The sequence below is a fragment of the Sphingopyxis sp. C-1 genome (genome assembly GCF_001047015.1).
GTDB lineage: Bacteria > Pseudomonadota > Alphaproteobacteria > Sphingomonadales > Sphingomonadaceae > Sphingopyxis.
In genome coordinates this window covers 310,894-425,092 of the sequence record NZ_BBRO01000001.1, presented here as the reverse complement: position 1 = coordinate 425,092, position 114,199 = coordinate 310,894, and the positions used below count along the sequence as shown (strand labels likewise).

Sequence of the window (114,199 nt, the reverse complement as noted above, 5' to 3'; positions counted from 1 at the left end):
GGCGGGCGAAGCCGTCGTCATGTCCGAAACGCTGTCGCACCATGCCGAGTCGATCGAATCGATCTTGGGCCTGATCCGGGAGATCGCGGGCCAGACCAACCTCCTCGCGCTCAACGCCACGATCGAGGCGGCGCGCGCGGGCGAATCGGGTCGCGGCTTTGCGGTCGTCGCGCAGGAGGTGAAAAGCCTCGCCAACGAAACCGCGCGCGCAACCGACGATATCGCGGGCAAGATCACCGCGATCCAGCAGGCGACGCGCGGGTCGGTTTCGGCCAACCAGTCGATCCGGCAGACGATCGTCGAAGTGCAGAATTCGGCGCAGCGCATCCGTGACGCGATGGACGCCCAGGCGCAGACGGTCACCTCGATCACCGCGGCGGTCGACGAAACCGCGCTCGCCGCCGACAGCATGTCGTCGACGATCGCGAGCATCCGCAACGATTCGGGCATGGTCGCGAACGAGATCAGCGTGCTGAGCGAGGAATTCGCCAAAATGGGCGGCCGCCTGCAGCAGCTCGAACGCGCCGCGAGCGAATTCAGCCGCCGCGTGGCTTAACGCCGACAACCCAACCCATATCGTCATCCCGGCGAAGGCCGGGATCTCGCCATCGCCCTTTTACGCACCGGTGTGATTCCGGCCTTCGCCGGAATGACGGATGGTCGGATGCGCCACGACTGCTCGCGCTTGGCAAGGTCCGCCCCGCTGCCTAAGGCGGGCTATGACCACGCACATCCTGATCACCGGCGCGAGCCGCGGTATCGGCGCGGCGATCGCCGAGGCTCTCACCACGGGCGCGACCAAAGTCGTCGCGCTGTCGAGCGCCGATGGCGACCTCACCGACCCGGCGACGCCCGATCGACTGTGGCAGGCGAGCCTCGACCGGTTGGACGGACGGATCGACGTTCTCGTAAACAATGCGGGGATATTCGAGGACAGCCCGCTGGGCGATCCCGACGCCGACTGGCTGGCGAGCTGGAACCGCACGATGCAGGTCAATCTGACCGCGAGTGCGCAGCTCTGCCGTCGTGCGGTGCTGCACTGGCAGGCACGGCAGTCGGCCGGGCGAATCGTCAATATTGCGAGCCGTGCGGCATACCGCGGCGACAGCCCGGCGCACTGGCATTATGCGGCATCAAAATCGGGCATGGTCGCGATGACCAAAACAATCGCGCGCGGATATGCCAAGGACGGCATTCTTGCCTTTGCGATCTGCCCCGGCTTCACGATGACCGGTATGGCCGAGGAATATCTGGCGGGTCGCGGCGGCGAGCAACTGCTTGCCGAAATTCCCCTTGGCCGCGTCGCCATGCCCGACGAAGTCGGCGAGATGGCCCGCTGGTGCGCGCTCGACGCGCCCGCGGCAATGACTGGCGCCGTGCTCGACGTGAACGGCGCGAGCTATGTCCGTTAACCTATGAGCTGGATCGTCTCCCTCCCCTGCACGCGCGCCGAAGCCGAGGCGCTGTCGGGCGAAATCCCCGAACTCGACGCGATGCCCGAGGCTCCCGTCGTGGTAACGCGCGAGATCGACGAAGATGCGGGGCTGTGGCAACTCGACGCCTATATGGACGACAGGCCGGGGGCGTCGCTGCTCAAACTGCTCCAGTCGTTCGTGCCGAGCGCCAAGGGCAAAAAACCCGTCGTCGAAGAATTGCCCGAAGAGGATTGGGTCACGCTGTCGCAGCAAGGGCTCGAGCCCGTGCAGGCGGGACGCTTCTTCGTCCACACAAGCAGCTATGCAGACCGCGTTCCCGCGGGCAGCACGCCGTTCCTGATCGACGCGAGCCAGGCGTTCGGGACGGGCGGACATGACACGACCGCCGGCTGCCTGTCGATGCTCGACCGGCTCGCGCAGGCAGGCGCGAGTCCGCGCAACATTGCCGATATCGGTACCGGCACGGGCCTGCTCGCCTTCGCCGCGATGGCGCTGTGGCCCCGCGCGAAGACGATCGCATCGGACATCGACCCCGCAAGCATTTTCGTGACGCGCGACAATGCTTCGATCAATAATATCCCGCTCGGCAGCGGCGGCGGACGGCTTGCGCTTGCGGTCGCGCCGGGAACCGATCATCCCGCGATCCGCCACTGCGCGCCCTATGATCTGGTTATCGCCAACATTCTCGCCGGGCCGTTGATCACGCTCGCCCCCGATATCGCCGCGGCGACCGCACCCGGCGGCCATGCGATCCTCGCGGGGCTGATCGCGCGGCAGATGGAACCGGTGCTCGCCGCCTATCGCGCGCAGGGCTTTCGCCTTTCAGCGCGCGGCGGCAGCGCCGAATGGCCGTGCCTGCTGCTGGTCAAGCGCCGCCGCTATGGCTGGCGCCGCAAGGAACGCGCGTTCCACCGAGCGAGCCCGTCGGACGCAAGTTTCGGGAGCTGGTAAGAAGCGGCGTCCCAGGCTCCGTTCGCGTCGCGCGAACGGATTTAAGCGGTCTGCTTACTGAGCGCATACTCCTGTGTGCCGCGCGTAATCACCTCATCATCCGGTAAGATATCGGCGATGGGGATCGGCGGCAGCGCGGCGTTTCTCGTATAGAGCGGCGCGAAGTCGGTGTTCACCGTCGTGCCCAGAAGCTGCTCCAGACTGTCGATGACGAAATAATTCTGCTGGAAATCGTCGATCCGATAGTCGGTGCGCATCACGCGCGCGAGGTCGAAACCGATGCGGTTCGGGCTGTCCGAATCGAGCGCGAAGACGCTTTCGGCAAAGGAGGAGACGATGCCCGCGCCATAGATGCGCAGGCCGCCCGCCTCACGGATCAGGCCGAATTCGACGGTATACCAGTAAAGCCGCGCGAGCTGTTTGAGCGCGTCGAATTTCAGGCTGCGCAACCCGCCTTCGCCATAGGCAACCATATAGTCGGCGAACACCGGGTCGGCGAGCATCGGAACATGGCCGAAGACGTCATGGAAAACGTCAGGTTCCTGCAGATAGTCGAGCTGTTCGGGCGTACGAATGAAATTGCCCGCGGGGAAACGCCGGTTCGCGAGATGATCGAAAAACACATCGTCTGGAACGAGACCCGGCACCGCGATCACTTGCCATCCCGTCGCCGCCATCAGCCGCGCGTTGAGTTCGCGATAGTCAGGAATACCCGGCTTTTCGAGGCGCAGAACGTCAATGCCACGCAGAAAGGCGTCAGCGGCGCGGCCGGGCAGCATGTCCGACTGACGCGCGAAGAGGCGGTCCCACATCGCATGTTCGTCGGCGGTAAAGGCATCCCAATTTTGCGAAATCGTCCAGTCGGCCGCAGCACCGGGCGGCGGCGTGTCATGGACATGGGTAAACTGTCTTTCCATCGGCACGCTTCTATCATCAAAATGGTTTCAAGTGAAACTTTATTCGCCAATCGCCACGACCGAAGTTGCAAGCCGGTCGACTTCGGCGCGATCATGGCTGACATAGAGGATCGGCAGTTTGAGTTCGTCGCGAATCCGTTCGATCACCGTCATGATCTCGCTGCGCCGCGCCGCGTCGAGCGACGACAAAGGTTCGTCCATCAGCAAGATTTCGGGCGCCGCGAGCAACGCCCGCCCGATCGCCACGCGCTGCATCTCGCCCCCCGACAGCGTGTGCGGCCAGCGGTCGAGCAGGTCGGCAATACCAAGAAAGCGAACGGCTTCGCCGAGGCTCATCCAGCGGTCGGTGGGATCGACAAGATCATGGCCATAGAGCAGATTGGCGCGGACGCGGCGATGCGGGAACAGACGGCCATCCTGAAACACATAGCCGATGCGCCGCGCCTCGGGCGGCAGATCGACGCCGTCGCCGAACAGCGTGCGGTCGCCGATCCGTATATGACCGCGGTCGGGCTTCAGCAGCCCGGCGACCATGTTGAGAATGCTCGTCTTGCCCGCGCCCGACGGCCCAAACAGCGCGGTCAGCCCCGCCCCTGCGTTGAAGCGCGCGGCGATGATCCGATCGCCGCGCCGCTTTTCGACGTCGATATCAATCGCCATGGTCGCGCTTTCCCGCGTGCGTACGCCGCACCAGCCATTCGGACAGGACCAGCGCGCCGAGCGACAGCGCAACCGAAAGCAGCGCGAGGCGCGTCACCATCGCCTCTCCATCAGGCACCTGCAGCGCTGAATAGATGGCGAGCGGCAAGGTGCGCGTTTCGCCGGGGATGTTCGACACGAAGGTGATCGTCGCGCCGAATTCGCCGATCGAGCGCGCGAAGCCGAGGACGAGCGCGGCGAGGACGCCGGGGAGCGCGAGCGGCAGGCTGATCGTCCAGAAGCTGTGCCAGCGTCCGGCGCCGAGCGTCCGCGCCGCGCCCTCGAGCCGCCGGTCGATGCCCTCGATCGACAGCCGCATCGCACGCACCATCAGCGGCAGCGCCATGATCGCGGCGGCGAGCGCGGCGCCGGTCCAGCGGAACATCAGGCTGACCCCGAACCAGCTTTCGAGCCAGCGCCCGACGGGACCGAACGGACCGAAGGCGATCAGCAGCAGCCAGCCGGTGACGACGGGCGGCAGGACGAGCGGCAGATGCACCAGCGCATCGAGAACGACGCGCCCGGGAAAGCGATAGCGCGCGAGAAGCCAGGCGAGCGCGAAGGCGATCGGCAGCGTGACGAGCACCGCGACGCCGCCGACCTTGAGCGATAGCGCGACGATCCCCCACTCTTCGGGTGAAAGCATCAAACGTGAGCCCTCCCGTCATTGCGAGCGAAGCGAAGCAATCCAGCGCGCGCGTAGACCGCTCTGGATTGCTTCGCTTCGCTCGCAATGACGAGGTTTTTCATTCGTTATGGCGCCGAGAAGCCGTGGCGCGCGAAAATCGCGCGGCCCTGTTTCGAGAGGAGGAATGCCCGGAAGGCGGCGGCGTCCTTGCTCCGCGACGCCTTGAGCAGCGCGACGGGGTAGCGGATCGGCGGATGGCTCGCCGCCGGGAAGGTCCCGACGATCCGCACCGCTTTCGATGCGCGCGCGTCGGTGGCGTAGACGATACCGAGCGGCGCCGCGCCGCGTTCGACGAGCGCCATTGCAGCGCGGACATTTTCGGCGGGAGCGGTTTTGGCCGCGACACTGGGCCAGACGCCGAGCGCGGTGAGCGCGGCTTTCGCATATTTGCCCGCGGGCACCGCGTCGGGATCGGCGATCGCGAGGCGGCCGGTGCCGAGCGCCTTGGCGATCGGGAAGCCGCGCGCGGGGTTCAGCCGCACCTTGCTCGACGCCGGGGCGATCAGCACGAGGCGGTTGCCGAGCAAGGTCGTGCGCGTGCCGACGCGAAGCAGTCCCGCCCGTGCCACGGCGTCCATCCATTCCTCGTCGGCCGACAGGAACAGGTCGGCGGGCGCGCCCGCGATCACCTGCCGCGCCAGCGCCGACGAGGCGGCGAAGGAGAGGATCGGCTTGGCGTGGCCCTTTGCCGCCCAGACATTCGCCGCCTCGGTCAGCGATTCCTGCAGACTCGCCGCCGCGAGCACCACCGGGCCGCGCCCCTGTGCCATCGCTGCTGGAGCGAGCAGCAGAGCAACAAGCGCGACGAGCAGGTGGAGGATGCGGGTCATGCCGCTACTATAGGCGCGGCTGTGCCCTTGCCGCAACGCCAAGCCAGCGCGCGGCGCGCGGAAGACGCGGCAGCACCAGCCGCTCGGCGATCCATAGCAGGATCAGCGAGGCGGCGAGCAAGGGAAGCAGCGCCGCGAGGATGGGGATCAGCGCGGCAACGCCCTTCAGCTTTCCGGGATCGCGCGGCCCCGGCGGCGCGCCGAGCGCATCATCGGGCTTGCGGCGACGCCACATCAGAAAGCCCGAGATCGCGAGCGTGAACAGCGCGAGCGCGGTCGCGACGCCGATGAGCTGGTTGGCAAGGCCGAACAATTGCCCCTCGTGCCAGGCGATGCCGAAACCGACGGCGCGGTCGATCGCATGTTTTTCGGCAAAGCCGCTACGCCCGACTTCGATGCTTGTTTCGGGATCATAGCTGACCTTGCGCACCTGCGGGCGGTTCTGCGTCAGCGTGGTGAGCGTCCAGACATTGCCGTTCGGCGGCCCGAAATCATTGGGCGCGCCGGGCGGCTGGACGATCGCCGGTGCAGGCATCCCCTCACCTCGCGCGCGCAGCACGATATATTGCAGCGACGCCGATGGCGCGGGGCCCGTCGGTGCCGTAGCCGCCATCGCGCTATGGTCGTGCGCCGCGTGCGGATCGGAGCCGCCCTTCCAGTCCTGAACCCCCGACACCCAGCCCATTTCGGAGCGGACAATGCGAAAGCCGCTCGCCCACACGTCGGTCCATGGCAGCGCGGTAAAAAGCAGCACGAGCGCGAGCCCCGAGACCCAGAAGCCCGTGACCGCATGAAGATCGCGCAGCGCCGCGCGGCCGCCGAGCGACAGCCGCGGCCAGACAATCCCCGCCGCACCGCGCCCGCGCGGCCACCAGAGATAGAGGCCGGTGAGGATCATCACGATCGCCCAGCTTGCCGCGAGCTCGACGAGCAGGCGACCGGCACGGCCGATCAGTAACGTGCCATGGATACGCGACAGCCACGCCGAGATGCGCTGATCGGGATCGGCGGCGCCGATCACCCGGCCCTGCGGCGAAATAGCCACGTCGCGCATTGTGCCGCCGGGCAGCGCAACATGGACGACAGCGGCGTCGCCGGGCGCCTCGGGAATCCGGTAGTAATGAAAAGCCGCGCCCGGAAAGGCTGCGAGCGCGGCGGCAACCTGCGCATCGGCATCGACCGCGCCCTGCACCGAAAGCCCGCGCCACTCGCGCTCCTCCCAGCGGTCCACCTGCGGCTTGAACAGATAGGCCGCGCCGGTCAGCGACAGGATGAGGATGAAGGGGATGACGAACAGCCCGGCATAGAAATGCCAGCGCCAGATCGTGCGATAAAGCGGAATCCGGTTGATGTCGGTCATCCCCTGCCTTCCCCTTTAGAACCGCGCCCGGACGCCCGCGGACACCGCGCGGCGCTCGACCGGATAATAGATCGCCGACGCAGGCGTAACGTTGATCGCCGCGCTGATGTCGCCGATCGCTTTCTTGCCGGTGATATTGCGGACGTCGACGAAGGCGTCGATGCCCTGCGCGATCGTTGCGCCGCCGGTGACGCCGATCAGCGCATAGCCGGGGGTTCGAACCTGATTGCGATAATCGGCAAATGGACCATCGGGCACCCATTCGAGGTTCGGCGCGATATGCAGCGCATCGCTGCCGAGCCGCAGCTCGGCGCGATACGCGTGTTTCGGGACGACCGGCAGGCGGTTGTCGCCGAACTGCGCGTCATCGCGGAAGCGGAAGTCGCTGTAGGTATAGACTTGCCGCAAGCGCAGCCAGTTGGTCGGCGCGAGGTCGAGCCCGGCCTCGACACCCTGATGCAGCGTGCGGTCGGCGTTGAAGGTCGCAGCGGGAATATTCGGATTGACCGTGAACTGGAGTAGTTCGCCCTTGAGCGTCGAGCGGTAGAGCGCGAGGTCCCAGCTGGCGAAGCCGAGCTTGCCGCGCGTGCCGATTTCCGCAGTCCACGCGCGCTGCGGACGGATATCCGACACGACGCTGCTGGTCGGCGGGGTTCCGATCGTCTGGAACACTTCGCCAAAGCCCGGGAATTCGGCCGAGCGGCTGTAATTGGCGAATATCTGAATGTCCGCCGACGGTTCGAACAACAGCCCGAATTTGGGCGAGAAGGCATCGAAGTCGATGCGGCCGTCGGTCGCGGGGGTAGTAGAGAAATTCACCTGCCGCTTGCGCCAGCCATCGGCGTAGACGCCTCCGGCAATCAACGACAGCGCGGCGACGGGCCGCACGCGCACTTCGCCATAGAGCGTCGCGGTCTGCGCCTTCTGGTCGGCGTCGAAGGTGAGCGCGCCGCGCCGGCCGCCCGAGTTGACGAACTGGCGCGCATCGGTGCTGCCACGGCGAATCTCACCGCCGAATGTCAGTTCGACCGGGCCGCTGGCGTAATCGGCACGGAAGAAGCTGCCGATATCTACCGATTTCTGGTCGATAAGCTGGAAGATCGGGTGGTGCAGCGACTTGGCGTTGACGAAGCCGCCAACGTCGAGCGTGAGCACGCCCCAGTCGAAGGTCGTGCGGTTCTGGAGGCGCAGCGAATCGATATCGCGCCCCTGGTCGCCGGCAACGGCGCCCGCATTGGCCTTGCGCGGCGTCGTGAGCGCCTCGCCCATCGTCAGTGCGCCGGGGAGTTGCTGCTTGATGTGGTTGATGCTGGCATAAAAGCGCGTGCTGACGACATCGCTCAGCTTCATCCCGACATTGCCCTGAAAGCGCAGGCTGCGCCGCTGGGCATGATCGCGATCGCCGTCCGACCTATCGGCGCTGATCGCACCCCATGCGTCGACGCGGTCGGTTGCGACGCCCGCCGAGACAAGACCGCGCACGCTGTCGAAGCTGCCCACATCGCCGCGCAGATAGACGCCCCCCGCCGTACGCCCCGTCGGCGTCACGCCGTTGATCGCGCCGCCGAGCGTCCCCGATCCGAAGCGCAGCGCATTTGCGCCGCGATAGACCTGAAGATGATCGAAGAAGATCGGTTCGAGTTCCTGGAAATCGCCATTGTCGTCGGCGAGATTGATCGGCACGCCGTCCTGCAGCAACGTCAGCCCGCGCATATGAAAGCCGCGCGACAGCCCCGAGCCGCGGATCGAAATGCGGACTTCCTGACCATAGCGCGGCTGAAGATAGATGCCCGGCGAGAAAGCGAGCGTGTCGCGGAGCGAGACGACCGATTTGTCGGCATAATCCTTGTAGGAGACGACATCGGTGCCGCCGGGAGTTGCGGCCGCGCGTACTTCAGCTGCGTCGGTGGCGGTCGGCGCGGTGACGATGATGGTGGCGTCGGTCTCTTCGGCGTGGGCCGGAGCGGCGACAAGACAGGTTGCAAGCGCCAGCAACGGCGCCGCCCCATGGATACGGGTTTTCATGTATATTCCTTCGCTGAATGCAGTCACGGGCCGCGCCGCGCGAAAGCGCGGGCAGCCGATCGGTCTGGATCAGGCGAAGGCGGGCGGTCCGGTACTCGGCGGCAGCGGCGAGGCGATGCCCGGCGCAAAGCCGAGCGAGCGCACCGCGACCGGCACAGGTTCGGGGGCGATCGGCGCGGCGGCGAGCACCGGCGTGTCGGGCACGATCGGCGCATTGGCGAGCGCGCCCCATGGGCAATGCTGCTGCGGCTCGCCCGCATCGTGGCTGCCAGCCTTTTCGAGCGGAATCGTCATCGTGCCGCCGGGGTTGGCGGGGTCCGAACAGATACGCACGGTGATCGAGCCACCCGCATCGCTTTCGATCATCCAGCCCGGCGCGACAATCACCCGCGCGGCGAGCGCGAGCAGCAGCGGCAGAAGCAGCAGGATGCCGGGACGGCGAAAGGCGGCGAGCAGGCTCACGCTGCGCGCCTTATGGCGCGGCCGTGCGAGTGGCAAGCGGACAAAGCGTCCCACCAATCATCGTCACCCCGGGCTCGACCCGGGGTCCCGCTTCTTTCCGTCGCAGAGCGGGACCCCGGATCAAGTCCGGGGTGACGAAAAGAGTTTGGGGCCATGACTGGCCATCACTCCGCAGGCGTCTCGTCGGTTTTCTTCCCGGTACGCGTCCAGGGATAGAGAAACTGGCCCCAGTAACTGCGCGGAACATCCTCGGGGATGCCGTAATTTTCGGGCCAGCGGTCCTTGGGCAGGTGGAAAGTGCCGAACATCTTGTCGATCCAGGGGAAGTGGATCGCGAAGTTGACGTCGAACGCCTCGCGCTCCAGCCCATGGTGCCAATGGTGGAACCGCGGCGTTGCGATCCAGTGACCGAGGCGGTTGAAATTGCCGCCGACATTGGCGTGGAGCAGCGACGACCAGACATAGACGAAACCGATATAGGCCTGCATCACCGACGGCGCGAAGCCGAGCGTGAACAGCGGCAGCGAGGTAATCGAGCGGAGCAGGATGATCTCGACGAAATGCATCCGCGATCCCGCAAGCCAGTCCATCGATTTCGCGCTGTGGTGGACCGCATGGAAGCCCCAGAGGAAGGGGTAGCGGTGGAAGGTGCGGTGGAACCAATATTGCGCCATGTCTGACGCGACGAGCACGATGAGGAACTGCACAATCCACGGCAGCGAAGCGACCCCGGCGCGGAACGCCTCCCAATTCGACGTATTCTCGTTGATGATCGTCGACGGCGCGAGCGCGAGGAAGCCAAGCACCTGCACGAACATCGTGCTCACGAGATAATAGAAGAGATCCTCGCGCCATTCGGTGCGGAACAGCCGCTGCGTCCGGCGATGCGGGAACGCGCGTTCCAGCGGCGCGAACATGAAGCCGGTGACGAGCAGGTTCACGACGAAGAAGTCGAGTCCGAAGAAAATCCCCCAGTCGCGCGTTTCCTGCGGCTGGACGTTCGCGCCGCCGACGAGAATCGCGGCGAGCCCGATCATGAGCGCAGTTAGGCCGAGCACCTTTCGGGGCCGCAGCAACAGGCTAAGCAAAGACAGGCCATAGCTGATCAGGAGCGTTGCGTGGACCACACCGCGAAAGCCGCCCCAGTGTTTGATGATTTCAAGCTCGGGCGTCGCGAACCAGTCGGGGAACCGCAATGCGATCACCATGCCGAAGCCCGCGATTGCAAACAGCAGCCCGAAAAATCCCGACAGCCAACCGCTGCCGAAACGTCTTACCTCGGTGTGCGATTCGAGATCGCGCATCAGGCTGTTCAGATAATCACGCTTTGCCATGTGGCCCCCTCACAGCATTTTCGCCGCCCCGTCTGTGATGGCGCGCACCGCTTACTATCACGCTAAGCCAAAGTTCGTCATGCCGGTCGAGCGAATATGTGTTCCCCGGCGAAAGCCGGGGCCCAGAGGGCACAGGCCACGCCGCATGGGCCCCGGCTTTCGCCGGGGAACAGGATGAGGATCGTGTCACCGATCAAGTCCGGGATGACGAGGGTCGTCGGATAGATCAACCCGCCGCCGCAACAATCTCAGCCCATTGGGCCTCGTCGATCACGCGGATGCCGAGCGCGCTTGCCTGTTTGAGCTTCGAGCCTGCCCCCGGTCCCGCGACGACCAGATCGGTCTTCGCGCTCACGCTGCCCGCCGCCTTGGCGCCAAGCGCCTCGGCTTGCGCCTTGGCCTCGTCGCGGCTCATCGTCTCGAGCTTGCCGGTGAACACCACCGTCATTCCCGAAACTTCGCTCTCGCGCGTCTCGACGACATAAAGCGGCGGCGACACTTCGGAGAGGAGATCGTTCCAGAGGTCGCGATTGTGCGGTTCGTGGAAGAAATCGGCGAGCGCCTCGGCCACCGCGGGGCCGATGCCGTCGGCGCGCACTTCGAGGATCGATTTGAACGCCTCGACCTTGCGCGTCATATATTTGCCGTCGGACTCACCGTCAGCTTGCGGGTTCGCCTCGATATAGGCGTGCAGTTCGGCTGCCTTTTCGGGAAGCCGCGCAATGTCGCCGAGGCCTTTGAGCAGGTCGCGCGCGGTCACCGCGCCGACATGGCGAATGCCCAGACCAAAGAGCAGCCGCGCCGCGTCGGGCTGCCGCTTCGCCTCGATCGCGGCGAACAGATTGTCGACCGACTTTTCCTTCCACCCCTCGCGCGTCAGGAGGTCGGCGCGGTGCGCCTTCAGGCGGAAGATGTCGGCAGGTCCCTTGTCGAGCCAGCCGAGGTCAAGAAATTCCTGAATGCTCTTTTCGCCCAGTCCCTCGATATCGAGCGCGCCGCGGCTGACGAAATGACGCAGGCGTTCGAATTTCTGCGCGTTGCAGATCAGGCCGCCGGTGCAGCGCACATCGACTTCGCCCTCTTCGGCGACCGCCTCGCTGTTGCAGACGGGGCAATGGTCGGGGAACGCATAGGCAGCGCGATCCTCGTCGCGGGTGAGATTCTCGACGACCTGCGGGATCACGTCGCCCGCGCGTTGAATGACAACGCGGTCGCCGGGGCGCACGCCGAGGCGGCCGATCTCGTCGCGGTTGTGGAGCGTAACGTTCGACACTACGACCCCACCGACGGTTACGGGGACGAGCCGTCCGACGGGGGTGAGTTTGCCGGTACGCCCGACCTGGATGTCGATCGCTTCCAATGTCGTCTGCGCGCGTTCGGCGGGGAATTTATGCGCGATCGCCCAGCGCGGTGCCTTAGCGACGAAACCGAGGCGCTGCTGCCACGCCAAGCTGTCGACCTTGTAGACAACGCCGTCGATGTCATAATCCATGTCGGCGCGGCGTCGCTCGATCTCGGCATAATGCGCGAGGATATCTGCGACGCTTTCGTAACGCACCAGCAGCGGCGATACTGGCGCGCCCCAACGCGCGATCTGCTGCATCACCTCATATTGGGTGTCGGCGGGAAGCGCGCTGACCTCTCCCCAGCCATGCGCGAGGAACCGCAGCGGGCGCGACGCGGTGACGCTGGCATCCTTCTGGCGCAGCGATCCCGCTGCGGCGTTGCGCGGATTGGCAAACTGGCGGACGGCGGCGGGATCGAATTCCTGCTCGCGCTGCGCCGCGAGCGCGCGGCCTTCGTCCATCAGCCGGTCGTTGAGCGCGGTAAAGTCGGCTTTCGACATATAGACTTCGCCGCGGATTTCGAAGACGTCGGGCGCGGCGCCTTTCAGCTCCTCGGGAATGTCGGCGATGTGACGGACATTGGCGGTGACATCCTCGCCCACGCTGCCGTCGCCGCGCGTTGCGGCCTGAACGAGCTTGCCCTTTTCATAGCGCAGCGAGCAGGAAAGACCGTCGATCTTGTCCTCGGCGGTCATCGCGACGACCGCACCGCCGGGAAGATTGAGGAAGCGGCGCACGCGCGCGGCGAATTCCTCGACATCCTCGCCCGAAAAGGCGTTGTCGAGACTCATCATTCGCTGCGCATGCGTGACCTTGGCAAGCGGCGACGCCTCGACCGCGGCGCCGACCGCATTGTTCGGGCTGTCGGCGCGGATCAGCGCCGGGAAGGCGGCTTCGAGTTCGTTATTGCGGCGGACGAGCGCGTCATAGTCGGCGTCCGAAATCTCGGGCGCATCCTCGGCATGATAGCGCTTGCTGTGATAGGCGATTTGCTTCGCCAGCCGCATCAACTCATTGGCGGCGTCGGCCTGCGACATGGATTCTATTTCGGTCATGCACCGGCCTTTGCCACCGGCTTGAATTCGGCGCGAGTACCAAATCCTGCGATTAGCGGGCGACCTTTTTTAATCGCCGCCTGCACGGCGGGCAGTTGCAGCGAGGCGGCGTGCGCCTCCTTGCTATCCCACAGCTCGACGATCCAGATCGCGTCGGCGTTCGCGCTGTCTTCGCCGATCAGATAGGCCGTATTTCCAGGCATCTCGCCGGTCCCTTCGGCGAGGATCGCGACGAGTTCGGCGCGCTTGCCGGGCTGCGCCATCATCTGGCCGAGCAGGCCATATTGCGGATCGGCTTCTTCCATCTTTGCCTCCAGAGCACGGAGTTTCGTGGCGGGGAACAAGGCAGCCGCCATCGCCAGCATTGCGGCGAGATGTTCGCGCCGGTCCATCATTTCGCAATAGCCAGCACATGCACTTCGCGCCGGATCCGGAAACCGAGCGTTTCATAGAGCGCGATCGCGCCCGCATTGTCCGCATAGCTGTGCAGGAAAGGCTGTTCGCCGCGGGCGACCATCTTGCGCATGACGTGACCGATCAGCGCGCGCGCCAGCCCCCGGCCACGGCAATCCTCCCATGTCGCAACGCCGCTGACTTCCGCCATTCCGGGAACCAGGATGCGCTGCCCCGCCATCGCGAGCAGGCGGCCGTTCTCGCGGATTCCAAAGAAGGGACCATAAAGATGCGTCTTGGGACCCCATGGTCCAGGCTTTGCATGCTCGGCGAGCGCCGCCATTTCGGGGGCGTCGTCATCGCCCAGCGCAACGATTTCGGGCTCACCATCGCGCGCCACGGGCGGCGGGCCCTCGGCGATCATCTGCGCGAGCACCGCACGCTTCACTTCGCGCGTGCCGGCCGGTACCGGCCAAGGCTCTCCCTCGACGATCCAGATTTCTCCGTCATCCGGGACGAGTGCAGCAAGCGCGGCGAGAGCTTTGGCGCCGGTATCGGGGGCCGCTCCGAAAACGCCATAGCCGCGATCGATCCGCACCGCGCGTGCATCGCCCTCCGCAAGATGCGCCTGCCGGCCGGTAAGCATGCTCCATACCGGACGGTCGAGCGGGTGCGACGCGGTCATACCGCCGTCTCCAACAGCCTCTCGGCCTGCGCTCGTGCCTCCACGGTCACCTCGGCGCCTGAGAGCATGCGGGCGATTTCCTCGCGGCGGCCCGCTTCGTCGAGTTGGTGCACGCTGGTGCGCGTAACCACGCCTTCGCTCGACTTGGCGATGATGAAATGCGCGGCGCCCTTGGCCGCCACCTGTGGGCTGTGCGTTACGGCAAGAAGCTGCTTGCCCGCTCCGTCTCCCGCTCCCTTGGCCAACCTTGCCAGCCGTTCGCCGATCGCGCTGGCGACTGCGCCGCCGACGCCGCGATCGATTTCGTCAAAGATGATCGTGTCGGCCCCGCCCTCTTCGGCGAGCGCGACTTTCAGCGCGAGGATGAAGCGCGAAAGTTCACCGCCCGAGGCGATCTTGGCGAGCGGCGCGAAGGGCGCGCCGGGGTTGGTAGAGATGAGAAATTCGACGCGGTCCATGCCGTCGGCGCCCCAACGATCGGCGGGAACGCGTTCGACAAGAGTCTGGAAACGCGCCGCATCAAGCTTGAGGGGCACAAGTTCGCCCGCGACCGCGGCGTCGAGCCGGGTTGCTGCCTTAGCGCGCTGGTCGGACAGAGCCGTCGCCGCGTGTGTGTAGGCAGCCGCGCTTTCGGCGACCGCGGCTTCCAGTTTGGCGAGCCCCGCGCTGCCGCCTTCGATCGCATCGAGCCTTGCCGCGAGCGTGCCGGCGAGTTCGGCAAGGGCGTCGGGCTGGACATTATGCTTGCGCGCCATCGCGCGGAGTTCGAACAGCCGTGTTTCCGTCGCCTCTAACCGTTCGGGATCATATTCCATGGCGCGCGCGGCTTCGTGGAGCTTGGCCTCCGCTTCGTCGGCCTCGATGATAGCGCGATCAAGACCGGCGAGTGCTTCGGCGAGCAAGGGATGATCGCCCGCAAGCCGGTCGAGCCGCCGCGCCGCGCCGCGAAGCTGCGCGGGACCGCTGTCGCTACCCTCGAACGCCTCCATGATCGCGCCGAGGTCGCCTGCGACCTTCTCGCCCTTTTGCATCGCAGCGCGTGCTTCGGAGAGTTCGGCATCCTCGCCAGCTTGCGGCGCGAGCGCCTGCAATTCGGCGACGCAATGTTCGAGCCACTCGCGGTCGCGTTCGGCTTCGGAAATAGCCGCGCGCGCGGCGGCGAGGTGGTCCTCGGCGGCGCGCCATGTTGCATGGGCCGCTGCAACGCCGCGGGTATCGGCGCGTGCATAGGCATCGAGCAGCGCGCGGTGCCCTGCGGGGGCGAGCAGGCCCCGGTCGTCGTGCTGACCGTGAATTTCGACGAGATGGCCGCCGACTTCGCGCAGCAGCGCTGCCGAACAAGGCTGATCGTTCAGGAACGCTCGGCTGCCGCCGTCCGCCTTCAGCGTGCGGCGGATCAGCAGCGGCTCCCCAGCCTCCAACGCGATCTCATTCTCGGAGAGCAGCGAAGCGAGCTTCGTTCCCGATGCGGGCGCGGCAAAACTGGCCGTGACCTGCGCCTTGTCGGTACCCTGACGCACGAGCGCGCTATCAGCGCGCGCGCCCAGCGCGAGGCCGAGCGCGTCGAGCAGGATCGACTTGCCCGCCCCGGTCTCGCCAGTCAGCACGCCCAGCCCGGCCTCGAAATCGAGGTCGAGCCGTTCGATCAGAACGATATTGGCGATGGACAAAGCGGTCAGCACAGGGCGTCCTTACCGCAGAACAAAGGCAGAATCTATTCCCGGCGCGATCAGGCGCTCGGCGCGTTCTTCTGCATCAGCTTGTAAGCGCGCTGATACCATTCATTGCCCGGATAGTTGGCGCCGAGCACCGCAGCCGATTTCTTCGCCTCGGCAGGGATGCCGAGCGCGAGATAGGATTCGGTCAAGCGATAGAGCGCCTCGGGCGCGTGGCTGGTCGTCTGATATTTGTCGACGACCTCGCGAAAACGGATCGACGCCGCGAGCCAGTTCGAGCTGCGCTGGTAGAAACGGCCGATTTCCATTTCCTTGCCCGCGAGGTGATCCTGCACCAAGTCCACCTTAAGGCGCGCGTCGGATGCATAGCGGCTGTCGGGGTAGCGGCGGATCACTTCGCCAAGCGCGTTCTGCGCCTGCTGGGTGATTTTCTGGTCGCGGGTCACGTCGCTGATCTGCTCATAATAGCTGAGGCCGATCAGATAATAAGCGTAGGGCGCGTCCTTGTTGCCCGGGTGGATCGCGAGGAAGCGCTGCGCCGCCTCGATCGCCGGGGTATATTCGCGGTCCATATAATAGCTGAACGAGCTCATCAGCTGCGCGCGGCGCGCCCAGGGTGAATAGGGATGCTGACGCTCGACCTCGTCGAACAGCGCTGCGGCCAGTCCGTACTGGCGGCGTTCGAGCCGGTCCTGTGCCGCGCGGTACAGCGTGTTGACGTCACGCGCGACGTAACGCGTGTCTTTCTTCACATTGCCGCCCCCGGCACAGGCCGCCAGCATGGGGGTAATCGCAAGTGCTGCGGCGAGCAGGCGCGGCGACACACGGAAAGCGCGCGCGCGCGAGGAAGAAGGATGAGTCATGCGCGCGGTATAGCCACAGCGCAGATGAACGCAAAATAAATGATGGGGGTCCGGCGCAGCTTTACGGCGCCTTGACGACGCAGCCTTGCGGCGCGCCAGCGGGTGCAGGCACGCGGCGCGCGGTTTTGATTGTCACTTGCGGGTCGAGCATCTGGCCGACCATCACACCTTCGCCCGCCGTCGGGGAGATCGGGGCGTTGAAAATCTGCTCAGCAATGTCGGCGCCCGAGATGATTTCGCCGAACACGGCAAAGCCCGCGCCGTCGCCGCCGGGTGCGTCGCTGTCGAAACCCTTGATGTCGGATAGCAGCAGGAAGAAGTCGCTCGTCGCATCGCCGGGGTTGAGCCGCGCCATCGATAGCGCGCCCTTGCAATTCGTCAGCCCGCTGACCTTCGTCGGCTCATGCGCGATCGGCGGGAAATTCTTGCGCGCGTCGCCGCGATTGCCGGCCTGGATCAGTTGGTTCGCGGGTCCCCAGCTTTTGGTCGAGCGATAGAATTTGAACCCGTCCATCCGTTTTGCATCGACATAGCGCAGGAAATTTCCGGCGGTGATCGGCGCACGCTTGTTTTCGATCCGCACGGTGATCGTGCCGAGATCGGTGACGAGTGCGACATAGGGCCGCGTATCCGCCTCAACTACGGGCGTAACGGGCGCGGGCACCGTCGGGACCGGCGGGGGCAATTGCGTCGCCTGCGGCGGAACGGGGGCGGATTGGGCGGCGAGCGCGAGCGCGGATATAAGCGTGGTCAGCATGACATCGATCATAAACGCAATGCGCCGATCGATGCGAGAGGTTTCAGAGCGATTGGAAAATGCCGAAAGCCCGTTTAGGCATACCGACCGAACGAGCAAAAGAGGAACGTGATGAGCGAAACGCCGAACCGTGACGCCGCGCCGGCGCCTGCCGTGCCCGCACCGGACGCCGCGGCAATCGGAACACGCCTGCTGCGCTATCTACCCCTGATCACGATCGCGCATTTCCTGATCGGCCTGCCCGCGCTGATCGCGTCGCTCGCGCTCGCCTGGTTCGCCTTCGTCCAGGCCGATGCGACGCAAAAGATGCAGACGGGCGGCGTGATGCCCTTTGTCACCTTCGGGACGAGCAACGGGGACGAGGAAGGCAATCAGGATATTGCGCTGACGCTGACGAACAACGGCGTCGGTCCCGCGATCCTCGGTCCGATCGAAATCCGTTATGAAGGCAAGCCGGTAAAAACCCCGATCGATTTGCTCAGGGCATGTTGTACGCAAGCCGAGGCGCGCGCCCTCACCTTTTCCACTTCGCCTTCGACCGGAATCGCCGTGCGGCCCGGCGAGACAATCGAATTCGTCAGCTTTCCACGCACCCCCGCGTCCGAGAAAGTCTGGCAGACCTTCAACAAGGAGCGGTGGAAGCTCAAGGTCCGTGCCTGCTATTGCTCGATCTTCAACGATTGCTGGATCACCGAAGGCATGCAGGGCTTGCCGAAAGCGGTGAACAAATGTCCCGCCGACTGGTCGCTCTATCGCGAGGACGCCGGAAACCGCATCGCCGGGGTCAACGCGCAATAATTCAACCAATCGGTTGACAATAAAATCGGATGGCTCATATTCAACCACATGGTTGAATATGATTCGCACGCTCTCGACACGATCTTCCACGCCCTCGGCGATGCAACGCGCCGCGCGATGTTGGGCGAACTCGCCGCCGGTGAACGGACGGTGGGTGAACTCGCGGAGCCCTTCGCCATGTCGCTCGCCGCGGCATCGAAACATATCAAGGTGCTGGAAAATGCGGGGATGGTCCGCCGCAACGTGCGCGGCCGCACCCATGTCTGCAGTCTCGACCCCGTACCGCTTATGAGCGCCGATCAGTGGATCGGCGTTTACCGCCGCTTCTGGACCGACCGGATCGACACCCTCGAACGACTTTTGCGCGCGGAGGACGCCTCGCCCCCTCCGCCCAAGAAACCCCTCCCCGGGAAAGAAGGAGAAAAGTGATGACGACGATGCTGACCGACGACAATTACGGCGTGCTCACCGAGCCCGCGACGCTGACCATCGAACGCCTGCTTCCTGGCCCGGTCGAGCGCGTCTGGTCGTACCTGACCGATGGCGACCTGCGCCGCCAATGGCTCGCCGCGGGTGCGATGGAGCACATGGTCGGCGCGCCTGTCGAGTTGGTCTGGCGTAACGACGAGTTGACCGACCCGCCAGGCGAACGTCCCGAGGGCTTTGGCGACGAACACCGGATGACGTGCGAAGTCCTCGCGATCGACCCACGACGCCTCCTGTCGATCAGTTGGGGCAACACTGGCGGCGTGACTTTCACGCTCGAAGAAAAGGGCAACGAGGTTTTGCTGACGATCGTCCACAAACGCGTCGAGGATCCCTCGGTTCTGCTCAACGTCAGCGCGGGCTGGCACAGCCACATCGATGTGCTCGAAGCAAAGATGCGCGGAATGGCAGCGACGCCGCACTGGGACAATTTCTCGCAGTTGCGTGGTGTTTACGCCGAGCGCTTGTTCGGCTGATCCCGCCGCTATCGGAAGAGGAAGGGGCTGCACGAGCGGCCCCTTCCTTTTTGTGGAAAAGCCCGCTGCCTGAAGACGCTGTTCGAAGGTAGCTCGAAGCGAACTCGACAAGAATCCCGTTGCGGTCACCTCGGTCGAGAAGCTTCTGCTCGTCTGCGGCGAGGCGGAAAAGCTCTGGCCGAGTTGCCCGATGACCGAGCAGGTCAGGGGAATGGAGCAGTTCGGGGGAGCGGCGGAGGAGAACGCCGCTGCGCGTATCGACAGCTGGCCGAAAATTGTGGCATTCCTGAACGCCGAACTCGAACCGAAACGAATGCCGGATGACGGACGACAATGAAATCTTTCTGCGCGAGGCGATCGCGCTCGCCTATGCCAATGCCGAAAAAGGCGGCCGCCCGTTCGGCGCGGTGATCGTCCGCGACGGTCAGGTCGTCGCGCGCGGTGTGAACGAGATATTGGCGACCGGCGATCCGACTTCGCATGCCGAACTGAACGCGATCCGGCTCGCGAGCCAATCGCTGGGAGCTGACCTCAGCGGCTGCAAGGTTTTCGCCAGCGGCCACCCCTGTCCGATGTGCATGGCGGCAATGCGTCTCGCGGGCATCGCTACGGTAACCTATGCCTATTCGAACGAGGATGGCGCGCCTTACGGGCTCTCGACAGCGGCGATCTATGATGATCTCGCCAGGCCCTTTGCCGAACAGTCGATGGAAATCCGTCACCTGCCGGTCCGCAACGAGAACAAGCCCGACCTCTACGCCGACTGGCGGCAGCGGCAGGGTTGATCGCTGACGCAGCATATTACGGAGGGGTTAGCGACCGATAACGGCCATCATTTTATCATCATCCCGGATCAAGCGCGGGACGACGGAAGTAGGTGACCGAAAGTCCGCTCCCCACCCCATAGCCGTCAAAAAGGGGCCGCCTTTCGGCAGCCCCTCCTCTGTTCCGATAAGCGGAAGACTTAGTCCTTCAGGAAGTCGGGCACGTGACCCTGATCTTCCGGGCCTTCGCTGCGTTCGCGGCGCGGACCGCGGTCACCACCGCCGTCGCGGCGCGGGCCACGATCGCGGTCACGACCACCGCCGCCACGCGGGCCGCGATCGCCACGGTCGCCGCCGTCCCGACGCGGGCCACGATCACCGCGCGGTTCGCGCGGCGGGCGGGTATCTTCGAGTTCTTCGCCGGTTTCCTGGTTCACGACGCGCATCGACAGGCGAACCTTGCCGCGCTGGTCGATCTCGAGGACCTTGACCTTGACTTCCTGGCCTTCGGACAGGACGTCGGCCACCTTCTCGACGCGCTCGTTGGCGATTTCGCTGACGTGGACGAGACCGTCCTTGCCGCCCATGAAATTCACGAACGCACCGAAATCGACCAGGTTGACGACCTTGCCGTCATAGATCTTGCCGACTTCGGCTTCCTCGACGATGCCGCTGATCCACTTGCGCGCCGCTTCGATCTGCGTGAGGTCGCTCGACGAGATCTTGATCAGACCTTCGTCGTCGATGTCGACCTTGGCGCCGGTGGTCGCGACGATCTCGCGGATCACCTTGCCGCCGGTACCGATGACGTCGCGGATCTTCGACTTGTCGATCTGCATCGTCTCGATGCGCGGCGCGTGCGCCGACAATTCGCTGCGGGTTTCGCCGAGCGCCTTGTTCATCTCACCGAGGATGTGCGCGCGACCTTCCTTGGCCTGATTGAGCGCGGCCTCGAAGATCTCGCGCGTGATGCCCGCGATCTTGATGTCCATCTGCATCGTGGTGATGCCTTCGGACGTGCCCGCAACCTTGAAGTCCATGTCGCCAAGATGGTCTTCATCGCCCAGGATGTCCGACAGGATCGCATAGTCCTTGCCTTCGAGGATCAGGCCCATCGCGATGCCCGAGACGGGGCGCTTGATCGGCACGCCGGCGTCCATCATCGCGAGCGAACCGCCGCAAACCGACGCCATCGACGACGAGCCGTTCGACTCGGTGATGTCGCTGGTCAGGCGGATCGTGTAGGGGAATTCGTCCTTCGTCGGCAGCACGGGGTGCAGCGCGCGCCATGCCAGCTTGCCATGACCGACTTCGCGGCGGCCCGGCGCGCCGAAGCGGCCGACTTCACCGACCGAATAGGGCGGGAAGTTATAATGCAGCATGAAGTTCTGGTACGACAGGCCGTTGAGGCCGTCGATCATCTGCTCCGCATCCTTGGTGCCCAGCGTCGCGGTCGCAATCGTCTGGGTCTCGCCACGCGTGAACAGCGCCGAGCCGTGCGCGCGCGGCAGGAAGTGCGTTTCGGCAACGATCGGACGGATCTGCGTCGTCGTGCGGCCGTCGATGCGCTTGCCGTCCTTGAGGATGGCGCCGCGAACGATTTCGGCTTCGAGCTTCTTGGTCAGCTTGATGCCGGCCATAACGTCCTGCGGCGACAGGCCGTCGGCGACGAACGATTCCTTCGCCTTCGCACGCGCTTCGTTGAGCGCGTTCGAGCGGGCCGACTTGTCGGTCAGCTTGTAGGCGGCGGCAATGTCCTTGCCGATCAGCTTCTTCAGCTTGTCCTTGATCGCAGCATTGTCGTCGCCTGCGGCGACTTCCCACGGATCCTTGGCAGCCTGTTCGGCGAGCTTGACGATCGCCTTGACGATTTCCTTGCACGCGTCGTGCGCGAACAGGACGGCGCCGAGCATGATTTCTTCCGACAGCTCATTGGCTTCGGATTCAACCATCATAACGGCGTCATAGGTGGCGGCGACGACGAGATCGAGGTCGCCCTCGGCAACCTGTGCGTCGGTCGGGTTCAGGATATATTCGCCGTCGACATAACCGACGCGCGCGGCGCCGATCGGGCCCATGAAGGGCACGCCCGAGATGGTGAGCGCGGCCGAAGCGGCGACCATCGCGAGGATGTCGGGCTCGTTGTGGCCGTCATAGCTCAGAACCTGAGCGATGGCGTTGATTTCGTTGTAGAAACCTTCGGGGAACAGCGGGCGGATCGGACGGTCGATCAGGCGGCTGACAAGCGTTTCCTTTTCGGTCGCGCCGCGTTCGCGCTTGAAGAAGCCGCCCGGGATGCGGCCGGCGGCCGAATATTTTTCCTGATAGTGGACGGTGAGCGGGAAGAAGTCCTGCCCGTCCTTCACCGACTTCGCGGCGGTCACGGCGCACAGGACGACCGTTTCGCCCAGCGTCGCCATCACGGCGCCGTCGGCCTGGCGGGCAACCTTGCCCGTTTCGAGAGTCAGCGTTTCACCGCCCCACTCGATCGATACTTTTTTCACGTCAAACATGTGGTTTCCTTCGCCCGCCGGGCCCTATGCCGGGCGGGGCCTCTGATTCCGGGCAATCCGGCCCGGGGCGGTGTAGGGCGTCTGTCTGCCCCGATGGCGGTCCCGCCGGATGCGGGAGCGGCCCTGTGGTCCGGCACTTTGCGCGGAGCCAATATGACAGCGGCCCCGGAAATCCGGGGCCGCCAGAAATTCTTATTTACGAAGACCCAGCTTCGCGATGAGAGCCTGATAGCGACCCTCGTCCTTCTTCTTCAGATAGTCGAGCAAGCTGCGACGCTTGTTGACCATCATGAGGAGGCCGCGACGGCTGTGATTGTCCTTGTGGTGCGCCTTGAAGTGGTCGGTCAGCGTGTTGATGCGGTCGGTGAGGATCGCAACCTGGACTTCCGGCGAACCGGTGTCGCCCTGTTCACGGGCATTGTCCTTGATGACTTCGGCTTTGCGCTCGGCGGTAATCGACATATTCAATCTATCCTTCGAACATCCTTGCTTAAAGATTGAAGCCCCGGACGACTTTCAGCGTTCCCGCCAAAACCTCGATCAGGGCGACAGGACGCATATCGCTGTCCCTTCCCCAATAGAGCCCGTCTTCCGTGCTACCCCCGGTCCAGACGCGACCCTGACGGATCGCCCCTGCCGCTTCCGGGGAAAGGTTCAGAGCCGGGATGTCGACCAGCCCTGCCTCCAGCGGCAGAAATATTTCTGATTGCGCGGCCCCTTGGCCGAATGCGTTCAATTTGTCCAGCGAAATCGCCTGTTCCAGCGTGAACGGCCCCGCCCTGGTGCGGCGGAGCATCGTGACATGCCCGACGCTGCCGACCGCATGAGCGATATCGCGCGCCAGGCTGCGGATATAGGTGCCCTTCGAGACGTGAGCGGTAAGGGTGATGGAGTCAAAGCGCCCACCCCCATTCTCGTCACCCTGGGAGTGACGAAGAGAGTGGATCGTCACCGCCCGCGCCTTCATTTCGACCGCTTCGCCCTTGCGCGCGCGGTCATAGGCGCGCTGGCCATCGATCTTGATCGCCGAATAGGCAGGCGGCACCTGCTCGATGGGACCGGTGAAGCGTGGCAGCACCGCCTCGATTTCGGCCAGCGTAGGGCGTGCATCGCTGGTCGCAACGACCTCGCCCTCGGCATCCAGGCCTGCCGTTTCGGTCCCAAAGGCGATGGTGAAGTCGTAAATCTTGCTCGCGTCGAGCATCCGCCCGCAAAGCTTGGTCGCCTCGCCGAGCGCGATCGGCAGCACCCCCGACGCGAGCGGATCGAGCGTCCCGCCATGGCCGACCTTGACCTTGCCGAGCCCGGCCTCGCGGCACACGCGCTTCACCGCGCCAACCGCCTGTGTCGAACCCAGGCCCACGGGTTTGTCGAGAATGATCCAGCCGTTCATCCCGCGCCGCTAGGGCGCGGGTCAAAGCCTGTCAATTTTGCGCGGCCTTTTCGGCTTCGCGCGCGGCCTTGCGCTCTTCCTTCGAAGGCGGCGGCGCCGAGGTCACGAAGGAGGAGAGCTGGCAGCGCTCGCCGCGCACGATGATCGACGAAAATTTGTCGAGCCGGCCGGCGCCGCGCGTTTCAAAGCCGATTGCCTGCGCGAAATCGAGATCGCGGCAGAAACCGGCGAAGCTGCCATAATACCAGTCGTTGCCGCGGCCCTGGATCCAGATGCCGCGATCGCGGTCCGCCTGCCAGTTGCGGATCGAGCTGTCGCTGGGAAAGACGATGCTCGATTCGACGCCGAGCGCGCGGGGCTCTTTCGCGGGCTCGTTGGCCGCCGCAACCGCAGAAAGGGGGAGCAGCACGGCGGCCAGGGAGAGTGCGAGATTCGGTTTCATATTGTGTCTTTCGGTGGGTTTTACCCTACCCGATACGGGTGCTAGCATGGGCAATCTGAACCGGCACTGACCCGAAGCATGGTCTCGATCCGCTTTTCGCAAGCTTTTTGGATTGTCAGGAGAAGATATCGCGCAGCGCGGCCGCCTGAAGCTCGGCAGGTCGCGCGCGCCGCCGGCGATACAGGATGATCGCCGCCAGCATCGCGATCGCCGTGCCGCTACCGCCCATCATTGCCGTGCCGTATAGATTGACCCCGTCGCCAAAGACGAGCAGTCCGAAAAACCACAGAGTTGTTGCCAAGATCGAGGCGGCGATCGTCGCTTGAATGATCCCGTCATCCGGTCCGCCGAACGTCGCGCGTCGGCGGTCGATGAACCACCCGATCGCAAAGATGGCAAGGCCGTTCGCCGCAGTGACCGCAATGTTGAGGAGGATCTGAAGGCTACTCACATCTTTCCCGGCGTCCATTCGCTGGCGAGCAGCGACCAGAGACCGGTGTCGCGGACATAGCCCGTCCAGGTAACACGTTCCGACCGCAGCACGCCTTCCTTGGTACAGCCAAGCTTGGCGACCGCAGCCTGCGACCTCTTGTTACGCTCGTCGATACGGAATTCGATGCGGCGGATGCCGACCGCAAAGGCATGATCGAGCATCAGGCGCTTGACCCGGCCGTTGAACCCGGTGCCGCGCGCTGCGGGGTGAATGAAGCTATTGCCGACCTCGACCGTCTGCGCCGACATATCGGGGCGGAGCCAGGCGGTCATGCCGACGAGCGTGTCGCCATCCATGATCGCATAGGGCATGCGTCCGACGCCGCCGATCAGCACGCCGAAGCTCTTGTCGAAATGCTCGGGACCAAAGCTCGACGAATAGATCGGCCAGATGTCGGCGTCGGCGGCGCAAACGGCACGCAGCGCCTCGCGATATTCTTCCGTCAGCTTGATGAGCCGCAACGCACCGTCGCTCAGTTCAACATATAGCCGATCGAGCATCACTGAATCTCCGCAGTCGCAAGCAGTATAGCAAGACCGACGGCGGCGCCCCGCACACTTTTTGTCTTTTCGACGTCGATCCATTCGTCGAGCGCATGTGCACGCCCACCCTCACCGCCCGACCCGATCGTCATGGCGGGGATGCCGAGGCTCATCGGCAAGTTGGAATCGGTCGACGAGTAGGTGGGCTTCGGATCGAACCCGCTCGCCCGAATGATCGCATTGGCGGTGCGGACAATGGGCTGCGTTGCCGCGGTCTCGCCCGCCGGACGGTCGCCGATCAATTTGATATCGGCGGTGATCGGCCCTTCCCTGACCGAACGCACGGCATTTTCGCCTTCGACGCTCTTTTTGACGACGGCCAGAAACGCCTGTTCCAGCTTGGCGAGTTCCGCCGGGCTTTCCGAACGCATATCGAATTCCATGAAGGTTTCGTTCGGGATCGAATTGACCGATGTGCCGCCGTCGGTAACGCTGGCGGCATAAGTGGTCTTGGGCCGCGCAGGAACCGGGATCTTGTAGAAATCGACGACGGTCTGGCTCATCGCCGCCATCGGATTGACCAACCCGAATGCGCTATAGCTGTGCCCGCCCGGCCCCTTGTAGGTGATGCGATAGCGTTTCGACCCGACACCGCCGGTCACGATGTTCGACACATCGATCCCGTCCATCGAAAAAAAGGCCTTTACCCGGTCCTTATATTTGCCCTTGGTGAGGAGGTAGCGGACGCCGCGCAGGTCGCCGGGCCCTTCCTCGCCGACATTGCCGACAAAGATGATATCCTGCTTCACGCGGATGCCGCTTTCCTTCATCGCGCGCGCATAAGCGAGCAGGACGGCAAGGCTGCGCGTATCGTCACCGATGCCGGGGGCATGGAGGCGCGTGCCCTCGCGGCGAACCTTGACCGGCGTGCCCTCGGGAAAGACGGTGTCGAGATGCGCGGCGATCATCACCGCCGGACCGCCGACGGGCCCGGTTCCGCGATAGACGCCCATCGCATTGCCCTCTTCGTCGATTTCGACGTCCTCAAGTCCCGCATCCGTCAACATGTCGCGATAGGCGGCGGCCCGCGCGGCCTCTTTAAAGGGGGGCGCAGGAATCTCGGTCAGCTTCACAATCTCTTCGACCATCCGGTCATGATTCCGATCGAGGATATTGAGGGCCGCCTTATAGGCTTTGGTCTTGAGCACCGCCTCGGGCTTCGACGCCGGCGCCGCCTGTGCGGAGGAGACGGTGAGCAGCGCAGCGGCGAGGCTCAGCGACACGATGTTACGCATGATATTCCTTTCGCAAAAACTGTGGGGAGGCCGGGTTCTGCCCTGAAAGATCAGGCCGCCACCGGCGGCGTCGCTGCTTCGCGCCGCTTTTGCATGAAATGGCGGCGGCACATCGCGACATAGCGGTCGTTGCCGCCGATCTCGGTCTGCGCGCCCTCGACCACCGCGCGACCATTTTCGTCGACGCGCAGGTTCATCGTCGCCTTGCGTCCGCATTCGCAGACCGCCTTGAGTTCGACGAGCGCGTCGGCGATCCCGAGCAGGGCCGCCGATCCAGGGAAAAGTTCGGCCGAAAAATCGGTACGCAGGCCATAGCAGAGCACCGGAATATTCACCTCGTCGGCCAACCGCGCGAGATCGAGCACCTGCGCGCGCGTCAGGAACTGCGCCTCGTCGACAAGCACGCAGGCGAGCGGGCGTTCGGCATTTTCAGCGGTCACTGCCGCGAACATGTCGCTGTCGGGATCGAATTTATGCGCCTCTGCCATCAGTCCGATACGGCTTGTCACCTGCCCGGCCCCGTACCGATCGTCGAGCGCCGCGGTCCACAGCATCGTTTCCATCCCACGCTCGCGATAGTTGAAATCCGCCTGAAGCAGCGTCGTCGATTTGCCGGCGTTCATGCTGGCGTAGTAGAAATAGAGCTTGGCCATGGGCGTGCGATAACGCGCCGATGCGCCGCCGTCACCCGAAGAGTCGGCGCCCCGCTTGACTCCCCCCTCACCCCTGTCATGCTGCGCACAAATATGCAGCACAATCAGTGGGGGAGAGCTGCCGATGCGCCTGATGCCGATCAGCGATGCGATGTTCCTGGTGGGCGAAAGCCGCGAGATGCCGATGCACATCGGCGGGATCAACCTTTACACCTTGCCCGACGATGTCGACGAGACCGACTGGCTCAACGAACAGCTCACCCTGCTTCGCCAGTCCGAAGGTTTGCGGCGCCCGTTCAGCGAAGTGCTGAAACTGACCCCGCTCGGGCAATATGGCCCGATCCGGCTCGAACCCGACCGCGACATCGACATGCACTACCATGTCCGCGCCTCCGCGCTGCCCAAGCCGGGGCGTTACCGCGAGATGTTCGAGCTCGCCTCACGCCTTCATTCGGGGCTGCTCGACCGCACCCGGCCCTTGTGGGAGATCACGTTGATCTCGGGCCTGCCGAACCGGCAGATCGCGACGTTCAAAAAGATCCACCACGCGCTGATGGACGGCGCGGCAAGCATTCATTTCTATAATTCGATGCTCTCGCCCGACCCCAAGGAACGGCGCAGCGCCTCTCCGCTCTCGGTCGAGGCCTATGAGGCGTATAAACGCAAATTCCCTGCCCCCAAAAAGGCGCCACGCCCCAGCCTGACCGACATCGCGGCGATCGGCGAGTTTCTGAAGGAGCAATGGGGCAACAGCGTCGGGGTGACCAAGGCGCTCAACCAATATGTCGCGGCGATGTTCGGTCTCGGCGGCGAAGGCCTCGTCACCCCCTTTGCCGGGGTGCCGCGCACCAGCTTCAATCGCAACATCACCGGCGCGCGGCGTTTCGTCGCGCAAAGCTGGTCGCTGGAACGCGTACGCCGCGTCGGCAAGGCCTATGACGGCACGATCAACGACGCAGTGCTCGGCATGTGCGCCGGCGCGATGCGCAAATATCTGCAGTCGCTGAACGAACTGCCCGACAAGCCGCTGAAGGCCATGGCGCCGGTGTCGATCCGGCCCAAGGACGATATCGATTCGGGCAATTCGGTCGCGTCGGTGACCGCGAACCTTGCGACGCATATCGACGACCCGGCGAGCCGCATGGCGGCGATCCAGGAGTCGATGAACTCGGCGAAGGCGCAATTGCGCGCGATGACCGCGGCGCAGATCCAGCTCTATACCGCGATCACCAGCTTTCCGATGATGCTCACCGCGCTGACGCGCACCGCCGACAAATTCCCCGCCTATTCGGTGACGATATCGAACGTCCCCGGCCCGCGCGAGCAGATGTATTGGAACGGCGCACGGCTCGACGGCATGTACCCTGCGAGCATCCCCGTCGACGGCATGGCGATGAACATCACGCAGGTGTCGAATTTCGAGAATATCGACTTCGGCATAACCGCCTGCCGCCGCAGCGTGCCGCACGCGCAGCGAATGATCGACTATCTGGAGGAAGCGCTGGTCGAACTGGAGGCAGCGGCGGGCATCAAGGCGAAGAAATAGCGACGCATCACTCGTCGGCCTCGGGCGCCGCCAAATCCCGCGCCACCTTCGGATCGCGCAGCAATTTCTCGATATGGCTCGCCTCGTCGAAGCTTTCGTCGGCGAGGAATTTCAGCTTCGCGGCATATTTCATCCGTACCTTCGACGCGACCGTCTTCTGCAAATAGGCGGTGTTGGTGCGCAGCGCCTTCAGCACCGCTTCCTCGTCCTTGCCGAGCAACGGCTTCACGAACACGGTTGCATGGCGCAGGTCGGGCGACATCCGCACTTCAGTGATGCTGACGGGGTGCGTCGCGAGCACATCGTCATGCACATCGCCGCGCGCGAGAATTTCAGACAGGAGGTGGCGCACCTGTTCGCCGACGCGCAGCACGCGGACCGACGGGCCTTTTTCTTTTTCGGTCTTCATCGCCTAACCCTTTGCCTCTTCGTCCAGTTTCGCGATGATCCGTGCGATCGAGCGCATGTTGCGTGCGGTGCCCTTGTGCCCGAGCCGGCGCTCGATCAGTCGCGGATGCAGCTTGCTGTCAGCCGCTCCATCGCCAAAATCGATATGGAGCGCCCGGTCGCCGAGCGCGAGGCGCTCGTTCGGCCGGACCCGATGGTCGGTCGCCAGCGCATCGAACTGCTCGGCCGTCGGCTGCCCGTCGAGGAACATCGTGTGGACGATCCTGTCCTCGTTCGTGCCCGCAAACGGATTTCCGGCGATGGCCGCGGCAAGCTCGTCGCGGCTGCGCACCAGCGCCGCGCTCGTCATGTCGAAACGATCCTCGACCATCATCGACAATTTCTCCTCGAGCCCGCGCGTCGGCCGCGCGTCATGGTCGAACAGCACATTGCCGCTGGCCACGACGGTTTCGACGTTGCGAAAGCCCTCGGCCTCGAACGCCGCGCGCAGGTCGGCCATCGTCAGCCGGTTGCCGCCGACGTTGATGCTTCCGAACAATGCCACATAGCGAGCCATGCCGGCACCTCCCGATCCGCGCGGAGCGGACGCCCGTTAGAGCGTCCGTTCGCGCAGTTCGACTTCGAAGACTTCGAGGTGGTCGCCCGCCTTGATGTCGTTGGTATCCGCCAGCACGACACCGCATTCCAGACCGGCGCGCACTTCGGCGACATCGTCCTTGAAGCGGCGGAGCGACGAGATGGTCGTTGCCGAGATGATGACATCCTCGCGCGTGAGACGGGCATGAAGGCCCTTGCGGATGACGCCTTCGAGCACGAGAAGGCCCGCGGCCTTGTCGCGCTTGCCGGCCGGGAACACGTCCTTGACCTCGGCGCGGCCGACGACATTTTCGATGCGCTCCGGACCCAGCTCGCCCGCCATCTCCTTCGCCACTTCGGCGGTCAGGTGATAGATGACGTCATAGTACATGAAGCGCACTTTTTCGCGGTTCGCAATCTCGCGCGCCTTGGCGTTCGGACGGACGTTGAAGCCGATGATCGGCGCCCCGGTCGAAGCCGCACGCGTCACGTCGCTCTCGGTGATCGCACCGGCGCCCGACAGGAGCACGCGCACGCGGATCTCGTCGGTCGACAGCTTGTTCAGCGCATTGACGATCGCCTCGACGCTGCCCTGCACATCGCCTTTGACGATGACCGGATATTCGATGACGTTCGCCTTGTCGGCGAGCGCCTCGAACATGCCTTCGAGGCTGACCGGCGCCTGGACGGTGCGCTTGCGGGTCGCCTGTTCCTGACGATAGGTCGCGACCTCGCGGGCGCGGGCCTCATTCTCGACGACGGTGAGCGTATCGCCCGCCATCGGGACGCCGCCAAGGCCAAGAACCTCGACCGGCATCGACGGCGTTGCCTGCTTGATCTGCTTGCCATGATCGTCGACGAGCGCACGCACGCGGCCGCTTTCGGCGCCGCAGACGAAGATATCGCCGACCTTCAAAGTACCACGGCGGACCAGGATCGTCGCGACGGGGCCGCGGCCCTTGTCCAGCTTCGCCTCGATCACCGTGCCTTCGGCGGCGCGATCGGGGTTGGCTTTCAGCTCCATGATTTCGGCCTGCACCGCAATCGCGTCGAGCAGCTTGTCGAGGCCGGTCTTCTTCAGCGCCGACACTTCGACATTCTGCACGTCGCCGCCCATTTCCTCGACCACCAGCTCATGTTCGAGCAGACGTTCGCGGACACGCTGCGGATTGGCGCCTTCCTTGTCGACCTTGTTGATCGCAACGATGATCGGCACGCCGGCCGCCTTCGCATGGTTGATCGCCTCGATCGACTGCGGCTTCAGGCCGTCATCGGCCGCCACCACAAGGATGACGATGTCGGTGACGTTGGCACCGCGCTGGCGCATCTCGGTAAAGGCTTCGTGGCCCGGCGTATCGAGGAAGGTGATAACGCTGCCGTCCTTCGCCTTCACCTGATAGGCACCGATATGCTGCGTAATGCCGCCGGCTTCGCCCGCCTGAACATTCGCACCGCGGAGCGCGTCGAGCAGGCTGGTCTTGCCGTGATCGACGTGACCCATGATCGTGACGACCGGTGCGCGCGGCTTGAGATGCGCGGCGTCGTCGACATCTTCGTCGTGACGAATGTCGATGTCGCCTTCGCTGACGCGCTTGATCTCATGCCCGAACTCGGTGACGAGCAGTTCGGCCGTATCCTGGTCGATCGTCTGGTTGATCGTGACGGGCATGCCCATCTTGAACAGTGCCTTGACCAGATCGCTGCCCTTTTCGGCCATGCGGTTCGCCAGATCCTGAACCGTGATGCTTTCGGGCACGACGACTTCGCGGACCTGCTTTTCGCGCGGACCCGACGAGGTCATGTGCGAACGCTTTTCCTTTTCGCGGGCGCGCTTCAGCGCGGCGAGGCTGCGCGCACGTGCGCCCTCGTCATCGTTGAGCGCGCGCGTGACGGTCAGCTTGCCCGACTGGCGGCGATTGTCGGTGCCGCGGTTCGCCTTCGGCTCGGGACGCTTGGGTTCGGGGCGCTTCGGCGCTTCGACAGGCGTGAAACGGCGCGGCGCCGGAGCGGCGCTGGTCGTCGCCGGACGCGGCGCTGCAGGAGCGGCTTCGCTCTGCGGCTCGGCAGCGGCAGCGGCTGCGGGCGCTTCGGCAGCGGGTTCGACGGCGGCGGGCGCAGCCGGTGCGGGCTCGGCCGCCTTGGCCGCCGCCTCTTCGACACGGGCTTCGGCGCGGGCCTTTTCTTCCTCGGCAGCGCGGGCGCGCGCGGCTTCGTCGCGGCGGCGATTTTCCTCGAGCGCGGCCATGCGCGCTTCTTCCGCCTCGCGCAGCAACTGCGCCTGACGTTCCTGACGCGACATCAGGCTGTCATTCTCGCTGGCGCGCGGCGGGGCCGGCTTCGGCGCGGGGGCGGGTGCCGGAGCGGGGGCAGGCGCGGGCGCCGGGGCGGCCTCGACCTCTTCGACCTCGGTGGCCGGCGCGGCTTCGCCCGGACGGCCGAGCACGCGGCGACGCTTCACCTCGACCACCACCGTATTGCGGCGGCCGTGGCTGAATTGTTGCTGCACCTGGCCGGCCTCGACCGTCCGCTTAAGCCCCAAGGGCTTGCGGGTAAGGGTCGGCTTGTCCTGTTCGTCGCTCATCTAAACTCTATTTTCCTTCAATACGCGCCCGAAGCGTCGGAAACCGTATCGGAATCCGTGGACGCCATCCCATCACCCGCAATGCGGGAATCTGTATCGGAAACGCGGTTGGCCGCGTCCCTACTCCATCCGGTGAAAAACTGCCAGCGGCTCAAATGCGCCAGCACCCGGTCGGCGGCGCGGGCGTCGACAATCGCCAGATGCACCGCATTCTCTCGCCCCAATGCCATAGATAGGGATTGCCGGTCCACCGGCAAGATCAACCCTTCGCGGCCGGAGCCTTCGTCTTCCTCGCCGACGCGCCATGCCTGCGCCAGCTTCTTGCGGCCGTCCTCGCCCGCATCGCTGGCGTGGAGGAGCAAGCGGACCTGTCCGCGGCGCGCGGCCTGTTCGATCTTTTCATTGCCGCTAATCAGCGTACCCGAACGCGATTCAAGCCCCAGGCGGTCGAGCGTCGCGCGCATCAACTGCGCCTCGATACGTTCGCCCAGATCGTCAGGAATGGCGATATTGCCTTCGTGAAGCGCGCGGGCGAGCCCGCCCTTCAGCTTGCCTTTGGCCTGCGCGGCTTCGAGTTCGGCGCGGCCCACACCGATCCACGCCCCGCGCCCCGGCGCCTTGGCATGGACGTCGGGGGCAATGCTGTTGTCGGGGCCGAGCGCCAGACGCACGAGCTGCTCCGCCGGCGAAACCTCACCGGTTACGACGCAGCGCCGCTCGGGCACATGCTGGCCGCGCCCCTTTGCGCGGTCGGTTTCGGTCAGCTGATCATTGCGCGGGGTCCGCATCGGCGGCCTCCCCGGTTTGCGGCTCCGCCGCGGGTCCGGCTTGCGGCTCCGCCGTGGGCTCCGCTTCGGCAGGCGCAGCCGCTTCGGGTTCGTCGTCGAACCAGTGCGCACGCGCCGCCATGATGATCTCGTTGCCCTGCTCTTCGCTCAGGCCATATTCGCCCAGCACGCCGCCCTTGTCCTCGGCGCGTTCGCTACGCGGCGGGCCACGACGGTTGTCGGTGCGCTTCTTGGCGATCAGTTCGTCGGTCGCAAGGTCGGCCAGATCGTCGAGCGTCTTGATGCCAGCCTTGCCCAGCACGACCAGCATCGCTTCGGTCAGATGCGGGATATCGGCCAGCGCATCTTCGACGCCGAGTTCGCGGCGCTGCGCGCGCGAGGCTTCCTCACGGCGTTCGAGCCCTTCGGCTGCACGGCTCTGGAGTTCCTGCGCCAGTTCGTCGTCGAAACCTTCGATGCTCGCCAGTTCGTCGATGCCGACATAAGCGACTTCTTCGAGTTCGCCGAAGCCTTCGGCAACCAGCAGCTGCGCAAGCGTTTCGTCGACGTCCAGTTCTTCCTGGAACATCGTCGAGCGTTCGACGAATTCGCGCTGGCGCTTTTCGCTCGCGTCGGCCTCGGTCATGATGTCGATCTGGCTGCCGGTAAGCTGGCTGGCGAGACGGACATTCTGCCCGCGGCGACCGATGGCGAGCGACAACTGATCGTCGGGAACGACGACTTCGATGCGGCTGTCATCTTCGTCGATCACGACGCGCTGGACCGTTGCCGGCTGAAGCGCGTTGACGACGAAGGTCGCGGTATCTTCCGACCAGGGGATGATGTCGATCTTTTCGCCCTGCATTTCCTGGACGACCGCCTGAACGCGGCTGCCCTTCATGCCGACGCAGGCGCCGACGGGGTCGATGCTGCCGTCATAGCTGATGACGCCGATCTTCGCGCGCGAACCCGGATCGCGGGCCGCGGCCTTGATCTCGATGATGCCGTCATAGATTTCGGGCACTTCCTGCGCGAACAGCTTCTTCATGAAGTCGGGGTGTGCGCGGCTGAGGAAAATTTGGGGCCCGCGCGTTTCGCTGCGCACCGACAGGATCAGCGCGCGGACGCGATCACCGACGCGCATCAATTCGCGCGGGATCTGCTGGTCGCGGCGGATCACGCCTTCGGCGCGGCCAAGGTTGACGACGATGTGGCCGAATTCGACCGACTTCACGACGCCGGTGATGATCTCACCCGCGCGATCCTTGAATTCCTGATACTGGCGCTCGCGATCGGCTTCGCGGACCTTCTGGAAGATCACCTGCTTCGCCGACTGCGCGTCGATGCGGCCAAGGTCGACCGCGGGCAGCGGATCGACGATGAAGTCGCCGATCTTGGCGTCCTTCTGCAGCTTCTGGCCGGCGGCCAGGTCGACCTGTTTGAAATAATCCTCGACCGCCTCGACGACCTCGACGACGCGCCACAGGCGAAGGTCGCCGGTCTGCGGGTCGAGCTTTGCGCGGATGTCGTTCTCGGCGCCGTAACGGGCGCGCGCGGCGCGCTGGATCGCTTCCTCGATGGCCTCGATGACGATGCCCTTGTCGATCATCTTCTCGCTGGCGACGCTGTTGGCAATCGCGAGGAGTTCGGCCTTGTTGGCGGAAATGGCAGTGGCCATCAGTCCTGTCCTTCTTCTTCCATTTCGTCGGCGCCCTCGATCGAGAGCGGGACGGTTGCGGCAATCAATTTGTCGGTGAGAACCAGCTTCGCCGTATCGATCGCGTCGAACGGCAGCTTGTGCTCCACCCCTTCCTTATCCGAAATCGTGACGACATCGCCGTCGATGCCGACCAGTTCACCGTTGAAACGCTGGCGGCCGTCGCGCTTTTCCTTCAGCGCAATCTTCGCCTCATGCCCGGCCCAGTCAGCGAAATCGGCGCGACGCGTCAGCGGGCGGTCGATGCCCGGCGACGAAACTTCCAGCCGATAGGCGGCGTCGATCGGGTCCTTGCCGGCCTCTTCAAGCGCGTCAAGCTGCGCCGAAATGCGGCGCGACAGGTCGGCGCAATCCTCGATCGTCAACTGGCGCGTGTCGGGCCGCTCGGCCATCACCTGCAACGTCGGATCGCTCTCGCCGCCAAAAAAGGCGACGCGCACGAGCGCTAGACCCATCGCCTCGGCTTCGGGCGCGATGATCGCATTGAGGGCGTCGATATCGACCAAGACAATTTCCCAAATCGGATGACCGGAAAACCATGCGGGTATAGCCGCCGCGGCCCGCGGCCCCGACGTCCCAACTGGCTAACCATGTCAAGAAGTAGGGCGCATATAGGCTTTGGCGCGTGAGTCGGCAAGGGAAGAATGGGGAGAATGCAAAGCCGGACACCGATGCCGCCCCTTGCCCTGCACGCGGCGCTGGGCAAAAGGGCCGGCATGACCGAAACGATCCCGCCGCCGTCGGCACACGCCGACGCCCCGCCCGCCGAAGCGCTGCTTTCGATCGCCAATGTGCGCGTCATGGCGGATGAAGCGTGCATTCTCGACCTTCCGGCGCTGACCATCGGCGCGGGGGAAAGCGCCGCCATCCTCGGCGCCAACGGGTCCGGCAAGTCGACGCTGGTCAAGCTGATCACGCGCCAGCTCTATCCCGCCTATGGCGCCGATGTCCGTATCTTTGGACAGGATAGCTGGAATGTTTTCGACCTTCGCAAACTGCTCGGGATCGTGTCGACTACCGAACAGCTCGATTTCGATGCCGACCCGCCGCTCGAAACGCTCGACTGTGTCGTCTCGGGCTTTTTCGCCTCGCGCGGGTTGTGGGCGCATCAGCATTATACGCGCGAAATGGTCGACGCGTCGCTCGCCGCGCTGGAAGATGCGGGCGCGAGCCATCTGGTCGGACGCAGCATGGCAAGCCTTTCGACCGGCGAGGCGCGCCGCGTCCTCATCGCCCGCGCGCTCGCACACCGGCCGCGCGCGCTGTTGCTCGACGAACCTTGCGCGGGACTTGACCCCGCGGCCCGGCACCATTTCCTCGACATGCTGCGCGGCATCGCGGGCACGGGGATCGCCCTGCTGCTCGTGACCCATCATATCGAGGAAATCCTGCCCGAGATCGACCGCATCATCATGCTGCGCGGCGGGAAACTCGACCGCGACGGCCCCAAGGAGGCGCTCCTGACCAGCGACACGCTGACCGACCTTTTCGGCCTGCCGATCGAGGTCACCCCGCGCGGCGAGTGGTACGACGCCGCCATCCGCCACTTGCCATAATTTTTCCATCGGATAGGCAGGCGTCCATGTCGTTCGATAGCGAAATCGAGGCGCTGGCCCACGACCATGTCTTCCTCGGCAAACGGCATGACGAAAATGCTCGCCGTACCCTGTGGGTGGTCGCGCTCACCGCGGTGATGATGGTGGGCGAGATCGCTGCGGGGATCGCGTTCAACTCGATGGCGCTGCTCGCCGACGGCTTTCATATGGCGACCCATGCCGGCGCGCTCGGTATCGCCGCGGTCGCCTATGCCTATGCGAAGCGCCATGCCTATGGCCGCCGCTACAGCTTCGGCACGGGAAAGGTCGGCGACCTTGCCGGCTTTGCCTCGGCGCTCGTGCTCGGCATCGTCGCGCTCGGAATCGCCTTTGAATCGGTCACGCGCCTGTTCGACCCGCGCCCGGTCGCCTTTGTCGAGGCGACGGTCATTGCCGTCATCGGCCTTGGCGTGAACGTCGTCAGCGCGCTGCTGCTCGGGCACGGGCATGACCATGGCCACGACCATCATGGCGACCATCACCATGGCGACGGGCATGCGCATGGCCATCACCATCACGAGACGGACAATAATCTCCGCTCCGCCTATCTGCATGTCATCGCCGACGCACTCACTTCGGTCCTTGCGATCGCCGCGCTCCTCGGCGGGCGCTATCTCGGCTGGGTGTGGCTCGATCCGTTGATGGGGATCGTCGGATCGGTCGTCATCGCGGTCTGGTCCTGGTCGCTGATGCGCGACACCGGCGCCGTGCTGCTCGACGCCACCGACGCCGCGCTCGAAACCGAAATCCGTGCGTTGGTCGAAGGACCGGGCGATGCGAAGATCACCGACCTGCACGTCTGGCGCGTCGGTCCGGGCGCGCATTCCGCGATCATCAGCGTCGTGGGTACGACGCGCGAGGTCATTTGCGCACGGGTCAAACCCGTCCGCGCAATCGAACATCTGACGGTCGAGATCCGGTGAAGCGGCGCCGGTCGCCGGCGCCTAATCGACCCGCTCGACCTCGATATGCGGCCAGTGCGCCGCAAGCCGCTTCGCCCAGCGGTCATAGGGCCACGGGATCACCTCCTCGTCGAACCAGAAGAGCCGGTTTCCTTCCAGATCATAGAGATGCACCTCATCATCGCTCTCGTCCTGCCGGACGATGCGCAGCTTGCCGATGCGCGACGGGTGGATGCGGCCTTCGTCGCCGCCGCGCGTCCCTATGCGCCGCTGCCACCAGACCAGGTCGCCTGTCGCGGGTTCGATGAAGCTTCCCCGGTTCGGGTTGGCGAGCATGTTGAGCCCCGCGCCAAGCGCGACCAGCGCCCCAAGCCCCTGCGCCAGCGGCACCAGCCACGGGGCGCACTCGCGCCCGCCCTCGCTGCAATTGTCGGCGGGGTCGATCGTCGAACCCGCCCAGAAAAAGAAGAGGCCGAAGGTGAGCAGCAGCCACATCCGAAAGTCGGTCCGCGCGCTTCGCCGATAGGAGGGGACGGTGTCGGTCATCGCACCCAGGCTAACGCAATAACCTCAACGCTTGGCTAATCGCCGATCCGCTGTGGATGCGCCGAACGAGGATGAAACATTTTGTTGGCGTTTCAGCGTATAAGGGAGACTGGCCCCGTTGGCGCGAATCGCGCGCGGAACGGACGCGACGGAATTTGACACACGCATGAAGCCCGAACTGTCCCTGACCGCCCGCTCGACGTGGCGCGACCCGGTGCCGGAAAAACCGGCCGGGCCGGGACGTGCCTTCTGGGCGGCGATCATCGCGGTCGTTACGGTCGCCTGCCTTGCCTTTCTGCTGACGAGCGGACAGTTTCGTGCCCCCCGCTTCTTCGGTCCATACAGCGTCTCGGTACCCTTGAGCTTCAAAGCCTATGATCCCGAGCGCTGGGCAATCATGAATGCAGAGGATTATGCCGACGCGCTGAAGATCGATCCGACCCTGCCCAATCCGGACAGCGTCGGTTATGGCGACGCGGCGGCCTCGCCGCCCGCCGATCCGGCGATGCTGCGCGACGAAGCCTTTGTCGGGCCGCCCGCCAAATCCTATGTTTTCCGCGGGGTCACCGCGCTCGACCGCGAGCGCGCGCATTATTGCCTGACCGCCGCCATCTATTATGAGGCCGCGTCCGAAACAGACGACGGGATGCGCGGCGTCGCGCAGACGGTGATCAACCGCGTGCGCCACCCAAGCTTTCCGAACACCGTGTGCGGCGTCGTCTTCCAGGGATCGCAGCGCGCGGGCGTGTGCCAGTTCACCTTCAGCTGCGACGGCGCGATGGCGCGCGCGCCCGAACGCCGCAACTGGCTCCGCGCGAGCCGCATCGCCTCGGCCGCACTCGGCGGCTATGTCTTCCCCAAGGTCGGCCTGGCGACCCATTACCACACACAGGCGATCTGGCCGCGCTGGGGCAAAAGCCTTGTGATGACCAATATCGTCGGCGCGCATATCTTTCACCGCTGGCGCGGTCGCTGGGGCATGCCCGACGCATTCCGCGCGCCCTATCTCGGCCGCGAGCCGGTGCCCGGCCCCTATCTGCCGCTGGCACAGCAGCTTGCGATCCTGAAGGGTCAAGGCCTTCCGCCCGGTGCTGGTCCCGCCCCATTGCTCACCGGCGCCGCCGCGCCGCTTCCCGACACCCCCGCCGCCCCGCTGCCGGGCACGATGGCGCCCACGGCGCCGGTCGCGCCGCCGCCCGTCGCGGCTCCCGCGGCGCAAACCTATGCCGATCCGCGGCTGAACCAGTCGGGCCAGGTCCGCGAAGAATTCCGCGGCAGCGGAGAGTGGAAACAGTGACGCAAACGGCCTAGGCTGCCCGGATCATCACGGGAGGCCAGGATGGGACATGTCAAAGGCATCGGTGGACTGTTTTTCCGGGCGCGCGACCCAGAGGCGCTGAGCGCCTGGTATCGCGAACGGCTGGGCGTCGGCGGCGGATGCAGCGCGGACGACAGCGTGCCGCCGAACCAGTGGGTATGGAATGTGACGGCGGGTCCGCTCGTCTTTGCGCCCTTCAAGGCCGACACCGACTATTTCGCGGCCGACCGCCAGTTCATGATCAACCTGCGCGTCGACGATCTTGACGCGGTGCTCGCGCCGTTCCGCGACGCGGGCGACGAGATCATCACGAAGGACGAATGGGACGACCCCGCGATCGGCCGCTTTGCGCGCGTGCACGACCCCGAGGGCAATCCTATCGAGCTTTGGGAACCGCCCGCGACCTGAAAAGCGAAGTCATTGCGAGGAGCCGAAGGCGACGTGGCAATCCAGAGAAGGCCCAAACCGCCCTGGATTGCTTCGCTTCGCTCGCAATGACGAGCGCTTATCTGCCCTGGCTGCGCCAGCGCTTGACCACGCGTTCGAGGATTTCGGCCTCGCCGCCGGTTTCGCGCCACAGTTTCGAGAAGAGCGGATCGCTCGACGCGGGGCGCTTCTCTTCCTCGAGCGTGTCGAGATAGACGCGGATCGGGATCGACACGCCTTCGCCGCAGACGATGCATTCGCGGTTGCGGAGCGCCGGGATCGAATCGATGAAGCCGCGCGCGCCTTCGGGCATCGCAGCCTTCACGAAATGCTGGTCGCGCTCGTTGTTGAGGCGCATCGAGATGATCGTGCCGCACTGCGACAGCACGCCTTCGGCAAGGTCGGACGGACGCTGGGTGATGAGACCCAGCGACACGCCATATTTACGGCCTTCCTTCGCGATACGTTCGAGGATCTTGCGGACCGCCTGTCCCTGCCCCGTGTCCTTCGACGGAATATAGCGGTGCGCCTCTTCGCAGACGAGCAGGATCGGGCGCTGCGGCTCGCCGCGCGACCAGATCGCATAGTCAAAGGTCAGGCGCGACAGCACCGCGACCACGACGCCGGTAATGTCCGACGGCACGCCCGACACGTCGATGATCGAAATCGGCCGGCCGTCCGACGGCAGGCGGAAGATCTTGCCAAGGAAGCCCGCCATCGTGTCGGCGACAAGCATTCCCGAGAACATGAAATTATAGCGCGGATCGGCGCGCATTTCCTCGATCTTGCCCTTGATGCGCATGAACGGCGCCGACGAGGTCGCCTTGTCGAGCTTGCCCATCTCGTTTTGCAGGATGTTGAGCAGGTCCGAGAGCAGATAGGGGATCGGCGAGTCGACCGTGATCTTCGTCATGCCCTCGGCAAGCCGGTTCTTGGTGCGCGCCTGAAGCAGGCAGCGCGCCAGAACGTCGCAGTCGGCCTGACGATCGCGGCCTTCGGCGGTGACGAACACTTCGCAATGCTCTTCGAAATTCATCAGCCAATAGGGCATGGCGAGATTGTCGACGTCGAACAGCGCGCCGGTGCCCTTGAAGGCGGCCGAATATTCGCCGTGCGGGTCGATCATCACGATATGACCCTGCGGCGCGAGTTCGCAGATCTTGTGGAGGATCAGCGCCGCGCTGGTCGATTTACCCGTACCCGTCGAACCGAGCAGCGCGAAATGCTTGCCGAGCATTGCGTCGACATAGAGCGACCCGCGAATATCCTTGGTCGGGTAGACGGTGCCGATTTCGACGTGCGCGCGTTCATCGGCGGCGTAAATCTGTTTGAGATCGGCGCTGGTCGCCGCAAAAACCTGGCTGCCCGGGATCGGATAGCGCGTTACGCCGCGACGGAAATTGTGAATGCGGCCGGTGATCTTCTCTTCCTCACCTTCGCCGAGAAAATCGATCGTCGCGACGATCAAGCCCTCCCCGCGCTCGTGCAGTTGCTGGTCGCGGATGCTGGCGATCAGCCAGATATTGCCGACGCGCACCTTGACCTGCGCACCCACCTGCCCCGCCATTGCGACGGCCGCATCGCTGGACGACGCCAATTTGCCGATCACGGCAGCATCGAGCAGAATGCGCGACGCCGAGCCCGAAATATCGACGACTTCGCCGATCATCAGGTCATCGCGATGATGGTTGGCTACCGGTGCAACCGACGCCGCTACGCCGCCGCCGCCGGCGAGCCTCACATGCTGTGCCGCCGTCAAATCGCTGGCGCCAAATCCGCCACCTTGCATATCCATGTATCCCGCCCCGCCTTTTGATGGTCCCGGCTCGGGATATCGCAGACGAGGGTAAATAGGCCGTGAATGATGATTAGGGTCAGCCCCTCTTATTGCGCGATCGAGGGTTGAAGCGATTTTGTTCAGTGCGAGGAGGCAAGGCGCGGGAATATGTCGATATTTCCAGACTTAAAGGGAGCCTGACCCTAACGACGGCGGAAAATAGCCGACGCGCCGTAACCGAGCACCAGCGACAGAAAGACCGCGGCGAGACCATAGAGAAAGCCGTGCCGCTGCGCTGCGAGCGCGACGAAGCGTTCGAACCCTGCCTTGCGGATCTGCACGTCGCGCGATGCGACGGCGAGCACGCGTCCGCGGCTGATCAAATAGGTTTCGGCGCGATAGGTGCCGACGGGAACGCGCGCCGGCACCGGAATGCGCGCGCGATAGAGCACGCCTTCGGTGATTTCGACCGCCGAAGGATTTTCGACGAAGAGACCCGATCGGCGATAGAGATCGGTTAGCCCCGCCTCGAACCGCTCCAGCTTCTTTGCCTCCGAAAATCCGCTGGGCGACATCGACAGATTGGCAAGGCCGAGTTCAAAGATCGCTGCGGTCCGCTCGTCGACCAGCTTGTCGATCGGGCGCGACGATCCGATCGCATAGAAGCCCGGCGAGGTACGCAGGCGGATACTGCTCGCATTGACCCAGATACCCGCGACGCGCCGCTTTTCGCGCAGCACGATCGGTCGCACGGGTCCCTTCAGCACGACCACGATGTCGGCACGGTCGTCGGGCAGCCGCTGCCCGGGATAGAGGATCGCGCCGAAAAGCAGCAATTCCTCGCCGGTGAAGCTGTACTGGATGTCGATCGCACGGCTCGACACGTCAGGCACCAGCCGGGGGTCGGCGGCATTGGCGGCCGCCGGCAGCGACAGCGCCGCGAGCAACGGGAGCAAGGCGCGCGGCGCGATCATTGCACCGTGTAGATTTCTTCGGGGCGGATAAAGAGGTCGACCCCCATGCGGAGCGCGACGAGCAGCACGATTGCGGCGAGCGCCATGCGCAGATATTCGGGCTTTACCTTTTGCGCAAAACGCGCGCCGATCTGGGCGCCGACGACGCTTCCGAGCAGAAGCAATCCTGCGAGCACGATGTCGACCGCGCCGGTGGTCAGCGCGTGAACCATCGTCGTTGCGATGGTCACGAATAATATCTGGTACAACGACGTGCCGACGACGACCTGCGTGCCCATGCCGAGCAGATACAGCATCGCCGGCACCATGATGAAGCCCCCGCCGACACCCAGCAGCATCGTAAGTACGCCCCCGACGATACCGAGAAGCAGCGGCGCGAGCGGCGAGATGTAAAGGCCCGAGCGATAGAAACGCCAGCGGAGCGGCAGGTTCGCGACCATCGGATGGTGGCGCCGCTTGCGCGCAGGGGCCGGCAGTCCGGCCTGTGACGCTCGAAAGCTGCCCCATGCCTCGCGCCCCATGAATGTCCCGACGGTCCCGAGCAGCGCGACATACAGGATGTTGATCACCGTATCGATCTGCCCCAAGGAGGTGAGCAGTTCGAATAGCCCCGCGCCGATCAGCGAGCCGATGAGGCCGCCCGCAACCAATACCCCGCCCATCCTGAGGTCGACCCCGCCGCGCTCGAGATGCGCCATCACCCCCGAAACGCTGGCGCCAGTCACCTGCGTCGCCGCCGACGCCGCCGCGACCGTCGGCGGAATGCCGTAAAAGATGAGCAGCGGCGTCGTCAGGAATCCGCCGCCAACGCCGAACATGCCCGACAGGAAACCCACCCCGCCGCCCAGCAGGATGATCACCAGCGCATTGACCGACAGATTGGCGACTGGGAGGTAAAGATCCAATTGTCAGGGCCTGTGAATTGCGGGTCCGAGGCGCCGAAACTGCGCCGAGTCCCGCGACCCTAGAGCATTTTTTCGCGGCGGGGAATCGGCGGCGGTGGCTAAATTTTCCGGCGTTCAGAAGTCGCTCGCCAGCGTCAGCGCCAGGCCGCTTTCGGGGCGCGCATTGCCAGCAAGGCGCTGGCGCCAGTCGAGCGCGATGCGGGTGCCCTCGCCCAGATCGGGCAGGAGCAAAGTCAGCCGCGGACCGACATCGGCCCGCGCGGCGCCCGGCTGTACCGCTCCCGCAACGAGCGCGCCAAGCCGCAGGAGAGACGTGTCGTCGGGGCCGAGGTGGCGATCGACGACGATTGCGCCGTCGGCGAAAGCGTCGCGCCGCCGCACGCCGACGACGCCCGCCTGCGCATAGGCGTCGAGCCGGAAACCGGCCGTCAGCGCAACCCTCGAAACGCCGCCGCTCGCCATCATCACGATCGCGGTGCGCCCCTCTCTGCCCAGCGTGACGCGCTGCTCGATCGCAATATCGACCGGCAGGTGCGCGAGTGGGGCAAGGGCGAGGCCGAACGCGATCTCGCGCTGCTGCGGGCGCTGAATGGCAACCGTCGCGCGCCCATAGGCGCGGACGCGCCCGTCATCGCGAAAGCCATAGTCCAGCCGCACACCCGCCTGACTCCCACCCAATTGGCTCGCCGCACCGATGTTCTCGGGCGCGGAGCCGGAGCCTTGGCGCAAATAGACCCAGTTCGCGAGCGCCCATCCGCCAAGCTGCCGCTGAATCCAGAATGGCTTGCCGTTCCCCGGATCGGAGTGTTCGGCAGGTGCGAGCGGAAACCAGAGCCCTCCGATAGTCGGGGAGGCAGAGAGCGCGACATCATCTGGCGGCGAAGGCGACAGCGGCGCGACCGGGGCAAGCCGAAGACTATCGCGATCGGCGCCCAAATCGACGGAAACGGACTCGTTTTCGATCGAAGCCGGGGCGACCTCGAAGAAGGCCGGCACGCCAACACGCCGGTGCGTCGAGAGATCTTGCTCATCGATGCGGGCGACAGGCGGGATGTCCGCGACGGCACGGCCCGCCGCAAGGGGAGACGGCGACAAAGGCGCTTCGACGGGATCGAGCGCAAAAGAGGTGGCCGGATTCCCGACCATCACAACCCGCATCGCTATCCAGCCGCCGACGCATAACAGCAGAAAGCGCAGTGCGGGCGCGTCACGGCGCACGTCGAGGCGGCGCATCATCATCACGCCCCCATCCTGACAAAGCCGTCCTGGTGCGCGACCTCATGATCCGGATGGTCGGTCTTGTCCCAAACAACCTTGCCCGACCGCAGCATCCGCCAGTAAAGTCCGATCGCACGTCGCGCAGCGAGCATCGCGATCACATTGGCAAAAAAGACACGCGGCAACGAAATCATCGCCTCGCGCAAACCGTACCAGCGCGCCGTAAAATGCCCGCGAACGCCGATCCGCCAACACAGCATCACGGCATTGAACATCAGCAGCAACCGCATGCCGCCGCCCAGCTCGACGGCACGCCAGTCCAGCAGAAACTGCCCCGCCCAGCCAGCGATCGTGAAGATCAGCCCTGCATAAGCCGCCATTAGAATGAGCGCGGAAAGCGGCGCGCGACGATCGCGCCACAGCATCCAGCGCCCGATCCACGCCCGGCCGGCGCCGGCGCCTATGGCCTTATCACGCCGCGCACCAAGCCAGCCGAGATGGTCCCAGCCCGCCAAGGCGATCCCGGTAATCCAGCGCGACTTCTGCCGCACCGCCTTTTCGATTTCCCCCGGAAAAGCCCCTCGCGATACGATCCTGTCACCCGCGGGTCCGACCGTGTCGATAAAGCGCGTTCGAAGGCCATAGGCGCCGATCAGCATGCCCATCTCATAATCCTCGGTCAGGCTGTCGCAGCGAAAAGGCTCGCCGCCACGCTCGAGCGCCAGCAACGCCAGCGAGCTACGCGTCAGCGCGCAGCCGACTCCCGCTGACGGCAGCGGCAGGCCGAGGCGCGAGCGAACGACCAATTCCTTTCCATGCGCTTCGGCAAATTCGTCGCCATAATGCCCGCCGATCCAGCGTTCTCTGTGCCTGATCAACGGCACGACCGGAATCTGCACCATCGAATTTTCGCCGAGATAGCGGCGGTAAAGTGCGAGTTCGGCCGGATGAACATGATCTTCGGCGTCGTGCAGGACGATGGCGGCGAAACGCATGCCCTCGGCGCGCTCGTCATCGCCAAGCGCGCGCCACAAGCCGTTGAGATTGTCGCCCTTGGTGGTCGGCCCCTCGACGCTGCCCACGACAAGCCGCAGCCGCCGGTCGCGCGCGACGAGCGGCGATACGGCAAAGAGGGTCGCGGCATCATTGGGATAGCAGCCGAGGTAAAGTCGAAAATCCTCGTCCCTCCACGCCGCGAGCGTCCGATCGAGCATTGCCGGAAGCGCATCGGCTTCGTCCCATGCGGGCACGAAGACCGCGAAGCGTCCCTCCACCGGCGGCGCGTTCGGGGCGAGCGATGGTCCACGGCGGCGGGTCACCAGCCACAACGCATCGAACAGCAGGTCGTCGAGCCCGAACAGCAGAATCCCGACCGAGGCGAACAGCATCAGTTCGTGACTGGCCCCCATCACCAACCATTCCAGCCATGCGGTCGACTGCTCCAATGTGCTAGCCCTGCCCCCACCGATCACCTAATGTCATCAATATCGATACTGCTAGTGAACAGAGCAGATTTGTAAAGACGACTATATCATTGATTAACTGTCAATTTCACTGACAAATCAAAGAAACACCTGACCGATGATCCGCAGATTTCCACCCCATTCAGCATTGATAGAATTCCTGAGAAGTGAAAGCGCAGGCGGAATTCTTCTTATTTTCGCATCCATTTTGGCGATGATCGTTGCCAATTCGTCGTTCGCGCCGCTTTATCACGACGCGATTCACGCCGTTACCGGACCGATACTTACCGACAAGCTCGGCCCGATGACGGTCCATCTGTGGATCAACGACGGATTGATGGCGGTTTTCTTCCTGCTCGTCGGGCTGGAGATCAAGCGCGAGTTCGTCGACGGAAGGCTCGCAAGCTGGGACCGGCGCCGATTGCCGTTCATTGCAGCGGCAGCCGGAATGGCGGTTCCTGCAGTCATCTACATTCTCTTCGCGGGAAACACATCGGGGCTGGCGCAAGGCTGGGCTATCCCTGCGGCCACCGACATCGCCTTTGCGATGGGCGTGCTTGCGCTGCTTGGCAAACGCGCGCCGACCTCGCTCAAATTGTTCCTCGTCACCGTCGCGATCGTCGACGACATGGGCGCGGTCGCGATCATCGCGCTCTTCTATACTGCGAAGATCAATCTCGCCGCGCTCGGGGTGGCGGCGGTCATCCTTGGCCTGATGTTCGCGATGGCACGCCTGCGCGTGAAGAGCCTGCCCCTTTATCTCCTGATGTTCGCCTTCCTCTGGTACGCGATGCTGCTTTCGGGCGTCCACGCCACGATCGCCGGGGTACTTACTGCGATGACCATCCCGTTCGAACGCACGCCGGGGGAACCCAACAGTGCACATTCGCCGCTTCACAAGCTCGAACATGCGCTGCACCCTTGGGTCGCGTTCGGCATTGTTCCCCTGTTCGGCTTCGCCAACGCCGGGGTCGATATCAGCGGGCTCACCGCCCAGCAGATTTTCGCGCCGCTGCCGGTCGGGATCGCTGCCGGCCTTTTCCTCGGCAAGCAGATCGGCATTTTCGGCAGCGTCTGGCTGGCGGTCAAATTGGGAATCGCGGGCCGACTGCGCGGCGCGACCTGGCTCCAGGTCTATGGCGTCGCGATATTGTGCGGCATCGGCTTTACGATGAGCCTGTTCATCGGCGGCCTCGCCTTTCCGGGCGATGCGCTGCTGGTCGAGGAGGCGAAGATCGGTATCCTGACAGGATCGCTGATGGCAGCGCTTGTCGGTTTCGCGGTGCTGCGCTTCGCACCGCTCCATCCCGATCATGACGCGGCCGAAAGCCAGTCCGATGCGGAAATCGCCGCTGACGGCGATGTGCGTGACACCAGCGAAAGCAGCGGTATAGCCGCGTGATGCGCAAACTCATCGCCCTGTCGCTGATCGCCCTCCTTTCGGGGTGCGCCGCAAGCGAAACCCGACCTTCGGCGGCCAAGCCGGACCTCGCCACACTCGACGTCCGCCGCACGGCCGCCTCGACCAAGGCGCTCGACGAGATTGCAGCCGCATATCTGCGGCTCACCCTCGAAATCGGGACGCACGAGCCCGGCTATATCGACGCCTATTACGGCCCGCCCGAGCTTCAGAAGGCGGCCGAAACGGCGCCGCGCGACAAACCAGCGCTGCTCACGGCGACGCGTGCGTTGATGGCAGAGGTCGATCTTGCGGCCCGGCGCATCTCTGACCCGCTCGCGAAACGCCGCGCGACCTTTCTCCGGGCGCAGCTCCGCGCCGCCGAAACGCGGCTGCAGATGATGCAGGGCACCCGCTTCGCCTTTGCCGACGAGGCCGAGCGGCTGTTCGGTGTGCGCCCGCGACTGAAGCCGCTCGCGAGCTACGACGCCGAACTCGCGAAAATCGAGGCGCTCGTCCCTGGCGACGGCGCGCTCGCCGATCGCGTCGAGGCGTATCTCGACGCCTTCACCCTCCCCAAGGACCGCCTGCAGAAAACCTTCGACGCCGCGATCGCGCGATGCCGCGGGCGCAGCATGGCGCATATCCCGATGCCCGAAGGCGAAAGCTTTCGGCTGGAATTCGTGACCGGCAAGAGCTGGAGCGGCTATAATTATTATCAGGGCGGCTATCACAGCCTGATCCAGGTCAACACCGACCTGCCGATCCGCCTGTCGCGCGCACTCGACCTTGGGTGCCACGAGGGCTATCCGGGACATCATCTCCTCAACATGAAACTTGAGGAAAAGCTGGTGAAAGAGCGCGGCTGGAACGAATTCAGCGTCTATCCGCTCTATAGTCCGCAGAGCCTGATCGCCGAGGGCAGCGCGAATTACGGTATCGACCTCGCCTTTCCCGAAAGCAGCAAAGCCGACACCGAACGCGACGTGCTGATGCCGATCGCCGAGATAGCGGTGCCGTCGGACGACCGCTATTGGCAATTGCTCGCGGCGATCAAGCGCGCTTCGGGGGCGCGGCTGACGATCGCGCAGCAATATCTCGACGGCGCGATCGATCGCCCGACAGCCGTCGCGCTCACCCAGAAATATCTGCTCGTCTCGCCGCAGCGCGCCGAGCAATCGATCAGCTTCACCGATCAATATCGCAGCTATGTGATCAACTATGGTCTCGGCGAGACGATGGTCCGCGCCTATGTCGAGCGCGGCAAGCCCAGTCGCGACGAGATGTGGCGGCGCATGGCGAAAATCGTCAGCGAACCGACCTTGCCTTCGGACCTGCTCACGCGCTGAGCGTCAGATATCGACGATGATCTTGCCGAAATGCGCGTTCGCCGCCTGATGCCGGAAGGCATCGGCAAGACTTTCGAGGGGAAAATGCTGGTCGAGGATCGGGCGGATGCCGTTCGCCTCGACTCCCGCGATCATCGCAAGTTGCTGCGCGCGACTGCCGACGGTAAGACCCTGTACGCGCAGATTCTTGCTCATCAGCAGCGCTGTTTTCACCGGCCCGACTATGCCGGCGAGCACACCGATCAGCGCGACATGCCCACCGACGCGCGTTGCAACCATCGACTGGTCGAGCGTGCCCGCACCGCCGATCTCGACCACCGTATCGACACCGCGCCCGCCGGTGAGTTCGAGCGCCCTGGCGCCCCACTCCGGGACGTCCTTGTAATTGATCAGCTCGTCGGCGCCGAGCGCCTTCAGCCGATCGAGCTTCGCATCGGACGAACTTGTCGCGATCACCCGCGCGCCCGCCGCCTTGGCGAATTGTAACGCGAACACCGAAACCCCGCCGCTGCCCTGCACCAGCACGGTCGAGCCCGGCTGCGTCACGCCATCGACGAACAGCGCGCGCCACGCGGTCAGTCCGGCACAGGTCAGCGTCGCCGCCTCGGCCGCCGACCAGCCTTTCGGCGCATGGGTGAACCATTGCTGCGGCGTCACCACCACTTCGCGGGCATAGCCGTCGATGCTGTCACCCGGCACCTGCGTGAAGGCGTTCGGCGGCGCCGCACCATCGGCCCAGAAGGGAAAGAAGAGCGACACGACATGGTCGCCAACGCGATAGTCGGTGACGCCCTCACCGACCGCCTCAACCGTCCCCGCGCCGTCGGACATCGGAATACGTCCGTCGACGGTGGGGATCATCCCGGCGACCACCGCAAAGTCGTGGAAGTTCAGCGACGAGGCTGCCAGCCGCACACGAATCTCACCCGGCCCCGGGTCGCCGGGGTCGGGAAGATCGGTCAGCGTCAGATTGTCGAGCGAGGCGGGCGCGCGAAGCTGGACCGCTCGCATCACTCCGCCGCCATCGCCATTTCAACACGCTGCGGACCGCGGATGACGCCGCCCGGCGTCGGCCCCTGCATTTCGCCGTCCTTGAACGTCACGACACCCGACTTGACCGTCGCGACATAGCCGTCGGCCTTTTGCAGCAGGCGCTTGCCGCCCGCGGGCAGGTCGAATGCGAGCCAGGGCTTGCCGAGCTTGATCGAATCCATGTCGATGACGTTCAGATCGGCAAGATAGCCCGGCGCGAGCACGCCGCGATCTTCGAGGCCATAGAGTATCGCCGTGTCGCGACACTGACGTTTGATTGCGTGTTCGAGTGCGATGCGATGGCCTTTGCGGTCGCGAACCCAGTGCTGAAGCATGAAGGTCGGCGAGGCGGCGTCGCAGATCGTGCCGCAATGCGCGCCGCCGTCCGACAGGCTGTTCACCGTATCGTCCGACGCCTGCAAATCCTCCAGGAAATTGAGGTTGCCGTCGCGGTAGTTCAAAATCGGGAAATAGATGAAACCCTTGCCGTCATCCTTCATGAGGAGGTCGTATGCATATTCGGAGGGCGAGACGCCCGCGGCGACCGCGCGCGCCATGATGCTCTCGTCCATCTTGGGCTCATAGTTGAAATCGGGGTCCATTTCGAAATGGACCGGCCAGCCTTCGGCGACGACCTTCAGAAAGTCGAGAATGTCGCTTTCGGGCCAGACATTCGCCTCTTCGATCATCCGTGCCTTGAACGCGGGATCTTTCAGCTTCGCGAGCTGCTCGGCCCAGGGCAGGTCGATAATCTCGTTCCATGCGGGCTTGAAACGGAACGGATGCACGGTGCCCTGCCACGCCATGATGATGCCGTTGCCGCGGAGTGCGATCTGCGCGACGATGTTCGCGCCGGTCGAATTCTGTTTCCGCATTTCCGCAATCTGCTCTTCGAGCGGCAGCTCCTTGGCGATCGATTGCAATGCGGCGAAGGTCACCGGCAGTCCGGTTTCGCGGCTGAGGTCGCCCATCCACTGAAACTCGTTCCACTCGCGCTTCATGTCGCTCGCCATTTCGAACACACCGTAACCGACGCGTCCCATTGCGCGCCCGATCGCGACCAGTTCCTCGGCGGTCGCAGTGGTGCCAGGGACGAGTTCGCCGTCGATCGACTTGTGCAGCACGGTGCGGCTGGTCGAGAAACCAAGCGCGCCGGCGCGCACGCCCTCCTCGACGATGCGTGACATTTCGGCGATGTCCGCGTCGGTCGGGATCGCACCGGGTTTCTCGCGGTCGCCGAGCACATAAGCGCGGACGGCACCGTGCGGGACGTGGCACGCCACGTCGACCGTGCGCGGCAGTTTTTCGAGCGCGTCCATATATTCGGGAAAGGTTTCCCAATCCCACGACATGCCCTCGGCAAGCGCGGTGCCGGGAATATCCTCGACGCCTTCCATCAGCGAAATCAGCCATTCGTGGCGGTCGGGCTTGGCGGGGGCGAAGCCGACGCCGCAATTGCCCATCACGACGGTGGTAACGCCGTGCCAGCTCGACGGCGCCATTTCGGCGTCCCACGTCGCCTGCCCGTCATAATGGGTGTGGACGTCGACGAAGCCCGGGGTGACGATCTTGCCGGCAGCGTCGATTTCCTCCCGTCCTGAGCCGAGATTTTCGCCGACCGCGACGATCCGGTCGCCATCGATCGCGACGTCCGCGACAAAGGGCGCTCCGCCCGAACCATCGACGACGGTGCCGCCGCGAATCACCAGATCATGCATGTCCGCTCTCCCAAGCATTTTGGCCAGATTTTTTAGTTTCACGAAGAAACCTATCATCAAAATTGCGATATGCAAATAAACGCGCGGCGCCCGCGACAAGGCGCTATGGTGACGGGACAAAATCATTGGGAGTTGCTGCCATGATCCGTCCGCTCACGTTCGCCCTGTTGTTCGCCGTTTCGGCGACCCCGCTCGCCGCCAAGGACTCGCCCGCCCCCGACTATAAGGCCGCGCTCGCCGATCCCGCGCGCCCCGCCGCCGACCGCGAACGCGATGCGTCGCGCAAACCCGCCGAACTGCTCACCTTTGCGCAGATCAAGCCCGGGCAAAAGGTCGGCGATTTCGTCATGGGCGGCGGCTATGTGACGCGCCTGCTAGCCGGCGCAGTCGGCCCGGCGGGCAAGGTCTATGCCTTCCAGCCCGCCGAATTCATCGCCTTCAAGAAACAATATGGGGACGATCAGGCCGCGATCGACGCCGCTTATACCAATGTCGATGCCGTCGCCGGTCCGTTCGCGGCGCCCGCCTTTCCCGAACCGCTCGACACGATCATCACCGTGCAGAATTTCCACGACCTCTATCTGAAACCCTTTGCCGCGGGCACCGGCGACAAGGCGAGCGCAGCTTTGTTCGCGGCGCTCAAACCCGGCGGCACGCTCGTCGTCGTCGACCATAGCGCGGCGAAGGGCAGCGGTACGACGCTGTCGGACAGCCTGCACCGGATCGACAAGGATGCGGTCATCGCCACACTGACCAAAGCGGGTTTCAAGCTTGATGCGGAAAGCGACCTCTATCGCCTTCCCGCCGATCCGCGCACGGCCAATGTCTTCGACAAGGAAATCCGCGGCAAGACCGACCAGTTCACCTTGCGCTTCCGCAAACCGGGATAAAAGAATGACCAGCGACGACCAGGATTATGTCTATGACGAAGCGAGCGGCGAATGGATGTCCGCCAGCGACATTGCCGCGCGCGACGCCGCGGCCGCCGCGGGTCCCGAAGTACGCGACGCGGTCGGCAATCTGCTCGCCGATGGCGACTCGGTCGTGCTGGTCAAGGATTTGAACGTGAAAGGCGCGGGCCAGACGCTGAAGGTCGGCACGGTGATCAAGTCGATCCGCCTGACCGGCGACGCGCAGGAAATCGACTGCCGCCACGACGGCATCAAGGGGCTGGTGCTGCGCGCGGAGTTTGTGAGAAAACGCTAAGCACGCCCGGAAGGCGGCGCTTCCGAACTCCAAGCGGGCCGCGCGGCATCCATCCCCGCGACGACCTTGTCCCAATAGGCCTCGGTCCGGCCCTGGAACTTCATGTCGAAGCTTTCGACCGTTCGGAATTCGAGCACTTCGACCCCATCCGGGCCGGGCTTGTACGTGTAGGGCACGTCGCTGCCGACGAAAAAACCGTCGCCCGCGCCCAGTTCCTCGGTGCCGAGCTTCAACGAACCCGCGATGATATAATAGAGGCAGTCGGCATTATGGCTGTGCAGCGGCAATGCGAAACCGCTTTTGAACCACGCATAGGTCAGGCTCATATGCGGGAGCGAGAACAGCGCTTTGGTGATGTTCCCTTCGCCAACGCCAGCGGCGACCCAGCGCCCGATGCCCGCCTCGACGATCGGTGTCAGGCCGGCGAGCGTCATCTTGTCGGTTTCGTTGAGATCGGGAGCGTCGGCGCCCCGGAATATCCGGAACGATGTCGCATCCTTGGCGCGGTCGGCTTCGGCCATGGTCCTCTCCTCTTCTGCTCGTTGCGCCGATCATGCCGCAACCGGAAGAGGAGAGTCCATCCCGATCAGATTCGGCCCAGCGTCTCTTTGCGCGGCCCCATATAGCCGAACAGATAGGCCGCGACCTTGCGCATCTGGATTTCCTCGGCGCCTTCGGTGATGCGATAGCGGCGGTGGTGGCGATAGATATGCTCGAACGGCTTGTGCCGCGAATAGCCGATGCCGCCATGCACCTGCATCGCGCGGTCGGCAGCTTCGCAAACGAGGCGGTTCGCCCAGTAATTGCACATACTGACCTTGTCCGAGAGCGTGCGCTCGACCTCCTTGTGCGGGGTGTTGTCCATGTCCCACGCGGTCTTGCGGATCAGCAGGCGCAACATCTCGGCCTGTGTCGCGAGTTCGACGAGCGGGAACTGGATCGCCTGATTCTTCGCCAGCGCCTCGCCGAACGGCTTACGCTCACGCGCATATCGAACGCTTTCCTCGATGCAGAACACCGCCGCGCCCAGCGAGCTTGCCGCCTGCCGAATGCGGTTCTGGTGAACGAAGCTCTGCGCGATCGACAGCCCGCCGCCCTCCGGACCGAGCCGCGCATCGTCGGGCACCCAAACGTCGATGAAGGTCATGCGCGGATGGTCGGTCGGCATGTTGAACGTCCACATATATTCGTCGACGGTCATGCCCTCGGTCCCCGTCGGCACGAGCAGGCAGGTGATGCCCTTCGCATCGCCGTCATTGCCGCTGGTGCGGCAGAAGGTCGCGCAATGCGTCGCGACATGCATGCCGGTGATCCACATCTTGCGCCCGTTGATCAGCCAGCCGTCGACGCCATCGCGCGTCTCGCGGACCGCGCGCGTCTCCATATGTGTCGCGTCGCTGCCATGGTCGGGCTCGGTCAGCCCGAACGCGGTGCGGCGCTTGCCCTCGAACCCGCCGAGGATGAATTCCTGCTTCTGTTCGTCGCTGGTGCCGAACTGTTCGAACATTTCGACGAAGGGGAAATTGCCGACGATGCTGTGCTCATTCTGAAGATCGTTGTGGAGCCCCAATCCCTTCGCCGCGAAATGCTCGCGGATCACCGCCATCCACAGATTGCTGCCGTCCTTGCCGCCGTACTTCTTGGGCGCCGAGAAGCGCCAGTGCCCCGCCGCATCGGCCTTGCGCGTCGCCTGTTTGAGCAGGTCTTCCCAGTCGTGGCGCGGCAGCCCCTGATTGTCCCAGTCGGTGCGCGCATGTTCGCGGCGATGGTCGAAGAAGCGGATATTGTCGTCCGCAAGTTCGAGCGGTTTGATCTCGGCGTCGATAAACGCATCAAGCTCGTCCAGATACGCCTGCAGGTCGGCGGGCATCGCAAAATCCATGTCTCTCTCCCTTTTATCTTCTATCCGCGCCACGCCGCGCGCGCCGCGCCGAGCGCAGCATATTTGGGGCTGTCGATCGCGCATTTGTCGAGCAGGACACGCCGCAGCTTTGCAAGCAGCCCCGGCTCGGCGAGCGTCGTCGCTCCCGACAGCAGAGCCGCCGACAGCACGGCATCCTCGGCGCGCACGCCAGCGTCGAGATCGCGCAATATGATCCCGAGCGCGTTCATCGCGACCACCGCCTCAAACTTGGCATGGCCCTCCGCTTTCGGTTTGATCGATGCCTCGATCCAGTCGCGCACCGCCTGCACCATCTCGGCATTCGTCGGCTCGCCCACCGGCGCCGGTGCGGCATCCGGCGATGGCGGCAGCGGCCGATCGCGCTCCACTTCCGGCGCTTCGGCTTCGAGCAGCAAGAGCAGATCAAGCTCCTGCTCGGCGGTGCGCCGGCCGATCACGACGCGCTCGACCGTCCGGTCGGCGCCGTTCCGCCACATCTGCCCCATCTGCAAACAGCCGAGCGCCCACCACAAGGTCCGATAGACGAGCCAGAAACGAAAGCGGCCGCGGTCGACCTTCGCTCCGCCCGCCGCTTCATAGGCCGCGAAATAATCGTCGATGCTGCCGACCCCGAACGCGGGCTTGTCGAGCCGCCCAAAGCGCCACACGGTCATGCAGCCAAACGCCAGATCTTCATGCGCGTCACCGCGATGCGCAAGTTCCCAGTCGAGCACGGCGGCCAGGCCCTCACCGTCGACCATCACATTGCCCATCCGATAATCGCCATGGACCAGCACAGGCATCGCCGGTTCGGGCAGATGATCCTCGCACCATTTGATCGCGAGCGCGATCGCCGGCCGGTCGCCGCCGTACGACAGAAAGCGGGCCTTGAGTTCGGCCAGTGCCTCGGCCGTGTCCATCAGCGGGATCGCCGCTGGGATCGTGCCGGCCGGGATCGCGTGGATGCGCGCAAGCTCGCGCCCCAGGTCGGCGAGCAGCGACGGCGGCGGGTCCGCAAGAATCTTCGCCGGGCTCACTTCGGCGATCACGCGCCGCATCACATAGCCGGTGCCCATGCCGTCGCCCGGCTCCAGCACGCCGACGACTTCGGGCGCCTTTACCCCGGCATCATGCGCCGCGATCACCAGCGCCGCCTCGTCGGCATGGCCATAGGGCCGACCTTCCATATAGTCCGCCGACGGCGCGCGGCGCAGCACATAGCGATCCACCTGCTCCGCCTCGCCCCAGTCGAACGCCCAGCTTTCCATATTCGCCCCGCCCGACAGGCGGGCGAGTCCCGAAAGGGCGCCGGGGCGAGCGACGCGGGTCATGAAGGCGGAAAGCGGTGCGGCGAGATCGATCATTACTTAATGATGCTAAGGATTTTTGACGGCCGCAAGCCGTAATCGCATCCGGGTCGGCGCAATCGCAGGAAATGCCAAATAATGCCGCAACGCCGGAGCGGCGCGATTCGCGGCAGAACGGAATCAGTCGAGCGCCCCGTAAGAGGCATAATCATCGACATGCGCGTTCGAGCGGCGAAAGCTGGTGAAGCTCATGCTTGCCGACAGGTCGAGCGCCTCGACCTGATGCCACCAGCCGACGGGCAGGAAAATCGCCTCGCCGGGGCCGATGACCGTTTCGAGGATCGGCGGGGTGTCGGCGTCGCCGGGGCCTGCGGGCAGCGCGTCATTCGTCCAATCGGAAAAACAGTGGCGGCTGTTCTTCATGCGGTCGAACGCCCAGGGCGGCGCCATGCGCACGCGCTTGCGCCCCATCACCTGGACGAGCAGATTGTTGGTGAGATCATGATGCCAGGGGGTCAGCGTGCCCTTTGGCCCCAGCCAGAAAAAGCCGTCGCGCTGCCGCGTGTCGTCGAGCAGGGCGATCGGCGCCATATCGTCCCACAAGGGCGCCAGTGCCGCAGCATTGGTGCCGCTGTTATAGGCGGTGAGATAGATGTCGTTGCTCGCTTCGTCCTTGCGCAGCCAGTCGATCAGTTCGGCGAAGCGGACAAGGCGGCGGTGATCGTCCTTTGCGAGTTCATAATCGGGACTGCGGTCACGCTCGACCTGCGCCTCGACGACGGCGTCCCCCGCGACCTCTGTAAAATGATCGAGCGACCAGCGCGTCAGCGCCGGCCAGTGATCGATGATGCCGCTGAGCTTCGCCGGGCGGTTCACTTCATAATGATGGCGATAGAAATGACCGGAGTCGGGCGCATCGAGCGTATCGAGCGCGAAGCCGCCCTCGCCCTCGCGCGCCAGCCGATCCTGATTGGCGAGCAGCCAGCGCTGTTTCGCCATGCGCGCCGCCTGCCGGCGCAGCATCGCCGCCATCGGGTCCTTGGCCAACCGGTCGACTTCATATTTCGCGGCGGCGGCCGACACGCCTGCGGCGACGAGCCGCGCATGCAGCGCGGCATCTTCGTCACCGGCGGCGAGGCCTTCTGCAAGCAGGGCGCGTTTGTCGGGCTGGGGCATGTAAAAAACTCCTCGGCCCGCTCAAGGACATCCAGATGACAAAAGGATGACAGCCTAATCCCCCGTCGGCCCCTTATAGTCCAGCCCATAGACCGCGGCGCGGAAGTCGCGGTGGAGCGTGCCGTCATAGGGCATCGTCTGGACGAAGAAGACCGCGGTGAGCCGGTTCGCGGGATCGACCCAGAACAAAGTCGAGGCGGCGCCATCCCAGAAAAACTCGCCGACCGCACCGCGGTTTTCCTCGCGCGTCTGCGGCGGCGATTTGCGCACCGCAAAGTCGAAGCCAAAGCCGACCGCCCCCTTGCCGGGAAGCCACGCGCGTTCGGTTATCGCAGGATCGAGCTGGTCGGTCGACATCAGTTCCACCGTCGAGGGTTTGAGGATGCGCACGCCGTCGAGCGCGCCCCTGTTCAGCAGCATCCGCGCGAACCGCTGATAATCGTCGAGCGTCGAGGCGAGCCCGAAACCGCCCGGGGTCAGCGCATGATCGCGAAAGTTCAGCGTCTGCGCCTCGGCCGCCGCTTGCTGAACGAGCTTGCCGTCCTTGTTGACATTCATCGCGGCAAAGCGCGGCAGACGCGCATCGGGCTGGCGCCAGGCGGTCTCGGTCATCTTCAGCGGTTCGAAGATATGGGCGCGGACATAATCGGCGAAGCGCTCGCCCGACAGCTTCTCGACGAGCGCCGCCTGCACATCGACCGCGATGCTATATTCCCATTGCCTGCCCGGCTGGAACAGCAACGGCACGCGCGCGAGGCGCCTGCTCGTTTCGGCCAGCGGGATCGTCAGCGCGAGCGGATCGGCGGCGACATAAGCTTCGTGCGCGGGCGTCGGCCCCGCGCCATAGGCAAAGCCAGCAGTATGGCGCATGATGTCGCGCACCGTGATCGGACGCTCGGCGGCGATATAGCCCGGCTGCCCCGCCGCATCCTTGCCCGCATAGACGCGCATATCGGCATATTCGGGCAGATATTGCGACAGCGGATCGTCGAGGCGGAATTTGCCCTGTTCCCAAAGCTGCATCAGCGCGACGCCGGTGACGGGCTTGGTCATCGAATAGATTTGCGCGATCGTGTCGCGGCGCATCGGGCGCTTTGCGTCGCGATCGGCCATGCCCGCACTGCCGAAATAGACCTCGCGCCCGTCCTGCCAGATCAGCGCCGAAGTCCCGGCGGCGCGGCCGTCGGCGATCATCGCCTTCAGCACCGCATCGATCCGCGCCTTGTCGATTTTCAGCACTGCGTCAGGCGCGGTCCGCGCCAGCAGCGGCGGCGCGACCGCGGCCGAACCTGCACATGCCATCATCATCGCCAGAGCCAGTCGCGTGCCGCGCATATCGTCTCTCCCCTGTCCCGGCCGTTCGCCCGGGATCGGGGTACATCACATGGTATCGGGCCGGACAGGTCAACCCGAATAGGTCTGCGAGAGCTCTATTCGGTCGCCGCAGCTTCCGCGACAGGAGCCTTGGCGGCTGTCAGACTGCCGTTCTGGATCAACCATTGCGGGTAGCCCGCCTGCACCGACGCCATGATCCGGTCAATCGCCGCCGCGACCTGTTCGCCCTCCGCCTCCCGGTCGCGCTGGACGATCACGCGGCGGGCCTGCGCATCGATCAGTAGTTGGCCGCGCGGCAGCAAGTCGCCGACGGTCAAGCTCGACAGGATCGCGCGGCTTTCCTCCTCGCGCTGTTCGAGCGTCGCGATGCGGCTGCTGAGCCGCTCCTCAAGCTGCGCGGCGGCATTGGTCTGTTTCCGAAGCTGCGCGAGATTGACGCGAACGTCGCGATCGAGATCCCCGCGGACTTTGGCCTCTAGCTCCCGGTTGAGCTGCCCCGCGTAGCGATCGACGAGCACAACGCCGTCGATCTCGATCGCATCGCCCTCCAGCCGCACATTGAGGCTGTCGATCTGGTCGCCATCGCCAAGCAGGGCCCGAAGTTCGGACTGAACCGCGGTGCGCGCGCGAATTTCGCGAACGATATTGTTGAACGAGATCGCGAGCGGGATCGACAATATGCCGAGCGTCGCGACGATCCCGACGACCTGCATCGCTGTGTGCTGCGGCGTCAGCGAGGGGCCGAATTTGTTGAGCCGCGCGACGATCGTCACCGAAAAAGCGATCGCGAGTGTGTTGGTCAGGAATAGAAGGCCGCCGCCCATCGCGAAATCGGGCCGGCCGGTGACGAGCCCGAAGGCGACGGTCGAAAGCGGCGGCAGCAGCGCCGTCGCGATCGCGACGCCGACCATCACCCCCGATAATTTGCGCAAGATCGCATAGACGCCGGCGATGCCGCCGACCACCGCGACGCCAAGGTCGATCAGCGTCGGCTGGGTCCGGGCACGAATTTCGGGCGTGACGTCCTTGATCGGCGACAGCCAGATGATGAGGGCCGCGATGATGATGGCGACCAGTGTGCCCGCAGCAAGCGTAACGAGCGAACGCTTGATCAGATTGCTCTCGATCGTCGCGAGGCCAAAGCCGATTCCCATGATCGGTCCGAGCAGCGGCGATACGAGCATCGCACCGATCACGACCGGTGCCGAGCTTTGCAGCAACCCAAGTGTCGCAATCGCGGTCGCCATGACGACAAGCAGCAGAAATTTGGTGTCGAGGCGGGCATCGCGCGCGACGCTCGCCAGAATCAACGAGCGGCCGTGAGCATCGCCCACGGCCGCTTCGTCGTTATGATCGTCGGGTCCGGCGCGCGTCGCCCGGCGTCCGCCCGCGTTGAACGGCGTTTCACCGAGACCGGGCACACCGGGATGATCGCCGGCCACGGCGGATCAGATCTTGGCCGTCAGGTCCGGAACGGCGTTGAACAGATCGGCGACCAGGCCGAAGTCGGCGATCTGGAAGATCGGGGCGTCTTCGTCCTTGTTGATCGCGACGATCGTCTTCGAATCCTTCATGCCGGCGAGATGCTGGATCGCGCCCGAGATGCCGATTGCGAAATAGACCTGCGGCGCGACGATCTTGCCGGTCTGGCCGACCTGATAGTCGTTGGGGACATAGCCCGCATCGACCGCGGCGCGCGAAGCACCGAGCGCGGCGCCGAGCTTGTCGGCAAGCGGGACGATCACTTCCTGGTATTTCTCGCTCGAACCGAGCGCGCGGCCACCCGAGACGATGATCTTCGCCGAGGTCAGTTCGGGGCGATCCTGCTTGGCGATTTCGGCGCCGACGAAGCTCGAGATACCGGCGTCGCTGCCGCTACCGACGACGGCTTCGACCGTACCCGAACCACCCGAGGTTGCGGCCTTGTCGAACGCGGTGCCGCGAACGGTGAGGACCAGCTTCGCATCCGACGATTCGACGGTCGCGATCGCGTTGCCGGCATAGATCGGGCGCGTGAAGGTCTTCGGACCCTCGACCGACAGGATTTCCGAAATCTGCATCACGTCGAGCAGCGCGGCGACGCGCGGCGCGACATTCTTGCCGGTGGTCGTCGCGGGCGCGAGGAACGCGTCATGCGATGCCATCAGTTCGGCGACGAGCGGCGCGATGTTTTCGGGCAGATTGTGACCGAAAGCGGCGTTGTCAGCGACATGCACCTTGCCGACGCCGGCGATCTGCGCGGCTTCCTTGGCAACCGCGTCGACGCCCGAACCGGCGACGAGCAGGTGAACTTCGCCAAGCTTCGATGCGGCCGTGACCACCGCGAGCGTGGCGTCCTTGACGGCCTTGCCGTCATGTTCGACCCAAACCAGAGTTTTCATAAGTTTGTTCCTTCAACCCTTCCCGTTCGCATCGAGCGAAGTCGAGATGCCTCTCGATCTTGCGCTGTCCGATGGGTGTCTCGACTTCGCTCGACACGAACGGGGGTAGAAATCAGCTATGGACGCCAATCGCTTTCAGCTTGGCAACCAGTTCATCGACATCGGCGACCTTGACGCCGGCCGAGCGCACGGGCGGTTCCGAAACCTTGACCGTCTTCACGCGCGGCGCGGTGTCGACGCCGTAATCGGCGGGGGTCTTGGTATCGAGCGGCTTCGACTTGGCCTTCATGATGTTCGGCAGCGACGCATAGCGCGGCTCGTTCAGACGAAGGTCGGTGGTGACGATTGCGGGAAGCTTGAGCTTCACCGTTTCAAGGCCGCCGTCGACTTCGCGCGTCACGCTGACATGATCGCCTTCGACGTTCACGGCGCTGGCGAAGGTGCCCTGCGCCCAGCCGGTGAGGGCTGCGAGCATCTGGCCGGTCTGGTTGTTGTCGCCGTCAATCGCCTGCTTGCCGAGGATCACGAGACCCGGCTGTTCGGCATCGGCAATCGCCTTGAAGATCTTGGCGAGCGCGAGCGGTTCGACTTCGTCGTCGGTCTGGACGAGGATCGCGCGGTCGGCGCCCATCGCGAGCGCAGTGCGGAGCGTTTCCTGCGCCTTTGCGGGGCCAACGGAAACCGCGACGATCTCGGTCGCGACGCCCTTTTCCTTCAGGCGGATCGCTTCTTCGACACCGATCTCGTCGAACGGGTTCATCGACATTTTGACATTGGCCAGGTCAACGCCGGTGCCGTCGGATTTGACCCGCGGCTTCACGTTGTAATCGAGCACCCGTTTAACGGGGACGAGGATTTTCATAGCTTCGACAGCTCCTCTCGAAAAATTGTGCACTGCGCCATAATTGGCGTTTACGTAAACGTCAACCAGCAGTCCCTTCGTTCCTCTCCCCTTGGGGGAGAGGATAGGGAGACTTGGTCCGCAAGGACCTAGTCGGACTTGGTGAGGGTACGGACGTTGCCGCCCTCACCGCTGCGACCAGGCAGCAAGCTGCCAAGTCTCGCTGCCTCTCCCCTCAGGAGAGAGGCAATTACCTTAAGCCGCGCGAACTTCGGCGACGATCTTCTTTGCTGCGTCGCCGAGATCATTTGCCGCAACGATCGGCAGACCCGAATTGGCGAGGATGTCCTTGCCCTGCTGGACGTTCGTGCCTTCGAGGCGGACGACGAGCGGCACCGACAGATTCACTTCCTTCGCCGCGGCGACGATGCCGTCGGCGATGATGTCGCACTTCATGATGCCGCCAAAGATGTTGACGAGGATGCCCTTTACGGCGGGATCCTTCAGAATGATCTTGAACGCCGCGGTGACCTTTTCCTTCGAAGCGCCGCCACCGACGTCGAGGAAGTTCGCGGGAAATTCGCCGTTGAGCTTGATGATGTCCATCGTCGACATCGCAAGGCCGGCGCCATTGACCATGCAGCCGATGTTGCCGTCGAGCTTGATGTAGGCAAGGTCATATTCCGACGCTTCGACTTCGGCCGGATCTTCTTCGGTGAGGTCGCGCAGCTCGGCGAGGTCCTTGTGGCGGAACATCGCATTGCCGTCGAATGCCACCTTGGCGTCGAGGACGAGCAGTTCGTCGCCGTTCGCGCCTTCGCAGACGGCCAGCGGGTTGATTTCGATCTGTTCGGCATCGGTGCCGAGGAATGCGGCATAAAGGCCTGCAAGAACCTTCGCGGCCTGCTTGGCGAGGTCACCGGACAGCCCCAGTGCTGCGGCAACGCTGCGGCCATGATGCGGCTGCAGGCCCGTCGCGGGGTCGATGGTGATCGTGTGGATCTTTTCCGGCGTGTCGTGCGCGACGGTTTCAATGTCCATGCCGCCTTCGGTCGACGCAACGACCGCGACCCGGCTCGAACCGCGATCGACGAGCAAAGCGAGATAGAATTCCTGCTTAATGTCGGCACCGTCGGTGATGTAGAGACGGTTGACCTGCTTGCCGGCTTCACCGGTCTGAATCGTCACCAGCGTGTTGCCGAGCATGTCCTTGGCGTGCGCTTCGACCTCTTCGATCGTCTTGGCGAGGCGGACACCGCCCTTCGCGTCGGGGCCCAGTTCCTTGAACTTGCCCTTGCCGCGGCCACCGGCGTGGATCTGCGATTTCACGACATAGAGCGGCCCGGGGAGCTGCTTTGCCGCGGCGACGGCTTCCTCGACGCTCATCGCGGCGATGCCCTTGGGGACAGCGACGCCAAATTTCGCGAGCAGTTCTTTCGCCTGATATTCGTGGATGTTCATGAGGTCTGCCGGGCCTTTCGACTCTGGAGCGGGGAGAAGTTTGGCGCCGCATAAGCACAAGTTCGCGCGCAACGCTACCCCCGGGGTCCCCAGATATTCTTGTCCGCGGCAAAGGCTTTCAGCCAATCGGTCCGTCTTCGGGATGACGGCCCCGACCCAAGCTGATAATCGGGCGGCGCCGGGGATCAGGATGAGGGGAGCCGTGGAAGATGCAGATAAAAGTTCCGGTTTTGGCGTTTCTGGCGCTTGTCTGCCCCGCTGCGGCGACGGCGCAGACCAATCAGGCGCTCGACATCCGGGTCGTCGAGGCGCCCGATCTTGTCCGGATCGGCACCGCCGACCAGCTCATCTACGAACTGCATCTTACCAATTTTGCCAGCCTGCCGCTGCGGCTGGACCGGCTTGTCGTGAAGGCGGGCAGCACGGGAACACCGCTCAAAACCTATGACGGTGACGAACTGGCGAAAGCGATCGGGCTCGTCGGCCCGGCCGAGGCCGATGCGCGGATTGTTCCGCCGGGGCGCCGAGCCGTCCTTTACATTAACGCCCCCGTCACCGCCGGCCTGCCGCGCGGCGCCATTTCGCACGAACTGACGCTCGGCAAGGTCGGCGCCGATGGCGCCAGCTTCACGATTTCGGGCGGCACGGCATCATTGGCCTCGGCACCCCTCCCCCGCCTGTCGCCGCCGCTGCGTGGTGGGCCGTGGGTCGCGGTCTATGATCCCGGCATGGAGCGCGGCCACCGGCGGGTCTTCTACGCCACCGAGGGAACGGCGACCTTGCCTGGCCGCTTCGCGATCGATTTCATGAAGGTCGACACGGGCGGCAAGCTGTCGGCGGGCGACGCCAATGTTCCCGCGAACCATTATGGCTTCGGTGCCGCGGTGCTCGCGGTCGCCGACGGCACGGTCGTCGGGGTGCGCGACGACGTGCCCGATCCGGCGGCGGTCAAGGGCCGTGCGAACCCCACTATCGCCGATGCGAGCGGCAATTATCTCATGCTCGATATCGGCGGCGGGCGCATCGCGACCTATGAGCATCTGAAGCAGGGCGCACCGGTCAAGGTGGGAGATCGAGTCAAGGCGGGGCAAGTCGTCGGCTTTCTCGGCTTCACCGGACAGGCGAGCGCGCCGCACCTGCATTTTCATCTCGCCGACCGCGCGTCGATCCTCGGCGCCGAGGGCCAGCCCTATCTCTTTGCCTCGCTCACGCGGCTGGGACAATATGGGGCGATCGGCGATTTTTTCCGCGGCGAGACATGGCCGCCTACCGACCGCTCCGAAACAGTGCGTGACAGTTTTCCGCCGCCGAACCTCGTCGTCCGCTTTCCGGGCGACTGAGACCTAGCGCAGCGCGCAGAGCGCCGCCGAGCTGGTCGAGACGGTCAGGATTTCCGGATCCTTGAGCGCGCGGACCTTGTGGAAGAACTGATCGAGCGTCAGGTCGGTGACGCGCTTGTCCTTGAGGCTGCCGAGCGCCGACAGGCGGCGGAGCTGGAGCAGCGACAGCCGGTCGACCATGCGCTCGGCCATGCACGCCGACATCGCTTTCGACAGGCCGGCGTTGTTGAGGCCGGTGCGCAGCCGCGTCTCGGGCGTCGCACAGCCCGCGAGCGCGAGCGACAGCAGCGCCAGCGGCAGGACAGCAAATTTCATCGGGATTACCTTCCGTGATATTCGGCGACCGCCGACGAGACCGACTGCATCAGCGCCATGCGCGCGGGGATGCCCGCGGTCGTGCTGCCCATCATCACGACGATCGCATAGCGGGTGCCGTCGGGCGCCGTCGCGATGCCGATATCGTTGTATCCGGCGGTCATGCCGCCCAGATTCTGTCCGGTGCCGGTCTTGTGCATGAACTGCCAGCCCGGCGGCAGCCCGGCCTTGAGGCGCCGGGGCCCGCTCTTCGTCCGGCTCATCACGCCTTGCAGATATTCGGTCGATTCGGGCGAAAGCAACGTGCCGCGCGCAAGCCGCGTCAGGGCGCTCGCGATCGCCGCGGGGCTGGCGCCATCGACTGGATTTGCGAGATAATTGTTCATCGCGGTCTGACGCGCTGCGGCGGGCAGCGCCGCACGCGCGCTCTCGAAATTGCGGCCTACCGAATAGCTCTGCTGCCAGGTCAGTCCGGCTGTCCCCGCCTGGAGCATTCGTTCGCCGGGGCCAAAGCGAATCGAACCCAGATCCTTTTTCGCGATGAAGCTACGCACGGCACTGGGACCGCCGACGGTGCGCAGCAAGCTGTCATTCGCAAGATTGTCGCTGTGGGTGATCGCGGTCTCGATCAGGTCACGGACACTCATCGTAACCGAACCCTCAGCCCGCACGCGTGCCGCGAGCGGCTGGTGAAAGACCACCAAATCCTCGGGCCCGATGCGGACGCGCTGGTCCATCTTGATGCGCCCCTGATCGACCGCGTCGAGCACGGTCAGCGTCACCCAAAGCTTGGACACGCTTTGCTGCGGGAACAGGTCGCCGCCCCGCTGCGCCAGCGCCCATTCGCCGTCGATGCGCTGGACCGCGATGCCGGTCTTGCCGGGAAAGGCTTTCCACAATTCAAAGATGCGGTCCTGAAGACCGGCGGGCGCGCGGCGAAATCCGGGATCGGCTGGCCCGGCGGGGCGCGGCATGGTCGATCGCACCGGCTGGCCGATCGGCACGGTGACGGCACCAGAGGGACTACGCACCGCCGTTTGCGGCTGCGTTCGCGGCTGCGGCACGATCGCGGCGCTGCTGACGCAGCCTGCGAGCACCGCTGCGCCCATCGACGTGGCGAGGAGCGGCCTGCCGGAAAAGCTGAACTTCATTCTAACCCCGCACTTGCGACTACTTTATATATACCCGACCCCTCTCGGGCATTTTCCTCGTCTCGCAGGCGTCCGGGGCGGGCCAGCGATTTGCGGTGAATGATTCTTCTACCGCGACCAATGGCGGGAACCCGGCAGATTTCAGGGAGCAGGCCGGGCGCGTACCATGTCAGGATAGAGTCGCTTGAGCGCCGCAAGCTTGGGCGCGTCCCAGCGCAGGATATAGCCGTTCGATGGATTGCGGCGCATGAAATCCTGATGGTTCGCCTCGGCGGGGTAGAAGCGTTTATAGGCCTCGACCGGCACGACGATCGGCTTGGCAAAATATTTCCCGCCGCCGATCTGCGCCAGATAGGCGGTGGCGACCTGGCGCTGCGCGGCGTCGAGCGGAACGATCGCCGCGCGATATTGCGAGCCTGTATCGGGACCCTGACGATTTTTCAGCGTGGGGTCGGCGACGACCGAAAAGAGAATGCGAAGCAGACTGCCATAGCTGACCTGCGACGGGTCATAGACGATGCGCACCGCCTCGGCATGGCCCGACTTGCCGTCGTGGGTGAGTTCGTATCGGGCGGTCGCGGCGCTGCCGCCATGATAGCCCGATTCGACCGAAATCACGCCTTTGACGTTGGAAAAGACGCCCTCGACGCCCCAGAAACACCCGCCCGCAAGCACCGCGGTTGCGCGCTTGGAATTGACGACGGGATCGACGAGTGCGGCGGGCAGTTTTACGGCGCTTTCGGCCTGCGCCGGGGCGCATTGCGCGACGATCGCGCCTGCGACCAGCGCCGTGACGGCGCGAAGCGACAGGCTGCGTCGCAGCGGCGTCACGCGGGGATCGGAAGCGCCGGCTGATTGAGGACGATGTAGGTCGCGCCAATCGCGAAACCTGCGAGCATGGTCAGAAACCAGTCGGAGCGAAGCATGGAGAGCATATGGGCCTCTTTTTTTCATATCTGTCAGTTCGCGGCCGAGACCGCATTGGTTACACCGACGATATGGAGCGCCCCGACCAGCCGTGCAGTGATGGCAGTCACCCTTAAAGGAAATGACTTACCATCCGGTGAACCGGGCGGTTAACCGCCGTTCAGGTTCAAATAGGCTCCGCAATCGGGATTACAAGACCGATCGGTACAAAATAATCTTGCGCAGATTATTTTGTACCGAAAACATGTCAGCTGAGCGCGGCGCACGCCTGCTGGATGCGCACGCATGCTTCCTTCAGCACCGCTTCCGACGTCGCATAGGAAACGCGAAACGCGGGCGACAGGCCAAAGGCGCCGCCGTGCACCGCTGCAACCTTGGCGCTGTCGAGGAAATAGTCGATCAGCGCCTCGTCGCTGTCGATCAGCTTGCCGTCGGGGGTCTTCTTGCCGATGCAGCCCGACGCGTCGGGATAGACATAGAAAGCGCCGTCGGGGACGGGACAGTTGAGGCCGGGCGCGTCGTTGAGCATCGCGACGACCATGTCGCGGCGCTTGCGGAATGCGGCGTTGCGATCGTCGAGGAACTGCTGCGGCCCGCCGAGCGCGGCGGCAGCGGCCGCCTGCGCGATCGAACAGGGGTTCGACGTCGACTGCGACTGCAGCTTGCCCATCGCCTTGATGATCCATGCGGGACCGCCGGCATAGCCGATGCGCCAGCCGGTCATCGCATAGGCTTTCGAACAGCCATTCACCGTCAGGATGCGGTCGATGAGGTCAGGGCAGCGCTGCGCGATCGTCGAGAATTCGAAATCGGCGTACCAGACATGCTCGTACATGTCGTCGGTCATCACCATCACATGCGGGTGACGGCGGATCACCTCGCCGATCGCGTCGAGTTCTTCGCCCGAATAGGCGGCGCCCGACGGGTTCGACGGCGAGTTGAACATCACCCAGCGCGTCTTCGGCGTGATCGCGGCGTCGAGCTGCGCCGGCGTGATCTTGTAATTCTGCGCCGCGGTCCCCTCGATGATCACCGGCGTGCCGCCCGCGAAGGCGACGATGTCGGGATAGCTCACCCAATAGGGCGCGGGGATGATCACCTCGTCGCCCGGATCGACGGTCGCGACCAGCGCATTGAACAGCGTGTGCTTGCCGCCGACATTGACCGAAATCTGGTCGAGCCCGAATTCGAGCCCGTTGTCGCGGCGGAACTTGCCGCGGATCGCTTCCTTCAGCGCCACCGTCCCGTCGACCAGCGTATATTTGGTCTGGCCGTTCCGGATCGCCTCGATCGCCGCTTCCTTGACGAAGTCGGGCGTGTCGAAATCGGGCTCGCCCGCCGAAAGGCCGATGACGTCGACGCCCGCGGCTTTCAGCGCCGAAACGCGCGCGGTCATCGCGAGCGTCGCCGACGGCTGGATGCGGTTGAGGGCGGCGGAGACATGGGGCTTCAGCGACATGACGATATCTTCCGTGGCTTGCGCGGTCGGGCTGCAAAATGACAGGAAATTGCGCGGGGCCGCGCCTAGAGCCTCTGATCGATATTCGCAAGCGCGCTGGTAGATAATTTACCTATGCGGGCGCGCAGGTCAGCCTATCGAGGATGCCGCAGCGTCCGCCAGCCGTGCCGGGATCAATCCGCGCAGCGAATTTCCGATAAAGAATCCGCTCTCCAGATCGGCGAGGCGCAGGTGCGATTCGACCGCGCGCCCCTTGTCGATCAGTTCGGCGCGCAGCACGCCAGGAAGCAGCCCGAGCGCGAGCGGCGGGGTGAGCAATTGGCCGCCGCGCTCGACGAAGATATTGCTCCAGCTCCCCTCGGTGACGAACCCGGGCTCGTCGATGAAGACGACTTCGGCGGCGCCGCTTTCCCGCCGCGCGCTGTCATAGGCGGCGCGCAGGCTGGTCTTGTGCGTCAGGCGGAAGTCGTCCGCAGCCATCGGCGCCGGGCATATCGCGACGGGCACCGGCAGTTCGGCAAGCCGCGGCAGCGGCGACACCTCGATCGCGAGCGCGCCCGACGGCGCAAGCCGCATCCGCACGCGCGCGGCATTGCGCAGGCGAAAAGTCGCCGATTGCAGGCTGTTACGCGCACCGTGGCGATCGAACACAAAGCCCAGCGCCGCGGCGCTCGCCTTCATCCGCGCCAGATGCCCCTCAAGCCGCTGAACACCATCCACCGGATCGAAAAACATCGTTTCGATAAGGTCGAAACTTTCCCCGGCTGCGCCCACAAATTCCCCCTTGGCCAGACATTCGCGCCATTCTTCAGCCGGTTCGCTGTCGGCGACGATTCCGGAGCCCAGTCCCAGCGTGGCGCAAGGCGGATTATCGCGCAAGCCGCTTTGCGGTAACACCAAAGTCCTGATCGCGACATTGAACGCCGCGTCGCCCCCCGCTTCGATGAAGCCGATCGATCCCGTATAGACGCCGCGCGGCTCCGCCTCGAGCTCGTCGATAATCTCCATCGCGCGGACTTTGGGCGCACCGGTGATCGAACCGCATGGAAAGGCCGCACGCAGCACGTCGACCGCGCCCGCACCGCCGGGCAACCGCGCACTGACGTCCGATACGAGTTGATGGATCGTCGGGAAGCTTTCGACACGGAACAGGTCGGGCACCGCGACCGATCCCGGCAAGGCGACGCGCGACAGGTCGTTGCGGATCAGGTCGACGATCATCAGATTTTCGGCGCGCTGCTTCGGGTCTTCGGCCAGCGCGCGCGCCGCGTCCGCATCGGCCGCGGGATCGGCAAGCCGCGCCGCGGTCCCCTTCATCGGCCGCGCCATGACGTGCCCGTCGCGCAGCGCGAAAAAAAGTTCGGGCGACAGCGACGCGATCGCCCGGTCGCCGGTCCAGATGAAGCCGCCATAGCCCGCGCGCGCCGTCTGCCGCAGCCTCGCATAGATCGCGAGCGGATCGCCGAGCACCGGGACATCGGCACGAAAGGTCAGGTTCGCCTGATAGATATCGCCCGCGCGAATATAGGCGAGGACCCGCTCGACCGCGGCGATATAGTCGGCGCGCGCCACCCGCGGCGCCACTGCGCCGACCCACGCCGACGCCGGATCGGGGAGCCGCGCCGAAACCTCATCGGCTTCGATCCGCTCCACGCCGCGAAACAGCCCGAACCATCCCAGCGGCGCGTCGCCCGCGCCGCCTTCCGCCGCGCCGCGCCATGCGGGCGCCAACCCCCTGCCGGCTTCATAGGCAAGATATCCGGCCGCGTGCAGCCCGCGCGCCTGCGCCGCTTCGAGCGCCGTCAGAAGCGCCGGGACCTCGGCCGCCGTTGCGGCGGACAGGATATCGACCGGATCGACGAACAGCCGCGCCGCCGCCGCGCCGTGCACCCGCGCATCGTCGAGCAGCACAAAGGGCGGGCAGTCGGTCCCCAAAGCCGGAATCGCGTTGTCGTCCGCCATCACTATCTCACATGGGGCCGATCACGCGACCGCCGCGTTCAGCGGTCGCGCTTCATGCGGATCGCGCGGCCGCCCTCGATCGTGGCAAAATAGCTGCCCATCGTCGCAACCCGGATCTTGGCCTTCTGCCCCGTCTTGGGCTGTCGCGGCAAATGGGTGGTATCGATCTGTATCCACACCGAATCATCCTCCATGCCGAGGATATATTTGCCCGACCGGTCGGTGCTGACCGTGCGGATCGTCGTTTCGATTTCCTTGATCGCATCCTCCTCGCCGCCAAAAATGCCGCCGAGCTTGGGGAAGGAAAAGCCGAACAGCCCGCGCCGCGTCTCCTTTGCGGTTTCCTTGTCGGTAAAGACGATCTCGCGCGCCTGATCGGCCGCCGACAGTTCGCCGACCTCGCGGTCGAAACAGGCGAGCCGCGCCGTCGGATCGGCAATGTCGCGGCAAGCATAAAGTTCGCGGATCTGCGTCGGCGGCACCGCGGGCGACTTGTCCTTCGCGACCACCGGAACGGCGGCGGTGCCGGCGAGAATGACGAGCGCCACAGCGACGCGCGATGACAGTTGCAACATGGCGGAACCCCCTGCGATGACGATGGCCTTGCCTAGCCGCCGCGTCGCGGCGCCGCAAGCGAGCCGGTTGCAAATCGATGCTTACTGACCCTAGTGTAAGGAAACCTTGCAATATTGAGAGGATCCCAGCCCCCGATGGACAGCCGCTTTTCCTGGTCGACCGATTATCGCCACCCCACGGCATGGGATCAGGAGTTTGCGCCGCTGTCGCTGCCCGACATGCTGGCCGCCAGCGTTGCGCGAAAAGGCGATGCGCCGATGCTCGACTTCCTCGGCCGCCAGTTCGGCTATGCCGAGGTTGCGACCGGCGTCGCGCGCGTCGCGCGCGGCCTGCAACAGCGCGGCATCGGCAAGGGCAGCCGCGTCGGCCTGTTCCTCCCCAACGTCCCGCATTATGTCGCGGCCTATTATGGCGCGCTCGCCGCCGGGGCGACGGTGGTCAATTTCTCGCCGCTCTATACGGTCGCCGAACTGGAGGCGCAGGTCGAGGATTCGGGCACCGAGACGCTGTTCACGATCAGCGCGGCGGCGCTGCTCCCCACCGCACTCAAGGTGCTCGACGGATCCAGCCTCAAGCAGCTCGTCGTCGGGTCGGTCGCCGGCGGATTGCCGTCCGCCAAATCCATCCTCTATCGCCTGTTCAAGCGGAGCGAAGTCGCCGCGATGCCCGCGGACCCGCGCGTGATCCGCTTCTCGGCACTCACCGACAATGACGGCAAGCCCGACCCCGTCGCGATCGACGCCGAAAAGGATATCGCGCTGATCCAATATACCGGCGGGACCACCGGCACGCCAAAGGGCGCAAAGCTGACGCACCAGAATCTGACCGCCAACGCGCGGCAGGTGAATGCGATCGATCCCGACCATGATGCCGCCGACCGCATCCTCGGCGTGCTGCCCTTTTTCCACGTCTTCGCGAACACCTGCGTCCTCAACCGCACGATCCTGAACGGCGGCACGATCACCATGCTCCCGCGTTTCGATGCGAAGCAGGCGCTGGAGGCAATCACGCGGACAAAGACGACCGCGCTCCCCGGCGTGCCGACGATGTATCAGGCGCTGCTCGACCATCCCGACCTCGCAAAGACCGACTTCTCTTCGCTGCGCATCTGCATTTCGGGCGGCGCGCCGATGCCCGCCGAGCTGCGCGAGAAATTCGTCGCGGCGACCGGCGCGTCGCTTGTCGAAGGCTATGGCCTTACCGAAAGTTCGGGCGTGGTCGCGACCAACCCTTATGAAGGCCCCGTCCAGCCCGGCACCATCGGCCAGCCGATTCCCGCGACGCATATCCGCCTGCTCGACAAGGAAGACCCGTCGAAGGACGCGCCCGATGGCGAGCCTGGGGAACTTGCGGTGAAGGGGCCGCAGATCATGCAGGGTTATTGGAACCGCGCCGAAGCAGACAAGGACAGCTTCACCGACGACGGCTGGCTGCGGACCGGCGACGTCGCGGTGGTCGAGGCCGACGGCTATATCCGCATCGTCGACCGGTTGAAGGACATGATCGCGGTCGGCGGGTTCAAAGTGTATCCAAGCGTGATCGAGGCCCATCTCCACGAACATCCGGCGGTGAAGGAAGCGATCGTGCTCGGCGTTCCCGATTCCTATCGGGGCGAGGCGCCCAAGGCGTTCGTCACGCTGGAGGACGGTTTCCAGGTCAGCGGTGAAGCACTGGCCGCATGGCTCAATCCCCAACTCGGCAAGCACGAACGGGTGATCGCTGTCGAGGTGCGACTGAACCTGCCCAAGACGATGATCGGCAAGCTGGACAGGAAGGCGTTGCGCGCGGAGGAGAGCGCGGCCTGACCGCAGCCTTACCCCGTCAAAGCGCCGATGTGGCTCTCGATCGCGTTTCCTATGCGATAGGGAGCGGCCCTTTCCTGCAGGAATGCACGGTCGCCGGCATGACTGCCCGCACTTTCACAAATGGCCGCGGCCAGTGAGCCGGAATCCCGGGGCGGCACCACTTTGCAGCCCGGCATATTGCCCAGCATTTCAACGGCGCTTGGGAAACAGTCCGTCGAAATGACCGGACAACCCGCGGCCAACGCCTCCAGGACCACGGCGGGCAGTCCTTCGTAATCCGACGATAGCAACAGACAATGTGCTCCGCTCAAATACTCAGTGATATTGGGCCGATAACCAAGGAAATCCACCGATCCGGCAATGCCCAATGCTTCCGCCTGCGCCACCAACTGATCGCGCAGCGGACCCTCCCCGGCTATTTGCAACCGGGCGCTCGCCAAATTCGCCTGCGCCCATGCGTCCAGCATCAACGACAGGTTTTTCTGGTGATGCAGACGCCCTATGGCCAGAAAGGTACGTCTTGTGGTTGCCGCCTCACGCTTCGCGCACAAATCGACCATAGCGTCGGTAACATAAGGATTTTGTACGACCCTTATGTTGCCCGACAGGTCCGGGTACAGCTCGGTAAGCCGCAGCGCCTCGCCCTGCGAAAGAGCAAGAATATGCGAGCATCGGCCAAGGACAAGGCGATAGAGGGCCGAGCGGAAAGCGCGTTTGAACCATCGGTCTTTTTCGCGGATGATCGGGTTCGTGATCTTCACCGCAAACCGCCTGCCCCGGTTGGGATTTGCCACGTGCCCCAACGCAGAAAACAGACTGTTGTTGTTGCCCGAAGCCAAAATCAGATCCGGCTTCAATCGCCGCACCTCGGACACAAAATCGAAAACCGACGTCAGCAGATCGAGTGCGCGCGATTTCTTTTCTCGCTCCAACGACACGCGCCGCACAGAGGGATCGATCATGTCGAGCAGCCGTGCCTCGGGCACCGGCTTTTGCACGTTGAGCAGCACGGTTTCAAAGCGCTGAGCAAAACCGTTGGCCAGATGGACGGCAACACGGTCGGTGCCGCCCGTCGCAAGGCTATGGGTGACGACAAGGATGCGCATCACCCTGCACGCCTATAGTTTCCCCGGCCTTTTCGGCGGGCACAATCAACCGCGCCAGCGAATATGCGTCCAGCTTCCCGCCTCTTCAACGTCCGCAACACCTTCTACAGTTACAACTATCAAAGACGCACTCGGACAGACAGCCACCACGCCTGCATGGAGAAAGGATGCGAATGGGATTGAGCTGATGATGAAAACCGCGCTTTTGATCGGCGATCTATTGAAGAGAGATTGCTACAAAACTGCGTCGTTATCGACGCAATCCATCACCGGGACATGGCCGCCGCCGCTGACGTCGATCGATCGTGACGCACGACAAAGCGAAAAGGGAAAGCGATCAAGTCCGGAGGAGCGCCGCGGCGGCGACGCGCTGAACGACAATCGGACAATGTAATATTGTAACCTAGGTCATGTTATGCCATATCAGAGGCCATAGTCGTTGAACGGAGAATCGGGTGACCCATGTCGCCAGCCATGCCCCTGCACTGACGCGTCTCGGCGCGCTGATTCGGGCTGCGCGCGATTCGCGTCCGCTGACGTCACTCAGCGGCGACCAGCTCGCGATGGGCCTGTCGGGCCTGTGCCTGGTCCACTGCCTTGCAACGACGATCTTTTTCGCCTCGATCGCTTCGGTCGGCGGGGTGTTTCTCGAAAACCATCTGTTCCACGAGATCGGGCTGATCGTCGCGATCGGCTTTGCGCTGATCACGCTCGTTTCGGGCGTGCTGAGCCATGGTTATATGATGCCGTTCGCGGTCGGCAGCTTCGGGCTCGGCATGATGGCGGGCGCGCTGTCGCGGCCGCACGACGGCAGCGAAGTTCTCGCGACGATGATCGGCGTCGCGGTCGTTGCGCTCGGTCACGACCTCAACCGCCGCGCGCGGCACTGACGGCTCACCGATACGGGCCGGTCCGCCGCTTGCGGGGGACGGGCAAACAGCCTACATTGGGACGATAGTTAGCGCGGGATTTCCCACGCATGAGGAAACGCCAATGGGCAAGCATGATCATCCGCACGTCGAGGCCAGCGGCGCCTCGCTCGCCAAGGCGGCGCAGACCGCGCTCGAAGGCGCGGGCGAAGCATGGACCGATATGCGCGCCGAGATTTTCGACGCCGTCGCCGAAATCGGCAAACCCGCCAGCGCCTATGAAATTGCCGACATCGTATCGCAAAAGCGCGGCAAGCGCGTCGCGCCGAACAGCGTCTATCGCATCCTCGATCTGTTCGTTGCGAACAACCTCGTCCGCCGCGTCGAAAGCGCCAATGCCTTTGTCGCGAACAGCCACCCAGGCTGCCTCCACGACTGCATCTTCCTGATCTGCGACACGTGCGGCAGCGCGGTGCATGTCGACAATGACAAGATTTCGGGCGGCGTCCGCGCCGCAGCCGAAGCGACGGGCTTTGCCGCCGAACGCCCGGTGATCGAAGTGCGCGGCAAATGCGCCGAGTGCCAATAGGCTAAGCGAACACTTTCTGCAGGAGGGTCTGCGCGGCGCCCATGCGTGGGCGCGGCGCGTCTTTGGCCGCCCCGGCGCCTGACGCCCCTTTTCACTCCGGCCGTGCAGGTCTAGGGAAACCGCGAATCCCCAAAAAGGGCGAAAGGCTGCACATGAACACCGTGATCATCCGCGAAGACGATCTGATCGAAACGATCGCCGACGCGCTCCAGTACATCAGCTATTTCCATCCGATGGATTATATCCGCGCGCTGGGCGCCGCCTATGAACGCGAAGTGTCGCCTGCCGCGAAGGACGCGATGGCGCAGATCCTGTCGAACAGCCGCATGTGCGCCGAGGGCCACCGCCCGATCTGCCAGGACACCGGCATCGTCACCGTCTTCATCAAATGGGGCATGGACTGCCGCCTCGACAGCCCGCGCAGCCTGCAGCAGGTCGTCGATGAAGGCGTCCGCAAGGCGTATCTCCACCCCGACAACAAGCTTCGCGCCTCGATCCTCGCCGATCCGGCGTTCAGCCGCGTCAACACCAAGGACAACACGCCCTCGGTGCTCAACGTCGAAATGGTGCCCGGCGCCAAGGTTCACATCGACGTCGCCGCGAAGGGCGGCGGCAGCGAGAATAAGTCGAAGTTCAAGATGATGAACCCCAGCGACAGCATCGTCGACTGGGTGCTCGAAATGGTCCCGCAGATGGGCGCCGGCTGGTGCCCGCCGGGCATGCTCGGCATCGGCATCGGCGGCACCGCCGAAAAGGCAATGCTGCTCGCCAAACAATCGCTGATGGACCCGATCGACATGACCGAGCTGCTCGCGCGCGGTCCGTCGAACCCGACCGAAGAATTGCGCATCGAGCTGTATGAAAAGGTCAACGCGCTCGGCATCGGCGCGCAGGGCTTGGGCGGACTCGCGACCGTGCTCGACATCAAGATCGCCGACTGGCCGACGCATGCCGCGTCAAAGCCCGTCGCGATGATCCCGAACTGCGCCGCGACGCGCCACGCACACGTCACCCTCGACGGCAGCGGCCCGGCCTTCCTCGAACCGCCGGTACTCGCCGACTACCCTCAGATCGACTGGGCGCCCGACAAGGCCGCAATCCGCGTCGACCTCGACAATCTGACCCCCGAAGTCGTCGCAAGCTGGAAGCAGGGCGACCGCCTGCTCCTCAACGGCAAGATGCTCACCGGCCGCGACGCGGCGCACAAGCGCATCGCCGACATGCTGGCGAAGGGCGAAAAACTGCCCGTCGAGTTCAAGGGCCGCGTCATCTATTATGTCGGGCCGGTCGATCCCGTCGGCGAAGAAATCGTCGGCCCCGCCGGCCCGACGACCGCGACGCGCATGGACAAGTTCATGGACATGATGCTCGATCAGGGCCTGCTCGCCTGCGTCGGCAAGGCCGAACGCGGCCCCTCCGCGACCAACGCGATCGCCAAGCACAAGAGCGCCTATATGATGGCGGTCGGCGGCGCGGCATATCTGGTCGCCCGCGCGATCAAGGGCAGCAAGGTCGTCGGCTTCGCCGACCTTGGTATGGAGGCGATCTACGAATTCGAAGTGAGCGACTTCCCCGTCACCGTCGCGGTCGACAGCGAAGGCCAGAATGTCCACGTCAACGCGCCAAAGCTATGGCAAAAGCGGATCGCGGACGAGGGGTTGCTGGAGAAGGCGTAAACGGCGGGAGGGCGAAACGATGTCGATCCACGACCCCATCGACCTCTACGCCCCCCATTCGCCCGAGCAGATCGCGCGCACGCTCAAGCGGATCATGGACGACCCGATGCCGGGCGCGAAGGCGCGTGTGTTCGGCAAGGGAAGCGAGCGCGAGATGACGCTGCGCTATCGCCAGCGCGACACGCGCACCAACATGGAACCGGTGCTCGACGCGGTGATGGAATCGTACAAGGGCGGCACGCGGATCACCGGCACGTTCGGCGCGCCGGCCGGGGCGCGCTATTTCCCCTATATATGGGTCGGCTTCCTGTCGCTGTTCGTGATCGGCGGGGTGCTCGCCTTTCTCTACATCCCCGGCGCCGGCCTGTTCGCGACGATCTTCGCAGGCATTCCGCTGCTGATGATCTTTGCCGGGCTCGCCGCCTTTCGCGCACAGCCCGACCCGGCCGAGGACAAGGCCAAGATTCTCGCCTTCCTCGCCCGCGAAATCGACGCGCGTCCGCTGACGTAACGGCCGGGTAACAGTAAGTCGCCGACACGCGCTTGCGTTTCTCCGCGGGATCGGCACACTGGTTCGTATACGAAGCAGGCAGGGGACGCATGATGGATTTTCGTGAGCTTAACCGACTGAACCGCCGCGACATGCTGCGCGGTACCGCGATGCTCGGGGCGGGCGCCGCCTTCATGCAGCCCTTGCCGCTCTGGGCGCAGTCGGGGACGATGACGGATATCCGCAAGGCTGCCGAAGCCGGCAAGGATGCCTCGATCAAGCGTATCCGCGACTGGATCGCACTCCCCTCGATCGCCGCCGAAAACCGCAGCATGCCCGAAGGCGCGGCCTATATGGCCGAACTCGCGAAAGACGCGGGCTTCACGAATGTCGAGATCGTACCCACCGACGGCCATCCCGGCGTCTTCGGCACGATCGACGTCGGCGCCAAGCGCACGCTCGGCATCTATTTCATGTACGACGTCAAACAGTTCGACCCCGCCGAATGGTCGTCGCCGCCGCTCGAGGGCAAGATGGTCGAGCGCCCCGGTTTCGGACAGGCGATCATGGGCCGCGGCGCGGTGAATCAGAAGGGGCCCGAGGCAACCTTCCTCGCCGCACTCCACGCGATCCGCGCCGCCGGACGCAAGCTGCCCGTCAACATCGTGCTCGTGTGCGAGGGCGAGGAAGAGATCGGCTCGCCGCATTTCCGCCAGATCGCGACCAAGCCCAACATCCTCGCCGCGCTCAAGAAATGCGAGGGCATTTTCATCCCCTTCGCTTCGCAGGGGAAGACCGGGAATGTCACGGTCAACCTGGGGTCGAAGGGGATCATCGAACTCGAACTGATCGCCAGCGGCGAGAAATGGGGCCGCGGGCCAAAGGGCGACGTGCATTCGAGCCTGAAAGCGATGGTCGATTCGCCCGCGTGGCGGCTGGTGCAGGCGCTCCAGACGCTCGTCACCCCCGATGGCAACAAACCCGCGATCGAGGGCTGGTTCGAAAATGTCCGCCCGCTCACCGACCGCGAGAAAACGCTGATCCGCGAAGCCGCGAAGGCGGGCGACGAAGCGCAGCAGAAAGCGGCGCTCGGCGTCACCCACTGGATCGATAACCTCTCCTACGACGATGCGCTGATCCGCCTCGCGCAGGAGCCGACGGTCAATATCGAGGGGCTGGTTGCGGGCTACACCGGCCCTGGCGGCAAGACGGTCCTGCCCGGCAAGGCGGTCGCGAAGCTCGACCTGCGCCTCGTCCCCAACCAGACGCGCGCCGAGGCCGAAAAGAAGCTGCGCGCGCATCTCGACAAACATGGCTTCACCGATGTCGAGGTGAATGTCTCGGGCGGCTATGACCCGACCGAGGTCGCCGAGGACAGCCGTCTCGTCCGCTCGGAACTCGCGACTTACAAGAAGCTGGGGATCGAAACGAGCATCAACCCGCGGATGGCGGGAAGCTGGCCGGGCTCGACCTTCACGTCGCCGCCGGTATCGATTCCCGCAGCGCATTTCGGCATCGGCCACGGGTCGGGCGCGCATGCCCCCGACGAATATTTCCTCATCGATTCGACAAATCCCAAGGTCGCCGGTCTTGTCGACGCGACGATGGGCTTCGCCGAATTCCTCTACGTGCTGGCAGCGATCAAATAGGGAGCGGCAAATGAGCGGCCTCAACGGCGTCGCGCACGTCATCCTGACCGCGGGCGATTTCGCGCGCTCGACCGCCTTCTGGCGCGCGATGATCGCCCATCTGGAGTTGAAGGTCGTTCTGGATAGCGAGCATATGCTCTATGGCGTCGGCGGCCGCACCGCGATCGGCATCCGTACCGGCAGCCTAGAAAACGCCGGAAAGCGCTTCGATCAGGGGGCGCCCGGCCTGCACCACGCCTGCTTCCGGATGCGCGACCGCGCGGCGGTCGACGCGGTGCATGGCTTCCTCGCGCGCCGCGACGATATCCGCATCGTCCACGAACCGCAGGAAGAACCCTGGGCGCCCGGCTATTATTCGGTGCTGTTCGAGGATCCCGACGGCATTCGTATCGAATTCAATCATGTCCCCGGCGTCGGCCTGCTTGCCGAAGGCGAGCAGATCGGCGCCGCGAACGCGTTCGATTAAAAGCCGTACACCAAAGTAAAGCGCGTCTGGGTGTCGACGCTTTCGATCCCCGGCGGCGGGCTCGTGTCGATCTGCGCCGAATAGGCAATCCGCGCCGACAGCGCGCCGGTCAGCTTGGCGCTGAGCGCGGTCTGCGAACTGGTCGACCCGTTAGCTTCGCCGATGATCGTCGATGCGACCTGCGTCAGCCGCAGCGTCGGCGATATCTGCCAGCCGAAATCGAGCCCCGCGAGCGCGGTCAGTTCGGTGTCCTCTTCGCCGCTGACGAAATCGGTCTGGCGGAACGCCGGTCCGCCTTTCAGGCTGAGCGTCATCTTCTTGTTGTCGATCACCTTGTAACCGAGCCCGCCCGACAGGTTCCAGCGCGTGTCATATCCAAGGATGCGATCATGTTCCCAGCGGCCGAGGCCGTAGGCAAAGGTGCGGTCGTTGATCCGATATTGCGGTTCCACCTCGGCCAGATAGCGTTCGACCGACGTCTGGCCATTGGTGCGCTGATAGTCGGCCTGCGCGCGCATCTTGTGCGTCCAGTCGATCCCCTTGCGCGCCAGCGCTAGGCCGGCGCTCAGCCCGACGGATTCGGTGTTGCCGCTGCTCTGCGACGCGCCGATCTGCCCTTCGCCCTTCCAGTTCTGCCAGAATTTCGCGGCCGCCAGTTTCGCGCGTTCGGCCGCCGCCACCTCGTCGCGCAGCCGCTTGCGTTCGGCGCGATAGGCGAGCAGCCGTTCCTCGATCTCCGCCGCATTCTCGGGATTGGTTTCCTTCGCGAGCTTGCCGACCGCCTCGACATCGGCATCCTTCGCGCTCGCCATCGCGGCCGCCAGCATATTGCCTATCGGGTCGGGCGGCGTCTCCGGCGGATGCCCGCTGCGATAATAAGCGAGCAGCGCGTCGATCTCGCCGATATTGGCGGGATTGGTCCGCCGGGCGAATTTTGCCACCGCCTCGACATCGTCATTGTCGCCGCTCGCGAAGGCGGCGTCGATCATCGCGCGCACCGCAACGGGCAGATCGGGATCGAGCGGCACGAGCGCGGTCGGGATCGGATTGCCCAGCACCGGATCGACGAGCAACGGGTTCGGCTGAAGCGACTCTTCGGGATCCTGCATCGCGTGCGCCGACGGAATGGCGAGAGCAAATGGCAGGCAAAGCGCGGCCAGTCGGGGGAGAGCTGTCACCGAAGACGTCCTTCTCTGGGGGCAGAAGCCGGGTTCGTTCGATCGTTCGCGCGGGGCCGGTACGCGAACGGTGCGCCCCTATAACCCGAATGTTGCTGGCATTTCCACCCCGCGTCCCCCATCTGCAAACCTATGCTCATCGCGCTCATCGCCATTTTCTGTGCCGGGGTCGGCAATTTCGCGATGCATCGCGCCTTCATGGAAAGCGACGATCCGCTGATCCAGCAGATGGTGAAGCCGCTCGCGGACAAGGTCGGGCCGAACATCACCTACGTCTTCGAATTCCTGCTGCTCGTCGGCGCGATGGCGATCGCGACGCGAAACTGGTTCACCGCGCTGATGCTCTATGGCCTCTACACCATCTTCAACGCGATGGCGTTCAGTTGGATCATGCAAAGACCGCGATAAGTCGCGCCTACCAGGCGGGGCCGGTGATCGGCAGCCCCTGCGCCTTCAGCAGGTCGAGCACCCCGCCGTCTTCGGCAAGGATGCGCAGCGGAACGACCGCAAGCGTCACGCCGGGTTGCGCGGTCGCCTCGCGGATCGCACCGACCCAGGTCTGACGCAGTTCGGGGCCGAAGCCGTCGTTGGTCCACGGCCAGCAGCGCCCGAGTGCCTCTTCGAGCGGGCTCGCCATCACCGCGGGAACATCGAACTCGGTCCATGCGCGCCCGCGCTCCATCACGATATCGCCGCCCGCTTCCGTCGCCGCCATCGCGGCTTCCAGGCATGGGATGTGCGTTTCGGGCGCTGCGGCGAACAGATTGTCGAGCATGTCCTCGCCGCGCACCTCGCCGACGGGGCGGGTTGGAATCTTCGACTGCCGCGCCGCCTTGCGCACGACGTCGGAGGCGTCGTCGGCGCTGTCCTTGTTGAAGGAAAGCCGCTTCGACAAAAGGTCGAACGCCGTCATCAGGAAATTCGAGCGCGCATAATCCTGATCGAACCGCGTTTCGAGCGCACGAAGCCGCTTGAGCTGATCGGCGGTCAGATAGTCGGCGGCGACGCGCCCCTTCGGTAATTTGGTGAGCCCGCCGCCCTTGAAGATCAGCCGCAAGATGTCGCCCGGCGACACTTTCGCCTTGGTGCCTAGGATGACGCGCTGCGCCCGGTCGGTCGCGCCTTCCAGCCGTTCGGGGCGCCAGGGCGTGGCTTTCGGAACCGCCGCGATCTCGCCGACGAGGATGACGACGCCGGCGCGCGTCTCGATCGTCCACATCGGCGCGCCCGATCGGCGTGCGGTGACGACGATCTCTTCATTGGCCTCGTCGGTGGCCGCCGGCTCGTTTGCCCAAAGGGGAACGGGCATCGCGACGATCGCGACGCCCAACCAGAAACCGGACCCGCGCATCACGCTACCCCGTGATACCACCACACGCCGTCGCGGTCTTCGCGCTTCACGCGACCCTCGACTTCAAGCCGCTTCAGATGCGCGAGCGCCTCGCCCGTCGCCAGCCCCTGATTATGCTCGCCGATCGGGCGGTTGAAGAGCAGGGGAAAGCTGTCGACCGCGCGCATCGGCGACTTCGCCGCCGCTTCGGCCAGATTATAGAGCCGCATCCGGTGCTCGTCGCGCAGCGCCATCAGGCGGACGTGCAGCCCCTTGAACGGCTCGCCATGCGCGGGACAGGTAACGACATCGGCAGGCACCGTGGCGAGCAATTTGTCGATCGACGCGAGCCACTCGCCCAGGGGATCGGCGTCGGGTTCGGTGATGTTGACCGACACGTTCGAACTGATCCGCGGCAGCACCTGATCGCCCGAGACGAGCACGCCCTCTTTCTCGTTCCACAGGCACGCATGTTCGGGGCTATGCCCCGACCCGGTGACGACGCGCCAGCGATGCACGCCCATGTCGAGCGTCTCGCCGTCCGCGATCCGCACATAGGATCGCGGCAGCGTGAAGATCATGCGCTGGAACATGTTCCAGCCGCGGCTGCGCTGCGTCTCGATCGCGGCCTCGTCCCACCCTGCGGCGCGCGACTGGGTGAGCACCTCGTCGGGCGCGGTATCGGAAGAATCGGCGACGATCGCGCGCGCGGTGAGCATCTCGCCGCGTGTCATCCACAGCTTCACATCCTGCTTCTTCGCGATCCAGCCCGCGAGGCCGATATGGTCGGGGTGCAGGTGCGTGCCGATGACGCGCGTGATGCGCTTGTCCTTCAGCGCCCCGGCATAAAGCGCCTTCCACGCATCGGAGCACATGGTCAGGCAGATGCCGGTATCGACGACGGCTACGCCGCCCTCCTCCCCATTGGCATCGTCGTCGAGAAGCCAGCTGTTGATATGGCCCAGCGACCCCGGCATCGGGATGCGTGCCCAACTGATCCCGTTCGCGATGCGGATCGTCTCGCCCGCGCCGGGCGCAGCCTCGCCCCATGGATAGGTGAGGCCCGCGTGACTGGTCGCGGTAAAGCTGTCGTCCTGGGTCAGCGAGGCATCCGGCGAACCGCTGGCCGCCGGAATATTATCCTCGTCACCTTGACCCATCTCAACCTCCCGTTGTCATTGCGAGGAGCGAAGCGACGCGGCAATCCATGATTGCGTAAACCGCACTGGATTGCTTCGCTTCGCTCGCAATGACGAGCAAGGGGCAGATCGCAACCAAGCCGTCAGGCCTGTTCTTCGCTGGCCTCTTCGGCGGCGCGCGCTTCGTTCGCGGCGGTGCGTTCGGCGCGCAGCTCTTCCAGCAGCGCTTCGCGGTCGCCCTCGAAACGGCTGTCCTCGGGGGCCTTGATGCCCGCCTTCTTCGCCGCCTTGGCGACCAGCGCGTCGAGTTCGCGTTGCGAGCAGAGACCAAGCGTCACCGGATCCTTCGGCACGATGTTCGCGCTGTTCCAGTGGCTGCGGTCGCGGATCGCGCCGATGGTGTTGCGCGTGGTGCCGATCAGCTTGCTGATCGCGCCGTCGGACACTTCGGGGTGGTTCTTCAGAATCCACGCGATGCCGTCGGGCTTGTCCTGGCGCTTGCTGACCGGGGTATAGCGCGGGCCCCGGGTACGACGAATCGTGTCCTGCGCCTGCTTGCTCATCTTCAGCTTGTAATTGGGGTCCTTCTGTCCCTTGTCGATCTCTTCCATCGACAGCTCGTGCGCGCGGACAGGGTCGCGGCCGGTATATTTGGTCGCGGCGGTCTCGTCGGCGATCGCCTGCACTTCCAGGATATGGATGCCGCAATATTCGGCGATCTGCACAAAGGTCAGGCCGGTGTTGTCGACCAGCCAGGCGGCGGTCGCATGCGGCATCAGCGGGGTGGCGTCGGCATTGGCCATGACGAAAAGTCTCCAAGCGGAAATAATAAGGGCCGCCCCTCGCGGGGCGGCCGTTCGGCGGCTGATGTAGACCTGTTTGCCCCATGGGGCAAGCATAAGGGTGAAAAGACCGCCGTTCGCGGGCGCCCCGCCCCTATGCGCAAATATTGTTGCCGCGCGATTTTGCTCAAGCTAATCAGTCTGACAGACACCCGGCCGCGCGGGGACGGCCGGAAACAGCAAGCCATTTGGGGGAAATACGGTCATGAAATATTTCGCAACGGCAGCCGTTCTGGCAGGCGGCCTCGCACTTGCCACCATGTCTGGTGCGACTGCGGCGCCCGCCGCGGCGCCGGCTACGGCAACGGCGGACGGGATCGCCCGCCCCGACGTGCCCGCGATGTCGCGGGCTGAAATCCGTGCCTTCAATGCAAAGCTGCCCCCGAACCATCCCTATTACATCACCTGTCGCCAGTCGTCGGTCACGGGATCGCTGGCCAAGGTGACGCGGGTTTGCCTGACGCGCGAGGATCGCGAGCGGATTGCCCGCGATGCGCAGGACGAGACCCACACCACGATCGACCGGTCGCGCGCCTCGGCCGGCTGCGATCCCTACTGCTAACAAGCTCGGGGCGCGGTAACCGAGCCCGCGCCTACGGACCGCAGCGCCACAGCCCTGCGAAGACGCGCTGCGCGCCGTCGGCGCGGTCGGCGGTCAGCGTCGCGGGGCGCGGCGGCGACTCACCGCCGCCCTGCGCCGGGCCGACCAGCGCGATGCGAAGCTGCAGCCCCTTGCCAAAGAATTTGGTGCCCTTTGCCATCGCATCGAAACCGCCGTTCGCCGACACGGCTTCAATCGTATCGCCGACCTTGACGATCCCGCGCGACGGGTCGGCCGAGGCGACGTCGCCCTGCGCGTGCAGGATCGGCTGCGCGGCTTCGTCGGCGGCAAAGCTGCACGCAAGCTCGCCCTTCAGCTTCGCCCCGCCGACATCGGCTTCGGTCAGCGCCGCCAGTTCGATCGGCGACCCGTCGCCGCCGCGCGTCGGGATATCGACGGGTTTGATCGCGGGAACGGCGGGCTCGGCCGCTTTGCCCGCGGGCACGACGTCGCCGTCATAGGATGCGGTCGGCGCCTTTTCGGTTTCGGCGGGCTGGGAACAGGCTGCAAGGACAAGGGAGAGCGCGGTGGCGGGCAGGAACAGGCTACGCATCTTCATCGGGAGAGATCATCCTCTTTTGATTAGCCCCCCCGGTCGCCTAACCGCCGATCGATACCGAATGTTCCCTCGGCTCATCCCGCCGTCAGCACGATCTTCCCCACATGCTCGCCCGCCTGCATCCGCGCATGCGCGGCGCTTGCCTCGGCAAGCGGGAAGGTCTGGTCCATCGCCGGCTTCCATCGGCCCTCGGCAAGGCGCGGCCAAAGCGTGCGGTGAATCTCGTCGGCGAGCGACGCCTTGAAATCGGCGCTGCGCGCGCGGAGCGTCGAACCCGTCAGCGTCAGCCGGCGGCGCATCACATCGGCGATGTCGAACTCGCCCTTGGCGCCCCGCTGGAAAGCGATCGAGACATGGCGGCCGTCTTCGGCAAGGCAGGCAAGATTGCGCGGCAGATAATCGCCGCCGACCATGTCGAGCACGACGTCGACGCCCCTGCCATTGGTAAAGCCCTTCACCGCCTCGACATAATCCTCCGCCGAATAGTCGACGGCAAGATCGGCGCCGAGAGCGGTCGCCGCGGCGCATTTCTCAGCGCTGCCGCAGGTCACGATGATCCGCACATCGAACAATTTGCAAAGGCCGATCGCGGTCGTGCCGATGCCGCTGGTGCCGCCATGGACCAGCACGGTCTCGCCGTCGCGGACATAGCCGCGCTCGAACAGATTATGCCACACGGTAAAGACGGTTTCGGGCAGCGCCGCCGCCTCTTCCATCGAAAAGCCCTTGGGCACCGGCAGGCAGCTACCGACCGGCGCGGTGCAATATTCGGCATAGCCGCCGCCCGCGATCAGCGCGCACACCGCCTGGCCGAGGAGTTCGGGATCGCCGCCCGGGCCGACCGCGACCACCGTGCCCGCAACCTCCAGCCCGGGAAGGTCCGATGCGCCCGGCGGCGGCGGGTAAAAGCCCATGCGCTGCAACACGTCGGGGCGATTGACCCCTGCGGCGGCGACGCGGATCAGCACTTCGCCGGGTCCGGGCTGCGGTACGGGCCGCGTCTGCGGTTGCAAAACCTCGGGTCCGCCGGGCTCGCTGATGGCGATGGCGGTCATTTCTGCTGGCACGCTCGTCACTTGGTACAATCCCCCACTGGTCCACTCATTCCCGCACCCCTGCCCCGCCTTATTGACAGTGCTGCGACACGGGTCAACAGTCGCGCGCCTTTTCGGCCTCAGGATCAGGAGGATGCGCGTGGACGATGACGACCTTCCCCGCCGCCGCGACGATGTGTTGACGGCGCTGACCAGACAGCCGCTCGATCCGCTGTCGGTCGACGAACTCGACGACCGCATCGCCGCGCTCGAGGGAGAGATTGCGCGCATCAAGGCGCATCGCAGCGCCGCGACGAGCCAGAAGGCCGCCGCCGAAGCGCTGTTCCGTAAGAGCTGAACGGGAAATCGCCGACGCCCGCAAGGGACGCCGGCGACATCGCCCCTTACGCGACCTCTGCGTAGCGAAGCAGGTCGATCATCCGAAAGTCGTCGCCTTTCTTCGAAGCGTCGACCGTCGGCAGGAACGGCTGCCATTCGGGGTCCTGCGACAGATAGGATCCCTTGTCGCCCTGTAGCAGCCCCAGGAACACCTCGGTGACGATCCGCGCCCCGACCGGCCCCAACCGCTCGCCATTTTGCGTCACCTGCGCCTCGCGCAGGATATAGAACCACAGCGGCGTCCGGTCGTCGAAACCATGCGGCTTGAGGTCGGCAAGATCGCCCTTCGACAATTCGGGCAGCTTCATCGCGCGCGCCACCCGCTGTCCCGACGGCAGCGAAAAGGTCAGGTGGCGGAGCAGATTGCGCTGCGCGAGCGAGGCCGGGTTCGATTTCGCATCGGGGTTGGGCACGACCGATCCCGGCAGGCGGAACAACGAAGTCGACAAAGTGGAATCGATCTTCTTGTTCGGTTTCACATTGCCGTCGCTGAAATCGAAGAAGGTCGGCCAATCGACGAAGCGCCGCGGCGCGCGGCAGCCGCCCGACAGATCGTCGGGATCGTTCGGATCCGACGGCGTCGGGGTAAAGATCATCGCAAAGAACGGACTGCCGCCATTGCCGGTGAAATTCGCGCGATACGACGGCCGCACCTGGCTGTGCCCGAAACGATAGGCAGCGACCGAAAATTCGACCGGGATATAAGGCTCGTTGTGCCAGCTATAATATTTGCGGCCGTTCGTCAGCACATCGTCGACCACCGCGTCGCCGCACGTCTTGCGCAGGAATTCATGGACGATGATCCACTGATAATGCCAGCGCACGATCCGCTGCGCCTCCGCGAAAATCTCGTCCGAACCGGTCAGCTTGATCTTGGTCTTCACATATTCGACGACTTCATTGTGAAACTTCAGGAACGCGACCTGAAGCTGGCTGATGATCAGATTCTCGTCGTCGCGCGGGTCGCCGATCAGCGCGACTTTCTGGCTGTTGCGCGGCACGTCGAACTTGTTCGCCGTCCCTGTCGGCTCGAGCAGGAACTTGCCGCCCTTGCCGCCCTGCGTGTCGTACAGATGCGGACTGCCGCCGGGTCCCGCGCCATACACATTGTCGAGGCCAAGGCTTGGGGTGCGAAAATTGGCGATCTGTTCGGGATCGACCTGCCGCTCGAGGCTCGATGTCGGGTCAAAGGTCATATCATGGTCAAGGAATTGGCCGAGAAAGGTGAACCCCGCAGTCAGCGTCGGATTGTCGCTATTCTTCGCCGAAAGCGCCGGGTTGGTGATCAGTTCGGCGGGGGTCTTGGTCAGATTGTCCTTGGCATCCATGATCCCGCCCACCTTGCCGATTTCCATCAGCGCGGCGCGTACATCGGGGGTGTCGGCGGCAAAGGGCGGCAATTCGCCGAACATTCGGCCAAAGCGGCCAGCATCGGAATATTTGGAGCGCGGCGGAACGATGTCGCGCGGATATACGCCGTGACGAGGCATGGCAGTCTCTCCTCTATGGTTATGGTCTGGATTCGGGACGATCCACCCACCAAGGAGAGCTGGCATCCGCTGTTTTAGGCGCGAACCTGCGGACCGGATTGCGCCGATCCGCGCCCGGTCCCAAGATTTTAGGTGCCTAATTCGCGATTAACATGCCCGGTCGCGGCGGAATCGCGACGGAATGAGGGTTCGCCTATTCGGCCTCGGTGCTCAGCCCGAGTTCGGGGATGCCGATCGACCGCCGGCCACCGAAATCGGCGCGCACGACGATCACGCCCTGCTTTTCCATATATTCGACCAGGCGGCGGATGCGCCCCGGCGATCGGCTGCCATAGGCGCGGCCGAGGATCTCGTCGTCGGGACAGGGTTCGCCGTCCATCGCGGCGCGCGCGATCTGCAGAAAGGGCGCGAACATGTCGTGCGGCAGCCGGTCGGCGACGGCGAGCATCTCACGCCAACGCGGCTCGGCGGGGTCGAACACCCCACCCTTCGCCAAGGCGAAGCGACGGCGAAAGGCGGCAAGGTCGAGCGGCACCTTCTTCAGCTTCTGCATCCGGCAGCGCACCGAAAAATCCTGATAGAGGAAGGATTCGGGCTGAAACGCGCAATCGGGGTCGGACAGCATTTCCTGCAAAGTCTCGATCACCACCGCATCGCTTTGCTCGGCTTCCTCGACCGCGTCGATGATGTTGAGCACCGGCGGCGCATCGAGATCCTCGTGCAGCCCTTCGCTCGCCGCGATCCGCTCCAACAACTCGCTTGCCGCGACCGGTTCGGGTTCGGGCGCAAAGACGCGCGGGGCGACCGGCGCCTCCATCTCGGTGAACAGCATCGATCGCATATCCTCGCCCCCCGCCGACGGCAGCGGCATCAGGCCGTGCGTCCCAAGGCGCGTCGAGGTCTGCGTCGAACCGATGCGCACGGCGATCGGCCGGCGCGAGATCGCGGGGCCGAGCCCCAGGAAATGCCCGCGCTCCAGGTCGCGGATCGCCTCGGCCTGCCGCCGCTCCATGCCGAGCAGGTCGGCGGCGCGCGCCATGTCGATGTCCAGAAAGGTGCGCCCCATCAGGAAATTGCTCGCCTCGGCGGCGACATTCTTCGCAAGCTTGGCCAGCCGCTGCGTCGCGATCGCCCCGGCCAGACCGCGCTTGCGCCCGCGGCACATCAGGTTCGTCATCGCCGACAGGCTCGCGCGGCGAACATTGTCGGCGACGTCGCCCGCGACGCTCGGCGCGAACATCTGCGCCTCGTCGACCACGACCAGCGCGGGGAACCAATGCTCGCGCGGCGCATCGAACAGCGCGTTCAAAAACGCCGCGGCACAGGTCATCTGCGCCTCGATATCGAGCGATTCCAGGCTGAGGATGATCGACGCGCGATGCTCGCGGATGCGCGCGCCCATCGCGGCGATCTCGCGCTCGTTATAATCGCCGCCGTTGATCACGACATGGCTGTACGCGTCGGCAAGCGTCACGAAATCGCCCTCGGGATCGATCACGATCTGCTGCACCAGTTCGGCGCTTTCCTCCAGGATGCGGCGGAGAAGATGCGACTTGCCCGACCCCGAATTGCCCTGGACGAGCAGGCGCGTCGCGAGCAGTTCCTGCACGTCGATGCGTACGCCCTGCCCCGCGGCGTCGGTCCCGATGTCGATGCTGGTCTTCACAGGCGCCGCCCTATCGGGGCGCTCGGGCAAAGACAACCGCATCGACACCCTTCCCCCTCGATGGGGGAAGGATACGCAGCCTTGTCGCGAAGCGACTAGGTGAAGTTGGATGGGGGTGATGGTGCGTCCTTCAACCAAAGTTCAGGGGCGCAACCGCACCCCCACCGCTGCGACTAGCGAACAAGTTCGCAAGTCTCGCAGCCTCGCCCATCAAAGGGGGCGGGCAATGAGCTCCGATGGGGTTTTCCAATCGGCCAAATTCGGCCAAAGACTCGATCATGGATTTCGACGACCAGCTCCGCCGCTATTTCGGAACCGCCGACATTGCGGCGATCCACCCGGAGGCCCACGCCGCGGGCACCGAACGCATGCGCGTCGACTTCGGGCTCGAAACCAATCCCGGCCGCCGCTTCGCGCTTTGGGCGTTGATGTACATGCTCGGCGTCGCGCCCGACCTCGACGTCGCCTTCAAGGACGAGGGCGAGCGCAACGTGGCGCGCGACTTTATGGATTTGGTCGACAGGTCGGGCGAAGCCGAAGCCGGCTAAGGGCCCGAAATCGCCCAATCTTTCCTCGTCACCCCGGACCTGATCCGGGGTGACGCTTGAAATCGAAGCCAGTCCGTGCGGAAGAAAAGCGGCATCCCGGGTCAAGCCTGGGATGACGAAAGGCAGGGAGCAACCGGGAGCTGCTCTATATATCCTCGTCACCCCGGACTTGATCCGGGGTCCCGCTTGAGGTCGAAGTCAGTGAATGCGTCAAAAAGCGGGATCCCGGATCAAGCCCGGGATGACGAGAGACAAGAAACGGCGGAAATCAGGCGATAGAGATGTCCCCCCCTTCGCCGGGGAGTACAATGTCTCAGCGCTAAATCTTGCCGCGCACGCTCAGGAAAAAGCGGCGCCCCAGATAATCATATTGCGTGCCGAACGCCGGCGCCTGCCCGATAACCAGCGGCGTCGCGGTGATGACGGTCGATACGCGCGGCGGCGGGGTGTCGAACAGATTCGCGACGCCAAGCGTGATGCGGAACCGCTCGGCAACATCGCGGCTCAGCGACAGCGAGTGATAGAAGGTCGCGGGCACGCTGACGTCGGGGCAGAAGCGCCCGCCCGGACGGAAGCTTGAGGTGCGGCATGCATCGCCGCCCTGCGCCTTCAGCAGATCCGCTTCATTCGAAGCCGCGCCGGTGACGTCGATTCCATAGAAGAGCGTCCAGCCGTCTTTCATCCAGCCAAGATTGAAATCGCCGACCCATTTCGGATTGCCGATCTTGCCATTGTCATTGACCTCGGTGCCGGGGAAGAGCGCGACCTTGTCCTTCACCTGCCAGGTCATCTGCGCGCGGAAGGCGAGCGAACCGAGCTTGCCCAGATCCTGATCGATCGCAAGCGACAGGTCGACGCCGCGGTTCCACTGGCGGCTGATGTTGACATAACGGTCGGTGACGGTGGCGACGCTCTGCGCATCGGGGCCCGTGGCGGTACGCGTGAACAGGCCGCACAGCGGCTCGTCGGCGACGTCGGAGTCATAACAGCCGCGCAGGATATTGCCGGCGCCGAGCAAAGTGATCTCGTCCTTCACCTCGATATCGAAATAGTCGACCGCTAGCCGCGTCTTGAGTCCGCCCCACAGCGCACCCGACAAATCGGGGGTGAGGATGACCGACACCGTTTTGGCGGTCGAGGTTTCGGGCTTGAGCTGACCGATGCCGCCGCCCGATGCGATGACCGCCGGTCCGAAGCCGCCGGCGAAGGTCGGGCTGATGCCGTCGGCGGCGCAATTGTCGAAGATGCGCTGGGTGATCGCTCCCGCAGCCAGCCGCGCGCCGGTCTGGATGCACGGGTCGATCGCCTGCTGGCCAAGGAAGCCGGTCTGGTCGTTGAGGAACAGCTCGAACAGCGCGGGCGCGCGGAACGAAGTGCCCCATGTGCCGCGGAAGCGCAGCCAGTCGGTCACCGCCCAGTCGGCGCCGACCTTCCAGGTCGTATCGCTATACTTGTCCTGCACACCGTCGCCGCGCGTCGCCTCGACATGCGTATAGCGCGCCGCACCCGACAGCGTCAGCCGCTCGATCATCGGCACGCCTTCGAGCAGCGGCACTTCGACCTCACCGAAGAGTTCCTTCGACACGGTGTGCCCCGCGGTGATGCCGGAGGTCGTGAAATTGGCGACATTGCCGGCAAGCGTTGCCTCGCCCGGCGTGTCGTTGATCTCGTCGCGGCGGATATTCGCGCCGAACGCCACGCCGACCGGCCCCGCGGGCAGGTTGAACAGCTTGCCCGTCAGCAACGCCTCGGCAGAGGTCTGCTTGAATAGGGTCCGGCCCGTCTCGCGGCCCATCAGGAATGCGCGCTCGGCCGGTGTGAAATCGCCGCGCAGCACGCGCGGATCGGTGAAGTCGATATCGATGCACGGCACGCCGCGGATCGCCGTCGTCGTCCCGGCGCACGATCGCGTGCGGAAGGTCTGCGACGCGAGTGCGTCCTGATAGATCACATCCTGCGTATAGCTCGCGTCCGAACGGCTGTGCTGACCGCTGACATCCCATTTCCAGCCGCCGGCGATCTCGCCGCGCAGGCCAAGCACGCCCCGATAATAGTCGACATCGGTGCTGCTTTCCGACTTCACCACTATCTGCGGACGCAGGATGAGGTTGCCGCCGAACTCCGCGTTGAACGGGTCGCCCATGTCATTGGGGTCGCAATTATATGCGGTCGGGTCGCAGAGGAAAAAGGGCAGCATCGACGCGCCGGTGAACTGGTCGACCGTCATCACTTGAAAGCTGTTGTTGTGCGACTTGCGGTTGCTGAACAATGCTTCGCCATAAAGCGTTATGCCGTCGGTCACGTCATAGGCGCCCTCGGCGAAGGCGCTGATGCGCTTCACCCCCGAAAACACGTCCATATCCTGCTCGGCGGGGGTGAATTTGTTGAGCGCGCCGGTCGAGGGGCCGTCGAAATTGAGCCCGAAGAAATTGGCGGGGCCAAAGACGCCGATCGGATTATAGACGTTGATCGGCATGCCGACGCCCGCGAATTCGGCGCCATATTGGCCGTAAGGGATCAGCTGGCCGTTCGGGGCGAACAGCCCAGGCTCAAATGCCGGAAAGCCGTTTTGATCGACGCCGGTGAAATCGCTGAAGGCGATCGCATTGCCAATCGTGCCGCTGCACTGCGGGCGGCCGGTGCGGAAATCGACGATGTCGGCGCGGCTGCCGTCGGCCTCGCGCTTCAGATATTCTTCGGCGCAGAAAAGGAAACCGCGGTCGCGGCGGGTCAGGCTCTGCTGGCGGAAATAATCGACCGTCGCGAAAAAATGGCCGCGATCGAACGTCTTGCCAAAGCTCGCGTCGACGCCATAGCTTTCACCGCCGCCATGCTCGGTGACCGACGAAAAACCGCCGCCCTCAAAGCCGTTCAGGTCGTTGCGGGTCAGGATGTTGACGACGCCGGCGACGGCGTCCGAACCATAGATTGACGAGGCGCCCGTCTTCAGCACCTCAACCTGCCGCACGACCGAAAGCGGCAGTACGTTGAGATCGAACGGCGCAACCGAACCACGAACCCCCGCAGGGCCTGCGCGGCGGCCGTTGATCAGCACCAGCGTGCGCTCGGCACCCAGCCCGCGCAGCGACACCGTCTGCACATCATTCCCGCCATTGGCGACGAAGCGGTTCGAAATCGCCGAGGTGATCTGGATCGATCCCTGCGCTGCGGGGGTCGACTGCAGGACATCGGCCAGTTGGACCAGCCCCTGCAGCTTCGCGCTCTCGGGATCGATGATCTGGATCGGGTCGGCGCTGGTAAATTCGCTCTTCGCGATGCGCGAGCCCGTGACGACGATTTCGTCACCGCTCTGCGCCGCTGCGGGCGAAGCCGCGAGCGCGATCACCGAGGCAGTCGCTGCCAGAAACACCGAAGGCTCCGTGCCCATTTTCATAATCTTCGTCCGATTTCCAAAGTTGATCCCGCCCCCCGGCAGGGCGGAAGCTACGCGAACAGGCGTTTCGATATGGTTTACGCTGCAGTAAGTTTTCGCGGCGCCGCCGCCCCGCTTGTCGGGACGGCGCGGCGCGGCTAGGCACGCTGGCGAATGAGCGGCGCGAAGGGATCGGGCGATGAGCAGGGCAATGGGCGAGACGCTGGGACGGCTGGAAGCGGTCATCCACGACCGGCTCGCGGCGGGCGCGGCCGACGCTTCCTATGTGGCGAGCCTCGCCGCAAAAGGCCGCGGCAAGATCGCGCAAAAGCTGGGCGAAGAAGCCGTCGAGGCGGTGATCGCTGCCGTCAGCGAGGATGATCCCGCGCTGATCGGCGAGGCGAGCGACCTCGTCTTCCACCTTTCCATCCTGATCGCCGAGCGCGGGCTGACGTGGGACATGATCGCCGCCGAGCTCGACCGCCGCCACGGCACCTCGGGTCACGCCGAAAAAGCCAGCCGCCCTCAATAGGAGCTCTCCTTATGCCGATCGACGCGACGCTTCCCTATGACGACAGCAATATTTTCGCGCGCATCCTGCGCGGCGAACTGCCGTCGAAAACCGTCTATGAGGATGAGTTTGCGCTCGCCTTCCACGACATCAACCCGCAGGCGCCGCTCCACATCCTCGTGATCCCCAAGGGCGCCTATGTGAGCTGGGACGATTTTTCGGAGCGCGGCAGCGATGCCGAGATCGCGGGCTTCGTCCGCGCAGTGGGCCAGGTCGCACGCGATCAGGGCCTCGTCGCCCCCGGCTACCGCCTGCTCGCGAATATCGGCGTCGACAGCCACCAGGAAGTCCCGCACCTCCACGTCCATATTTTCGCGGGGCAAAAGCTCGGACCGATGCTCGCGCGCTGATATTCGGGCGCCGTCTATGACCGCCGTCACAGCATTTTCCCGCACCGCGACTAACCGTGCGCCATGCGCGGCGACGGGTGGACTTTGCCCCCCTTTTCCAGCAGGATGATGTCCGACTGAACCGGGGGATTTGACGATGAGCATCGGATGGCGCGCGCTGGCTACGACATTGGCCAGCAAGGCAAAATTGGCGCTGATCGTCCCGCTCGGCCTCGCAATGGCCGCGACCGCCGCCGACACCGTGCCGCAGGTGACGCTCGCCACCGCGGGCAGCTCGGGCACCGGCGACGGCACGATCACGCGCTTCACCCTGCGCTTTTCCGAGGACATGGTCCCGCTCGGCGATCCCCGCGCCGCCGCCCCCGCGACCAACGACTGCAAATTGCCCGCGACCGGACGCTGGGTCGACACGCGCACCTGGGTGCTCGAATTTGACAAGCCGCTCCCCGGCGGCCTCGCCTGTCATGTCGAACTGCGCGACGGGCTCAAGACCGCGCGCGGCGTGTCTGTCGTCGGCAACAGCCACTTCGCGCTCGATACCGGCGGCCCCTCGGCGCGCGCTGTCCTCGCGGGCGGGATGAACGGAGATATCGAAGAGGATCAGGTCTTCCTCGTCGCCACCAATGTCGCCGCCGATCGCGCCTCGGTCGGCCGCTTTGCCTATTGCGCCGTCGACGGTATCGGCGAGAAGATTCCCGTCGACGTCCTGCCGCGCGAGACGGCAACGCAGATTCTGACCGGCCTCGGCGACAATAATTGGTCGCGCCAGTCCTTCACCTATGACGCCGGTCTGCCGCAGCGCCTTCCCGCCGCCGGCCCCGACCGCGAAGCTGCGCTCGACCGCATCGTCCCCGTCAAATGCCGCCGCCCGCTGCCCCCCGGTCGCGAGATGGCGCTAGTCTGGGACGCGCGTATCAGCCAGGCGGGCGTGCCCAGCCGCACCGCGGGCCGCGACCAGCGCTTCGACCATGATGTGCGCCCCGCCTTCACCGCCAAAATGTCGTGCAGCCGCATCAATCCGCAGGCAGGCTGCAACCCGATCAAGGATGTGACGCTCAGCTTCGCCTCGCCCGTTTCGCGCGAAACGATCCTTGCCGCGACGCTCAACACCAGCGACGGCAAGAAATTGACGCCCAAGATCGACGACGACGACAAGAATGACGCCTGGCTGACGAGCGTCCGCTTCACCGGCCCGCTGCCGCAAAATGTCGACGCGACGCTCGTCCTGCCCGCCGACGTCACCGACCAGAGCGGCCGCAAGCTGCAAAATCAGTCGAACTTCCCGCTGAAATTCCACATCGACCGCGCCCCGCCGCTCGTCAAATTCGCCGCCGAATTCGGCATTCTCGAAGCCGGCGAAGGCGGCGTGCTGCCCGTCACTGTCCGCGGCGTCGAAGGCACGATGGTTCAGTCGAACCTCAAAATGCCCGCGACCGCGCTCAAGGTCGGCGACGATGATGCCGCGATCGCACGCTGGCTGAAGCGTGTCGATGACGCCGACGACACCGACTATCGCGAGGAAAAGGACCGCACCGGCAAAGAGGTCACGGTCAATTACACCGGCACCAAATCGGTCTTTGCCGACGCCCCTGCGGGCGGCGAACGCCGCGAAATGCAGCTGTCGCCTCCCGGCGGCGGCAAGGAATTTGAAGTCGTCGGCATCCCGCTGACCGAAAAAGGCTTCCACGTCGTCGAGATCGCCAGCCCCGAACTGGGCGCCGCGCTGCTCGGCCGCAAATCGACGCGCTATGTCGCGACCGCGGCGCTCGTCACCAATATGGCGGTGCATTTCAAATGGGGCCGCGAGGGTTCGCTCGCATGGGTGACCGCGCTCGACACCGGGCTTCCCGTCGCGGGCGCCGAAATCCGCGTTTCGGACAGCTGCACCGGGCGCCTGCTCGCGCGCGGCACCGCCGACAAGGCGGGGCGCCTCGCCTTTGCGGGCGGCTTGCCCCAGCCCGAAACCTATTCGAGCTGCGAGGAAGATCCCGATCCGTCGACCAGCGAGGGCCATGCACTGATGGTCAGCGCGCGCGCGGGCGATGATTTCAGCTTCACGCTCACCGATTGGGGTGACGGCATCCGCCCCTATGACTTCGACTTTCCCTATGGCTGGTCGGAACGGAACGACATCCTCCACACCGTCTTCGACCGCGCACTCGTGAAAGCGGGCGAGACGGTGCATATGAAGCATCTGCTCCGCCGCCCCGTCGGCACCGGCTTCATGACGCCACAGCCGCTCGCGGGCAAATTGCGCCTCGTCCACCGCGGCTCCGACACCGAATTCGAAATGCCTTTCGCCATTGCCGCGACGGGCAGCGGCGAGACCGTCTGGGACGTCCCCGCCTCGGCGCCGATGGGCGACTATGAACTTGTCTTTGTCACCAAGGATAAGGATGGCGAGGACAAGACGATCTGGTCGGGCCAGTCGGTCCGCGTCGACGAATATCGCCTGCCGACGATGAAGGCGACGGTCACCGGGCCAAAGACGTCACCCGTGCGTCCGACCGCCGTGCCGCTGTCGCTGTTCGTCGGCTATCTGTCGGGTGGTCCCGCCCCGAATATCCCCGTCGAGCTGCGCACCAACTTCCAGTCGAGCTGGTCGCCGCCGCAGGATTACAAGGATTGGGATTTCGACGGCCAGCCGGTCAAGGAAGGCGTCGTCCAGCTTGACGACAGCGGCGACGAACCCTCCGCCGAACTGCCGCTCGCGCGCTCGGTGCCTTTGAAGCTCGACGCCAATGGCGCCGCGACGACCAGCGTCGCAGTCGACCAGCCGATCACCGAACCGACGCTGATGGCGGTCGAAATGGATTATGAGGATGCCAATGGCGAGACGCTGACGTCGAGCCGCCGCATCACCCTCTACCCCTCCGCCGTCCGCCTCGGGCTCAAGACCGACGGCTGGCTGATGCGCGACAATGATCTGCGCCTCAATTTCATCGCGCTCGATTTGGACGGCAAGCCGATTTCCGGCAAGCGCGTGCAGGTCGCGCTTTATAATCGCGAAATCATCACCGCGCGGCGCCGCCTGATCGGCGGTTTCTACGCCTATGACAATCAGATGCGCACGACGCGCCTCGATGCGACCTGCACCGCGACGACCGACAAGCTTGGCCGCGCAAGCTGCGCGATGGCACCCGGCATCTCGGGCGAAGTCACCGTCGTCGCAACGACCGTCGACGCCGACGGCAACGAAGCGCGCGCCGTCCGCTCGGTCTGGCTCGCGGGCGACAATGAATGGTGGTTCGGCGGCGACAATGGCGACCGCATGGACGTCATCGCCGAAAAGCCGCGCTATGCCGCCGGCGACACCGCCAGCTTCCAGGTCCGCATGCCGTTCCGTGAAGCGACCGCGCTCGTCACCGTCGAACGCGAGGGCGTGCTGTCGAGCTTTGTCGTTCCTTTGAAGGGCACGAATCCGGTCGTGAAGCTCAAGCTTCCCGCAACCTATGCGCCCGACGTCTATGTCTCGGTGATGGCGGTGCGCGGGCGCGTGACCGGCGACGAAAGCTGGTTCCGCAAGATGAAACGCGCGGTCGGTTTCAAGATCGAGAATAGCGAAGGTGCCCCGCCGACCGCTTTGGTCGATCTGGCCAAGCCCAGCTATCGCATGGGCATCGCGCGCATCAAGGTTGGGTGGGAAGGCCATCAGCTTGGCGTGAAGGTTTCGGCCGACAAGGAGAAATATTCGGTCCGCGAGACCGCCAAGGTCGCGATCGAGGTCAAGACGCCGGGCGGCAAGGCTCCCAAAAATGCCGACGTCGCCTTTGCGGCAGTCGACGAAGCCTTGCTCCAGCTCGCGCCGAACGAGAGCTGGCAGGTCATCGACGCGATGATGGGCGAACGCACGCTCGACGTGCTCACCTCGACCGCGCAGATGCAGGTCGTCGGCAAGCGCCATTATGGCCGCAAGGCGCTCGAACCGGGCGGCGGCGGCGGCGGCGACCTGTCGGGCCTGACGCGCGAGGATTTCCGCCCCGTGCTTCTGTGGAAGGGCAATGTTCCGCTCGACGCCAAGGGCCGCGCGACCGTCGACGTGCCGCTCAGCGACAATCTGTCGGGCTTCCGCCTCGTCGCGATCGCGACCGACGGATCGCAATATTTCGGCACCGGCGAGACCACCGTCCGCACCGTGCAGGATCTCGGCATCTTTGCCGGGATGCCCGAACTCGTGCGAACCGGCGACACCTATGATGCGCGCTTCACGCTGCGCAACGGCACCGACAAGCCGATGGAGGTCACCGCGACCCCGACGCTGTCGCCCGCCGTCGCCACCGCGCCGCCGCTGACCGTCACGATCCCCGCGGGCGGCGCCGTGCCGATCAGCTGGTCGATGACCGCGCCCGAAACAACCGGCCCGATCGAATGGACGGTCGAAGCGGTCGCCAAGGGCGGCAAGCAGCGCGACCGGCTTGTCTTCGAACAGACCGTCGAACCCGCCGTCCCTGTCGAAACCTGGGCCGCCAGCCTGTTCCGCGTCGGCCCCAATACGACGCTGCCGATCGGCATCCCGGCGGGCGCGCTGCCCGGCGGTTATGTCGATATCGCACTTGCGGGCACGCTCGCGCCGCCGCTCACGGGCGTGCGCGACTATATGAGCGCCTATCCCTATAATTGCTTTGAACAGTCGACTTCGCGCGCAATTGCGCTCGGCGACATCGGGCGCTGGCAGGCGCTGGCGGGCGCGATGCCGACCTATCTCGATGACGACGGACTGCTGCGCTATTGGCCGAACGAGCGGCTCGAAGGGTCGATCGAGCTCACCGCCTATGTGCTCAGCATCACCGCGGCGAACGGCTTCGCGATCCCCGAGGCGTCGAAGGCCAAGATGGTCAAGGCGTTGCAGGCGGTCGTCGACGGGCGCCTCACGCGTAAAGGCTATGGCCCTTACGACATCCGCCCGGTCCGCATCGCGGCACTCGCGGCGCTCGCACGCAATAACGCGTCGAGCGCGCAGCTCGTGTCGGCGATCGACGTCGCGCCGATCGACATGGCCACCAGCACGCTCGCCGACTGGCTCGTCGCGATCGAACGCACCCCCGGCGTCCGCAATGCCCCCGCCTTGCGCACCGCGGCCGAGGGCGAGCTTCGCAAGCGTCTCGTCTACGAAGGCACGCGCCTCGACCTCGTCGACGATGCCAAGGCACCGTGGTGGATGATGACCAGCGGCGACGAAATGGCGATCAAGGCTTTGGAGGCTGTGCTGGGCCGCAAGGGCTGGGAAGATGACGCGGGCAAGCTGATGGTCGGCGTCGCGCAACGCCAGCGCAAGGGCCATTGGGACACCACCCCCGCCAACGCCTGGGGCGCCGTCACCGTTCGCCGCTTCGCCGAACTTTATCCGGCAAATGCGATCACCGGCGTCACCAACGTCAGCCTTGCGGGCGGCACCGCCTCGCAAAGCTGGCCGCTCCCCGCCGAGCCCATCTCGCCGCTACGCGTTGCCCTGAACGCGGCGACGATGAGCCTCAAGCATGACGGCACCGGCGCACCATGGGCCACGGTCAGCGTCAAGGCGGCGGTGCCGTTGAAGGAACCGCTCAACGCCGGTTACCGGATCAAGCGCTCGGTCAGCATCGTCAAGGCGGCGAACAAGGATCAGCTGACGCGCGGCGACGTGATCAAGGTGCGGATCGAGGTCGTCGCGGCCGCGGGCCGGACGTGGGTCGTGATCAACGATCCGATCGCGCCGGGCGCAACGATCGTCGGCAACCTCGGCGGCCAGTCCGAAATGCTCGGCAGTCAGGCCAGCGGATCGGGCGCACAGCCAAGCTATGTCGAACGCGGCAAGGACAGCTGGCGCGGCTATTTCGGCTGGATGCCCGCGGGCACCCATGCGGTCGAATATGTCGTCCGCTTGAACGGCTCAGGCCGCTTCACTCTGCCGCAGACGCGCGTCGAAGCGATGTATTCGCCCGCGATCCGCGGCCAATGGCCAAACGCCCCGATGACGGTGGCGAGCGTCGGGCAGTGATGTCGGGAGGCTTTGCCTTGACGTCATCGCGAGCGTTTTTCTCTTCCGTCATTGCGACCCCGGACTTGATCCGGGGGAAGCAATCCAGAGCGGCTTGTCGCACCCTGGATTGCTTCGCTCCGCTCGCAATGACGAGATGATGGGTGACGGCTAGGCCCCTCATCAATGACTATTTGGACCAAATTCCCGCACTGGCGCGATGCTCTCGCATGGCTCGCGCTCGGCGCGCTCATTCTCGTCACCGTCGCGCATCTCTTCACCCGCCCCCCGGCGATGCCCGACTATGCCGAGGTCCGCGCCGACTGGCGCCCCAGCGAAGCGTGGCTCTATGACCGCGACGGCCGCCTGCTCGACAGCGAGCGCGTCAATTTCCAGCGCCGCCGCCTTGCTTGGGTGCCGCTGAATAACATCAGCCCTGCCGTCCGCGATGCCGTCGTGCAAAGCGAGGATCGCCGCTTCTGGTCGCACGGCGGGGTCGACTGGCTCGCAATCGCCAGCGCGATCCGCGCGAGGTGGACCGGCGACCGCTCGCGCGGCGCTTCGACGCTGGCGATGCAGCTCGCCGCCTTCATCGATCCCACGCTCGCGCAGCCGGGCAAGCGCGACTGGCGAACGAAGATTCGCCAGATGCGCGCCGGTCAGGCGCTCGCCGCGCATTGGTCGCACGACCAGATGCTCGAGGCTTATTTCAACCTCGTGCCGCTGCGCGGCGAGGCGCAAGGGATCGGCGCGGGCGCGCAAAGTCTGTTCGGCAAGAAGCCCGCCGAAATGAACCGCACCGACGCCGCGCTTTTCGCGGGGCTTCTCCCCAATCCGGCCGCCGACGCCAAAGCGCTGGGCCGCCGCGCTTGCCGCGTCGCGAAGGCGAAGGATTGCGCCGCGGTCCGCGCCGCCGCCGCGACATTGGTGTCGGGCGAACATGCCGCGCGCTTCGATCGTGCGCTCGCGCCGCATCTCGCGGTCCGTCTGCTCGACAAACCCGGCAAGCGCGTCACGACGACGATCGACCGCCGTATCCAGACCGCCGCAATCGTCGCGCTGCGCCGCCAGCTCGCCGGGCTGGGTTCGGACCGTGTCCGCGACGGCGCGGTCGTCGTGCTCGACAATGCGACGGGCGAAGTGCTCGCCTATGTCGGCGGCGTCGGTTTGAAATCGACCGCCGCGTCGGTCGATGGCGCAAACGCGCGGCGGCAGGCGGGTTCGACGCTCAAGCCGCATCTTTACGCGCAGGTCATCGAACATGGCTGGCTCACCGCCGCGTCGATCCTCGACGACAGCCCGGTCCAGCTCGACACCGCGTCGGGGCTCTATGTCCCGAAAAATTACGACCACAGCTTCAAGGGGCCGGTCAGCGTGCGCCACGCGCTCGCCTCGTCGCTCAACGTCCCCGCGGTCCGCGCGCTCGTGATCGACGACGTCCAGCAATTCCGCGACCGCCTCTGGGCGCTCGGCTATCATGGCCTGGTCGAGGATGGTGAATATTATGGCTTCAGCCTGGCGCTCGGATCGGCCGAAGTTTCGCTCGTAGAACAAGCCAATGCCTTCAGAACATTTGCAAATATGGGGAAGTGGTCGCCGGTCAGCTTTGACATTACGCGGCACCTTCGCCAACATCCGCCACGCCAGATCGTCAGCCCTGCCGCCGCCTTCATCGTCGGCGACATCCTTGCCGACGCCTCGGCGCGCACCGACGCCTTCGGCTCCGACAGCGCCCTCCGCCTCCCCTTCTGGGCCGCCGCCAAGACGGGCACATCAAAGGGCATGCGCGACAATTGGTGCATCGGCTGGTCCGACCGCTTCACCGTCGCCGTCTGGGTCGGCAATCTCGAGGGCGATTCGATGCGCGCCGTCTCGGGCACCTCGGGCGCCGCACCCGTCTGGCGCGACGTGATGCTCGCGCTCCACGCTGGCACCCCCGGCAAGCCTCCCGCCATGCCGAGCGGGGTCGAAGTCCGCCAGATCACTCTCTCCGGCACCCGCGAACCGCCGCGCCGCGAATATTTCATGGCGGGCACCGCGCAAAGCGAAATGGCCGCCGCCCCGCAAGCCGCGCGCCGCCCGCGTATCACCAGCCCGGTCAGCGGCAGCGTCTACGCGCTCGACCCTGACATCCCGATCGACCGCCAGCGGCTCGCGGTAACGGTGAGCGGATCGGTCGCTGGCTATCGCCTGATCCTCGACAAGAAGCCGCTCGGCGACGCCGATGCGGGGCAACAGATCCTGCCGCGTCCCGGGGTTCATATGCTCGCGCTAGTTGATCCGGGCGGCCGAATGATTGACCGCGTGCGCTTTACGGTACGGTAAGCGGCACCAGCCCCTGAAATTAAGTTGCGCTGACGCGCGGAGCGGCTAGTCTGTCCCGCCAAGAGAAGGGGCGGCAGTTTCAGCCGCTCACAAGGGGAAGATTATGCTATTTGACCGCGTAAAGCCGTTGGATGCCATTTTGGCGACAGCGGAAAAAAAGTCGCTTACGCGCACGCTCGGCGCCTTCCAGCTCACGATGCTGGGGATCGGCGCCGTGATCGGGACCGGGATTTTCGTGCTGACCGCCGAAGCCGCGCAAAAGGCTGGTCCAGGCATGATGATCAGCTTCATCATTGCCGGCTTCGTCTGCGCCTTTGCCGCGCTCTGCTATGCCGAAATGGCCTCGATGGTCCCCGTGTCAGGCTCGGCCTACACCTATAGCTACGCCGTCATGGGCGAACTCATCGCATGGATGGTCGGCTGGGCGCTGATCCTTGAATATGCGGTCGCCGCAGGCGCCGTTTCGGTCGGCTGGTCGGGCTATGTCGTCGGGCTGATCGAACATGCGTTCAGCATAGACATACCTTCGGCATGGGTGCTCGGACCGTTCGACGGCGGGATGATCAACCTGCCGGCGATGTTCATCGCGGGCCTCGTCACGATGCTGCTCGTCATCGGCACGCGCGAATCGGCGACGATCAACGCGATCCTCGTCGTCATCAAGGTGCTGGCCCTGACGCTCTTCATCATCCTCGCGGTTCCCGTGATGAATATGGAGAATTTCGAACCCTTCGCACCGCTCGGCATCGGCGGCATCGGCGCCGCTGCGGCCTCGATCTTCTTCGCCTATGTGGGCTTCGACGCGGTCTCGACCGCGGCCGAGGAAACGAAGAATCCGCAGCGTAACATGCCGATCGGCCTGATCGGCAGCCTCGCGATCTGCACCGTCTTCTATCTGCTCGTCGCCGCCGGTGTCATCGGCACCGTCGGTGCGCAGCCGGTTGGCATCGACGCCGCCGCGGGCCATGCGCTTGAACCGGGCAGCCGCGAACTCGCCGCTGCATGCGGCGCGATCGGCGACCAGGCGGTCGTCTGCTCGAAGGAAGCGCTGGCATGGACGCTGCGCGAAATCGGCTGGCCGCAAATCGGCAACCTGATCGGCCTCGCCGCCGGCCTCGCCCTGCCGTCGGTCATCCTGATGATGATGTTCGGCCAGACCCGTATCTTCTTCGTCATGAGCCGCGACGGTCTGCTTCCGCAGGCCTTCTCGAAGATCCATCCGAAGTTCAACACGCCGCACGTGATCACGATCATCACGGGTATCGCGGTCGCCTTGTTCGCCGCCTTCTTCCCCGTGGGGCAGTTGGCGAACATCTCGAACTCGGGTACGCTCTTCGCCTTTGCCGCGGTGTCGATCGCGGTGATGGTGATCCGCCGCACCGATCCGGGCCGCCATCGTCCGTTCAAGACGCCGCTGATCTATATCACGGCGCCGATTGCGATCCTTGGTTGCCTCTATCTCTTCTTCAACCTCGACCAGAAGAGCATCAACCTCTTCCTGATCTGGGCCGCGATCGGGCTGGTCGTCTATTTCGTCTACAGCCGTTCGCGCAGCCACGTGGGCCTCGGCCATGTCGAAGTGCATGAAGACGACGCGGACGCACCCCCGCCGCCGGTCCCGCCGGCACCGTCGTTCAACTGACGGTTTGAAACGCTAAACGGAAAGGGGGCTTCGGCCCCCTTTCTTTTTGCTGGGAGTCCGGGGTGGGCGAGGACTGCTAGCGACCTCTTTTGGACATGCTCCATCATCGTCACTCCGGACTTGATCCGGGGTCCCGCTTGATACCGGAGCCGGCGGGCGCGCAAAAAAAACGGGATCCCGGATCAAGTCAGGGATGACGAAGGAAGAACAAGCCACGCCCGCTCACCCCAATGATGCGCCCACACCCCAAATTCCGAACACCCCGTTAACCGCGCCGCAACCGCCGTCATCGTAATTTCACAAAGCCGACCGCTTTTCCCTTGCGGTGGGGCGGCGGCATCGCCACGTTGCATTTCTAAGGGGGCCGCTCTCCCCGGCCTGGTCCCCGCAAGGAGATGAAGACCATGCCGTCCTTTTCGGAAAGCCTCGAAAAGACACTACACAACGCGCTGAAGGCCGCTTCGGAGCGTCACCACGAATATGCGACGCTCGAGCATCTGCTCTATGCGCTGATCGATGACGATCATGCCGCCGAAGTGATGCGCGCCTGCGGCGTCGCGCTTGACGACCTGCAATCGGCGGTCGTCCACTATCTCGACACCGAGCTCGACAGTTTGAAGGTCGAAGGACATAGCGACCCATCGCCCACATCGGGCTTCCAGCGTGTCGTCCAGCGGGCGATCCTGCATGTCCAGTCGTCGGGCAAGGATGAAGTGACGGGCGCCAACGTCCTCGTCGCCTTGTTCTCCGAACGCGAATCCTATGCCGTCTATTTCCTGCAGCAGCAGGATCTGACGCGCCTCGACGCAGTCTCTTATTTGAGCCACGGCGTCGGCAAGGGCGGCAAGCCCTCACCGCAGGCCGAGCCCGAGGAAAAGGAAGAGGCCAAGGAAAAGGCCGACGGCAAGAACAAGAAAGAAACCGCGCTCGACCAGTTCACCGTCAACCTCAACGAGAAGGCGAAAGGCGGCAAGGTCGACCCGCTGATCGGCCGCAGCGCCGAGGTCGATCGCACGATCCAGATCCTCTGCCGCCGCAGCAAGAACAACCCGCTTTATGTCGGCGATCCCGGCGTCGGCAAGACCGCGATCGCAGAAGGTCTCGCGCGTAAGATCATCGAAGGCGACGTGCCTGAGGTGCTGCTGCCCGCGGTGATCTATTCGCTCGACATGGGCGCGCTGCTCGCGGGAACGCGCTATCGCGGCGATTTCGAGGAACGGCTGAAACAGGTCGTGACCGAACTCGAAGGCCTGCCGCACGCGATCCTGTTCATCGACGAGATCCACACGGTGATCGGCGCAGGTGCCACCTCGGGCGGCGCGATGGACGCGTCGAACCTCCTCAAGCCCGCTTTGTCGGGCGGCGTCATCCGCTGCATCGGTTCGACGACGTACAAGGAGTTCCGCAACCATTTTGAAAAGGACCGCGCCTTGCTTCGCCGGTTCCAGAAGATCGACGTGGTCGAACCGACGCTCGAGGATACGAAGAAAATCCTCGCGGGCCTGCGCAGCGCGTTCGAGGCGCATCATCAGGTGCGTTACACGCAGGACGCGATCAACGCAGCGGTCGACCTGTCGGCGCGTTACATCAACGATCGTAAATTGCCCGACAAGGCGATCGACGTGATCGACGAGGTCGGCGCGATGCAGATGCTGGTCGCGCCGTCGAAGCGCAAGAAGACGATCACCGCCAGGGAAATCGAGGCCGTGATCGCGACGATGGCCCGCATCCCGCCCAAGTCGGTGTCGACCGACGACAAGGCAACGCTCGCCAGCCTCGAAACCGACCTCAAGCGCGTCGTGTTCGGCCAGAACACCGCGATCGAGGTGCTCTCGTCGGCGATCAAGCTGAGCCGCGCGGGTTTACGCGATCCAGAAAAGCCGATCGGCAACTATCTCTTCTCGGGCCCCACCGGCGTCGGCAAGACCGAGGTCGCCAAGCAGCTCGCCTCGATCATGGGCATCCCGCTCCAGCGCTTCGACATGTCGGAATATATGGAACGCCATTCGGTCAGCCGCCTGATCGGCGCGCCGCCGGGCTATGTCGGCTATGATCAGGGCGGTCTGCTTACCGATGCCATCGACCAGAATCCGCATTGCGTGCTGCTGCTCGACGAGATCGAAAAGGCGCATCCCGACCTGTTCAACATCCTGCTGCAGGTGATGGATAATGGCCGCCTTACCGATCACCACGGCAAGACTGTCGACTTCCGCAACGTCATCCTGATCATGACGACCAACGCGGGCGCCAGCGACATGGCGCGCGAGTCGATCGGTTTCGGCCAGTCGACGCGTGAGGATGTGCAGGAAGAGGCGGTGAAACGCATGTTCACCCCCGAATTCCGCAACCGCCTCGATGCGATCGTACCCTTCGGCTATCTGCCGCCCGAGGTTGTCGCGCGCGTCGTCGACAAGTTCATCCTCGAACTCGAACTGCAGCTCGCCGACCGCAACGTCCACATCCAGCTCGACGATGCGGCGCGCGAATGGCTGACCGGCAAGGGCTATGACAAGCTCTATGGCGCGCGTCCGATGGGCCGCCTGATCCAGGAAAAGATCAAGCAGCCGCTCGCCGAGGAACTGCTCTTCGGCAAGCTGGTCCACGGCGGCGAGGTCAAGGTAAAGATGAAGACCGGCGAAGACGCCCATGTCGGCAATCCGCTCGCCTTCGAAATCACCCCCGCCGCGCCCAAGGCCGGCAAGGGCAAGGCGAAAGCCGACAAGACGAAGAAGGCTGCGGAGTAAGGTGACGGGGCGGCCGATGGCCGCCCCTCGCTTTTTCAGCCTCCAGCGACTATATCACTCGCATGTACGACTATGTCTCCGTAACCGCTGCCGACGCCGCGGCCCCCGCCCGTGTTCGCGACGGCACGATCAAGCTGCATGACGAAGCTGGCTTTGCCGGCATGCGCAAGGCGGGCCGGCTGTCGGCTGAAATCCTCGACGCGCTCGTTCCCTTCGTCCAGCCCGGCGTTACCACCGCCGCAATCGACGACCTTGTCCGCACGATGATGCTCGATGGCGGCGGCATCCCCGCGACATTGGGTTATCGCGGTTTTACGCATAGCTGCTGCACCAGCATCAACCACGTCGTTTGCCACGGCATCCCCGACGACAAGCCGGTACGCGAGGGCGATATCGTCAACATCGACGTCACCAGCATCGTCGACGGCTGGCACGGCGACACCAGCCGCATGTATCTGGTCGGCGATGTGCCGATCAAGGCGAAGCGCCTCGTCGAGGTCACTTACGAATGCCTGATGCTCGGCATCGAGCAGGCAAAGCCCGGTAACCGCATGGGCGACGTTGCGCACGCGATCCAGACCCACGCCGAGCGACATCGCTATTCGGTCGTCCGCGATTTCTGTGGCCATGGTCTCGGCCAGATGTTCCATGACGCGCCCGAAGTCGTCCACGCCGGCCGTCCCGGCACCGGACCGGAATTGCGCCCCGGCATGTTCTTCACCATCGAGCCGATGATCAACACCGGCAAATATGCGGTGAAGATGCTTGCCGACGGCTGGACCGCGGTCACCCGCGACCGTTCGCTCTCGGCGCAGTTCGAGCACAGCATCGGCATCACCGAAACCGGCTGCGAGATTTTCACCGCCAGCCCCAAAGGTCTGAACGCGCCGCCCTGGCAATAATCCGCGTGACGACTCCAGTTTCTTCATCCCGGACTTGATCCGGGGTCCATGACTTTCAACGCGGCGCTTGCCTGCACACACCCCGAATCAAGTCGAGCGAGCCACGTGTCTCGTTCGAGGGTCACGATAGGAGAGCCCCCCGCCCTCACCCCCCATTTTCCCGCTTGCGCACATGCGCCTTCGGGCGCAGTCTTGACGTTAACGTCAACGATAGGCGTCGAACGGGAGAGCAAGGGATGGCGAAACGGGTCTTTACGGCCGCGCTGCTGGGCTGCGCGGCACTGGCACTGGCTTCATGCAACGCGTCGAAAAACGACAGTGTTTCAGGCGGCGGATCGATCGACGATGCCGAGAAAGCCAGTGAGACCCTCCTCAAGACCGGCGGCAATGGCGATAATTGGGGCGCGATCGGTTACAGCTATGACGAGCAGCGCTTCAGTCCGCTGACCGATATCAACGACGAAAATGTGGGTGAGCTCGGTATCGCCTGGACAGCCGACCTTGACGATGCGCGCGGACAGGAAGCAACGCCCGTCGTCGTCGACGGCGTAATGTATGTCACCCATGCCTGGTCGAAGGTCAGCGCTTGGGACGCCGCGACCGGTAAATCCTTGTGGAAGTTCGACCCCAAGGTCCCCGGCGAGCGAGCGGTTTCTGCTTGCTGCGACGTCGTCAACCGCGGCGTTGCGGTGTGGGGCGACAAGGTCTTCGTGGGCGCGCTCGACGGCCGCCTGATCGCGCTCGACAGGAAGACCGGCAAGGAACTGTGGTCGACGCAGACCTTCGACACGTCGAAACCCTACACGATCACGGGCGCGCCGCGCGTCGTGAAGGATATGGTGCTGATCGGAAACGGCGGCGCCGAATTCGGGGTGCGCGGCTATGTCACCGCTTATGACGCCGACACCGGCAAGGAGCGCTGGCGCTTCTACACCGCGCCCAATCCGACCAAGGCGAAGGACGGCGCGGCGTCCGATGACATCTTCGCATCAAAGGGTAACGCGACCTGGTCCGATAAAGGCGAGTGGCAGACCTCAGGCGGCGGCGGCACCGTCTGGGACGCGATCGTTTACGACAAGGATCTGGACCAAATCTATCTGGGCGTCGGCAACGGCAACCCATGGAACCATGGCACGCGCTCGAATGGTGAGGGCGACAACTGGTTCCTGTCCTCGGTCGTGGCGCTCGACGCCACGACCGGCAAATATAAATGGCATTATCAGGAAACGCCGGGCGAGACGTGGGATTATACCGCAACCCAGCCGATCATCCTCGCCGAACAGGCGATGAACGGCAAGCCGACGAAGGTGCTGTACCATGCACCGAAGAACGGCTTCTTCTTCACGATCGACCGCACCAGTGGCAAGTTGATCGACGCCAAGCCCTTCGTTGACGGGATCAACTGGGCGACGGGTTACGACCTCGCCAGCGGCCGCCCGATCGAGAATCCCGAGGCGCGCTTCTACAAGACCGGCAAGCCGTTCATCGCGATCCCCGGCGCGCTTGGCGCACACAACTGGCACCCGATGAGCTACAATCCGAAAACCGGCCTCGTCTATATCCCCGCGCAGCAAATCCCGCAGGGCTATCTCGCCGACATGACCGAACTCGACAAACGCAAGGTCGTCGGGTTCAACATCGGTACCACGCTGACCGGCACGATGCTCCCCGACGACAAGGCAGCGTTCCGCGCCGCGGTCGCCGCGACCACCGGGCGGCTGGTGGCATTCGACCCGCGCACCGGCAAGGTCGCATGGGCGGTCGACCACCCCGCGGCGTGGAACGGCGGTACGATGACCACGGCGGGCAATCTTGTCTTCCAGGGCACCAGCCTCGGTCGCTTCCGCGCCTATACCGCCGACACCGGCAAGCAATTGCTCGACCTCGACATGCAATCGGGGATCGTCAGCGCGCCCTCGACCTTCCGCGTCGGCGGCGTCCAATATGTGGCGTTCATGACGAGCAAGGGCGGCGCCTTTCCGCTTGTCGCCGGGGTCGCGGGCGGCGCGACGCGCAAGATCCCGAACATCCCGCGCCTTGTCGTGATGAAGATTGGCGGCACGGTGAAACTCCCTGCTCCGCCGTCCTCCGCCGCGCTCGCATGGAACCCGCCGCCGATGACCGCATCGCCGGCGCAGGTTTCGGCAGGCAAGGCGCATTTCGGGCGCTATTGCATCGTCTGTCACGGCGACAGCGCGATCGGCAACGGCTTCACCCCCGACCTGCGCGTCTCGGGCACCCTCGCCAATGCCGAGGCGTGGAAGGGCGTCGTAATCGGCGGCGCCCTGAAAGACCGCGGCATGGTGAGCTTCGCCAATGTGCTCACCCCCGCCGATGCCGAGGCGATTCGCGCCTATGTCATCGAGCGGTCGAACTGGACCAAAGCCAATCTGGCCGACTCCTCGGCGCCGATGGGACGCTGACTGCTCAAAATTTAGGCAGCCGAAGAACGTCGTTGCCCAGCCCTTGGGCAGCAGCGTTCTTTCGTTTCAAATTTCTTACCAAATCCCCGCGATTCGCCAATTGGCACGGCTTTTGATTGGTGCAAGATGGCGGGACATCGCACCGACTCGACGGCAGACCGGACCAGGCAGGCCTGATCCGGCTTGACGCGCAAGGAGCGGCGGCCAGCCCAAAGGGGGACGAAAAGCGTGAAGAAGATTGAGGCGATCATCAAGCCGTTCAAACTCGACGAAGTGAAGGAAGCGCTGCACGAAGTGGGTGTCAGCGGCATCACCGTCACCGAGGCCAAGGGTTTCGGACGGCAGAAGGGTCACACCGAACTGTATCGCGGCGCCGAATATGTCGTCGACTTTCTGCCCAAGGTGAAGCTCGAAGTCATCGTCGAAGACTCGATGGCGGAACGTGTGGTGGAGGCGATCGCCGCCGCTGCGCAGACTGGCCGCATCGGCGACGGCAAGATCTTCGTCATCCCGGTCGAAACGGCGCTCCGTATCCGCACCGGCGAACGCAACGAGGACGCGCTTTAATCTTTCGCATTTTTCGAAAACCCGACAACCCCCGGCACGCCGGACCATTTCGCAAGAAGGAAGCATAGACGATGGCTACGAAGCCCAAGGATATCATCGCGCGGATCAAGGAAAACGACATTGAGTGGGTCGACCTGCGCTTCACCGACCCCAAGGGCAAGTGGCAGCACCTGACCATGGTCGCGTCGATCCTCGGCGAGGACGAACTCGAAGACGGCCTGATGTTCGACGGCTCGTCGATCGAAGGCTGGAAGGCGATCAACGAGTCGGACATGATCCTGAAGCCCGACCTCGATGCCGTCTATGATGATCCCTTCTCGGCCACCCCGATGCTGGTGATTTTCTGCGACATCGTCGAACCGTCGACCGGCGAAGGCTATGCCCGCGACCCGCGCACGACCGCGAAGCGCGCCGAGGCCTATGTCGCCTCGACCGGCATCGGCGACACCGTCTATGTCGGCCCCGAAGCCGAATTTTTCATGTTCGACGACGTCCGTTTCGAAACCGGCTACAACAAGTCGGGTTTCGAGATCGACGATATCGAACTGCCGACCAACACCGGCCGCAGCTATGAGGGCGGCAACCTTGCGCACCGTCCGCGTGCCAAGGGCGGCTATTTCCCCGTCGCGCCGGTCGACAGCGCCGTCGACATCCGCGCCGAAATGGTCTCGACGATGCTCGAAATGGGCCTGCCCTGCGACAAGCATCACCATGAAGTCGCCGCCGCGCAGCACGAACTGGGCCTCACCTTCGGCACGCTGACCGAAACCGCCGACCGCATGCAGATCTACAAATATGTCGTGCACCAGGTCGCGCACGCCTATGGCAAGACCGCGACCTTCATGCCGAAGCCGATCAAGGACGATAATGGCAGCGGCATGCACACCCACATCTCGATCTGGGAAAAGGGCAAGCCGCTCTTTGCCGGCAACGGCTATGCTGGCCTTTCGGACATGTGCCTCTATTTCATCGGCGGCGTGGTCAAGCATGCCAAAGCCCTCAACGCTTTCACCAACCCGACGACGAACAGCTACAAGCGCCTCGTCCCCGGTTTCGAAGCTCCGGTGCTGCTCGCTTATTCGAGCCGCAACCGTTCGGCCTCGTGTCGCATCCCGTACGGTGCGGGCGCGAAGTCGAAGCGCGTCGAGTTCCGGTTCCCCGACGCGATGGCGAACCCCTATCTCTGCTATTCGGCGCTGCTGATGGCGGGCCTCGACGGTATCCAGAACAAAATCCACCCCGGCGACGCGATGGACAAGAATCTGTACGACCTGCCGCCCGAAGAGTTGAGCGAAGTCCCGACCGTGTGCGGAAGCCTCCGCGAAGCGCTCGACAGCCTGCTCGCCGACCACGACTTCCTGCTCAAGGGCGACGTGTTCAGCAAGGACCAGATCGAAGCCTATGTCGAACTGAAGTGGGACGAGGTCTATCGTTTCGAACAGACGCCGAGCCCGGTCGAGTTCGACATGTACTACAGCGCCTGATCCGACAGGGTCAGATCGCCTAAGGAAGGGCGTCCGGTTCGGGGGAACCGGGCGCCCTTTTTCGTCAGCGGGTCATCATTCCGCGCTTTCCGATCGCGACGAACGAACCCAGCAGCAACATAGCCGAAAGCGTCGTGACGACGTCGATCGGTGAGAGCACCGCGCCGAAGCCGAGGAAATCGGCCGCCGCCCAAAGCGACAGAATGACCCAGCTCAGGCAGAAGGCCCACAGGCAGCCTTCGAGACCGAGTTGCCAGCTCAACTCGTCGAAGGCGCCACGCCACCGCCAGCTTGCGCACACGCCCGCGGCGGTCGACAGGAGCAGCGCGCCGATCGCAACTTCGGCGGAAACCGGCCCCGCCGCGAATCCCGGCCCACGCGCCAACGCGAGCAGGACGAGCACGATCCCCGTGATGCCCATGACTGCGGTCGACTGCGCAAGCGTGCTGCGCTCGTCACGCAGTTCGTCGGCATCGCCGACGTTGAGGAGCTTCGCGCCCGCCTGTGGTGCAACAAGGCCGAAGCCTACGAAGGCCCCCATCAGCAGATAGACCAGGCCGACGCCGGCCAGCGCCACGCGCGACGGGCCCATTGCATCGAGCAACCCGGCGCCCGCCAGCGCAAGCGCCGCCGCGGAAAATCCCGCGCCCACCATCGCGCCCACCAGCATCTTGAGGGCCGAAGCCTTGACCTGCGACGCCCGATTTCCTGTCACGGCCTTGTTCATCCTTCGTCCTCCGGCAACCAATGATCGACAAACAGCTCGCGTACCTCGAGCCCGAACAATCGAGCCATGCGCAATGCAAGCGGCAGGCTGGGGTCGTATTTGTCGGTTTCGACCGCGTTGATCGTCTGGCGCGACACGCCGAGCCGGCGAGCGAGTTCGCCCTGGCTCCACGCCGCCTTCTCCCGATATTCGCGAACCCGATTTTCCAACAGCCAAGGCCCTTCCTGTAAAGAACTCTTTACATATCATCAGCCGATCTGTCAAACATACTTTACACCCCGTCGACTTTCTGGCGATTACTTTTTGATAAGCCGAACGCGCTAATAGCAGGACGAATCGGGGGGATATTCAATGTTTCGCATGATAGTTCCGATCATCGCGATGCTGCTTGCAACCGGCTGCGGCAAGATTGCCGAGCTGGCGAACGAGACACGCATCGTTGCCGCGCCGCGCGAGGAGGTGTTCGCGAAGATGTTCGGTAACGACAGCGCCTTCACCGGCTTGCCGCTCGTCACCAACGGCGGATCGACACGGCTCTATGAGCTCATCGTGCAAAAGGGCGAACCCGGATTCGACAAGATGATCCCCGACGAGCGGCCCGATGCGCAAAAGGTGAAGATTGCGGTTGCGATGGAAATCCCGCGCGAAACGCACCTGATCTACAGCGTCGACGATGGCGCGTTGAAGACGGGGCTGAAATTCACCTTTGAAGAATTGGCGCCGGGCCGAACGAAGGTCGCGTTCACGATCGACGATTTGACCGGTGATGGGTCGAAGGGCTTGATGGTGAACCGCTCCGCCCTTCGGAAAATCGCCCGCGACGCGCTCGACAAGCTGGACGATTTCGACGAGGTCAAGGAGCTCGCCTGAGACGAACCGATTCCAATATAT

At 64.6% G+C, this 114,199-nt stretch carries 104 protein-coding genes (1 of these 104 cut by a window edge); 41 read left to right on the top strand and 63 right to left on the bottom strand.

The annotated features are described in order from the left end of the window. The 3 genes from SC1_RS01815 to SC1_RS01805 form a co-directional block, all read left to right on the top strand. A protein-coding gene (locus tag SC1_RS01815; RefSeq protein WP_062176810.1) for a methyl-accepting chemotaxis protein crosses the window boundary here: on the top strand, positions 1-556 show its final stretch. It extends 797 nt beyond the left edge of the window; 556 of the gene's 1,353 nt are visible here — the last part of the coding sequence; the start codon falls outside the window, past its left edge; it ends in the stop codon at positions 554-556. Positions 557-719: 163 nt separating this feature from the next. Continuing rightward, on the top strand, positions 720-1,412 hold the full coding sequence (locus tag SC1_RS01810) for an SDR family NAD(P)-dependent oxidoreductase (RefSeq protein WP_062176806.1): 693 nt from the start codon (positions 720-722) through the stop codon (positions 1,410-1,412). 3 nt (positions 1,413-1,415) lie between these two features. After that, a complete protein-coding gene (locus SC1_RS01805; RefSeq protein WP_062176802.1) occupies positions 1,416-2,387 on the top strand; it encodes a 50S ribosomal protein L11 methyltransferase in 972 nt (323 codons plus the stop codon). Between the two features lie 41 nt (positions 2,388-2,428). Here the strand turns inward: SC1_RS01805 and phhA are convergent, their stop codons facing one another. From phhA to SC1_RS01735, 14 genes are all read right to left on the bottom strand, one after another. Further along, positions 2,429-3,304, bottom strand: coding sequence for a phenylalanine 4-monooxygenase (gene phhA / locus SC1_RS01800; protein WP_062176799.1), 876 nt, complete (start codon positions 3,302-3,304; stop codon positions 2,429-2,431). 39 nt (positions 3,305-3,343) lie between these two features. Beyond that, positions 3,344-3,964 carry a molybdenum ABC transporter ATP-binding protein gene (locus tag SC1_RS01795; RefSeq protein ID WP_062176793.1) on the bottom strand — a complete coding sequence of 207 codons (621 nt, stop codon included), beginning with the start codon at positions 3,962-3,964 and terminating at the stop codon, positions 3,344-3,346. Further along, positions 3,954-4,649 (bottom strand): molybdate ABC transporter permease subunit, encoded by a 696-nt coding sequence (modB, locus tag SC1_RS01790; RefSeq protein ID WP_083435619.1) that lies wholly within the window; start codon positions 4,647-4,649, stop codon positions 3,954-3,956. Before modB ends, SC1_RS01795 begins: the two co-directional genes overlap by 11 nt. Positions 4,650-4,756: 107 nt before the next feature. Continuing rightward, positions 4,757-5,521 carry a molybdate ABC transporter substrate-binding protein gene (gene modA, locus SC1_RS01785; protein WP_062176788.1) on the bottom strand — a complete coding sequence of 255 codons (765 nt, stop codon included), beginning with the start codon at positions 5,519-5,521 and terminating at the stop codon, positions 4,757-4,759. Between the two features lie 7 nt (positions 5,522-5,528). Then, complete coding sequence (locus tag SC1_RS01780; protein WP_062176786.1) at positions 5,529-6,881, bottom strand: PepSY domain-containing protein; 1,353 nt, start codon at positions 6,879-6,881, stop codon at positions 5,529-5,531. Positions 6,882-6,896: 15 nt separating this feature from the next. Further along, entirely contained in the window at positions 6,897-8,906 is a 2,010-nt protein-coding gene (locus SC1_RS01775) for a TonB-dependent receptor domain-containing protein (protein ID WP_062176783.1), read from the bottom strand. Positions 8,907-8,975: 69 nt separating this feature from the next. Beyond that, positions 8,976-9,368: a DUF2946 family protein gene (locus tag SC1_RS01770; RefSeq protein WP_152682260.1), complete on the bottom strand. Its 393-nt coding sequence runs from the start codon at positions 9,366-9,368 to the stop codon at positions 8,976-8,978. A 164-nt stretch (positions 9,369-9,532) separates the two neighbouring features. Beyond that, entirely contained in the window at positions 9,533-10,702 is a 1,170-nt protein-coding gene (locus SC1_RS01765) for a sterol desaturase family protein (protein ID WP_062176777.1), read from the bottom strand. A 226-nt stretch (positions 10,703-10,928) separates the two neighbouring features. Next, positions 10,929-13,103, bottom strand: coding sequence for an NAD-dependent DNA ligase LigA (gene ligA / locus SC1_RS01760; RefSeq protein WP_062176774.1), 2,175 nt, complete (start codon positions 13,101-13,103; stop codon positions 10,929-10,931). Then, positions 13,100-13,495 carry a putative quinol monooxygenase gene (locus tag SC1_RS01755; protein ID WP_238586533.1) on the bottom strand — a complete coding sequence of 132 codons (396 nt, stop codon included), beginning with the start codon at positions 13,493-13,495 and terminating at the stop codon, positions 13,100-13,102. Before SC1_RS01755 ends, ligA begins: the two co-directional genes overlap by 4 nt. Further along, entirely contained in the window at positions 13,495-14,181 is a 687-nt protein-coding gene (locus SC1_RS01750) for a GNAT family N-acetyltransferase (protein WP_062176771.1), read from the bottom strand. Before SC1_RS01750 ends, SC1_RS01755 begins: the two co-directional genes overlap by 1 nt. Continuing rightward, entirely contained in the window at positions 14,178-15,863 is a 1,686-nt protein-coding gene (gene recN / locus SC1_RS01745) for a DNA repair protein RecN (protein ID WP_062176768.1), read from the bottom strand. Before recN ends, SC1_RS01750 begins: the two co-directional genes overlap by 4 nt. 47 nt (positions 15,864-15,910) lie before the next feature. Further along, positions 15,911-16,720 carry an outer membrane protein assembly factor BamD gene (locus SC1_RS01740; RefSeq protein WP_062176765.1) on the bottom strand — a complete coding sequence of 270 codons (810 nt, stop codon included), beginning with the start codon at positions 16,718-16,720 and terminating at the stop codon, positions 15,911-15,913. Positions 16,721-16,781: 61 nt separating this feature from the next. Further along, on the bottom strand, positions 16,782-17,477 hold the full coding sequence (locus SC1_RS01735; protein WP_193749079.1) for a peptidylprolyl isomerase: 696 nt from the start codon (positions 17,475-17,477) through the stop codon (positions 16,782-16,784). Positions 17,478-17,588: 111 nt separating this feature from the next. Here SC1_RS01735 and SC1_RS01730 point away from each other — a divergent pair, with 111 nt between their 5' ends. From SC1_RS01730 to SC1_RS01715, 5 genes are all read left to right on the top strand, one after another. Continuing rightward, positions 17,589-18,275 carry a hypothetical protein gene (locus SC1_RS01730; protein ID WP_062176759.1) on the top strand — a complete coding sequence of 229 codons (687 nt, stop codon included), beginning with the start codon at positions 17,589-17,591 and terminating at the stop codon, positions 18,273-18,275. Between the two features lie 48 nt (positions 18,276-18,323). Further along, entirely contained in the window at positions 18,324-18,704 is a 381-nt protein-coding gene (locus SC1_RS01725) for a helix-turn-helix transcriptional regulator (RefSeq protein ID WP_062176756.1), read from the top strand. Further along, a complete protein-coding gene (locus SC1_RS01720) occupies positions 18,704-19,237 on the top strand; it encodes an SRPBCC family protein (protein WP_062176753.1) in 534 nt (177 codons plus the stop codon). The genes SC1_RS01725 and SC1_RS01720 overlap by 1 nt, the downstream gene beginning before the upstream one ends. Positions 19,238-19,427: 190 nt before the next feature. Then, a complete protein-coding gene (locus tag SC1_RS22030; RefSeq protein WP_193749078.1) occupies positions 19,428-19,574 on the top strand; it encodes an acyl-CoA thioester hydrolase/BAAT C-terminal domain-containing protein in 147 nt (48 codons plus the stop codon). Continuing rightward, on the top strand, positions 19,558-20,022 hold the full coding sequence (locus tag SC1_RS01715; protein ID WP_062176750.1) for a nucleoside deaminase: 465 nt from the start codon (positions 19,558-19,560) through the stop codon (positions 20,020-20,022). Before SC1_RS22030 ends, SC1_RS01715 begins: the two co-directional genes overlap by 17 nt. Positions 20,023-20,201: 179 nt before the next feature. On the opposite strand, the gene pnp is transcribed toward SC1_RS01715, so the two are convergent. From pnp to SC1_RS01675, 8 genes are all read right to left on the bottom strand, one after another. Next, complete coding sequence (gene pnp, locus SC1_RS01710; RefSeq protein ID WP_062176747.1) at positions 20,202-22,514, bottom strand: polyribonucleotide nucleotidyltransferase; 2,313 nt, start codon at positions 22,512-22,514, stop codon at positions 20,202-20,204. Between the two features lie 192 nt (positions 22,515-22,706). Further along, the gene (gene rpsO, locus SC1_RS01705) at positions 22,707-22,976 is read right to left on the bottom strand and encodes a 30S ribosomal protein S15 (RefSeq protein WP_062176746.1); all 270 of its coding nucleotides are present in this window, start codon (positions 22,974-22,976) and stop codon (positions 22,707-22,709) included. A gap of 28 nt (positions 22,977-23,004) precedes the next feature. After that, on the bottom strand, positions 23,005-23,907 hold the full coding sequence (truB, locus tag SC1_RS01700) for a tRNA pseudouridine(55) synthase TruB (protein WP_062176743.1): 903 nt from the start codon (positions 23,905-23,907) through the stop codon (positions 23,005-23,007). Between the two features lie 31 nt (positions 23,908-23,938). Continuing rightward, the gene (locus SC1_RS01695; RefSeq protein WP_238586532.1) at positions 23,939-24,349 is read right to left on the bottom strand and encodes a DUF6491 family protein; all 411 of its coding nucleotides are present in this window, start codon (positions 24,347-24,349) and stop codon (positions 23,939-23,941) included. A gap of 115 nt (positions 24,350-24,464) precedes the next feature. Beyond that, positions 24,465-24,800, bottom strand: a complete 336-nt coding sequence (locus SC1_RS01690) for a hypothetical protein (protein WP_062176739.1) — start codon at positions 24,798-24,800, stop codon at positions 24,465-24,467. After that, positions 24,797-25,342, bottom strand: coding sequence for a GNAT family N-acetyltransferase (locus tag SC1_RS01685; RefSeq protein ID WP_062176736.1), 546 nt, complete (start codon positions 25,340-25,342; stop codon positions 24,797-24,799). Before SC1_RS01685 ends, SC1_RS01690 begins: the two co-directional genes overlap by 4 nt. Then, positions 25,342-26,619 (bottom strand): M20/M25/M40 family metallo-hydrolase, encoded by a 1,278-nt coding sequence (locus SC1_RS01680; protein ID WP_062176732.1) that lies wholly within the window; start codon positions 26,617-26,619, stop codon positions 25,342-25,344. The genes SC1_RS01685 and SC1_RS01680 overlap by 1 nt, the downstream gene beginning before the upstream one ends. A 50-nt stretch (positions 26,620-26,669) precedes the next feature. Continuing rightward, positions 26,670-27,272, bottom strand: coding sequence for a thymidine kinase (locus SC1_RS01675; protein WP_062176729.1), 603 nt, complete (start codon positions 27,270-27,272; stop codon positions 26,670-26,672). A gap of 124 nt (positions 27,273-27,396) precedes the next feature. Between SC1_RS01675 and SC1_RS01670 the strand changes: the two genes are divergently transcribed. Continuing rightward, positions 27,397-28,818 carry a wax ester/triacylglycerol synthase family O-acyltransferase gene (locus SC1_RS01670; RefSeq protein WP_062176726.1) on the top strand — a complete coding sequence of 474 codons (1,422 nt, stop codon included), beginning with the start codon at positions 27,397-27,399 and terminating at the stop codon, positions 28,816-28,818. Between the two features lie 7 nt (positions 28,819-28,825). Here the strand turns inward: SC1_RS01670 and rbfA are convergent, their stop codons facing one another. From rbfA to rimP, 6 genes are read right to left on the bottom strand one after another with little or no spacing between them, the layout of a single operon-like run. Next, positions 28,826-29,227, bottom strand: coding sequence for a 30S ribosome-binding factor RbfA (rbfA, locus tag SC1_RS01665; RefSeq protein ID WP_062176723.1), 402 nt, complete (start codon positions 29,225-29,227; stop codon positions 28,826-28,828). 3 nt (positions 29,228-29,230) lie between these two features. Continuing rightward, positions 29,231-29,782 carry a DUF1697 domain-containing protein gene (locus SC1_RS01660; RefSeq protein WP_062176720.1) on the bottom strand — a complete coding sequence of 184 codons (552 nt, stop codon included), beginning with the start codon at positions 29,780-29,782 and terminating at the stop codon, positions 29,231-29,233. Between the two features lie 36 nt (positions 29,783-29,818). Continuing rightward, positions 29,819-32,383: a translation initiation factor IF-2 gene (gene infB / locus SC1_RS01655; RefSeq protein WP_062176718.1), complete on the bottom strand. Its 2,565-nt coding sequence runs from the start codon at positions 32,381-32,383 to the stop codon at positions 29,819-29,821. A 17-nt stretch (positions 32,384-32,400) separates the two neighbouring features. Further along, complete coding sequence (locus SC1_RS01650) at positions 32,401-33,171, bottom strand: DUF448 domain-containing protein (protein WP_062176715.1); 771 nt, start codon at positions 33,169-33,171, stop codon at positions 32,401-32,403. After that, positions 33,152-34,828 carry a transcription termination factor NusA gene (gene nusA / locus SC1_RS01645; protein WP_062176712.1) on the bottom strand — a complete coding sequence of 559 codons (1,677 nt, stop codon included), beginning with the start codon at positions 34,826-34,828 and terminating at the stop codon, positions 33,152-33,154. Before nusA ends, SC1_RS01650 begins: the two co-directional genes overlap by 20 nt. After that, a complete protein-coding gene (rimP, locus tag SC1_RS01640) occupies positions 34,828-35,373 on the bottom strand; it encodes a ribosome maturation protein RimP (protein WP_062176709.1) in 546 nt (181 codons plus the stop codon). Before rimP ends, nusA begins: the two co-directional genes overlap by 1 nt. A 210-nt stretch (positions 35,374-35,583) precedes the next feature. Here rimP and SC1_RS01635 point away from each other — a divergent pair, with 210 nt between their 5' ends. Together SC1_RS01635 and dmeF are read left to right on the top strand one after the other, a co-directional pair. Further along, positions 35,584-36,423 (top strand): ABC transporter ATP-binding protein, encoded by an 840-nt coding sequence (locus tag SC1_RS01635; protein WP_062183361.1) that lies wholly within the window; start codon positions 35,584-35,586, stop codon positions 36,421-36,423. A gap of 26 nt (positions 36,424-36,449) precedes the next feature. After that, a complete protein-coding gene (dmeF, locus tag SC1_RS01630) occupies positions 36,450-37,385 on the top strand; it encodes a CDF family Co(II)/Ni(II) efflux transporter DmeF (protein WP_062176706.1) in 936 nt (311 codons plus the stop codon). 21 nt (positions 37,386-37,406) lie between these two features. Here the strand turns inward: dmeF and SC1_RS01625 are convergent, their stop codons facing one another. Next, a complete protein-coding gene (locus tag SC1_RS01625) occupies positions 37,407-37,910 on the bottom strand; it encodes a hypothetical protein (RefSeq protein ID WP_062176703.1) in 504 nt (167 codons plus the stop codon). Between the two features lie 166 nt (positions 37,911-38,076). Between SC1_RS01625 and SC1_RS01620 the strand changes: the two genes are divergently transcribed. Both SC1_RS01620 and SC1_RS01615 read left to right on the top strand, forming a co-directional pair. Continuing rightward, entirely contained in the window at positions 38,077-39,207 is a 1,131-nt protein-coding gene (locus tag SC1_RS01620) for a cell wall hydrolase (RefSeq protein ID WP_062176699.1), read from the top strand. 42 nt (positions 39,208-39,249) lie between these two features. Continuing rightward, positions 39,250-39,636, top strand: a complete 387-nt coding sequence (locus SC1_RS01615) for a VOC family protein (protein WP_062176696.1) — start codon at positions 39,250-39,252, stop codon at positions 39,634-39,636. A 97-nt stretch (positions 39,637-39,733) separates the two neighbouring features. On the opposite strand, the gene SC1_RS01610 is transcribed toward SC1_RS01615, so the two are convergent. From SC1_RS01610 to SC1_RS01590, 5 genes are all read right to left on the bottom strand, one after another. Further along, positions 39,734-41,323 (bottom strand): ATP-binding protein, encoded by a 1,590-nt coding sequence (locus SC1_RS01610; RefSeq protein WP_238586711.1) that lies wholly within the window; start codon positions 41,321-41,323, stop codon positions 39,734-39,736. Positions 41,324-41,634: 311 nt separating this feature from the next. Beyond that, positions 41,635-42,405, bottom strand: a complete 771-nt coding sequence (locus SC1_RS01605; RefSeq protein WP_062176691.1) for a TIGR02186 family protein — start codon at positions 42,403-42,405, stop codon at positions 41,635-41,637. Beyond that, on the bottom strand, positions 42,402-43,310 hold the full coding sequence (locus tag SC1_RS01600; protein WP_062176688.1) for a sulfite exporter TauE/SafE family protein: 909 nt from the start codon (positions 43,308-43,310) through the stop codon (positions 42,402-42,404). The genes SC1_RS01605 and SC1_RS01600 overlap by 4 nt, the downstream gene beginning before the upstream one ends. A 114-nt stretch (positions 43,311-43,424) precedes the next feature. Next, positions 43,425-44,549 (bottom strand): hypothetical protein, encoded by a 1,125-nt coding sequence (locus SC1_RS01595; RefSeq protein WP_062176685.1) that lies wholly within the window; start codon positions 44,547-44,549, stop codon positions 43,425-43,427. Then, on the bottom strand, positions 44,549-45,973 hold the full coding sequence (locus SC1_RS01590) for a glycosyl transferase family protein (protein ID WP_062176682.1): 1,425 nt from the start codon (positions 45,971-45,973) through the stop codon (positions 44,549-44,551). The genes SC1_RS01595 and SC1_RS01590 overlap by 1 nt, the downstream gene beginning before the upstream one ends. Positions 45,974-46,109: 136 nt before the next feature. Here SC1_RS01590 and nhaA point away from each other — a divergent pair, with 136 nt between their 5' ends. Next, entirely contained in the window at positions 46,110-47,393 is a 1,284-nt protein-coding gene (nhaA, locus tag SC1_RS01585; protein ID WP_062176680.1) for a Na+/H+ antiporter NhaA, read from the top strand. Continuing rightward, positions 47,393-48,739 (top strand): hypothetical protein, encoded by a 1,347-nt coding sequence (locus SC1_RS01580; RefSeq protein WP_062176676.1) that lies wholly within the window; start codon positions 47,393-47,395, stop codon positions 48,737-48,739. The genes nhaA and SC1_RS01580 overlap by 1 nt, the downstream gene beginning before the upstream one ends. 3 nt (positions 48,740-48,742) lie before the next feature. Here SC1_RS01580 and SC1_RS01575 read toward each other — a convergent pair whose 3' ends face one another. Together SC1_RS01575 and SC1_RS01570 are read right to left on the bottom strand one after the other, a co-directional pair. Beyond that, on the bottom strand, positions 48,743-49,750 hold the full coding sequence (locus tag SC1_RS01575) for an NAD(P)-dependent alcohol dehydrogenase (RefSeq protein ID WP_062176673.1): 1,008 nt from the start codon (positions 49,748-49,750) through the stop codon (positions 48,743-48,745). Next, positions 49,750-51,489: an amidohydrolase family protein gene (locus SC1_RS01570; RefSeq protein ID WP_062183354.1), complete on the bottom strand. Its 1,740-nt coding sequence runs from the start codon at positions 51,487-51,489 to the stop codon at positions 49,750-49,752. Before SC1_RS01570 ends, SC1_RS01575 begins: the two co-directional genes overlap by 1 nt. 140 nt (positions 51,490-51,629) lie before the next feature. Between SC1_RS01570 and SC1_RS01565 the strand changes: the two genes are divergently transcribed. Further along, positions 51,630-52,379, top strand: coding sequence for a class I SAM-dependent methyltransferase (locus SC1_RS01565; RefSeq protein WP_062176670.1), 750 nt, complete (start codon positions 51,630-51,632; stop codon positions 52,377-52,379). A 4-nt stretch (positions 52,380-52,383) separates the two neighbouring features. Beyond that, positions 52,384-52,695, top strand: a complete 312-nt coding sequence (locus tag SC1_RS01560; protein WP_062176668.1) for an alkylphosphonate utilization protein — start codon at positions 52,384-52,386, stop codon at positions 52,693-52,695. Here the strand turns inward: SC1_RS01560 and SC1_RS01555 are convergent. The 9 genes from SC1_RS01555 to sucC form a co-directional block, all read right to left on the bottom strand. Further along, entirely contained in the window at positions 52,692-53,216 is a 525-nt protein-coding gene (locus SC1_RS01555; RefSeq protein WP_062176664.1) for a hypothetical protein, read from the bottom strand. The genes SC1_RS01560 and SC1_RS01555 overlap by 4 nt on opposite strands. A 65-nt stretch (positions 53,217-53,281) precedes the next feature. Beyond that, positions 53,282-54,577 (bottom strand): acyl-CoA dehydrogenase family protein, encoded by a 1,296-nt coding sequence (locus SC1_RS01550; RefSeq protein ID WP_062176661.1) that lies wholly within the window; start codon positions 54,575-54,577, stop codon positions 53,282-53,284. 20 nt (positions 54,578-54,597) lie between these two features. Next, on the bottom strand, positions 54,598-55,941 hold the full coding sequence (locus SC1_RS01545; protein ID WP_062176658.1) for a phosphotransferase family protein: 1,344 nt from the start codon (positions 55,939-55,941) through the stop codon (positions 54,598-54,600). A gap of 123 nt (positions 55,942-56,064) precedes the next feature. Then, entirely contained in the window at positions 56,065-57,060 is a 996-nt protein-coding gene (locus SC1_RS01540; RefSeq protein ID WP_062176655.1) for a cupin-like domain-containing protein, read from the bottom strand. Between the two features lie 54 nt (positions 57,061-57,114). After that, a complete protein-coding gene (locus tag SC1_RS01535; protein ID WP_062176651.1) occupies positions 57,115-58,395 on the bottom strand; it encodes a serine hydrolase in 1,281 nt (426 codons plus the stop codon). 95 nt (positions 58,396-58,490) lie between these two features. Then, a complete protein-coding gene (locus SC1_RS01530; protein WP_062176648.1) occupies positions 58,491-59,837 on the bottom strand; it encodes a DUF389 domain-containing protein in 1,347 nt (448 codons plus the stop codon). 6 nt (positions 59,838-59,843) lie between these two features. Beyond that, the gene (locus tag SC1_RS01525) at positions 59,844-60,776 is read right to left on the bottom strand and encodes an electron transfer flavoprotein subunit alpha/FixB family protein (protein WP_062176645.1); all 933 of its coding nucleotides are present in this window, start codon (positions 60,774-60,776) and stop codon (positions 59,844-59,846) included. Between the two features lie 112 nt (positions 60,777-60,888). Next, the gene (locus SC1_RS01520) at positions 60,889-61,638 is read right to left on the bottom strand and encodes an electron transfer flavoprotein subunit beta/FixA family protein (RefSeq protein WP_062176642.1); all 750 of its coding nucleotides are present in this window, start codon (positions 61,636-61,638) and stop codon (positions 60,889-60,891) included. A 234-nt stretch (positions 61,639-61,872) separates the two neighbouring features. Beyond that, positions 61,873-63,078 carry an ADP-forming succinate--CoA ligase subunit beta gene (gene sucC, locus SC1_RS01515; RefSeq protein ID WP_062176639.1) on the bottom strand — a complete coding sequence of 402 codons (1,206 nt, stop codon included), beginning with the start codon at positions 63,076-63,078 and terminating at the stop codon, positions 61,873-61,875. Positions 63,079-63,287: 209 nt separating this feature from the next. Here sucC and SC1_RS22520 point away from each other — a divergent pair, with 209 nt between their 5' ends. Continuing rightward, positions 63,288-64,418: a M23 family metallopeptidase gene (locus SC1_RS22520; protein WP_083435618.1), complete on the top strand. Its 1,131-nt coding sequence runs from the start codon at positions 63,288-63,290 to the stop codon at positions 64,416-64,418. A 3-nt stretch (positions 64,419-64,421) separates the two neighbouring features. Here SC1_RS22520 and SC1_RS01505 read toward each other — a convergent pair whose 3' ends face one another. From SC1_RS01505 to SC1_RS01480, 6 genes are all read right to left on the bottom strand, one after another. Further along, positions 64,422-64,733 carry a hypothetical protein gene (locus SC1_RS01505; protein ID WP_062176633.1) on the bottom strand — a complete coding sequence of 104 codons (312 nt, stop codon included), beginning with the start codon at positions 64,731-64,733 and terminating at the stop codon, positions 64,422-64,424. Between the two features lie 5 nt (positions 64,734-64,738). Next, the gene (locus SC1_RS01500; RefSeq protein ID WP_062176630.1) at positions 64,739-65,884 is read right to left on the bottom strand and encodes a serine hydrolase; all 1,146 of its coding nucleotides are present in this window, start codon (positions 65,882-65,884) and stop codon (positions 64,739-64,741) included. Between the two features lie 141 nt (positions 65,885-66,025). Beyond that, entirely contained in the window at positions 66,026-66,706 is a 681-nt protein-coding gene (gene msrA / locus SC1_RS01495) for a peptide-methionine (S)-S-oxide reductase MsrA (protein WP_062183351.1), read from the bottom strand. Positions 66,707-67,058: 352 nt separating this feature from the next. Continuing rightward, complete coding sequence (locus tag SC1_RS01490; RefSeq protein WP_062176627.1) at positions 67,059-68,270, bottom strand: pyridoxal phosphate-dependent aminotransferase; 1,212 nt, start codon at positions 68,268-68,270, stop codon at positions 67,059-67,061. A 129-nt stretch (positions 68,271-68,399) separates the two neighbouring features. Further along, a complete protein-coding gene (gene pabB / locus SC1_RS01485; protein WP_062176623.1) occupies positions 68,400-70,232 on the bottom strand; it encodes an aminodeoxychorismate synthase component I in 1,833 nt (610 codons plus the stop codon). Between the two features lie 38 nt (positions 70,233-70,270). Further along, positions 70,271-70,807 (bottom strand): hypothetical protein, encoded by a 537-nt coding sequence (locus SC1_RS01480; protein ID WP_062176619.1) that lies wholly within the window; start codon positions 70,805-70,807, stop codon positions 70,271-70,273. A 135-nt stretch (positions 70,808-70,942) separates the two neighbouring features. Here SC1_RS01480 and SC1_RS01475 point away from each other — a divergent pair, with 135 nt between their 5' ends. Continuing rightward, on the top strand, positions 70,943-72,613 hold the full coding sequence (locus tag SC1_RS01475; RefSeq protein ID WP_062176616.1) for an AMP-binding protein: 1,671 nt from the start codon (positions 70,943-70,945) through the stop codon (positions 72,611-72,613). Between the two features lie 8 nt (positions 72,614-72,621). Here the strand turns inward: SC1_RS01475 and SC1_RS01470 are convergent, their stop codons facing one another. Continuing rightward, a complete protein-coding gene (locus SC1_RS01470) occupies positions 72,622-73,719 on the bottom strand; it encodes a glycosyltransferase (RefSeq protein WP_062176614.1) in 1,098 nt (365 codons plus the stop codon). On the opposite strand from SC1_RS01470, the gene SC1_RS21735 reads away from it, so the two are divergent. The 7 genes from SC1_RS21735 to SC1_RS01435 all read left to right on the top strand — a co-directional run bounded on the left by SC1_RS21735 (position 73,712) and on the right by SC1_RS01435 (position 79,458). Next, positions 73,712-74,113 carry a hypothetical protein gene (locus tag SC1_RS21735; protein WP_152682258.1) on the top strand — a complete coding sequence of 134 codons (402 nt, stop codon included), beginning with the start codon at positions 73,712-73,714 and terminating at the stop codon, positions 74,111-74,113. The genes SC1_RS01470 and SC1_RS21735 overlap by 8 nt on opposite strands. Positions 74,114-74,174: 61 nt before the next feature. Then, complete coding sequence (locus SC1_RS01460; protein WP_083435616.1) at positions 74,175-74,609, top strand: MerC domain-containing protein; 435 nt, start codon at positions 74,175-74,177, stop codon at positions 74,607-74,609. 103 nt (positions 74,610-74,712) lie between these two features. Continuing rightward, positions 74,713-75,177, top strand: a complete 465-nt coding sequence (locus SC1_RS01455; protein WP_062176607.1) for a Fur family transcriptional regulator — start codon at positions 74,713-74,715, stop codon at positions 75,175-75,177. Between the two features lie 152 nt (positions 75,178-75,329). Continuing rightward, positions 75,330-76,853 (top strand): fumarate hydratase, encoded by a 1,524-nt coding sequence (locus SC1_RS01450; protein ID WP_062176604.1) that lies wholly within the window; start codon positions 75,330-75,332, stop codon positions 76,851-76,853. 19 nt (positions 76,854-76,872) lie between these two features. Next, complete coding sequence (locus SC1_RS01445; protein WP_062176601.1) at positions 76,873-77,364, top strand: hypothetical protein; 492 nt, start codon at positions 76,873-76,875, stop codon at positions 77,362-77,364. A 92-nt stretch (positions 77,365-77,456) separates the two neighbouring features. After that, positions 77,457-78,992: a M20/M25/M40 family metallo-hydrolase gene (locus SC1_RS01440; protein ID WP_062176598.1), complete on the top strand. Its 1,536-nt coding sequence runs from the start codon at positions 77,457-77,459 to the stop codon at positions 78,990-78,992. Between the two features lie 10 nt (positions 78,993-79,002). After that, positions 79,003-79,458, top strand: coding sequence for a VOC family protein (locus tag SC1_RS01435; RefSeq protein ID WP_062176595.1), 456 nt, complete (start codon positions 79,003-79,005; stop codon positions 79,456-79,458). Here SC1_RS01435 and SC1_RS01430 read toward each other — a convergent pair. Next, positions 79,455-80,636, bottom strand: a complete 1,182-nt coding sequence (locus SC1_RS01430) for a YdiY family protein (protein WP_238586531.1) — start codon at positions 80,634-80,636, stop codon at positions 79,455-79,457. The genes SC1_RS01435 and SC1_RS01430 overlap by 4 nt on opposite strands. 132 nt (positions 80,637-80,768) lie before the next feature. Here SC1_RS01430 and SC1_RS01425 point away from each other — a divergent pair, with 132 nt between their 5' ends. Then, on the top strand, positions 80,769-81,044 hold the full coding sequence (locus tag SC1_RS01425; protein ID WP_062176593.1) for a hypothetical protein: 276 nt from the start codon (positions 80,769-80,771) through the stop codon (positions 81,042-81,044). Positions 81,045-81,051: 7 nt separating this feature from the next. On the opposite strand, the gene SC1_RS01420 is transcribed toward SC1_RS01425, so the two are convergent. From SC1_RS01420 to SC1_RS01410, 3 genes are all read right to left on the bottom strand, one after another. After that, positions 81,052-81,987 (bottom strand): TraB/GumN family protein, encoded by a 936-nt coding sequence (locus SC1_RS01420; protein WP_238586530.1) that lies wholly within the window; start codon positions 81,985-81,987, stop codon positions 81,052-81,054. Beyond that, a complete protein-coding gene (locus SC1_RS01415) occupies positions 81,987-83,126 on the bottom strand; it encodes an MBL fold metallo-hydrolase (protein WP_062176590.1) in 1,140 nt (379 codons plus the stop codon). The genes SC1_RS01420 and SC1_RS01415 overlap by 1 nt, the downstream gene beginning before the upstream one ends. A 122-nt stretch (positions 83,127-83,248) precedes the next feature. Next, positions 83,249-83,881: a DUF1013 domain-containing protein gene (locus SC1_RS01410; protein WP_062183339.1), complete on the bottom strand. Its 633-nt coding sequence runs from the start codon at positions 83,879-83,881 to the stop codon at positions 83,249-83,251. A gap of 271 nt (positions 83,882-84,152) precedes the next feature. Here SC1_RS01410 and SC1_RS01405 point away from each other — a divergent pair, with 271 nt between their 5' ends. After that, a complete protein-coding gene (locus tag SC1_RS01405; protein ID WP_062176588.1) occupies positions 84,153-84,509 on the top strand; it encodes a hypothetical protein in 357 nt (118 codons plus the stop codon). 31 nt (positions 84,510-84,540) lie between these two features. On the opposite strand, the gene SC1_RS01400 is transcribed toward SC1_RS01405, so the two are convergent. Beyond that, on the bottom strand, positions 84,541-85,107 hold the full coding sequence (locus tag SC1_RS01400) for a hypothetical protein (protein ID WP_062176585.1): 567 nt from the start codon (positions 85,105-85,107) through the stop codon (positions 84,541-84,543). Positions 85,108-85,181: 74 nt separating this feature from the next. Then, a complete protein-coding gene (locus tag SC1_RS01395) occupies positions 85,182-86,162 on the bottom strand; it encodes an NAD(P)H-quinone oxidoreductase (RefSeq protein WP_062176582.1) in 981 nt (326 codons plus the stop codon). Positions 86,163-86,301: 139 nt separating this feature from the next. Here SC1_RS01395 and SC1_RS01390 point away from each other — a divergent pair, with 139 nt between their 5' ends. Beyond that, the gene (locus SC1_RS01390) at positions 86,302-86,499 is read left to right on the top strand and encodes a DUF1192 domain-containing protein (protein ID WP_062183336.1); all 198 of its coding nucleotides are present in this window, start codon (positions 86,302-86,304) and stop codon (positions 86,497-86,499) included. 46 nt (positions 86,500-86,545) lie between these two features. Here the strand turns inward: SC1_RS01390 and SC1_RS01385 are convergent, their stop codons facing one another. Together SC1_RS01385 and SC1_RS01380 are read right to left on the bottom strand one after the other, a co-directional pair. Beyond that, positions 86,546-88,030, bottom strand: a complete 1,485-nt coding sequence (locus tag SC1_RS01385; RefSeq protein ID WP_062176579.1) for a heme peroxidase family protein — start codon at positions 88,028-88,030, stop codon at positions 86,546-86,548. 193 nt (positions 88,031-88,223) lie between these two features. Further along, entirely contained in the window at positions 88,224-89,696 is a 1,473-nt protein-coding gene (locus tag SC1_RS01380) for an ATP-binding protein (protein ID WP_238586529.1), read from the bottom strand. 278 nt (positions 89,697-89,974) lie between these two features. Between SC1_RS01380 and SC1_RS01375 the strand changes: the two genes are divergently transcribed. Then, a complete protein-coding gene (locus SC1_RS01375; protein WP_062183329.1) occupies positions 89,975-90,244 on the top strand; it encodes a hypothetical protein in 270 nt (89 codons plus the stop codon). Between the two features lie 319 nt (positions 90,245-90,563). Here the strand turns inward: SC1_RS01375 and SC1_RS01370 are convergent, their stop codons facing one another. Continuing rightward, positions 90,564-93,638, bottom strand: a complete 3,075-nt coding sequence (locus tag SC1_RS01370) for a TonB-dependent receptor domain-containing protein (protein WP_062176576.1) — start codon at positions 93,636-93,638, stop codon at positions 90,564-90,566. A 178-nt stretch (positions 93,639-93,816) separates the two neighbouring features. On the opposite strand from SC1_RS01370, the gene SC1_RS01365 reads away from it, so the two are divergent. The 10 genes from SC1_RS01365 (at position 93,817) to glnA (ending at position 112,581) form a co-directional block, all read left to right on the top strand. Continuing rightward, entirely contained in the window at positions 93,817-94,149 is a 333-nt protein-coding gene (locus SC1_RS01365; protein ID WP_062176573.1) for a phosphoribosyl-ATP diphosphatase, read from the top strand. Between the two features lie 11 nt (positions 94,150-94,160). Beyond that, positions 94,161-94,538, top strand: a complete 378-nt coding sequence (locus tag SC1_RS01360; RefSeq protein WP_062176570.1) for a histidine triad nucleotide-binding protein — start codon at positions 94,161-94,163, stop codon at positions 94,536-94,538. A gap of 136 nt (positions 94,539-94,674) precedes the next feature. Beyond that, positions 94,675-100,515, top strand: a complete 5,841-nt coding sequence (locus tag SC1_RS01355) for an alpha-2-macroglobulin (RefSeq protein ID WP_062176566.1) — start codon at positions 94,675-94,677, stop codon at positions 100,513-100,515. 165 nt (positions 100,516-100,680) lie between these two features. Beyond that, on the top strand, positions 100,681-102,819 hold the full coding sequence (pbpC, locus tag SC1_RS01350; protein WP_062176564.1) for a penicillin-binding protein 1C: 2,139 nt from the start codon (positions 100,681-100,683) through the stop codon (positions 102,817-102,819). A gap of 103 nt (positions 102,820-102,922) precedes the next feature. Continuing rightward, positions 102,923-104,461 carry an amino acid permease gene (locus SC1_RS01345; protein WP_062176561.1) on the top strand — a complete coding sequence of 513 codons (1,539 nt, stop codon included), beginning with the start codon at positions 102,923-102,925 and terminating at the stop codon, positions 104,459-104,461. 404 nt (positions 104,462-104,865) lie between these two features. Beyond that, positions 104,866-107,205 carry an ATP-dependent Clp protease ATP-binding subunit ClpA gene (clpA, locus tag SC1_RS01340; protein WP_062183326.1) on the top strand — a complete coding sequence of 780 codons (2,340 nt, stop codon included), beginning with the start codon at positions 104,866-104,868 and terminating at the stop codon, positions 107,203-107,205. A 62-nt stretch (positions 107,206-107,267) separates the two neighbouring features. Next, positions 107,268-108,107 (top strand): type I methionyl aminopeptidase, encoded by an 840-nt coding sequence (gene map, locus SC1_RS01335; RefSeq protein WP_062176558.1) that lies wholly within the window; start codon positions 107,268-107,270, stop codon positions 108,105-108,107. A gap of 236 nt (positions 108,108-108,343) precedes the next feature. Next, positions 108,344-110,530, top strand: a complete 2,187-nt coding sequence (locus tag SC1_RS01330) for a PQQ-dependent dehydrogenase, methanol/ethanol family (RefSeq protein WP_062176555.1) — start codon at positions 108,344-108,346, stop codon at positions 110,528-110,530. A gap of 228 nt (positions 110,531-110,758) precedes the next feature. After that, positions 110,759-111,097, top strand: a complete 339-nt coding sequence (locus SC1_RS01325) for a P-II family nitrogen regulator (RefSeq protein WP_037518110.1) — start codon at positions 110,759-110,761, stop codon at positions 111,095-111,097. 71 nt (positions 111,098-111,168) lie between these two features. Further along, positions 111,169-112,581, top strand: coding sequence for a type I glutamate--ammonia ligase (glnA, locus tag SC1_RS01320; protein WP_062176552.1), 1,413 nt, complete (start codon positions 111,169-111,171; stop codon positions 112,579-112,581). A gap of 64 nt (positions 112,582-112,645) precedes the next feature. Here glnA and SC1_RS01315 read toward each other — a convergent pair whose 3' ends face one another. Together SC1_RS01315 and SC1_RS01310 are read right to left on the bottom strand one after the other, a co-directional pair. Further along, positions 112,646-113,308, bottom strand: a complete 663-nt coding sequence (locus tag SC1_RS01315) for a hypothetical protein (protein WP_062176549.1) — start codon at positions 113,306-113,308, stop codon at positions 112,646-112,648. Next, positions 113,305-113,517, bottom strand: a complete 213-nt coding sequence (locus SC1_RS01310) for a helix-turn-helix transcriptional regulator (RefSeq protein WP_062176548.1) — start codon at positions 113,515-113,517, stop codon at positions 113,305-113,307. Before SC1_RS01310 ends, SC1_RS01315 begins: the two co-directional genes overlap by 4 nt. 151 nt (positions 113,518-113,668) lie before the next feature. On the opposite strand from SC1_RS01310, the gene SC1_RS01305 reads away from it, so the two are divergent. Then, positions 113,669-114,178 carry a hypothetical protein gene (locus tag SC1_RS01305; RefSeq protein ID WP_193749076.1) on the top strand — a complete coding sequence of 170 codons (510 nt, stop codon included), beginning with the start codon at positions 113,669-113,671 and terminating at the stop codon, positions 114,176-114,178. Positions 114,179-114,199: the final 21 nt, after the last annotated feature.

Excerpts from the sequence above, each read along its gene's own strand:
- SC1_RS01810 (WP_062176806.1), top strand. The coding sequence starts at position 720 with ATGACCACGCACATCCTGATCACCGGCGCGAGCCGCGGTATCGGCGCG.
- SC1_RS01805 (WP_062176802.1), top strand. The coding sequence starts at position 1,416 with ATGAGCTGGATCGTCTCCCTCCCCTGCACGCGCGCCGAAGCCGAGGCG.
- phhA (WP_062176799.1), bottom strand. The coding sequence starts at position 3,304 with ATGGAAAGACAGTTTACCCATGTCCATGACACGCCGCCGCCCGGTGCT.
- SC1_RS01795 (WP_062176793.1), bottom strand. The coding sequence starts at position 3,964 with ATGGCGATTGATATCGACGTCGAAAAGCGGCGCGGCGATCGGATCATC.
- modB (WP_083435619.1), bottom strand. The coding sequence starts at position 4,649 with ATGCTTTCACCCGAAGAGTGGGGGATCGTCGCGCTATCGCTCAAGGTC.
- modA (WP_062176788.1), bottom strand. The coding sequence starts at position 5,521 with ATGACCCGCATCCTCCACCTGCTCGTCGCGCTTGTTGCTCTGCTGCTC.
- SC1_RS01780 (WP_062176786.1), bottom strand. The coding sequence starts at position 6,881 with ATGACCGACATCAACCGGATTCCGCTTTATCGCACGATCTGGCGCTGG.
- SC1_RS01775 (WP_062176783.1), bottom strand. The coding sequence starts at position 8,906 with ATGAAAACCCGTATCCATGGGGCGGCGCCGTTGCTGGCGCTTGCAACC.
- SC1_RS01765 (WP_062176777.1), bottom strand. The coding sequence starts at position 10,702 with ATGGCAAAGCGTGATTATCTGAACAGCCTGATGCGCGATCTCGAATCG.
- ligA (WP_062176774.1), bottom strand. The coding sequence starts at position 13,103 with ATGACCGAAATAGAATCCATGTCGCAGGCCGACGCCGCCAATGAGTTG.
- SC1_RS01755 (WP_238586533.1), bottom strand. The coding sequence starts at position 13,495 with ATGGACCGGCGCGAACATCTCGCCGCAATGCTGGCGATGGCGGCTGCC.
- SC1_RS01750 (WP_062176771.1), bottom strand. The coding sequence starts at position 14,181 with ATGACCGCGTCGCACCCGCTCGACCGTCCGGTATGGAGCATGCTTACC.
- SC1_RS01740 (WP_062176765.1), bottom strand. The coding sequence starts at position 16,720 with ATGACTCATCCTTCTTCCTCGCGCGCGCGCGCTTTCCGTGTGTCGCCG.
- SC1_RS01735 (WP_193749079.1), bottom strand. The coding sequence starts at position 17,477 with ATGCTGACCACGCTTATATCCGCGCTCGCGCTCGCCGCCCAATCCGCC.
- SC1_RS01730 (WP_062176759.1), top strand. The coding sequence starts at position 17,589 with ATGAGCGAAACGCCGAACCGTGACGCCGCGCCGGCGCCTGCCGTGCCC.
- SC1_RS01725 (WP_062176756.1), top strand. The coding sequence starts at position 18,324 with ATGGTTGAATATGATTCGCACGCTCTCGACACGATCTTCCACGCCCTC.
- SC1_RS01720 (WP_062176753.1), top strand. The coding sequence starts at position 18,704 with ATGACGACGATGCTGACCGACGACAATTACGGCGTGCTCACCGAGCCC.
- SC1_RS22030 (WP_193749078.1), top strand. The coding sequence starts at position 19,428 with ATGACCGAGCAGGTCAGGGGAATGGAGCAGTTCGGGGGAGCGGCGGAG.
- SC1_RS01715 (WP_062176750.1), top strand. The coding sequence starts at position 19,558 with ATGACGGACGACAATGAAATCTTTCTGCGCGAGGCGATCGCGCTCGCC.
- pnp (WP_062176747.1), bottom strand. The coding sequence starts at position 22,514 with ATGTTTGACGTGAAAAAAGTATCGATCGAGTGGGGCGGTGAAACGCTG.
- rpsO (WP_062176746.1), bottom strand. The coding sequence starts at position 22,976 with ATGTCGATTACCGCCGAGCGCAAAGCCGAAGTCATCAAGGACAATGCC.
- truB (WP_062176743.1), bottom strand. The coding sequence starts at position 23,907 with ATGAACGGCTGGATCATTCTCGACAAACCCGTGGGCCTGGGTTCGACA.
- SC1_RS01695 (WP_238586532.1), bottom strand. The coding sequence starts at position 24,349 with ATGAAACCGAATCTCGCACTCTCCCTGGCCGCCGTGCTGCTCCCCCTT.
- SC1_RS01685 (WP_062176736.1), bottom strand. The coding sequence starts at position 25,342 with ATGCTCGATCGGCTATATGTTGAACTGAGCGACGGTGCGTTGCGGCTC.
- SC1_RS01680 (WP_062176732.1), bottom strand. The coding sequence starts at position 26,619 with ATGCGTAACATCGTGTCGCTGAGCCTCGCCGCTGCGCTGCTCACCGTC.
- SC1_RS01675 (WP_062176729.1), bottom strand. The coding sequence starts at position 27,272 with ATGGCCAAGCTCTATTTCTACTACGCCAGCATGAACGCCGGCAAATCG.
- SC1_RS01670 (WP_062176726.1), top strand. The coding sequence starts at position 27,397 with ATGCGCCTGATGCCGATCAGCGATGCGATGTTCCTGGTGGGCGAAAGC.
- rbfA (WP_062176723.1), bottom strand. The coding sequence starts at position 29,227 with ATGAAGACCGAAAAAGAAAAAGGCCCGTCGGTCCGCGTGCTGCGCGTC.
- SC1_RS01660 (WP_062176720.1), bottom strand. The coding sequence starts at position 29,782 with ATGGCTCGCTATGTGGCATTGTTCGGAAGCATCAACGTCGGCGGCAAC.
- infB (WP_062176718.1), bottom strand. The coding sequence starts at position 32,383 with ATGAGCGACGAACAGGACAAGCCGACCCTTACCCGCAAGCCCTTGGGG.
- SC1_RS01650 (WP_062176715.1), bottom strand. The coding sequence starts at position 33,171 with ATGCGGACCCCGCGCAATGATCAGCTGACCGAAACCGACCGCGCAAAG.
- nusA (WP_062176712.1), bottom strand. The coding sequence starts at position 34,828 with ATGGCCACTGCCATTTCCGCCAACAAGGCCGAACTCCTCGCGATTGCC.
- SC1_RS01635 (WP_062183361.1), top strand. The coding sequence starts at position 35,584 with ATGACCGAAACGATCCCGCCGCCGTCGGCACACGCCGACGCCCCGCCC.
- dmeF (WP_062176706.1), top strand. The coding sequence starts at position 36,450 with ATGTCGTTCGATAGCGAAATCGAGGCGCTGGCCCACGACCATGTCTTC.
- SC1_RS01625 (WP_062176703.1), bottom strand. The coding sequence starts at position 37,910 with ATGACCGACACCGTCCCCTCCTATCGGCGAAGCGCGCGGACCGACTTT.
- SC1_RS01620 (WP_062176699.1), top strand. The coding sequence starts at position 38,077 with ATGAAGCCCGAACTGTCCCTGACCGCCCGCTCGACGTGGCGCGACCCG.
- SC1_RS01615 (WP_062176696.1), top strand. The coding sequence starts at position 39,250 with ATGGGACATGTCAAAGGCATCGGTGGACTGTTTTTCCGGGCGCGCGAC.
- SC1_RS01610 (WP_238586711.1), bottom strand. The coding sequence starts at position 41,323 with ATGATCGGCGAAGTCGTCGATATTTCGGGCTCGGCGTCGCGCATTCTG.
- SC1_RS01605 (WP_062176691.1), bottom strand. The coding sequence starts at position 42,405 with ATGATCGCGCCGCGCGCCTTGCTCCCGTTGCTCGCGGCGCTGTCGCTG.
- SC1_RS01595 (WP_062176685.1), bottom strand. The coding sequence starts at position 44,549 with ATGATGATGCGCCGCCTCGACGTGCGCCGTGACGCGCCCGCACTGCGC.
- nhaA (WP_062176680.1), top strand. The coding sequence starts at position 46,110 with ATGATCCGCAGATTTCCACCCCATTCAGCATTGATAGAATTCCTGAGA.
- SC1_RS01580 (WP_062176676.1), top strand. The coding sequence starts at position 47,393 with ATGCGCAAACTCATCGCCCTGTCGCTGATCGCCCTCCTTTCGGGGTGC.
- SC1_RS01575 (WP_062176673.1), bottom strand. The coding sequence starts at position 49,750 with ATGCGAGCGGTCCAGCTTCGCGCGCCCGCCTCGCTCGACAATCTGACG.
- SC1_RS01570 (WP_062183354.1), bottom strand. The coding sequence starts at position 51,489 with ATGCATGATCTGGTGATTCGCGGCGGCACCGTCGTCGATGGTTCGGGC.
- SC1_RS01565 (WP_062176670.1), top strand. The coding sequence starts at position 51,630 with ATGATCCGTCCGCTCACGTTCGCCCTGTTGTTCGCCGTTTCGGCGACC.
- SC1_RS01560 (WP_062176668.1), top strand. The coding sequence starts at position 52,384 with ATGACCAGCGACGACCAGGATTATGTCTATGACGAAGCGAGCGGCGAA.
- SC1_RS01555 (WP_062176664.1), bottom strand. The coding sequence starts at position 53,216 with ATGGCCGAAGCCGACCGCGCCAAGGATGCGACATCGTTCCGGATATTC.
- SC1_RS01550 (WP_062176661.1), bottom strand. The coding sequence starts at position 54,577 with ATGGATTTTGCGATGCCCGCCGACCTGCAGGCGTATCTGGACGAGCTT.
- SC1_RS01545 (WP_062176658.1), bottom strand. The coding sequence starts at position 55,941 with ATGATCGATCTCGCCGCACCGCTTTCCGCCTTCATGACCCGCGTCGCT.
- SC1_RS01540 (WP_062176655.1), bottom strand. The coding sequence starts at position 57,060 with ATGCCCCAGCCCGACAAACGCGCCCTGCTTGCAGAAGGCCTCGCCGCC.
- SC1_RS01535 (WP_062176651.1), bottom strand. The coding sequence starts at position 58,395 with ATGCGCGGCACGCGACTGGCTCTGGCGATGATGATGGCATGTGCAGGT.
- SC1_RS01525 (WP_062176645.1), bottom strand. The coding sequence starts at position 60,776 with ATGAAAACTCTGGTTTGGGTCGAACATGACGGCAAGGCCGTCAAGGAC.
- SC1_RS01520 (WP_062176642.1), bottom strand. The coding sequence starts at position 61,638 with ATGAAAATCCTCGTCCCCGTTAAACGGGTGCTCGATTACAACGTGAAG.
- sucC (WP_062176639.1), bottom strand. The coding sequence starts at position 63,078 with ATGAACATCCACGAATATCAGGCGAAAGAACTGCTCGCGAAATTTGGC.
- SC1_RS22520 (WP_083435618.1), top strand. The coding sequence starts at position 63,288 with ATGCAGATAAAAGTTCCGGTTTTGGCGTTTCTGGCGCTTGTCTGCCCC.
- SC1_RS01505 (WP_062176633.1), bottom strand. The coding sequence starts at position 64,733 with ATGAAATTTGCTGTCCTGCCGCTGGCGCTGCTGTCGCTCGCGCTCGCG.
- SC1_RS01500 (WP_062176630.1), bottom strand. The coding sequence starts at position 65,884 with ATGAAGTTCAGCTTTTCCGGCAGGCCGCTCCTCGCCACGTCGATGGGC.
- SC1_RS01490 (WP_062176627.1), bottom strand. The coding sequence starts at position 68,270 with ATGTCGCTGAAGCCCCATGTCTCCGCCGCCCTCAACCGCATCCAGCCG.
- pabB (WP_062176623.1), bottom strand. The coding sequence starts at position 70,232 with ATGGCGGACGACAACGCGATTCCGGCTTTGGGGACCGACTGCCCGCCC.
- SC1_RS01480 (WP_062176619.1), bottom strand. The coding sequence starts at position 70,807 with ATGTTGCAACTGTCATCGCGCGTCGCTGTGGCGCTCGTCATTCTCGCC.
- SC1_RS01475 (WP_062176616.1), top strand. The coding sequence starts at position 70,943 with ATGGACAGCCGCTTTTCCTGGTCGACCGATTATCGCCACCCCACGGCA.
- SC1_RS21735 (WP_152682258.1), top strand. The coding sequence starts at position 73,712 with ATGCGCATCACCCTGCACGCCTATAGTTTCCCCGGCCTTTTCGGCGGG.
- SC1_RS01470 (WP_062176614.1), bottom strand. The coding sequence starts at position 73,719 with ATGCGCATCCTTGTCGTCACCCATAGCCTTGCGACGGGCGGCACCGAC.
- SC1_RS01455 (WP_062176607.1), top strand. The coding sequence starts at position 74,713 with ATGGGCAAGCATGATCATCCGCACGTCGAGGCCAGCGGCGCCTCGCTC.
- SC1_RS01450 (WP_062176604.1), top strand. The coding sequence starts at position 75,330 with ATGAACACCGTGATCATCCGCGAAGACGATCTGATCGAAACGATCGCC.
- SC1_RS01445 (WP_062176601.1), top strand. The coding sequence starts at position 76,873 with ATGTCGATCCACGACCCCATCGACCTCTACGCCCCCCATTCGCCCGAG.
- SC1_RS01440 (WP_062176598.1), top strand. The coding sequence starts at position 77,457 with ATGGATTTTCGTGAGCTTAACCGACTGAACCGCCGCGACATGCTGCGC.
- SC1_RS01435 (WP_062176595.1), top strand. The coding sequence starts at position 79,003 with ATGAGCGGCCTCAACGGCGTCGCGCACGTCATCCTGACCGCGGGCGAT.
- SC1_RS01425 (WP_062176593.1), top strand. The coding sequence starts at position 80,769 with ATGCTCATCGCGCTCATCGCCATTTTCTGTGCCGGGGTCGGCAATTTC.
- SC1_RS01420 (WP_238586530.1), bottom strand. The coding sequence starts at position 81,987 with ATGCGCGGGTCCGGTTTCTGGTTGGGCGTCGCGATCGTCGCGATGCCC.
- SC1_RS01415 (WP_062176590.1), bottom strand. The coding sequence starts at position 83,126 with ATGGGTCAAGGTGACGAGGATAATATTCCGGCGGCCAGCGGTTCGCCG.
- SC1_RS01410 (WP_062183339.1), bottom strand. The coding sequence starts at position 83,881 with ATGCCGCATGCGACCGCCGCCTGGCTGGTCGACAACACCGGCCTGACC.
- SC1_RS01405 (WP_062176588.1), top strand. The coding sequence starts at position 84,153 with ATGAAATATTTCGCAACGGCAGCCGTTCTGGCAGGCGGCCTCGCACTT.
- SC1_RS01400 (WP_062176585.1), bottom strand. The coding sequence starts at position 85,107 with ATGAAGATGCGTAGCCTGTTCCTGCCCGCCACCGCGCTCTCCCTTGTC.
- SC1_RS01395 (WP_062176582.1), bottom strand. The coding sequence starts at position 86,162 with ATGACCGCCATCGCCATCAGCGAGCCCGGCGGACCCGAGGTTTTGCAA.
- SC1_RS01385 (WP_062176579.1), bottom strand. The coding sequence starts at position 88,030 with ATGCCTCGTCACGGCGTATATCCGCGCGACATCGTTCCGCCGCGCTCC.
- SC1_RS01375 (WP_062183329.1), top strand. The coding sequence starts at position 89,975 with ATGGATTTCGACGACCAGCTCCGCCGCTATTTCGGAACCGCCGACATT.
- SC1_RS01370 (WP_062176576.1), bottom strand. The coding sequence starts at position 93,638 with ATGAAAATGGGCACGGAGCCTTCGGTGTTTCTGGCAGCGACTGCCTCG.
- SC1_RS01365 (WP_062176573.1), top strand. The coding sequence starts at position 93,817 with ATGAGCAGGGCAATGGGCGAGACGCTGGGACGGCTGGAAGCGGTCATC.
- SC1_RS01360 (WP_062176570.1), top strand. The coding sequence starts at position 94,161 with ATGCCGATCGACGCGACGCTTCCCTATGACGACAGCAATATTTTCGCG.
- SC1_RS01355 (WP_062176566.1), top strand. The coding sequence starts at position 94,675 with ATGAGCATCGGATGGCGCGCGCTGGCTACGACATTGGCCAGCAAGGCA.
- pbpC (WP_062176564.1), top strand. The coding sequence starts at position 100,681 with ATGACTATTTGGACCAAATTCCCGCACTGGCGCGATGCTCTCGCATGG.
- SC1_RS01345 (WP_062176561.1), top strand. The coding sequence starts at position 102,923 with ATGCTATTTGACCGCGTAAAGCCGTTGGATGCCATTTTGGCGACAGCG.
- clpA (WP_062183326.1), top strand. The coding sequence starts at position 104,866 with ATGCCGTCCTTTTCGGAAAGCCTCGAAAAGACACTACACAACGCGCTG.
- map (WP_062176558.1), top strand. The coding sequence starts at position 107,268 with ATGTACGACTATGTCTCCGTAACCGCTGCCGACGCCGCGGCCCCCGCC.
- SC1_RS01330 (WP_062176555.1), top strand. The coding sequence starts at position 108,344 with ATGGCGAAACGGGTCTTTACGGCCGCGCTGCTGGGCTGCGCGGCACTG.
- glnA (WP_062176552.1), top strand. The coding sequence starts at position 111,169 with ATGGCTACGAAGCCCAAGGATATCATCGCGCGGATCAAGGAAAACGAC.
- SC1_RS01315 (WP_062176549.1), bottom strand. The coding sequence starts at position 113,308 with ATGAACAAGGCCGTGACAGGAAATCGGGCGTCGCAGGTCAAGGCTTCG.
- SC1_RS01305 (WP_193749076.1), top strand. The coding sequence starts at position 113,669 with ATGATAGTTCCGATCATCGCGATGCTGCTTGCAACCGGCTGCGGCAAG.